Genomic DNA, 115,343 nt, shown 5'->3' with positions numbered 1-115,343 from the left:
TGTTACGTGCACCGATCTGGATCAGGTCTACCTTTTCATCGAAGATTTCCAGATATTCCGGTGACATCAGTTCTGTTACGATCGGAAGCCCTGTCTCTTCTCTTGCTGCACATAAGATTTCCAGACCTTCAAGGCCAAGTCCCTGGAATGAATATGGGCTTGTTCTCGGCTTGAATGCACCACCACGGAGCATATTTGCACCAGATGCCTTAACAGCCTTTGCGATCTCGATCACCTGCTCTTCTGACTCCACAGAACAAGGTCCGGCGATCAGTGCCAGATGTCCGCCACCAACTTTGACACCAGATACATCTACGATGGTATCGTCCGGATGGAATGCACGGTTTACAAGTTTATAAGGTTCCTGTACATGCATAACTTTCTCAACAGAAGAGTCTACTTCGAAAAGCTTTGGATCCACACGGACCGTATCGCCGATACAGCCGATAATTGTAAGATCCTCACCTTTTACAGTATGTACTTCCAGTCCCTTTGCACGGACCATATTCTCAACTCGTTTTACGTTTTCATCACTTGTTCTTGGTTTTAATACGATAATCATAATCTTTTTCCCTTTCTCTTCTCTCTACTAATCATCGAACATGTCTTTTAGAAGTTCCTTCGGAATTTCCTATGAAACAAAAAACCCCCGTCTTCTGTAAAAACAGAGGACGAGAGTATTATATACTTCGTGGTTCCACCTCATTTTACAATTGTCTCACGACAACTGCCTCGTCAGGTACGTCGTTCATAACGGTTATACCCTTGCAGATAACGGCTGCTACCGGAAATACCTATTAACAATTCTTCAAAAGAATGCATTCAGTATCCTACTCCAAGAGGAATTCAATATAATCTTCGGTATCCTTCTTCCACCGATAAAGGACTCTCTGTGACGTCTTATTATATTTACTACTTCTTTTCATTGTATTTTGATAGTAGAATATGTAATTTTCAAAATCTATAGCTTATGTTACACGAATCAATAGGCTTTGTCAATCATTTTCAGCATATTAACGCGAGAAATATTTTTCTTTGATAATATCAACCGGCATTTCTTTTCCTGTCCAGAGTTCAAATGATGCAGCACCCTGATATAACAGCATATTCAGACCGTTCAGTGTCTGGCATCCTGCTGCTTTTGCTTTCTTCAGGAATAACGTCTCTTCCGGATTGTAGATTACATCAAATACAAACAGATCTTTTCTGAACACACTGTCATCTGTGATGATACATCTGTCTGTCTTCGGTGCCATACCGATGGAAGTTCCGTTTACCAGAATTGCACTTTCTGCGATCTCCTTTTTGAGGACTTCCGGGTCAGAGAAGTCATAGATGTTGATCTTGCAGTCTGTCTTCTCATGAAGTTTCTCGATTGTCTTCTCCGCACGTGTGAAGAATTCATCACGGATGTTGAATACCGAAATCTCTGCTACTTTGTCAAGTGCTGCCTGGATCAGAATCGCTGCTGCGGCTCCACCCGCTCCAAGAAGTGTCATTTTCTTGCCAATGATATCAACGCCTGTCTCACTGACTGCACGCATGAATCCAATTCCGTCTGTCGTATAACCTGTCAGGACACCGTTATCATTTACAACAGTGTTGACCGCCCCACCGATCTCAGATGCCGGTGAAAGTTTATCAACCAGTGAGCACATCAGATTCTTGTCAGGCATAGTCAGGTTAAATCCTCTGACTCCCATGACTTTCAGACCATCTACTGCTGTCTTTAAGTTATCTGTTCCAACATCAAATGCCAAATATGCGTAATCCAGCTCCAGCTGGCGAAATGCCTCGTTATGCATCATTGGGGAAATGCTGTGTGCTACCGGACTCCCCAGTAATCCGGTAAGGACTGTATGTCCTGTAATCTCGTATGCCATTATCTCTTCCTCCTACGTTACATTTTCACACTGTAAAGTGCTACTTTTGTCCTCTATCATACCATATTTTTCAAAATACGCAAGCATCGTTATAAAAAAGACGATATTTTCCTGCCTTTGAAAAAGCATTTTGAAAAATTTGAGTACCAGAGGACACAGAATATGCTTCGCATATTCTAGCGCCTTGGGCGGTCGCTTACGTCATATACATTGCATGGTTCAGTGCGCATCTTGCCGGAGGCTTTTTGTTACATAGGAAATGAATTATCCTATGTAACAAAAAGAGTATCATGTTTCTTTTTGTTCACGTGATACTCTTTCTTTTATGGCTTCTGACTGTTACTGCTGATATACGTTTTACTTTTTCATTTACAATCTGTTTTATTTTACACCATGGTCCACCTGGTACATATGCGAAATCAGGCGGAAGATCTGACTGGTATATCCCCATTCATTATCATAAAAACTGATCAGTTTGAAAAAATGACCGTTTACCTGGATTCCTTCCCTTGCATCAAAAGAGGATGCGTGATTATCTCCGATAAAATCGGAAGAAACAACTTCATCATCCACATAATCCAGAATCTCCTTAAGAGTTGTTTCGGAAGCTTCTTTCATTTTCTTGCAGATATCTTCATAAGTGGTTTCTGTCTTCAAAGCGACATTCAGATCCACAATGGATACATCTGAAGTCGGTACACGATAAGAAATTCCATTTATCCTCCAATACCTTACAGATCGGTGCAAGACAGTTTGTTGTGCAAGATGCATTTGAAACGACCTGCATAAATGACTGATAAAGTTCATGATTCACGCCCATTACAAATGTCGGTGTGTCCTGATCTTTAGCCGGTGCAGAAATGATCACTTTCTTTGCTCCACCCCGGATATGTGCCATTGCTTTTTCTGTCGTACAGTAAGCACCTGTCGCATCTATAATGTATTCTGCTCCACACTCTCCCCACGGAATGTCAGCAGCAGCATTTTCTGAATACACTCGGATCTTCTCGCCATTTACAACAATTCCATCCTCATATTTTTCCAGACTTCCCTGGAAACGTCCAAAGATCGAATCGTAACGGATCATATAAATCATATAATCCAGATCTGCGTTTCTCACATTGATCCCACAAATTTTAAATTTTTCCGGCTGATTGATGGCAATGCGGAATGCAACTCTTCCAATACGTCCAAATCCGTTTATGCCGATTGTTATTGCCATATTAAATACCTCCCTGTATATGACATATTGATACTCTTTGTATCTTCTTCCCTTGCAATAACAGTCCGCCACAATCTATTGCGAGTGTAACACACTTTTTTTGAAATGCTACCGAAATGGCAGTAATTAATCATTTAACAGGATTCTTATTTTTTTAACAGGATTCCTATTTTTTTAACAAAAAAGGATGCGCTTTTTCAAACGCACCCTCTGTCATTTTTTATGCAATTACTCTGACTTTCAGAACACCCTCGATCATTTCCAGACCTTTTACCACGTCTTCTGCCACATCATTATCCACATCGATCATCGTATATGCATAGCTGCCACGGCTCTTATTCGTCATATCATCGATATTGACATTATCCTTTGCCAGAAGCGCAGTAAACTGACCGATCATGTTCGGAATATTTCTGTGCAGAATCGTAATTCTTGTTTTATCCCTTACCCCCATATCGCATGCCGGGAAATTGACAGAATTACGGATATTTCCATTTTCCAGGAAATCTTTCAGCTCTTCTACTGCCATCTTTGCACAATTATCTTCTGATTCAGCAGTTGACGCTCCCAGATGCGGAATGACAATCGCATGCTTTACTCCTGCGATCTCCGGTGTCGGGAAGTCAGTTACATAGCGTCCGACTTTTCCTCCAACAAGTGCATCCACAATGTCTTCGCTGTTCACCAGTACATCTCTTGCAAAGTTCAGGATCACAACGCCCTCTTTCATCAGACTGATGGCATTCTTATTGATCATACCCTTGGTATCTTCCAGTGCCGGTACATGGATTGTGATATAATCGCACTCCTTGTAGATCTCATCTACATTCTTAGTGTGATGGATGCTTCTTGAAAGTCTCCATGCGGAATCTACAGAAACATATGGATCATAACCATACACTTCCATCCCGAGATGTGTAGCCGCATTGGCAACCAAGACACCGATTGCACCAAGGCCGATCACGCCAAGCTTCTTTCCCTGGATCTCACAGCCTGCAAATGCTTTTTTCGCTTTTTCTGCATCTTTGGCAATATTGCCATCCTCTTCGTTCTCCTGTACCCAGTTGATACCTCCAAGGATATCTCTGGATGCAAGCAGCATACCGGCGATCACCAGCTCTTTTACACCATTGGCATTTGCCCCTGGTGTATTAAATACAACGATTCCCTGCTCCGCACATTTGTCCAGTGGAATATTATTTACACCGGCTCCGGCACGGGCAATCGCTTTTAAATCTTTATCAAATTCCAGTTCATGCATTCCGGCACTTCTTACAAGTACCGCATCTGCTCCTGCCATCTCACCGGCAGGTACATAGTCATCACTGAATTTCTCTAGTCCAACAGGAGAAATCGGATTTAAGCAAAAATATTTATACATATTACAGATTCTCCTCCTCAAACTTCTTCATAAATGCAACCAGGGCTTCCACGCCTTCGTATGGCATTGCGTTATAAATACTTGCACGCATACCACCAACAGTACGGTGTCCTTTCAGGTTCTCAAGACCTGCTTCTTTTGCCTCTTTTACAAATTTGGCATCCAGCTCGTCACTGCCTGTCACAAATGGTACATTCATAAGAGAACGGTCTTTCTTTTCTACCGTACCTTTGAACAGTTTGCTCTGATCCAGGTAGTCATAGAGCAGTTTGGCTTTCTTTTCGTTGCGTTCTTTCATAACTTCCAGTCCGCCCATCTTTTTCAGCCATTTAAATACCTTACCGCAGATATAAATTCCATATGCCGGCGGTGTATTGTAAAGAGAACCTGCGTCTGCATGTGTCTTGTATGTAAGCATGGTCGGTGTTCCCGGAAGTACATCCTCCGTAATCAGATCTTCGCGGATGATCGCGATAACAACACCCGCTGGTCCGACATTCTTCTGGACTCCACCATAGATGAGACCATATTTTGTCACATCTACAGGCTCGGACAGGAAACAGGATGATACATCCGCTACCAGTGTCTTGCCTTTCGTGTTCGGAAGTTCCTTGAATTTGGTTCCGTAAATTGTATTATTTTCGCAGATATATACATAATCTGCATCTTCATCAACCGGCAGATCCGAACAGTCAGGAATGTACGAAAAGGTTTTATCCTCGGACGATGCGATCTTATTCACCTTCCCATATTTGGATGCTTCAGCAGCTGCCTTTTTGGCCCACTGCCCGGTAACAATATAATCCGCTACTTTGTTCTTCATCAGATTCATTGGAATCATTGCAAACTGCTGGCTTGCGCCACCCTGAAGGAACAGTACTTTGTAATTATCCGGGATTCCCATCAAATCACGAAGATCCTGTTCAGCGGTTTCAATGATTTCAGCAAAAGCTTTCGAGCGATGACTCATCTCCATAACGGACATTCCACATCCTTTGTAATCCAGCATCTCATTTGCTGCTTCTCGTAAAACTTCTTCCGGCAGTACTGCCGGTCCTGCTGAAAAATTGTAAACTCGTTTCATATTACTCCTCCATTCCTGCTCTACGTATCTGTCGCTGCATATGTTTTTCTAGTTTGTCTGCTGTTTTTCCTGCAGATCCTTCTCGTCAAAAACTTCACTGATCGGAGCACCCGGAGCAACCATCGGCCATACCTTGTCATCGCTGTCAATCTGGCAGTCAATCACCACCGGACCGCCTGCATTTAAAGCAAACTTAAATGCATCTGCGAATTCTTCTCTGGTCGTAGCTCTTACCGCTTTCGCCCCCATCGCTTCTGCGAGTTTCACAAAATCTACTGCATCATTCAGAACAGTTGCTGAATAGCGCTGTCCGTAAAACAGATTCTGCCACTGTCTTACCATACCAAGCACATGGTTGTTCACTACAACCTGGATGATCGGAATGTTATAACGCGCCGCTGTTGCAACTTCATTCATATTCATACGGAAACATCCGTCTCCGGCGATATTGACTACCGTCTTCTCCGGTCTGCCCATCTTGGCTCCGATTGCGGCTCCAAGACCGTATCCCATGGTTCCAAGGCCACCTGACGTAAGCAGTGTTCTCGGTTTTGTGAATTTATAATACTGCGCTGCCCACATCTGATGCTGTCCAACCTCTGTGACGATGATCGCATCACCTTCTGTCTGTTTGTAAATCTCTTCGATCACATACGGACCAGTCAGACTTTCCGGATGATAGGTAAGCGGGTATTTCGCTTTATATTCCTGGATCTTTTTAATCCATTCGGTGTGTTCCTGCTGTGGCAGTTTTTCATTAACTGCCGCAAGCACTTCCTTGATATCTCCAACCACACCTTCATCGATGATGACATTCTTGTTCATCTCTGCCACATCAATATCAAACTGGAGAATCTTTGCATTACTTGCAAATTTATTTGGATTACCTGTGACACGGTCGGAGAATCTTGCACCGACTACGATCAGAAGATCACATTCACTGACTCCAAAGTTCGATGTCTTGGTACCATGCATACCAAGCATTCCTGTATAAAGTTCATCAGTTCCCGGAAATGCACCTTTTCCCATCAGGGAATCACATACCGGACACTGTACCTTGTCTACGAATGCACGGAGTTCTTCACTTGCATCAGATAATATAGCTCCACCTCCGACGAATACGAATGGACGCTTTGCTTCTTCGATCATCTCTACTGCCTTGTCAATATCTTCCATACAGATTTCTTTTTTGTATTTTACGATTGGCTGGATTTTGACAGGCTCATACTCTGCTTTATTGCCTGTCACATCTTTCGGGATATCGATCAGCACCGGTCCCGGTCTTCCGGACTGTGCGATCTCAAACGCCTTGCGGATCGTCCTTGCAAGATCATTGACATTCTTCACAATAAAATTATACTTTGTGATCGGCATCGTAATACCGGTAATGTCAATTTCCTGGAAACTGTCTTTTCCAAGAAGCGGTACCCCTACATTACAGGTGATCGCAACAATCGGAATAGAATCCATAAATGCGGTCGCGATTCCTGTTACGAGATTTGTTGCTCCAGGTCCACTGGTTGCAAAACACACCCCAACCTTACCAGTGGCACGCGCATATCCGTCCGCCGCATGAGAAGCTCCCTGCTCATGCGATGTAAGGATATGTCTGATTTCATTACTATGCTTATATAATTCATCATATACATTTAAAATTGCGCCGCCCGGATATCCGAATACGGTATCCACGCCCTGCTCTTTTAAACACTCTATCAGTATCTCTGCACCATTTAACTGCATTGTACATTCCCCTTGTCCAGATTTTATTTTATTTGTGTGGAACTTCCAGAACTGCTCCACGGTTTCCTGAAGTTACCATTGCTGCATATCTTGCAAGATATCCTGTTGTAACTTCCGGTTCTCTTGGCTGCCATTTTTCTTTTCTTCTTGCAAGTTCTTCATCTGAAATTCTTGCATTTAATTTCAGGTTCGGGATATCGATCTCGATGATATCGCCTTCCTCGATCAGTGCTACCGGTCCGCCGACTGCTGCTTCCGGTGATACGTGTCCGATAGAAGCTCCACGGGATGCACCGCTGAAACGACCGTCTGTAATAAGTGCTACCGATGAACCCAGTCCCATACCTGCGATTGCAGAAGTCGGATTCAGCATCTCCGGCATACCAGGACCACCCTTTGGTCCGACGTAACGGATAACTACAACATCTCCCGGATGGATATCTCCGCCTTTAATTGCCTTGATCGCATCATCTTCACATTCAAATACTCTTGCAGGTCCTTCATGTACCAGCATTTCCGGTACAACTGCAGAACGTTTTACAACACTGCCATCCGGTGCGATATTACCTTTGAGGACTGCAAGTCCACCAGTCTGGCTGTATGGATTGTCGATCGGACGGATTACTTCCGGATTTTTATTTTCGCATCCTGCGATATTTTCTCCAACTGTCTTTCCGGTTACTGTCATGCAGTCTGTGTACAGAAGGCCTTTCTTATTCAGCTCGTTCATAACTGCATATACACCGCCTGCTTCATTCAAGTCTTCCATATATGTAGGACCTGCCGGTGCAAGGTGACAGAGGTTCGGAGTCTTTTCGCTGATTCCGTTTGCAAAATCAATTTCAAAATCCATACCGATCTCATGTGCGATTGCCGGAAGGTGAAGCATACTGTTGGTTGAGCATCCAAGTGCCATATCAACAGTCAGAGCATTTAAGATGGCTTCTTTTGTCATAATGTCTCTCGGACGGATATTTCTTCTGTACATTTCCATTACCTGCATACCTGCATGTTTTGCAAGACGGATTCTTTCTGAATATACAGCCGGAATTGTTCCATTTCCCTGAAGCCCCATACCAAGTACTTCTGTCAGACAGTTCATACTGTTGGCTGTATACATTCCGGAGCATGATCCGCAGGTAGGACATACTTTATTTTCAAATTCACATACATCACATTCGTCCATTGTTCCTGCTGCGTAGGATCCAACTGCCTCGAACATGCTGGAAAGACTTCTCTTCTGTCCTTTTACATGTCCCGCAAGCATTGGTCCGCCACTGACGAACACTGTAGGTACATTAATACGGGCTGCTGCCATCAAAAGCCCAGGTACATTTTTATCACAGTTCGGGATCATAACAAGGGCGTCAAACTGATGCGCCATTGCCATTGCTTCTGTCGAATCTGCGATCAGATCTCTCGTTACCAGAGAATACTTCATACCGATGTGTCCCATTGCAATACCGTCACAGACTGCGATCGCCGGGAACATGATCGGTGTTCCACCTGCCATGGCAACTCCCATCTTTACTGCATTTGCAATTTTATCCAGGTTCATATGTCCCGGAACGATTTCGTTATAAGAACATACGATTCCGACAAGCGGTCTCTCCAGTTCTTCTTTTGTAAGACCAAGCGCATTGAACAATGATCTGTGCGGCGCCTGCTGCATACCTGTTTTTACATTATCACTTCTCATGATTTTATAATCCTCCTGTAACTTTTGGCTCTATTCTATTACAGTTCCGTCCTGCTTCTCTTTCCCCATAGCAGTACGGAACTGTATCTTTCCCAATCCTTGACTATCGAATTCTTTCGCAGATCAGATCTCCCATTCGGGCTGTTCCAACCTTTGTACATCCGTCTGACATAATATCCCCGGTTCTGTATCCATCTTTTAACACCTGGGAAACTGCTGCTTCAATCGCATCTGCTGCTTTATCCTGATCCAGGCTGAAACGAAGCATCATTGCTGCTGAAAGAATTGTTGCTATCGGGTTTGCAATTCCCTGTCCTGCTATATCCGGTGCCGAACCGCCACTTGGTTCATACAGTCCGAACCTGGTTTCATTCAGACTTGCACTTGCCAGCATTCCGATCGAACCGGTTACCATGCTTGCTTCATCAGAAAGGATGTCTCCGAACATATTCTCTGTAAGAATGACATCAAACTGCTTCGGATCTCTTACAAGCTGCATTGCACAGTTGTCAACCAGCATATGCTCCAGTGTAACTTCCGGATAATCTTTCGCAACTTCTTCTACTACTTTTCTCCAGAGTCTTGAAGAATCCAGTACATTCGCCTTATCGACGCTTGTCACTTTCTTTCTTCTCTTCATTGCAATGTCAAACGCGCGGATCGCAATCCGGCGGATCTCATCCTCATTATAGGTAAGTGAATCAAATGCAGTCATCACACCATCCACTTCTTCTGTCTTCCTCTCTCCAAAATAAAGACCGCCTGTCAGTTCACGCATGATCATCAGATCAAATCCGCCTTCTGTAATCTCTTCTTTCAGAGGGCATGCACCCTTCAGTTCATTATACAAAACTGCCGGACGCAGATTTGCGAACAGGTTCAGTTCTTTTCTGATCTTCAGAAGACCGGCCTCCGGTCTCTTTGACGGTTCCAGCTTATACCACGGGGAAGTCTTTGCATCTCCTCCAATGGATCCCATCAGTACGGCTTCACATGCTTTTGCTTTTGCTACCGTCTCATCTGTAAGCGGGACTCCATGTACATCAATGGATGCGCCCCCAAGAAGCAGCTGTTCATAAGAACAGTCAAATCCGTATACCTCTCCTGCTTTATCAAGAACTTTCATCGCTTCCGTTACAATCTCCGGACCGATTCCGTCACCTTTAATTACTCCGATTTTCAGGCTCATCTTTGTCATTCCCTTCTATGTATCTGTGATTTTTGTACCATTTTTCGTTCCAAAAATCTGTTAAACACTATAATACCGTATTTTTCGTCAGGTTTCAACCCTTTAATCTGTAAAAGTATAAAAATCCAGAGTGAACTCTGTTTTATTTTCCTGTTTTCTGTGGAATCACAAAGATAAAGATCAGCGAACTGACAAACAGCATTCCCGGATAAAAAAGCTTCGGAATGATCTGAAATGCAGAAATCTCACCGCCGAGCTCATGCACTGCCGAAATTGCCACCAACATCTGCGCACCATACGGGATCACCCCCTGTGAAATACAGGAAAAAGTATCCAGAAGGGAGGCCGTCTTTCTCGGTGTGATCTGATAATCGTCTGCCATTTCCTTTGCAATTGGATTAGCCATCACAATTGCTACGGTATTGTTCGCTGTTGCCACATCCAGGAGCGCTACCAAAATACCAACACCCAGCTGACCACTTTTCGATCCCTTAAAGACACGGTGGATCACATCCAGCAATACATCAAAGCCACCATTTTCCCGGATCAGCGCACACATTGCAGCAACCAGCACCGCCACCATACAGGTTTCAAACATCCCGGATACACCTGATCCCATGGCAGCAAGCATTTCATACGGTGTTACCTGCCCCATTGCAAGCATGATCACCGCACCGGACACAATTCCTGTCAAAAGTACCAGAAAGACATTGAACCCTGCGATCCCGCCGACCAGCACCAGCACATACGGAATGATCTGCGTCAGATTGTATTCGTGCGTAACTGCCGTTCCGATCTCTGCCCGGAAAGAGCTGATCAGGATCAGAACCAGCGATACGATCGCCGCCGGAAGTGCGATCCAGAAATTTTCCCGGAATTTATCTTTCATCTCACATCCCTGCCCGTTGCAGGCAGCAATTGTTGTATCTGATATGAAAGAAAGATTGTCCCCGAACATGGAGCCTCCCATCACCGATGCCACGCAAAGTGCCTGGGAAAAACCGGACGTCTGCGAAACTGCCGCCGCAATCGGAGTCAGAAGGGTGATCGTCCCAACCGAAGTTCCCATTGCTGTTGAAACAAAACATGCAACCACAAACAGAACGGCAACCGCAAACCGTGCCGGGATGATCGATAGCATAAAATACGCCACACTCTCTGCACTGCTTCTTCCAACCACTCCCACAAAAGTTCCCGCAGTCAGGAAGATCAGCAGCATTGTGATAATATTCTTATCTCCGATTCCCCGTCCCATGATCTCCAGCTTCTCATCAAAACTAACCTTTCTGTTCTGCAGACACGCAACCAGGAGCGCCGCCAGAAACGCCACCACGATCGGTACATTATAAAACCCCATTGGAATTTTCATTATGTATTCAAATAAAATACCCAGCCCCAGATAAAATACCAGAAATACACCGACCGGCAAAAGCGATGCACTTTTTCTTCTTTTTTCCATACTTTCACCTCTCATCTGCTCCTATTGCTCCCCGGATCTTCCTCAAAACTTTTCCATATCCGGAAAACAGGCAGCAATATTTCTCCCTATCATAGCATATCCTTCTCTTTTCCCGCAATAGGGGAAATACAGGAAGTTCCCGAAGAAACCGTATAAAAATACACTTTTGCACAAAAAACAGAAGTCTGTCTCTGTTTTTGCGAGACAAACTTCTGTTTTCTTACAGTTACATTTTACAGATGCCAGATGTCTTTGTTGTATTCAGCAATGGTTCTGTCAGATGAGAAATATCCTGCTTTAGCGATATTCACAACCATCTTCTTTGCCCATGCCATACGGTCTTCATAATCTGCGTAAGCCTGTTCTTTCTTCTGGATATATTCTTTCACATCAAGAAGTGTCATGAACCAATCTTTACGGATCAGTTCTGCATGCAGTTCAAGAAGCAGGTATTTATCTCCGATACGGAGAAGTTCCGGGCTGATGATAAAGTCTACCAATCTGCGGATCTCTTCATCATTGATATAGTAATCAACTGCATTATAATCCATCTTGCGGTAATGCTCGATAACCTGTTCACTGGATTCTCCGAAGATGTAGATATTTTCATCCCCTACAAACTGATGGATTTCTACGTTGGCTCCATCTTCTGTGCCCATTGTCACAGCCCCGTTCAGCATGAATTTCATGTTACCTGTTCCACTTGCTTCTTTGGATGCAAGAGAAATCTGTTCAGAAATATCACAGGACGGAATCAGCTTTTCTGCCAGTGTCACATTGTAGTTTTCTACCATAACCACTTTCAGATACGGTGCAACTTCCGGATCGTTATCAATCAGTTCCTGCAGGCAGAGGATCAGATGAATGATATCCTTTGCAATAATATAAGCCGGTGCAGCCTTGGCTCCAAAGATTACCGTGATCGGAGTCTCCGGTTTCTTTCCACTCTTGATCTCCAGATATTTGTAGATCACATATAATGCATTCATCTGCTGACGCTTGTATTCATGCAGACGTTTTACCTGAATATCAAAAATTGAATTTGGATTGATTTCCAGTCCCTGTGTTTCTTTTAAGTAAGCTGCCAGATCCTCTTTCTTTTTCTGTTTTACTACAAGAAGGCTCTTTAAAGTTTCCTCATCATTTACATAATCAAGCAGTTTTTCAAGCTTTGTTGCATCTTTTCGGTAATCCGGTCCGATCTTCTCATCCAGCCATGCAGTCAGTTCATGGTTGCAGTGCAACAGCCATCTTCTGAACGTAATACCATTAGTCTTGTTGTTGAATTTCTGTGGGTAAATGTCGTAGAACGGTTTCAGCTCTTCATTTTTCAGGATCTCTGTATGAAGATAAGCAACTCCGTTGACACTGTATCCATAATGGATGTCCATATGAGCCATGTGTACACGATTCTGGTCATCGATAATATGGACTCTCGGATCTTTATATCTTCCCTTAATTCTTGCATCCAGATCACGGATGATCGGAACGATCTGTGGTGCAACCTGCTCCAGATAATCAACCGGCCATTTTTCCAGTGCCTCTGCGAGGATGGTGTGATTGGTATACGCGCAGGTCTTCTGTACGATCTCAATCGCCTCATTGAAGTCGATCTGTTTCTGAACAAGAAGACGGATCAGCTCCGGAATAACCATAGAAGGATGTGTATCGTTGATCTGAATCGCCACATGCTCATGAAGCTTTCTGAGATCATATCCCTTTTCTTCACACTCGCGGATGATGTACTGTGCTGCATTGGAGACCATAAAATATTGCTGATAAATACGGAGCAGATTTCCTGCCTTGTCGCTGTCATCCGGATAGAGGAACAACGTCAGGTTTTCACGGATATCGTTCTTATCAAAATTGATTCCGTTTCCAACGATTGCATCATTTACCGTCTCTACATCAAAAAGATGAAGTTTGTTGCTTCCGCCTTCGTATCCGGTTACATCAATATCATACAGATGGGAACGAAGACTGAAATCCTTGAACGGGACTTCAAATGAAATACCGGTATCATTGAGCCAGCTGTCTTTTTCAATCCACGGATTCTTCTGTTCATCCTGTTTGTGGTCGGTAAATACCTGTTTGAACAGACCCATATGATAGTTCAGCCCGATTCCGTCTCCCGGAAGTCCGAGTGTTGCAATGGAATCCAGGAAGCAGGCTGCCAATCGTCCAAGTCCACCATTTCCAAGAGACGGTTCCGGTTCAACTTCTTCGATCTCTGCAAGATTTTTCCCATGCTTTTTCAGCACCTCTGCTGTCTCATCATAAATTCCAAGGTTGATCAGGTTGTTGGATAAAAGCTTTCCGATCAGGAATTCTGCGGAAATATAATAGAGTTTTCTCTTTCCTTCGTTCTTCGGTCCTTCTTTGATCCGTTCCTTTGTCAGTGTAAGCAGCGCATAATATACCTGTTCATTCGTTGCCTGTTCAAGTCCTGTCTGGAATTTCTCCTGTAAAATCTCTGTCAGTCTTGCTTCCATGTTCTTCTACCTCCTGTAGTTGATTCTCTTTCTTTCAGTGTTGCCGGAAGATATTTTCCTTCCTGGCTTTTCTTTGTTTCTATCATGTCAAACAGAATCCCGACAGACTGTCTCGCGATCTCTTCGACCGGCTGCGCCATCGTAGTAATCGCCGGCTGATAAAATCCGGTATAGTCAAGTCCGTCAAATCCCGCAACCGCCACATCCTCCGGAATCCTTTTTCCTTCTTCCAGAAGCGCCTTGCATGCACCAATCACCATCAGATCGGAAATTGCAAATACTGCGGTAAATTCTGTTTCTTTTTTCAGCAGTTTTTTCATCATCCGATATCCGTTTTCCATCGAATATGTGGTATCTTCTTCATCCAGATAACAGATTCTTTCCTCATCGACTTCCAGACCATGTGCTTTTAGTGCTTCCCTGTAACCTTCCAGTCTGAGTTTTCCAATGTTCTCATCTTTCTTATCCGAGGCAAGGATTGCAATCTTTTTGTGTCCGGTCTCACACAGATGATCTACAATCTTACGGCTTTCCGCGCGGTCGTCGATCGATACATAGGATGCGATACATTTCTCCGGCAGTTTATCAAATGCTGACGTACTAACAACAAACGGAACCTTTATCTTTGCAATCCGCTCTTTGTTCTTCCTGAAATCCCCACCCAGGAAAATAATCCCTCTGAGCTTTTTTTCTTTGATCAGCTCCAGTGCGGTATCGACCTCATCCTGATCCTTTCCCATATGCTGGATAAAAAAGGAATATTTCTGTTTGCGGATCTTTTTTTCCATTACCCGCATCATCGTTGCGAAAAATGGATTATCAATCTCCTTTACCAGAATCGCAATGGATTTCGAATCGGTCCGTTTCAGATTCCTTGCACTGTTATTTGGCACAAAATTTGATTCTTCAACCGTCTTTAAAATCATCTTTTTGGTTTCAGGATTGATATCCGGATGATTGTTCAGCGCACGGGACACGGTGCTGACTCCGACCCCGCACTTCTTCGCAATATCTTTAATCGTCATTCCCATTTTATTTCTTTTCTTCTCCTAAGTCCTCTGCATCTTCAGCCTTAAGGGTCATTTCGGTCTTCTCCGGGATTCTGCAATAAAGTTCTGTCATCCTACGGATCTTCTTCACGAGTTTTTTTGAAATCTCATCCTTATGAAGTCTCCAGATCCAGTTGCCGCCAAGAGTTGACGGATGATTGATCCTCGCTTCATTACCGAGGCAGAGATAATCCTGAATCGGAATGATACAGGTATCCGCCACGCTCGACTGCGCAAGACGGATGATTTCCCATACTGCTTCATTGATACTGAGTTTCTTTCTTCCCATATAGCGAAGCGCAAACTTCTTATCTTCTTTTTTTAATTCTCTGTACCATCCTGCCAGTGTTTCATTGTCATGGGTTCCTGTGTATACTACGCAGTTCTTATCATAATTGTGCGGCAGATAATTGCTAGGCTCTCTGGAATCAAATGCAAACTCCAGAACTTTCATTCCCGGATATCCGGACTCTTCCACCATCCGGATCACACTGTCTGTCAGGAATCCAAGATCCTCTGCAATAATTTTCACATCACCCAGAGACTCTTTTACCGTCCGGAAAATATCCATTCCCGGTCCTTTTTCCCAATGTCCGAATTCCGCTGTCAGATCTCCGTATGGAATGGAATAATATTCATCGAATCCACGGAAATGATCAATTCGGATCACGTCATAAAGTTCTACACAATGACGGATTCTCTTCATCCACCATGCATATCCGGTCTCCTTATGATATTCCCACTTATAAAGCGGATTGCCCCAAAGCTGTCCGGTTGCACTAAATGCATCTGGCGGACACCCTGCAACACCAGTCGGAAGTCCGTTCTCATCAAACTGGAACAGTTCCGGATGCGACCAGCTGTCTGCGCTGTCAAATGCTACATAAATCGGGATATCACCAATGATCTCAATCCCTTTTTCATTCGCATATGCTTTCAGTGCACTCCACTGTGTTGCGAATTCATACTGCATAAACTTCTGGAACAGGATCCCTTCCTGATTCTCTTTGGCGAATTTTTCCAGCGCAAGCTCATCTCTCAGACGATATTCATCTTCCCATTCGCTCCAGCTTTTCCCACCATTCGCAGCTTTGATCTCCGTATAAAGCGCATAATCATCCAGCCATTCTTTATTCGCCTTACAGAACTTCTGAAAATCTGCATCATCTGCGATCCGGCTTCTTTCATATGCTTTTCTTAAGATCTCATACCTGCAGTTGTAAATCTTTTCATAATCCACATATCCCGCATTATCACCAAAGTCATATGCCTTACATTCATCTTTTGTAATCCAGCCCTTTTTTATCAGCTTTTCCAGGTCTATAAAATACGGATTTCCTGCAAAAGTTGAGAAAGACTGATACGGCGAATCTCCATACCCTGTCGGACCTAACGGAAGGATCTGCCAGTAGCTCTGACCTGCCTTCTCAAGTGTATCTACAAACTCGTATGCTTCTTTCGAAAAAGCACCTATTCCATATTTTGATGGCAGACTTGCCACCGGCAGTAATACACCGCTTGTTCTCATAATATGCACCTCACATCTTTCTACGGTAACGGTTTCGGTATCGGTATCGGTAACGTTTCCAATAATTGTATTATAAAAGCATTGCACATAAAATGCAATGCTTTTTTTCAACTTTTTTAAAAAAATTGATTTAGTTGTTCTCCGGCTTTTCAACCTGCATGATCGCAGACTTCTGCATCGGGATACGGCAATTCTTGTTGCTTCCGAATTCAACGATTACGTCTTCATCTGTAATATCAATAACAACTCCATAAAAACCGCTTGTTGTAAGAACAGTATCTCCTACAGCCAGTTCAGATAACATAAGCTGTACTCTCTTCTGTTCCTTTTTCTGTGGTCTCATCAGTAACCACCAGAATCCTCCGATAATTACAACGTAAAATAAAATAAGTACGATTGGATTATTCATTTTTCTTTCCTCCTGCTAAAATAGACACTGTTACCATCATACACAATAATAGGACATTCATCAAGACATTTTAGAATTTTTTTATCCTAATCTTCTTTTTCTTCCATTTTTGCCAGTGTCTCTTTCTTAAACTGAGCATATCTTCCCTCTTCGATCGCTCCTCTGATATCTTCCATAAGATGATTATAATAATATAAATTGTGGAGAACGCAAAGCCGCATTCCAAGCATCTCTTTTGCTTTCAGCAGATGCCGGATATAAGCTCTTGAATAACGGCGGCAGGCCGGGCACTGACAGCCTTCTTCGATCGGGCGTTCATCCAGTTCGAATTTTGCATTGAACAGATTCAACTTACCATGCTTTGTATAAACATGACCATGTCTTCCGTTACGGCTTGGATATACGCAGTCAAAGAAATCCACACCTCTGTCTACCGCTTCCAGAATATTCGCCGGCGTTCCGACTCCCATCAGATAAGTCGGTTTGGCAACCGGAAGACAAGGAACTACTGCATCCAGGATCCGGTACATCTCTTCATGTGTCTCACCAACTGCGAGTCCGCCGACTGCGTATCCATCCAGATCCATCTCTGCAATCTGCTGTGCATGCTCTATACGGATATCTTCATAGACACCCCCCTGATTGATTCCGAAAAGCATCTGATGTTTGTTGATCGTATCATCAAGAGAATTGAGTCTTGCCATCTCTTCTTTACATCTTGCGAGCCATCTCGTTGTACGCTCTACCGATGCCTGCATATATTTCCTTTCTGCTACACTGGACGGACATTCATCAAATGCCATCGCGATCGTAGACGCCAGATTCGACTGAATCTGCATACTCTCTTCCGGTCCCATAAAAATCTTTCTTCCGTCAATATGGGAATTGAAGTATACACCCTCTTCCTTAATCTTTCTGAGTCCGGCAAGAGAAAACACCTGGAATCCACCGGAATCAGTAAGGATCGGCTTGTCCCAGGCCATAAATTTGTGCAGCCCGCCAAGCTTTTTCACTACCTGATCTCCCGGACGCACATGCAAATGATAAGTATTAGACAGTTCCACCTGTGTTCCGATTTCTTCAAGATCTGCGGTAGAAACAGCCCCTTTAATCGCTGCAATTGTTCCTACATTCATAAATACAGGAGTCTCGATCACTCCGTGTACGGTATGGAAGCGGCCGCGCTTGGCGCGACCGTCCCTTTTTATCAGTTCATACATAAAAATAACCTCTCTCATAAATTTAGTAATGACATACAACCGGTGTTCCGGAATCTACATTGTTGAACACCGTCTCTGCAACATCATACTGCAAGTTGACACATCCGCGTGACCCATGTTCCAGGTACCAGTCCCCGCCAAAATTCGTCTGCCACGGTGCATCGTGCAGTCCGATTCCACCGTTAAACGGCATCCAGTAAGTAACCGGTGATTCCCATTCGTAACTTCCATCTTCCTTCTTTGGTCCACGAAGGGTTGTATCTTTTTCTTTGTATTTCAGAATATATACTCCCTGCGGTGTAGCATCTCCTCTGCTTGGCTTACCGGTAACGATCGGTCCCTGTGTCACAATTGCACCATTTACAAAAAGATACAGATACTGGTTTGTCAGATCGACTTCAACATAAGTATTCCCCCAGTCTGCTCCGTCATGACTTGCTGCAGTCTGTGAATAATTCGCCTCTCTCGTTACAGTCTCTCCATTGCGGATATTCGCTTCAAGGGCTGCAATCTCGGCAGCTTCATCAATGATCCATCCATAGTCTCCACCTTCAACCGTTGCACTGTTGCCGCCTCCGGTTGTAAATGTTCTCTTTGTCTGGTAAGTGTCATACTTACTCTCCAGCTGCTGTACATATTTTACAACTGCATCACTGTTAAAGGTAACTGCCATGTTATCATCTACCGTTACCCACTGGGAAATCAGATCTTTATCTACAACTTCTGTATTCGAACCAAAGGTATAAGTGATACTTGCCTTCAGATACTTATTCATATCGTCACATGCTTTCTTCACTTCTTCTGACTCGATTGTGTATTTTGGTTCTACATAGCAGTCTTCAGCGGTCATATCAATCTCGCTTTTGAAACCTTCGATTGATTCTTTCACTACCTTTTTGAAATTCTCGGTATCAATCTTACTTCCGGTCTCCCCGGCTTTGACTACATACGAATTGCCGTCATACTCCGGATGTGCATTTACCGGTTCAACCTGCTGATCTGCCTGCATACACTCGAGACCGTTAATCAGGGTATCCAGCTGGTTTTCGTCATATGTAACACCGACTGATGCCGTAATTGTCTGTGTCTTTCCAAGGCAGACCGGCCACAGAAATGCATTCTGCTCTTTTACGAGCTTCTGCAGTTCATCTCCTGCTTTGTACGCAAGAGAAATATCTGTTCCGGCAATCTTCTCTTCTGTTCCGTCTGATTCCTTCATCGTGAGAACATATCCATCTACCTGACTCTTCATGTATGACTCTACTGCCGAAACTGATTTTCCGGAAAAGTTCACACCATTGATCTTCGTATTAAAATAGAAATGATTCATGAAATATACGGAAAATCCAAGATAAACAACCGCTGCCACTCCAACCACAGCGCCAACTATAATTTTAACCACTTTACCGGACTTTTCAGAGCCTTGCTTTTTCTTCCGTTTAGTTCTTCTATGCGGCTTTTCCTCTTCTTCATCAAAGAAAGAATCATCAAAAATTTCTTCCTCATCCGGATTGAATGCTTCTGCATCTCCACTGCTTAAAATATCTGCACTTTTAATAACCGGTGGTACTGCTGTCTCTTCTTCATCCCGCCATTCTTCTGCTCCATCCAGATCCAGAAGCCCGGTCTCTTCACGAACTACTTTCTTTTTCCGGCGCGGAGCCTTTTTCTTAACCGGTCGATCTTCGCCTGAGGCTGCTTTATGATCCACACCATCGCCAGATACGTGATGGCCTGAAGGACGTTTTGTTTTAGTGACTTTCTTTTTCCGCGGTCTTTCTTCGCTTTTCTGTTCTTTTTCATTGATGTCCTTCACCTCACTTACAGTCTGCTCTCTGATCTCTTCCATGATTTCATCTACTGTGCTGTCAAGATTTCTTTCGTTTTTTTCATTCATACTCTTTTCACTCATTTATACTATTGACTTCCTTTTTTCACTCAATATGTAGTCATTATAATACGAAGGGGCGTGTAAATACAATACATAACTTTAACTTTCATATTTTTATCACTTGTTGGGATGAGAATCTTCTATTATAATAATGAGGTGATTTTGGGGAAATGAATGATTTGCGTTGTGATGACAAATAGAATAAACGAAATGTTTCAAATCCCATCGCGCAAGTGTTCTTCTGCTTTATTGTTCGTTTTTTCGTTTTGACTGATTCACAAATTAATTCTTTATAAATAAAAGCTTACAGAAAGGATGGTATATAGTATGGCAGGATCTATTTATGGAAGATTGTTTCAGATTTCTACATGGGGGGAATCGCACGGAAAGGGGATCGGTGTTGTGATCGACGGGTGTCCGGCAGGGCTTTCTCTTTCAGAGGGGGATATCCAGGTTTATCTGGATAGAAGAAAACCCGGACAAAGCCAGTTTACAACCGGACGTAAGGAAAGTGATATGGCACAGATCTGGTCCGGCGTATTTGAAGGCCGGACGACCGGAACTCCGATTTCAATTCTCGTACAGAACCAGGATCAGCGTTCCCGTGATTACGGAAATATTATGAACACATACAGGCCGGGACACGCAGATTATACATTTGATGAAAAGTATGGTTTCCGTGATTACAGAGGAGGGGGACGCTCTTCCGGAAGAGAAACTACTGCCAGAGTTGCAGCAGGTGCAGTTGCTGCTAAGATTTTGAAAGAACTTGGCATTGAAGTACATGCTTATACGAAAGCAATCGGTCCGGTATCTGTTCCGGAAAATGAATACCATCCGGAAGAGATTTTCCAGAACCCGATTTATATGCCAAGCAACGCATATGCCCAAAAAGCATCTGCCTATCTGGAAGAATGTATTAAAAATCAGGATTCTTCAGGAGGCATCATTGAATGTGTTGTTACCGGTATGCCGGTAGGAATCGGTGATACCGTATTTGAAAAACTGGACGCCAATCTTGCCAAAGCAATGCTGTCCATCGGAGCAGTCAAAGGCTTTGAGATCGGTGACGGCTTTAAAGCTGCAGATACAAAAGGAAGTATCAACAATGATTCCTTCCATACAAAAGATGGAAGGATCACCAAAGACACCAACCATGCAGGCGGTGTCCTCGGCGGTATGAGTGACGGAAGCAAGATCATCTTCCGCGCGGCAGTAAAGCCGACTCCGTCCATTTCACAGCCACAGTCCACCGTCACCAAAGATGGAGAAAACACCGAAATGATCATTAAAGGACGTCACGACCCGGTCATCGTCCCACGCGCCGTCGTAGTCGTAGAATCCATGGCCGCAATCACGATCCTCGATCTGCTCTTCACCAACATGAGTGCCCGAATGGACAAACTCAAAAGCTTCTACGGCACTGAAAAATAAACCCAACAATCTTCCGTCCTCATCGCATCCGGCTACTCCGGTGAAAAAGGTAAATCTTAGTCGGCAGCCTTGAGGATGGAGCTTCTGTCGTTTCTCTGCATCTATAATTCCTCATCTGCCTTCTTTCTCCCGTGCCATGAAATTAGCAATTTTCTTGTTGCCTTATTACTTCCGCTAACATCGACAGCAGTTTATCAAGCTCAATGGGTTTTGCGATATGACCATTCATACCAACCGCAAGAGCATCTCTCTTATCTTCTTCAAATGCATTTGCTGTCATTGCAATGATAGGTATGCATGCTTTATCCTTATCCGGCAGGCGTCTGATTGCCTGTGTTGCTTTATAACCGTTCATTTTCGGCATCTGAATATCCATCAGGATCATATCATATGTACCTGCCGGCATCTTTTCTATCATATTTACACATTGAATGCCATCCTCCACACGTTCTGTTTTAAGGCCGGCACGCTCAAGGATTGCTTCTGCGATCTCTGCATTCAGATCATTATCCTCTGCCAGAAGGATATTCCTGCCTTCAAGGATTTCGCTGCCTGTTCCAGACTCTTCAATATGTTTTTTTACATAATAGCTTTCATCGGCTATCTTATGTTTAAGTGTAACTGTAATGGTGCTGCCCTTTCCAAGTTCACTCTCTACATCTATTGTTCCACCAAGCAGATCAACATATTTCCGGACTATCGACATTCCCAGTCCGGTTCCTGCGATTTTGCTCTTTGTAGTGTTCTGTTCACGTGTGAATGCGTCGAAAATCTTCGTCATATAATCCTGACTCATGCCAATTCCTGTATCACTCACTCTGTTCCTCACGATCATGTACCCTGGCTTGTCGCATGGCAATTCATCTACGTTCATCATAACAGAACCACCGGACGGAGTATATTTTATAGCATTGCTCAGGATGTTGACAAATATTTCTTTCACCTTGGTAACATCTGTCAGTACATGCTCATGTTCTACATTCATCGTGTAATGAAGCGCAATATTCTTTTTCCTTGCTTTCTCATCAAATACTGCAAACAAAGACTTCCTGACATCTTCAATCCGGCAGTAATTCTCATCAAGTTCCATCCTTCCACTCTCGATCCGGGCCATATCCAGTACATTATTTATGATTGACAGGAGAAGATTCCCCGACTGCTGCAGTTTTTCCAAATGTTCTAAGGTTTCAGGCATGTCTTTTTCTTTCAGTTCATTCTCCATAAGCTGTGCATAGCCCAGAATTACATTCATAGGAGTACGGATGTCATGTGACATATTGTTAAGGAAACGAGTCTTTGCGAGACTGGCATCCTCTGCTTTTTCCAGAGCAATCTCCAGTTTATTATTGAGTTTTTGTGTATTATTTGCTGCAAGCTTTGCAACAGTTTCTGCTTTTCTTGCCTTCCGCAAAAGTACGAGGATAATAACAATAATGCTAAATGCAGAGAATCCTGCGGCGAGAAAAAAAGCAAGCATATTGTCTTTTACAAAGTCCGAAAAGTTTACCTTATCTGCCGTACTGTCATAGATAGCAAGTGCACTTGTAAGCATGTCAGACGGCATGGCCTTTAAGGTTTTATTCAGTATTGATAAAAGACTACCCTCTCCACCTCTTACTGCAAAGCATGCCTCCATTGTTTTTGTAAGTGGAACACTCTTGAAATTTCGACTGTTATCATATATCATCGCCTGGCTTGCTCCCATGAGGAAACAGTCTGCCTTTTCATTCAAGACCATATCTGCCGCATCATCAAGCGAATCACAATCTACCAGCTTCCATTGTGGATAACTGAAAGCAATATGCTGCTTTAAGGCTTCTTTTTCCTTTGGCACAGCTACTGTATACACATTATACTCATCAAAATTTTTCTCATCAGTTACCGCCATCAGACTGTAAGTCCAAGCTGTGTTTGTAAGTGCATATCCTTTTTCTTCTGCAAAACTGGGATTTCTGCCGGCATAAAAAATCATGTCAATCTCATGCTCTTGTAAAGCCTGAATCATTTCGTCATAATCATTGTATTCATGTATATTAAATTCCAGTATCTGATTCCCCAGACAGCCTTTGGCATAGGATACATATTCTGCCAGCATTCCGGTAAGTTTTCCAGTTTCTTCGTCCATGGAAAATACCGCCGGATCATTGCTCTGAAATCCGATCCGGATGTTACCATGTTCTTCCACCCAGGACTTTTCTTCACCTGTAAGAATCTGACTATATTCAAGCGTAAAATACTTCTTATACAAATCTGCCTTAAAAAATGGACTATCTTGATCTAGCTTGCGCATTGCCCAGTCCAGCTCCGTCTTGATATCGCTGCGCTCTTTATTTATTGCAAAATATATGCCTGATTTGCCAATCGTGGTAACAGATGATATTCCCTGTTCAGACCAGACGGATTCCTCCAAAGATACAAAAGCATCAATCTCATGATTCGCTAATTTCTTTTCGACATCATCGTTATTATTCACATTTACATGCTCTGTATGTATGCCATTCTTATTTTCCCATTCTGTCAGCATAATTTCCGGTTCTGTATCCATGAGCACACCTACTCGTTTCCCGTCCATAGATTTGAAATCGGACATTCCCAGATCCATGTTTGACAAATCAGCATAAAGAATATATTTTTCTTCACCCATCGCTTCATCTGAAAAAAGCATCCTTTGTTCACGTTCATCGGTATAAGAGATATCGCCCATGATATCAATCTCACCATTTTCAAGCTTATCAAAGCAGTTGGACCAGTCACATTTCACGTACTCAAATTTCCATCCGGTATAGCCTGCCAGAGCCTGCAGGAGTTCATACCCATATCCTCGTCTGACACCGTTTTTATCGATATAATCAAAGGTATCTTCAAAGGATCCGATACGGACGATCTGTGACTGTTTTTCATCATTATTCTTTTCAGCGGCCCGGCAGTGTACTGATAATATCATCCACATTCCTAAAATCACAAATATACCTGCAAATAGTACGTCTGATTTTTTTCTACTTTTGTACATTGTTCTTTTCTCCTTAAATCACCAGATTATTACACGTCACAAACCCAAAAATTTCAGCATGGTTGGGACAAGAATATTCATATCAACAGGCTTTGCAACATGAGCATTCATTCCAACAGAAAGACCCTTTTGTGCATCTTCTGCGAAAGCATTGGCAGTCATCGCAATAATAGGGATCCTGGCTTTTTTCGTATCCTTCATCTTTCGGATAGCTAATGTAGCATCATATCCATTCATAACCGGCATCTGGATATCCATAAGGATCATCTTGTAATAATCAGCATCAGCCTTTTCAATCATGTCAATACATGCAACACCATCATTGGCAGTCTCAACAATACATCCTTCTTCCGTCAATAATTCCGTTGCGATTTCAGTGTTGATCTCATTATCTTCGACCAGTAAGATCCGAACACCGTTCAAACAATTCTTATTGCGCAAATTACTGTTTTTCTTTACCAGAGAATCGTCTTCTGACGCTTTTCTGCAAGGAATAGTTACTGTAAATGTGGAACCTTTACCCTGCTTACTTTTCACTTCTATTGTGCCATCCATGAGCTCTACAAGCTTTTTTGTAATGCCCATTCCGATGCCGCTGCCCTCAATATGACTGGATGTAGTGTTACGTTCTCTTTCAAAAGTTTCAAAAACACGCTTTTGGAATTCTTCAGACATACCAATTCCATTATCGGTAATACTAATGATCATATTGCACCAGTCTTCTTTTTCACAGGATTTCTGTACAACATTACAGGATATCCAACCTCCTGTATTTGTATACTTTATTGCATTGCTTATTATATTAAGACAGACTTCTGACAAGTGAGGTTCATCCATATACACATACGGATACATGATTTGTTCTGTCAAAGAGATCGTCTGATTTTTACTTTCTGCCTGTTGTTGGAACATAATGACACAATTTTCAAAGCACTCATGGACATTTGAAACAGTGTATTCCATCTCAACCTTATTATTCTCAATTCTTGCAAGATCTAAAACATTACCAAGCATCGACAAAAGTTCTTTTCCGCATATTTGGATTTCTTCAAGATATCTGCCAAGCTTATCTGTTTCCTGCAAATGTCTGGATGCCAGTTCTGCATAACCAATGATTGCATTCATAGGAGTTCTGATATCATGAGACATATTTAACAGAAATGATGATTTTGCTTTGTTTGCACATTCCGCTTTTAATTTAGCTTCCCGCAATTCTTCCTCTTGTTTTAATTCCCTCAATTTTTCATCTGTCACATCTCTATTTGCAAACAACACGGATGTCACATTTCCATTTTTATCATAACTCTGAGGAACAACCATGGAAAGAAACCATGATCCATCCTTCTTTTTGAATTCGGAAGACATAGATTCTTTATTATGAAGACGTACCGCCATGGTTTGTATGTCAAAAAATTCCATATACTTCTGCACAAATGGTTCTGCTATAATATCTTCGATAATCTTGAACTGAGGATCCCAATCTGCAGTATTCTCTTTAATACCCATATCCATTTCTCGAGATCTTTTGACAAGTTCTATCTTCTTTGTTTTTAAGTTCAGCCTTGAGATATGATAATAAGCAGTACCTAATGCATGAAGGGCCTGCCGGGTTTTTTTGACCTGCTTCCCCAATGCGAGAGGGAACTCTTCACCGTCCATCTGTTCCAGATCCGGTGTTGAATGATGCAGATGCTGAACCAGCCATTTTCCATTCGTCCACTTATAGATAATCGTAAATCTTGTCTCCATTTTAAAACAGATTGAACCATCTTTAAACAGACCAGTAAAATCTACTGTTCCATGTGCAAGAACATGGTCATCATCAAGTCTTTCTTCTTCCTGATGTAAATTTCTTACTTCGAGTCTGATTTTTCCTCTTCGTTTTACATCAAATTTGAATGATTCTAAAAACTCATGCAGATTCGTGAATAACTCATGTTTCCCAGTTCCAATCAGACTGATATTTTCATCAAAATAATTTTCTATACCAAGATTATTTACTGATCCGTCATTAATATATATTTTCAAAAGTTGTTCTGTGAGTTTTTTAAAATCATCCATACGCTACCCTCTCTTTAAAATTTGAAAGTCTCTGTACTTCATGGTAATAGCTACTTTCATCCATCTCCGATAATAATCATTATTGTAACGCACATCTGCTGCCTAATCCAGCAAATGTGCGTGTAAGATACTGATCAATTCCTCTATATCTATCGGTTTGGATAAGAACCCATCCATACCACATTCCAGTGCTTCCTTTCTGTCCTCATCAAAAGCATTGGCAGTCATGGCAAGGATGGTAATTCCCGCCAGTGCCGGATCATCCAGCGCACGGATCTGCCTGGTGGCCTCGTATCCATTCATTATCGGCATCTGCACATCCATCAGCACCAGATCATAATTCCCCGGCTTCGAATTCTTAACTTTCTCCACGGCCTCTGCTCCATTTTCGGCAGTGTCAACCAGAAAGCCATATTCATTAAGGAGCTCCACCGCAATTTCACTGTTCAGTTCATTGTCTTCCACAAGTAATATACATCTGCCTCTGAAATCCGAACCTGCTTCCGGAAGAATTGAATCCTCTGACTCGAACTGGCTCTGACCGATAGCAGTCATCAAAGTCTCTCTGATATCTGACATGAACAAAGGCTTTGCGCAGAATGCAGTCACTCCTGCTGCCTTGGCTTCTGCTTCGATATCAGACCAGTCATAAGCCGTCAGGATTATGATCGGTGTATCATCTCCAAGGCTGCGGATCTGGCGGGTGACTTCAATGCCATTCATATCCGGCAGACGCCAGTCAATGATATAAGCATGGAACGCATCTCCCAGTTCCACTGACTGCCGTGCACGGAGAACCGCCTCCCTGCCGGAAAGTGTCCATTCCGAACGCATTCCGACCCTCATAAGCATTTTTGTCACACTGTCACAGGTATTAAAGTCATCATCTACAACCAGTGCCTTAAGCCCCTCCAGCTCTGCGATTTTCTCTATACGTTGGTGCTCAGACTGAATCCGGAATGACAGACGAACAATAAATTCGGTGCCTTTGCCCTGTTCTGTCTGAACCTCAATGGTTCCGCCCATCATATCCACAATATTCTTAGTGATCGCCATACCAAGTCCTGTGCCCTGGATCCTGCTGACTGTGGACGTCCTCTCCCTCTCAAAAGGAGAAAAAATCTTCTGCACAAATTCCTGGCTCATGCCGATTCCGTTGTCCTTTACCCGGATCTCGTACAGCTCGCTGCCTTTTACTTTCCCAGGGTACTGTCTGATCCGGACAGAAACGGTTCCTCCTGCAGGTGTAAACTTAACCGCATTAGACAAGAGATTCAGCAGCACCTGATTCAGCCGCGTCTTATCACAATAGACATTCTCATTTGTGACATCCATGGCATCCATATAAAGCTCCAGCTGCTTCGCATGAATCTGCCCACTGATAATGGTCTTCAGATCATGAAGCACATCAGACAGGCTGACTTCTGTTTCTTCCAAGTGGATCTTTCCACTCTCAATCCGACTCATGTCCAATATATCATTGATCAGCGAAAGCAGATGATTACTTGAGGAAAGTATCTTGCCCAGATAATCCCGAACTCTTTTTTTGTCGTCAATATTACTTACAGCCAATGTCGTAAAACCGATAATCGCATTCATTGGTGTCCGGATATCATGAGACATATTGGAAAGGAAAGTACTCTTTGCCTTGTTTGCTGTCTCCGCTGCACGTACTGCCTCAGAAAGTGCCTGATTCATTTTCCAGTCAGAGGTACGGTCTGACATAACCAGAATATATTTCTTTTTCCCGTTTACCTCACTGCCCATTGCAATATTATGGAATCTGCGTCTTTCTCCTGTCTTCATATGAACATATTCAAAATCCCTTTCTCTCTGTTCATGAACCTGGATTTCCTCCAGATAATTTTTGTATGGATCTTCACATTCCGGCGGATGCAGTTTTCCCAGGGCACGAATATCTTTACTGATCTGTTCTACTGTAATACCCAGTAGTTTTTCCACATTTGGACTGACGTAATCTGCCTGATATGTTTTTGCATCCAACATCAGGAAAACATCCTCTACATTCATCGAAAGCTTTTGAAACAGTTCATCACGGTACAGAATCTCCGTATCCTTTTTCCTGAGGTCTGTTCTGCCTTTTTGAATAATCAGACTGATAAAAAATGCAGCAATACAGAATACAACCACACTGACAAGAAATATCGTACTACGCTGCAGACTGTTCAAACTGGAATTAACGATATCTGCCCTTACAAGTCCCAGAAAGATCCAGTCCTGGATATCCGATTTTTCATAGATCAGATAATAGTTCCTTCCATCCAGATTTAGCAGCATTGCACCGGTGCGTCCTGCTTTAAACTTATCCGAAAGCTCATTGATCTCATTTTCAGACATATCAGAATGCTCCCTCAGAACACCGAAGAAATTATACACATTCCCCCATGACTTGGAAGAATGGTCAACCACAACACGACCATCCGGATGAGCAATAAAACTCTGAGCATTTCCATTGAAAGCGGAAATATCCAGTACATCTACGATATCAGAGTTTTCATACGCAATGGCGATCGCATCATATTCAAATCCCTGATAAATTCCATGCGCCCTGGGAGTAGCAAAAACAAGCAGCTGGGATTTCCCGGGAACTGCCACGTTCGTTATCACATCTTTTCCCTGCCGGATCTCCTCTTCAATATTTTCCTGTAATCCAAGGTATCCGTTTTCCCCTGTTGCCCTCTTATAGTTCCCGTCAGCAGACAGAAAAAAGAAGTCCAAAAAGCCGGCAGCTTCCTGCGCTTTCTTTATATGATCATGGATTTCGTCTTCGTTGGAAATATCCTGCAGATTCTCTCCCCACATATGAAGATATGTCAGGTTCTTATCTGTCAGTTCCCTCAGCATATTATCAGACTGATGAAAAACCTCCGTCAGATGAGAAACACTTTCTTCATAAATAGTTTTCGACACAAATCCAAAATATCGAAAAACCATCAAAACAATTCCCACAAAAACAGCAATAAAAACTGCTATCCTTAACCATTTTCTCGTGACAGGATTCTCTCTTTTTGTATTATGATTCTTAATATCCATTCTTCTCACCTCAGAGTCATATAATCTTCAGGCTCTGCAAGAATGACATCACCATCTGAAATATATCCTGTCCAGTTGTCTTTCACATTGATATCTCCTCCATCAAACACAATATTCTCATCTGTCGGATAAGCTTTCATGTGTTTTGGTATCGCAAGACAGGTTACTGTAAAAGCATCATTGTCCTGAACTTTTTTTCCATCTTTTGTAACTTTGCTCAGTGTATAACCATTTTCTGTTTCTTTGACTTCCACAGAAATGCCGCTGAACACAGGCAGGGAGCCACGATTGAACGGAACAAAACCACCCTGGTAGCCTTCTACAAAGTTTTTAACTGTCTCTTTTAGTTCAGCTCCGCTCATCTTACTGCTGTAAGCCGAAAGACCATTTGGCATGATCATGTCACCAGCCATTTTTTCAGTATAACCGACCTTCAGTACATTTCCTGTAAAGCTGTTTCCGGTTGCGATCAGTACATCCGTCCCATAAATGCCACGCAGAGTGTTTGCCATAACCGAATAAGCTGCATTGCCCCCACTGCTATGAAAGCGGTTGGAATAGGATTTCTGCGAATCCAACACGATATTCTCTGAAGTTGATCCCTCCGCAAGAAGCTGAGTGTTAAATGACTCATAGGCCTGCTCTGCATCGTATTCTCCTGAGATCATCCTGGAAACCACATCCTTGGAAACAGAGAAAAAGTCATTTGACGCAATGCGGATATACATACGATTTTCTTCGATCACAGGTTTCACATCTTTCAGATATTCCGTAAGCTGCATATTCACATCCTGACTGTAGCTTAACAGGTCCTGCCCATCATAAATGATCTGCTTCTGTGCATCCTCTGAAAGCATTGTGTTCAGAACCTTCATTGCTTTCTTTCGGCGTGCTTCATTCTTTGCCAGGTCGCTGTTTAAAGCCACCTGGAAATACGGCGTAGTCATCAGCCACTTTTCACCATCCTTCTGGAAGAACGGAAGAAATGTTGTGTTTATCCCCTGATCCTGAAACATTTTCACCCCGGAAGAACTGCCAAAATACATGGCAAGCTTACCACTTTGATACATCTCAACTATATCATCATAATTCATATCCAGATCATCCCGGCTCAGACCGGTATCCCGGATAAACTGTTCCATATGTTCAAAAGCCGCCGGCCAGACTGTACTGTCCAGACCTTCTCTCTTTGTATTATCCGGGTCACTGTAGGCAGTGCGCCACTTGCGTCCATCCACGGAAGACAGTTCTGACGCTGACAGACCCTGCAGTGTCTCCATACAGGTATAATCATAATAATAGTCTGCCGTAAACCCGCGGATACCCACTTCGTCAAATACCTGGCAGGCAGAGACAAAGCTTTCATAATCTGTTGGCAACGGAATATCATATTTCTCAAAAAGATCTTTGTTCACCACAAAACCATGCGCATCCGCACACACCGGAAGCCAGTTTACGCTTCCATCCTCATTCATAAAATTGCTAAGGTAGGTGTCATAGACAGCACCTGCAACATTGGTTGTGGAAAGATCCATCAGACTGTCTTTCAGAGGACTGGCGTCATGCAGTGAAAAACGACAGCAGGTTATAATATCCGGCAGTCCACCGTTCTCCTTAAGGAACTTGTAGAAATCCAGATCATTATTGCCTACGACAAATTCAACATTGATATCCGGGAGCTGTTTCTGAATATAAGGTGCATATTTTTCATACAGGCTTGTACTCCATAAATACACCGTGATTGTTTCTGCATCTTCTTTTTCTGCGCTTTTGCTGCCACATCCTGACAGAAGCGATATGGCTGTCACCATCACCAAAAGTACAGCAAGTATCTTATTCCATTTTTTCTTTTTCATTACGAATCTCCCATTTGAAATTATTTTCCGCTAGTTCAACAATTCATGAATTACCTTTACCAGTAAATTCCCATCAACAGGCTTGGAAATATGCTCATCCATCCCTGCTTCTTTTGCTCTTATTCTGTCCTCTGTGAATGCATTTGCTGTCATTGCAATGATCGGTATTTCCTTAGCATCCTCTCTGTCCATAGAACGGATCCTCTTTGTGGCATTATAACCATTCATGACTGGCATCATGATATCCATCAGAATCACATCAAATTCACCAGGTCTGCTTTTTTCAAATATTTCAACAGCCTCCAGTCCATTCCATGCTTTGGTCACTTCAGCGCCTTCATTCTGAAACATAAATTCTGCAATTTCCATGTTCAGCTCATTATCTTCCGCCAGAAGAATGTGCAGCCCCTTTATCGTTTTTTCTGATGCATCCTTCTGTTCTTTCCGTTTATCCGTAGCCAGATCTATTCTGAATGGAACCTGGATCACAAATGTTGTCCCAACACCTTCTTTACTTTTAAACATAATGGTTCCACCCATTTTTTCAACCAGTTTTTTGGTAATTGGCATTCCCAGACCTGTTCCGGCAAATTTTGTGCGGCTTCCTGCATGTTCCTGTGCAAATGGTTCAAAAATATGTTTTTGGAACTCTTCTGCCATTCCGATTCCGGTATCCCGGCAGACAAATTTCATTATCGCCGTTTCTGGCTGTTCGGATGGAATTTCTACGCAGCTGATATAAATATGTCCGTTTTCTCTGTTATATTTCACCGCATTCGACAGAATATTCATCATCACACGTTTCACATACCCCGGACTTCCGATAAGATTCCGGTGTATGATTTCTTTTTTCTCCCACGCAATCCGAATATTCTGTTCTGCTGCAATCTGTTCAATCACAACAAATACTTCCCTGAAAATACCGCTCAGATTGAATGGTATTTCTTCCAGAATCACTTCATCTGACTCCAGCTTACTCATATCCAGGACATCGTTTACCAGTTCCAGAAGCAGATGAGAGGCCTCTTTGACTTTTGCCCTGCATTCCGTCTGTTTTTTCATATCGTCTGCATAATGATCTGCCACATTGAGCACGCCGCAAATTCCATTAATCGGAGTCCGGATATCATGGCTCATTCGCTGAAGAAACTCTGTTTTTGCCTCATTGGCGGCTTCTGCCTTTTTAGCTGCTATCAGAAGTTCTGCTTTATATTTTTCATCTTTTTCCTGTTCCAGTTTCTGATGTGTCAGATTGGTTTTATATGGCCAGAACCAGAATAAACCGAACATCAAAAAATAAAGAAAAATAACACTCATCACATTTAATGGAAGGTTGTGGAATACTTCCGTATCAGGAAGATATGCATAGATATAATAATCACGCTGCTTCAGCATGATTCCGTAACATCCGATTCCTTCTTTCTTAAAATGATAGATATGTTGACTGTCTGTATGCTTTTTCATTGCCTGAACCACTTCGTTGTCAGCTGTATTCTGCCCCAACAGGCTCTCATCATTGCAGGCAACAACTGTCCCATTGTCTGCAACAAGAATCGTTCCATCTTTCTGAGTACTATAACCGTTTAAAAGCCCCTGTATCGTCAGTGTATAGTTTCTGGCAAATTCAGGAGAAGTGTAATAGTAGATTGCGACGATGCCCGGTGCATCTTTTCTGGCACAGGCTGCAATATCGATATGTGACCCATCTTCCCTGGTAAACCGTTCCGAATAGCTTCTTTCTTCATATCCGGCAAAATCCATGATGATGTCTTTTTGCAGATACTCCGTAATCTCATTAGTCAGAGACTCATCTGTGCTGTATTCACAGTCCGTCTTTCCATCTGCATCCAATACAAGGATACCATCCACCCAGAGAGTCTGCAGATTTCCCTTCAGAAAATCCCGGCTTAGCTGCCCGCCGTTTTCTGTTTCCGTTTTAATATTTGTACTCATCTGTCTGGCACTTTCAATGGCACGGAGGAGACTTTTGGATTCCGATGATTCATTATAATGGGTGTAGGTGGAACACTGCACTTTCACATAATTTACAATCTCCACCATTCTTTTCTCTGCTTCCGCTTTTTCTGCGTGGAAGAAATAAAACAGGGAGACTACCACCACACAGATTCCAAGCAGACCGCCGAGCAGCTGGATTCGTTTTTCTTTTTTCTTAATATCCAAGATCATCCACCTCCAGATACTTCTGGGGATCATCCAGATATTTTTCAATGATTTTCAGGGATGTGCCATCCTGGCGCATTTCTTCCAATGTCTGTTCCATCTGCTCACAGATTCCTCTGTCATCATCTTTTGCAAAAGCAACACCTATTCCGGTGATCATCAGAGGCTCTTCCAGGATACGGAAGCTTGTATCATAATCCTCCATATACTGGACAACAGATTCCTCATGTGCGGCAACTGCATCCACATACCTTTTTCCCAGAAACGTATAGATCAGTTCCCGGTGTCCAAGACTGATCAGATTGCCCAGTTTTGGGATTCTCTCATCCATCCTGTCCAGAAAGATACCTTCCGGTTTGGTTGTGGACTGGACAGCCAGATTCTTTCCCTCCAGATCACTCAACTTATAGATATCGCTGCTCTCGTTTACGGCTACCACCTGTCGACTTGCTATGTATGGTCCTGCCCAGCGGTAATCATCAAGGCGTCCTTCCATGGAAAAGCAGCCCATGATACAGTCAATCTCTCCGCTTTCTACCAATTCTTTTTTCTTCTCCCAGTTGATCTGGACAACATCCACCTGATATCCCATTCTTTTGAAAGCTTCTGTAGCAAGTTCTACATCTATGCCCGTAGGTACACCATCCTCATTCAGATAATTGTATGGTGGGTAGTTATCGCTGCCGAGTGTAATGACCGGCTTTTCTGTTTCTTCTCTGGTGTTATCTATGTTTTTACACCCTGCCAGGGTGACTGCTAAAATTTCCGCAAGCAGAATGCCTGCAATTACTCTTTTCCCTTTCATTTTCCGCCTATTCCTAACTATCCTTTTCGTTTTTTTCATATATCTATGAAATAAAAAAACACTGTCCTACAGACAGTGCATCTCATTTCATGCAACTGGCTGCCATTTTACAGGCCCTGTAGCTTTGCGTCCCAGATTTTCATCTGGTTTGCCGATCATCCTATTATAGTTTTTAAACTTATGCAAAAACATTGATGTTATTATACTCCCACAATCTATCGTGCATAAGAAAAACCTCACCGCTTTAACGCTGAAAAATAAAAAAAGAACAGCCGATACATATACTCGAACTGTTCTCCTACTTCCAAAGTCCACGCAGCATTGACATTACTGTTTCCTGCGTCATGATTCTCTCAGTGACGACTGGGAAATTCCCGGCAGCTGCGATAATCTGTGTTTACTGATATCACGCTTCTCACATAAAGATGTTATTTTATCTGCGATATACTTCTCTATCTGCAAGTAACTATACCTCATTTCTTTCTGTTATTACATGTTCTTATTGTACCTGTAATAGCAGAAAAATATTAGTTATCAATTTTGCAAGTAATTAGTTTTATTATAGGAAGTACATTCGTAAAATAAAATTTGAAAATACTTTCGTTTCCGCAAAAGTCTTTTTCGCTTATATTATCTTAATAATATCACAGACAGCTACGTTTGTCACATAAAAGTTTGGAAACTCAAACAAAAAGTAACCATTTAACCTTGACTTTTTATTTGCGGGCTACTTATAATTCTTTTACAAACTCAACTGTATTTTTTATATCTTCCTCATCCGGATGTCCTTTTGCAATACCACCTACCAGTTTAAATGGACCAAATGTATCATAACCCTTGCATCCGAATTTTCCTATCACTTTAGAACGCTTCTCGTCCAAAATCTGCTCTATGGATTTATAATTCGCACTTCCACCATAAGTACAGATCAGAAATACCTTTTTATCGTCCGGTAGATTCTTCTCTGCAAATCCCAATATCGACTGATGAAATTTTGAAAAATAGATTCCTGATGCAAATCCAATCATATCATAACTGCTCAGATCTACATCTGGCTGTTTTACAGCATCAATCAAATCGACCTGGCATTCTTCTGCTATGCCCTTTACTAGTTTTTCTGTATTTCCATGATGTACAGATGCGTATACGATTGCTTTTCTCATTTGTTTTCCTTTCTGCCTGTCTCCATTGTTTTAGTATTCTTTTGAAATTTCTCCTGTACCATCATGAGCATTTTTTCAAAAGACTGTGCAAACCTTACATCATCTTCTTCTGTTCGTTTTTTCGGTCCCTTGATATGATTCTTATGGGAACTTCTTCTGGCTTTTTTATTCAAATGACGTTCCATGAGCATCTGTTCAATATTGTCATTCGTGTACCATTTGCCCGATTGATGAATGGCATATGCACCTTTTCCTAGTGCCATTGCTGCAACACCATAGTCCTGTGATACGACAATATCTCCTTTATGGCAGATACTAATCAGTTTATAATCTACTGCATCTGCTCCTGCCCCTACTACAATCACTTCGCTATAATCAGAATACAAAATATGATTTGTATCACACAGCAATGTAGTTGGAATATTATATTTCTCTGCTATTGTCTCGATAATATCTACTACCGGACATGCATCTGCATCTACAAATATCTGCACTAGTGCCTCTCCATTTCTTTTTATATCTAAAATCTACTACAATAGAATTATACCACTATTCCCTCTTTTCACCAAACACTATTCTAGCACCACATCCCGCCGCTGACACTCTCATGGCAGAACCATTCCCATAACTTCCGTATGGCTTAGGATTTCTTTCTCTAAACCAATACCTGAATCTTCCACCATAACCTGCATATGGATATCTTTTTCCCCAATCCTGCATGTTAGTTACTACCGCTTCTTCTATTTTCTTTACTGTAGCTTCCGTTCCGACTGCAAGAAGAGCTTCTCCAACTGCTATTGTCATAACAGAATCATCTGTAAAGCTACAGCCTTTACTAAACAAATCAAACTTTTTTGTAATTAACTAAAATTAGTCAATTCTTACACGTTTTCTATTTTTCAAAAAAACCTCTATTTTCCTTATAAAACGGTTGCTTTTTCTATAAACTATAGTATAATAAAACTTGTCGTGTGTATAGAAATACTAAACTCTAGGTTTATTTTTATTTTTACAAACAATTTACAGAAAGGAGCTATTTATGAATATAGGACAGAAAGTAAGGGAGCTCCGTATTGCGAAAAATCTTACCCAGGAAGAACTTGCAGACCGGAGTGAGCTTTCGAAGGGATTCATTTCCCAGCTGGAACGGGATCTTACTTCTCCTTCTATCGCCACACTGGTTGATATTCTGCAGTGTCTCGGCACCAATCTGAATGAATTTTTCAGCGATGACGAGGAAGAACAGGTTGTCTTCGGTGATGAGGATTATTTTGAAAAAAAGGATACTGATCTGAAGAATACGATTGAATGGATCATTCCGAATGCCCAGCGCAATATGATGGAACCGATCCGTCTTACCCTGGCTCCGGGCGGTGCAACCTACCCGGATCTTCCACACGAAGGTGAGGAATTCGGATACGTGCTTCAGGGTTCCGTCAAAATCCACGTAGGCAATAAGGTCTACAAAGCTAAAAAGGGAGAATCCTTTTATTTTACTCCCCACGCAAAGCATTATATAGAAGCATCGTCTTCTTCCGGGGCACGCCTGATCTGGGTCAGCACTCCCCCAAGTTTTTAAGTACACAGGAGGATTATACATATGCCAAACAAACTGATTGACATTGTTGGTGTTTCCAAATCATATGGAGACAATCTGGTTCTGGACGACCTGAACCTTTATATCAGAGAAAATGAATTTCTCACACTTTTAGGACCTAGCGGCTGCGGAAAGACAACGCTTCTGCGTATCCTCGGCGGATTCGAAAATCCGGACTCCGGAAAAGTAATTTTCGATGGAAAGGACATTACATCCCTTGCACCGAATAAACGACAGCTCAACACTGTTTTCCAGAAATATGCGCTTTTCACCCATATGACCATTGCTGAAAATATTGCTTTTGGTCTGAAGATCAAAGGGAAATCAAAATCTTACATCGATGATAAGATTCATTATGCATTAAAACTGGTCAATCTGGAAGGTTACCAGAACCGTTATCCGGATTCTTTAAGTGGGGGGCAGCAGCAGCGTATTGCCATCGCCCGCGCCATTGTAAATGAACCAAAAGTTCTTCTTCTGGATGAACCTCTCGGTGCCCTGGATTTAAAGCTCCGCCAGGACATGCAGTATGAACTGATCCGTTTAAAAAATGAGCTGGGAATTACATTTATCTACGTTACCCACGATCAGGAAGAAGCCCTCACCATGTCTGACACGATTGTTGTCATGAATCAGGGATACATCCAGCAGATCGGTACACCGGAAGATATCTACAACGAGCCGGAAAATGCTTTCGTAGCCGACTTCATTGGCGATAGCAACATTTTCAATGCCATCATGGTACGCGATAAGCTGGTCAATATTGTCGGTGCCGAATTCCCGTGTGTGGATACCGGATTCGGAACCAACAAACCGGTCGATGCGGTCATCCGTCCGGAGGACATCGATCTTGTAAAACCAGAAGAAGGCACATTAAAGGGTGTCGTTACCCATCTGATTTTCAAAGGAGTCCACTATGAAATGGAAGTCCTTGCCAACAACTATGAATGGCTGGTACACAGCACCGATATGTTCCCGGTTGGCACTGAGGTTGGAATCCATGTTGACCCGTTTGATATTCAGATCATGAAAAAACCGGAATCTGAAGATGAGGAGGCTGTAGGAATTGAAGAATAGCAAACGTCTCCTGGCTGGGCCATACCTTTTCTGGGCAGTTTCTTTCATTATCATTCCTCTGATCATGATCTTCTATTATGGTCTGACTGACAATGACGGAAAATTCACCTGGATGAACCTTGCCAAAATCACAACACCTGAGAATTTAAAGGCTCTGGGGCTTGCACTTCTGCTTGCATTTGTCAGCACAGTGATCTGCCTGATCCTTGCCTATCCTCTGGCAATGATCCTTGTCGGAAGAAATGTAAACCAGTCCAGCTTCGTAGTACTTGTTTTCATCCTTCCGATGTGGATGAACTTTCTGCTCAGAACTCTTGCATGGCAGAACCTCCTGGAGAAAAACGGTGTCATCAACTCCGTTCTCCATTTCTTCGGGCTGCCTTCATGGAACATTATCAACACACCGACAGCGATCATCCTCGGTATGGTCTACAACTTCCTGCCGTTCATGGTGCTGCCGATTTACAATGTACTTGTAAAGATTGACAAAGATGTTATTTCCGCAGCCAGAGATCTCGGTGCCGGAAATATCCAGACATTTACCAAGATCATCCTTCCGCTTAGTGTTCCGGGTATCATCAGTGGAATCACTATGGTATTTGTACCTGCACTTACAACCTTCGTCATTTCCAATCTCCTCGGTGGAAGCAAGATCCTTCTGATTGGAAATGTCATCGAACAGGAATTCCAGCAGGGAAGCAACTGGCATGTAGGAAGTGGACTTTCACTTGTCCTGATGATCTTCATCATTGCAAGTATGGCTCTGATCGCCAAATACGATAAAGACGGGGAGGGCACGGCATTCTAATGAAAAAGAAATTACAGAATTTATATTTACTGCTGATCGTGATCTTCCTCTATGCTCCGATCATGACACTGATGGTTCTGTCCTTTAACAGTTCCAGAACCCGTGCCAAATGGGGCGGATTTACCGGAAAATGGTATGTATCCCTTTTCCAGGATGAAGCGATCATGAGCACCTTATACAACACCCTGATCATCGCACTTCTTTCTGCGCTGATTGCAACCGTGATTGGAACTTTGGCTTCCATTGGAATCCAGAGTATGAACCGCAAGTTTCGTACCTTTATGCTGGGTGTCACCAACATTCCGATGCTGAACGCAGACATTGTGACTGGTGTATCTATGATGCTGTTGTTTATCGCATTCCGTATGAACATGGGATTTTCGACAATCCTGATTGCACATATAACCTTTAATATCCCGTATGTCATCCTAAGTGTCATGCCAAAACTAAAGCAGACCAACCGGCGGACCTATGAAGCCGCACTGGATCTGGGTGCTTCCCCGATCTACGCTTTTTTCAAAGTCGTATTTCCGGATATCCTTCCAGGAATTCTTTCCGGTTTCCTGCTTGCATTTACCATGTCGTTGGATGATTTTGTGATCACCCACTTTACCAAAGGACCTGGAATCGATACCCTGTCTACCAAAATTTACAGTGAAGTACGAAAAGGAATCCGTCCGGAAATTTACGCACTCTCAACGATCATGTTTGTAACGGTGCTCTTCCTTCTCTTCCTGGTCAATTTAAAACCGGAAAAAGAAGTTCACGAAAAAGACGGCACGATCCGCAAGCCATCCCGTGCACGCCACACGATGCGTCTCGTCGTAACACGTGTCGTACCGGCACTGCTCGTGATCATCATTACAGCCGGAGGATTTTTCTACAATTCAAAGACAAAGATTTCCGGCTCCGAAAAGGTAATTGTCTACAACTGGGGCGAATATCTGGATCCGGATGTCCTGGATATCTTTGAAGAAGAAACCGGTATCCAGGTAGTCTATGAAGAATACGAAACCAATGAGATCATGTACCCGAAGGTGCAATCCGGCGCTATTTCCTATGATGTGGTCTGCCCTTCTGACTATATGATCCAGCGTATGATCGAGAACGATCTTCTTGACGAGATCAACCGGGATAATATTCCGAATATCAAAAATATCGGACAGACCTATATGGATCAGTCCAAGGCATTTGACCCGGAAAATAAATACTCTGTTCCTTATTGCTGGGGAACTGTCGGAATCCTTTACAACAAAACCATGGTAGACGAACCAATTGATTCCTGGTCTGTTCTCTGGGATCCAAAGTACAAGGACAGCATTCTGATGCAGGACAGCGTCCGCGATGCATTCGGTGTTACCTTAAAATATCTTGGATATTCCCTGAACTCAACCGACCTGGATGAGCTGAACGAAGCGAAGAATCTTCTGATCAAGCAGAAACCTCTGGTTCAGGCATACGTCGTTGACCAGGTGCGTGACAAGATGATTGGAAATGAAGCAGCCATCGGTGTTATTTACTCTGGTGAAGCCATTTACACACAGAAAGAAAATCCAAATTTGAAATATGTAATTCCGAAAGAAGGATCCAATATCTGGATCGACTCCTGGGTAATTCCGAAGAATGCAGAGCATAAGGAAAATGCTGAAAAGTTCATCAACTTCCTCTGCCGTCCGGACATCGCACTGAAGAACTTTGAGTACATCACCTACTCGACTCCAAATGAAGCAGCGCGGGAACTGATCGAAGACGAGTCCATCCGCAACAGCAAGATTGCATTCCCGGATGCAAGCGAGCTCTCCATCTGTGAGACCTTCAAATTCCGTGGAGATAAAAACGATGCTGTCTACAATGAATTATGGCGGGAAGTGAAATCAAAGTAATGTGGGAAAGAATTCTGAATTATACAATAACCGAACAGAAAACTTCCAATATCCATGAGTTTCTAAAAGCTCATGGATATTCTTCTTCTCTGATCCGGGCAATCAAAGAAGATCCGGAAGGAATCCGTCTGAACGGGGACCCGGTACTGGCACGCACCCTTCTTACTCCCGGCGACCAGCTTGCCATCCGGATTACCGAAACAAAATTCTCCGAAAATATTGTTCCGTCAGATCTGCCTCTTTCGATCGTATATGAAGATCCGGACCTGCTGGTCATCAATAAACCTGCCGGAATGCCAATTCACCCTTCCCAGGGAAATTATGACAACACACTTGCCAATGCCTGCGCATGGTATTTCAAAGAGAAAGGCGAGCCTTTTGTATACCGTTGCATTAACCGGCTTGACCGGGACACCACCGGTCTTCTGATCATTGCCCGGCATCTTTACAGTGCCTCTCTCCTCTCTGCCATGATGGCACGCCGGGAAATCCACCGGGAATATCTGGCACTTGCCACGGGAATCATCCCGGAAGACGGAACCATCACTGCTCCAATTGCCAGAAAAGAGGGTTCTACCATCGAGCGCATGGTCGATTTTAAACATGGTGAATACGCCTGCACCCATTACCGCAGGCTTTCCATTACAGATACAGATCCGGTCTACTCTCTGGTTGCCTTAAAGCTGGATACCGGACGCACTCATCAGATCCGGGTGCACATGAATTACATCGGCCATCCGCTTCCGGGAGATTTTCTCTATAATCCGGATTACAGCCATATCAGCCGTCAGGCACTGCACTCACATCATCTGCGTTTCCGGCATCCAATCACAGGAGAAGAAATGCATTTCACAGCGCCTGTGCCTGAAGATATGTTACTCTGATAAATATATTTAAGTGATCCCCATCCCCGGCACATAATACTCTTTTTATGGAAGAATTTTCCATATGTATTTTCCGGTCAAACAGAAGAAGAGCTTCTGAGAGAACAAAGATATTCATTCTCCCAGAAGCTCTTCTTCTGTTTATTTCTTATTTCTGACGACGGATCACACTAAAAAACAGCGGAATGGATTCAAACTGCCTCTATAATCTATATCGCTCTCTTACCATGTGACTAGCTTCAACATTCTACAAATCGAAACATCCGCCTCCAATAAATTCCCTCAAAATCGAATTCTGCGGAACATACTCACTTCCGATCCCCACAAAATAATCCAGGAATTTGAGCAGTCTCTTCGCTTCCTGATATTCGGCGCAGTCCTTCTCAATTCCGAACAGGATCGGTTCTGCATAAGCTTTCAGAACTGCCAGCTCATAAAGAAGAGCTGAATTGAACATCACATCCGCGTCTTCCTGATACGGGAAAATATTGTTCTCTTCCCCTCTTCGCACCGACTGCCACATAGCGATCGTCTGCTTTGCCGAAGTACCTCTGGTTCTTGCATCACGCACCATCCGGCGGATCAGACGTCCATCTGTTGATGCGATCCGGTTATGCTCATCGATATTCAGCTGGGTCAGTGCACTGATATAGATCTTGAATTTATTTTCTTTTGGCAGATCATGGGTCAACGCATCATTCAGACAATGAATGCCTTCGATCACCAGAATATCCTGCTCACCAAGCTGCATATAATGTCCGTTATATTCCCGTTTTCCGGTCTTGAAATTGAACGTCGGAAGTTCAATCCGTTCGCCTGCAAGCAGCTTTTTCAGATCGTGGTTAAAAAGTTCCACATCCAGCGCTTCCAGACACTCATAATTCGGCTTTCCTTCTGCGTCCAGCGGTGTATCCACACGGTTCTTAAAGTAATCATCCACCGAAATCGGATGCGGGACCAGACCGCTTACCCGGAGCTGGATGGAAAGCCGTCTGGAAAATGTAGTCTTTCCTGACGAAGAAGGACCGGCGATCAAAACAAACTTCTTCTGCGGATTTCCTGCAATCTGCTCTGCGATCTGCGCAATTTTCTTCTCCTGCATTGCCTCCTGTACCAGAAGCAGTTCCTTTGGATTGGCGCTGCCGCCTGTCACATAATCATTCAGTGCCCCTACCGTCTCAATTCCAAGCATATCACCGCCACGCGTAGACTCTTTCAGCACATGGAACAGCTTATTCTGAGGCTGAAACGGAGGTATCTTTTCCGGTTCAGCTGCCTCCGGCATCTGCACTACAAATCCCTCATCATATAAATATAATTTAAAATATTTTAGATAGCCGGTTGACGGAACCATATAGCCGTAATAGTAGTCCTCAAATTCATTGATACTGTAAATATTGACCGTAGACACTCTGCGATACCGGAACAAACGCTCTTTATCCTTCATACCGTATTTGCGGAACATTTCAACCGCTTCATCGGTATGAACCGATCTCTTCCGGATTGAAAGATTCATATCTGCCATTTCATGCATCCGTTCTTCAATCCTTGCAAGCAGTTCCTGATCCAGCTTCTGATCTCCTTTTATTGTACAATAATACCCTTTATCTACAGAAAAATGGATTCTCACCTGTTCTATCTTATCGTGTCCGATTGTATCATATACTGCCTTCACCAGCAGAAAACTTACACCACGGCGATAGGTAAGATTTCCAATTGTCTCGCCTGTCGTCACAAAATGGAGCGTACAGTCCTTTTTCAGCTTCTTTCCAAGCTCCTGAAGCTTTCCATTTACATATACAAGAACAATATCATGTGGATATCTTTCCTGATATTCCCCGGCAATCTGCAGATATGTGGTTCCTGCCGGAAAACTTCTCTCTTCCCCGTCAATCTGTACTTTGTACATCTGCTGTTCCATATTTACCGCCTTCTTTCTGCCTTACGGCGCTTTGACAAATCTGTCTGTTTTCTCCCCGCTCCCAAACACCTTACGTCAAAACCCAGAATGGCTGCCGGATCTTTGCTGTCCGGATCTCTGCCTCTGGAAATTTCTCCCGGCAAAAATGTTCCATATCTGCAATAAAGATATGCTCCACGCCATAGTGTCCGGCATCAATTACTGCCATTTTTTGCGCAACCGCATCAATCCCCTCATGGTGATCAATGTCACCTGTCACCAGTACATCCACACCTTTTTCCAAAGATACGGAAATTGCGCTCTTCCCGGAGCCCGGAAAAACACCAAGGCGATGTACCTGCATATCCGGCTCTCCAAAAATTTTCACATTCGGAAGATCAAATGCTTTTTTTACCATTTCCGCACAGGATTTTAAATCCATCGGCTGTGCCAGATCAGCAACTCTTCCGATTCCAACCGGAACTTCGCCGGATTCTGACTGCATGCTTCCCGTCACTTCCAGAACCTCCGGTTCACTCAGTTCAAGTACCTTCCCAGCAAGCTCTGCCATTCCCATTACATCATAATTGGTATGCATCGCATAGTAAGAAATGTCATCCCGGATCAACTTCAGTACTCTTCTGCCAATAAAATCCTCGTCATTGATCTTTTTCATTGCTTTAAAGATCATCGGATGATGTGTGATCAGCATATCTGCGCCCCAGTCTGTTGCTTCTTCGATCACTTCATCCGTCGCATCCAGTGCAAGATAGATCCGCTTTACTTCTTTATCGCTTCTTCCGACCTGCAGTCCTACATTATCCCACTCCATAGCATAGTGCTTTGGAAAACGTGCTTCTATTTCTTTTATAATTTCTCTGCAAATCATCATTTTCCTCCTAAAAATACCGGTCAAGCAGGTCTTCTGCTCTCTTTATCATATGCAGAACCTCTGCACTTCTCTCCTTCGTGCGTTCACTCACCTGCACCCGAAGCTTTTCATACACGCCCTGATTCACAGACAGTTCCTTTTTCAGATATTCTCCCATCACCGGGTGACCCTTCTCTAATAAATATTTTCCATATTCAAGCTCTTCTTCTGCTGCCGGAACACCTTCCGCATAAAGACCTTTCTGCTCTGTCGGGATCACCTTCATCATCGGATAGTATTTGCCATCCTCTTCCACCATGTCCTCTGCAACGATACGAAATCTATGTTCTTCCAGATAACGGCGGACTTTCGCAAGCTCTGACTGCGGCTGCAGGACCAGTTCCTTTAAGCTTCTGGTTTTTGCCGGATCCTCATTCAAAATGTGTATGACAAGACCGCCGCCCATTCCGGCGGCGATCATTGTGTCAGCTTCTTCCATTTTCAAATTCACCAGACCATCAGAAAGACGGGTAACGATTTTCCCATCCAGTCCATGTTCAAGGATATGTGTATCCGCTCTCTCTAATGGTCCTTTGTTAATATCCATGGCAATTGCGGATGGAACCAGCCCGTTCTGTGTCAGATAGATTGGGATGTAAGCGTGGTCTGTTCCCACATCCACAAGACGCATTCCCGGTGTGACAAGATCCGCCACTGCCTGTAATCTTTTTGATAATTCAGCCATCTTCTTAATCCAAATAATCTCTTAATTTTCTGCTGCGACTTGGATGACGAAGCTTGCGGAGCGCTTTTGCTTCGATCTGACGGATACGCTCACGGGTGACATCGAACTCTTTTCCGACCTCCTCCAGTGTACGTGCTCTTCCATCACTCATACCAAAACGCAGGCGGAGAACCTTCTGTTCTCTCTCTGTCAGTGTACTTAAAACTTCATCCAGCTGTTCTTTCAGGAGTGTCTGCGCTGCTGCTTCTGCCGGAACAGGTACATTATCATCCTGGATAAAGTCGCCCAGGTGGCTGTCCTCTTCCTCACCGATCGGAGTCTCAAGAGAAACCGGTTCCTGGGAAATCTTTAAGATTTCACGCACACGGTCTACCGGCATGTCCAACTCTGCCGCGATCTCTTCCGGCGTAGGTTCCCGTCCAAGCTCCTGCAGTAACTGTCTGGATACACGGATCAGTTTGTTGATCGTCTCTACCATATGAACCGGTATACGGATAGTTCTCGCCTGGTCAGCAATCGCACGTGTGATTGCCTGACGGATCCACCATGTTGCATAGGTACTGAACTTAAATCCCTTCTGATAATCAAACTTCTCTACCGCTTTGATAAGTCCAAGGTTTCCTTCCTGTATAAGATCCAGAAACAGCATACCACGTCCCACGTAACGCTTTGCAATGCTGACTACCAGTCGCAGGTTGGCTTCTGCAAGACGCTTTTTCGCTTCTTCATCACCATCTGCCATTCTCTTTGCCAGATCAATCTCTTCTTCTGCTGAAAGAAGCGGAACTTTACCGATCTCCTTCAGATACATACGGACCGGATCTTCGATGCTGATTCCGTCCGGAACAGACAGGTCGATCTTCTCCATATCCACTTCGTCTTCATCCGAAAGCATGATCTCCAGATCATCATCATCCACATTGGAGTCATCATTCATCTGAAGCACATCGATCCCATTAGCCTCCAGGTACTCAAATACCTTGTCCATCTGTGTCGGTTCCAGCTCCATATCCCGGAATACATCATTGATTTCCTGGATTTCAAGAATGTTCTTCTTTTTCTTCGCAAGGGCAACCAGATTTTTTAATTTTTCCTGAAACTTTACTACGTTCTCTTCCATGTAGTGTCCTTCCTCTCATCGCTTGTTTATATTCTATCCCTAATTAATGGAAATATGCAGTTTATGAAGGTCCTGCACTGCCTTCTTCGCATTCATAAGCCTTTGCAGCCCCTGAATGTCTGTCGGATCCAGATTCCGGGTTGCAGTTTCGATACTGTACTCCTTTACCCGGAGAATCGTCTCCTTGATCGCTTTTTCCTGCTCTCCCGCAGTCGTCAGCTCTTTGATTCTCGTATTGAAAAGTGCTGCCACCGCGCGGTGTTCCTCTTCCTCTGTAAAATAATTCATGATCTGCGCAGGATTCAGTTCTCCTTTTGCATGCTGTTCATACAGAAGTTCAGCAACTTTCCGGTACAGCTCCACCGTAAAATCCTCCGGCGTAACATAACGGCTTACCTGATCAAACAGCTCTTCCCTGTCGATCAGCCAGGTAAGCAGAATCTTCTGTGACCGGATATGACCATCCTCTTTTGGCGTTTCCTGGCGGATCGTCTGTCTCGGCTTTGTGGCCGGAGCTGCCATTCCGCTCTGGACTGCTACCTTGACAACCAGCTTCTTAAGTTCTTCGTAGCCGACGTGATAAGTCTTTGCCACCGCTTCTATGTAATTGTCACGTTCAATTTCTTCTTCAAAACGTGCCAGCCTTCTCGCCGCCTCTCTGAGGAATTCCGTCTTTCCTTCCGGTGCATTCAGGTCATAACCTTTTTCCAGCATCTCAAGACCGAACATAAAGCTGTTCCTTGCTTTCCTGATCCGCTCTTCAAATGCCTCAGCTCCAAGATTCTTGATGAATTCATCCGGATCCTTGTACGGTTCCATCCGGATCACGCGGGTCGTCACACCGGCCTCCCGAAGAATCGGAGCTGCCCGGAGCGCCGCTTTAGTTCCGGCTTCATCACTATCATAGGTCAGATAGACTTCATTCACATACCGTTTGATCAATGCTGCATGTCCTGCTGTGAGTGCAGTTCCAAGTGATGCAACTGCATTGGTAAATCCCGCCTGATGGAGCGAAATTACATCCATATAGCCTTCACACACAATAAAATACGGCTTTCTCGATGTTCTCGCCCGGTGAAGTCCGTACAGATTCCGGCTCTTATCAAAAATCAGAGTCTCCGGTGAGTTCAGGTACTTTGGCTTCCCGTCGCCCATCACACGCCCGCCAAATCCGATCACACGATTATTCACATCCATAATCGGAAACATGACACGGTTCCAGAATTTGTCGTAAACTCCGTGCTTTTCATCGACATTTACCAGACCGGCTTTGATGATCATCTCTTCACTATAACCCTTCATTTTCAGGTATCGAAACAGATCGTCACTGTATTTGCTGGAATATCCAAGTCCAAATGCGGTGATCGTCTCCTGGCTTAACTGACGGTTCTGCAGGTATTCTCTTGCCTGCCTTCCACCATCCGTCTTCAGCTGTGCATAATAATACTTGGCCGCCAGCTTGTTCATCTCAAGCAGCGCACTTCTCGTATCCGCTCTTTCTTTCGCTTCTTTTGAATATTCCTCCTGCGGAAGCTCCACACCGGCACGCTGTGCCAGAAACTTGAGTGCTTCTACAAAAGAATAATTCTCATACTCCATAATGAAGGTAAATACATTTCCTCCCGCTCCGCAGCCAAAGCAGTAATACATCTGCTTATCCCTGCTCACAGAAAAAGAAGGAGATTTCTCACTGTGAAACGGGCAAAGTCCGAAATACGAACTCCCCTGCTTCTTCAGCTTCACATATCCGGAAATCACATCTACGATATCATTTTTCGATCTTACTTCTTCTATAATCTCATCTGAATAATACATTATGTCCTACACCTTCCTGGCAGGGTTCGCGCACCTTGCGCAACCCCTACATAATATATATTCGACAAAACTTTTTTATTTCCTTTAAAATTTCCAAGATTGTGGAATAAAAATTTCTTCAAACTTTTTTACGGCAAAATTATCCGTCATTCCTGCTATGTAATCACACACTGCGATCTCCGGCATTTCCCCCTTCTGCAGCTGTTTCAGATACTGCTCCGGCATCTTTTCCATGTGCGTTTCATAATAAGAATACAGATCTTCGACCATTCGGATTGCTTTGTCCTCTTCGCCCTTTGCAAGTGGATTCTCATAAACATGGGTAAACATATATGTCCGCAGCTCCATCAATGCTTCACGGACTTCCTCTGACATGCAGATCTTCGGTTTGTCCATGCTGTTTACGATCACATCATGGGTAAGTGTGTTCAGACGCTCTCTTTTACTGTTTCCCAGAACCTTTCGCAGCTCTTTGGGCAGTTCCTCTTCATTCATGATCCCCGCCCTTACTGCGTCATCAATATCATGGTTCACATAAGCAATCTTATCAGACAGTCTGACAATCTGCCCTTCCAGTGTCGCAGGCATGCCCGCACTTTTGTGGTTGCGGATTCCATCTAGCACTTCCCAGGTCAGGTTCAGTCCCTCCCCATGTTTCTCCAGCACCTCTACTACACGGACACTTTGTTCATTGTGTTTAAATCCACACGGACACACGTTGTTCAGAGCTCTCTCTCCTGCATGCCCAAACGGAGTATGCCCAAGATCATGCCCCAGTGCAATTGCCTCCACCAGATCTTCGTTCAGCCTGAGCGCCTTTCCGATCGTCCGGGCGTTTTGCGATACTTCCAGCGTATGCGTCAGCCGTGTCCTGTAATGGTCTCCGATTGGTAGGAGAAACACCTGCGTCTTCTGCTTCATGCGCCGGAATGCCTTACTGTGCAGGATCCGATCTCTGTCCCTCTGAAAAACCGGTCGGATATCACACTGTGGCTCATTTCTCTTTCTCCCCCGGGAAGCCATGCTTAACGTGGCACAGGGGCTTAGATATTCCTTTTCTCTTTCTTCCATCTGTTCCCTGATCGTCATTTTTTATTTTCTCTCTTCTTTCAGTCGTTTCTCGATTGCTTCTGTCACGCATTCCAAAACTTTAATACGTGCATAGTATTTATCATTTCCTTCCACTACGATCCACGGTGCATGTGGCATAGAAGTCTTTTCCAGCATTTCTTCTACCGCCACCTCATACTGATCCCATTTTTCCCGGTTTCTCCAGTCTTCATCGGTGATCTTCCACTGTTTTTTCGGATTTTCCTGTCTGGCTTTAAACCTTCTCGCCTGCTCATCCTTGTCAATCTGCATCCAGAATTTCAGCACGATTGCTCCTGCATTTACCAGATCCTGCTCCATGGCATTGATTTCCCCATAAGCTCTCTTCCATTCTTTTTCGGTGCAAAATCCTTCAATCCTCTCTACCATCACTCTTCCGTACCAGGTTCTGTCAAATATCGCAATATGGCCGGCTTTCGGCATTGCACGCCAGAAACGCCACAGATAATGATGTGCTTTCTCTGTATCACTCGGTGACGCTGTCGGATTCACCACATATCCCCTCGGATCCATATGTGAAGTCAGACGTTTGATCGCACCACCTTTTCCTCCGGCATCCCACCCCTCAAAGCCAAGGACAACCGGGATTCTCCTGCGATAAAGTTCTCCATGCAGATGTTCCATCTTTTTCTGAAGCTCTTTTAAGCGTTCCTCATAAACCTCTTTTGGCATGGATTTGGAAAGATCCGTCTTTGCCAGAATGGATTCTGCTGTTTCCCTTTTCATTTCCGTTTTCTTTTCCAGACTGCCTTTTTCTTCCAGTTCCTTTCTTGCGACTGCTTCTTTCATTGCCTGGATCACCGCCTGATAAACAGCCACTTTGGCTTCTTTCTTCTTTGTAGCATTGATCACTGTCCACGGTGCGTAATCCGCATCCGTTTTCCGCAGCATCTCTTCATTGATTGCTTTATACTCTTTAAAATCATGGTTCCGCTTCAGATCGCCTTTGCTTACCCGCCATGCAGTATCCTTGGAAACAAGCAGTTTCTCAAAGCGCTTTTTCTGTTCTTTCCGGTCAATCTTTAAAAACAGTTTGATGATCACCATTCCATCATCCGTCAGCTGTTTTTCAAACGCACGGATCGATGCAAAATCCTTTTCCAGCTCTTTTTCCGGTGTTTTTCCTTCAAAACGTTCAATCATAACTCTCCGGTACCAGCTGGTATCAAAAATCGCAATTCTTCCCTTTTCCGGGATCTTCGTCCAGAAACGCCACATAAAAGGATGCATCCATTCCTCTTCCGTTTCATTTTTTACCGCATATACTTTAAAGCCTCTTGGATCGAGTGCCTGGATCAGATTACCAATCTGAAGCCCTTTTCCTGCTGCTCCATAACCCTCAAACGCGATCATCACCGGGATTTTTTTCTCCCTGCACACTCTTTGCAGTTCTCCAAGCTGCTCTCCCAGTTCTTTTATATCCTTCATTTTTATATTTTTCTCCATAAAATGCCTCCATTTCACCAGTTTCTGCTCTTATTATCCCCAAATTCATTGATAAAACGCGCAATTAACGCATACAATTATATATCATATTACTATATTTTCTCATAATAAGAAAGTAGATTTGTAAAATTATTGAATTATTTATCTTTTCGATATTTTTCGTAATATATTGCGAATTAAAATTTCTTTTAAATTTTTGTTGACTTTGTGTTTGGAATATAGTATTATAGCTTTTGTCAGCGGCGAGCAGTTAAAAAATAAAGCTCACTGAGTGATATGCGGAAGTGTCGGAACTGGCAGACGAGCAAGACTAAGGATCTTGTAGGCATTGCGCCTGTGTGGGTTCAAGTCCCATCTTCCGCATTCGGATTTATCCGGATCCGGTAATTAAATATTGTTTGTGCGGAAGTGTCGGAACTGGCAGACGAGCAAGACTAAGGATCTTGTAAGCATTGCGCTTGTGTGGGTTCAAGTCCCATCTTCCGCATTATAAAAAGGAACCTCTGATTTTATCAGAGGTTCCTTTTTATAGTACCGAAGCGTGACCTGAACCCATGGTTCAGGTCTTCGCTCCGCTACGGTCGGCGCAGGGCATTCGTCCACTGGACGAATTGCGCCCCATCTTCCGCTTCCTTCATTTTTCAAATTCTCCGTTTTTGTTAGAAATTCTTTTTTTATACCAACGTACAGCTTAAATCCATGGTTCAGGTCTTCGCTTCGCTACGGTCGGCGCAGGGCATTCGTCCACTGGACGAACCTGGCTCCATCTTCTGCTTCCTTACCTTTTATGCCTTTTTTTATTTACCAGATACAATACAATTCCACCTGCTACAATCACCATGGAGATCCACTGGGAGGTTGAGAACATCCAAGCTCCTCCTCTGTTATCATTTCTTAAAAACTCAACAAGGAATCTTCCTACACCATACAGCAGCATATACAGAGAACCTACACTTCCCGGTGTACCGTCTTTTTTATTCTTCCTATAATATAGAAGTAACACGATCATGATCAGGAAATCGCCTGCAGACGAAATAAGCTGTGTAGGGATCAGTTTTACACCTGCCGGAGCAAGCCCACCTTCCGGGAAGACCACACCAAATCTGGAGGTCGTCTCCCTTCCATAGCAGCATCCTGCAAGAAAACATCCGATTCTTCCAAATCCCTGTGCCATCGAAATACTTGCCACAGCGAGATCAAAATATTCCAGAAAATAAAGCTTCTTGATTCTGCAATATACAATTGCTGTCAGAAAACCGGCAATAATTCCACCATATACGACAAACCCTTCTGAACCGAGTACCGTCTTCGGATCCCTGATAAACGTCTTAAACTCCACGATCACATATAGAATTTTTGCACCTAAAAAACCGCCGATTACACCGTAAATTCCAATATCCACAATTGCTTCCTGATCCAGGCCATTCTTTTTTGCCCGATAAGAAGCCATTGCCACACAACAAAGGATACCGATTGCGATCATCAGTCCATATCCATGTATCGTAAACTTTCCTATTGAAAACAGATTAATTTTCACGCTTTTTTCTTCCTCCCTTTTATCAATCTATTTATCATTGTATGGATTATCCCTTCATTTGTCAATCTTATCCTTTTGGATACTATCTGCTATTTTGTTACTGTTCACAGTACCTGTGACCAGCAACGCATCTCGCCATTTTAAATCGCCTTTGGCGATGGGCGAGATGCCATTCAAGATAAGACGTGCATCCTCCGTGCCAATCAGCGTAGTGATTGACACGGGAGTGAACAGTAACGCTATTTTGCCTCTTAATCCAGCAATGGGGCATGATTCAGAGAATCATCCCCCACGTTTAGAGCTATCATTAAATTGTTCTGCCTTACAGAAGATTCTTCATACTCTTCAGCCCAATTGCCAGAGTTGAAGTATTGTGTAAAAGTGCTGATGTCGTCGGCTGGATCACACCGGTTACTCCAAGTACGATCAGACCGGAATTGAATCCAACGATAAAGCGGTAATTACTTTGGATCCTCTTCATCAGCCTATTGCTGAGACGTCTTAAGGTCACGATCTGTCCAAGATCATCTGCGCCTACCGTAATATCTGCAATCTCACGTGCAATCTCTGCGCCATTGCTGATCGCAATTCCCACATCTGCCGCTGAAAGCGCCGGAGAATCATTGATACCATCGCCGATCATAATAACTTTTCTTCCGGCTGCTTTTTCTTTTTCTACAAATGCAGCCTTATCTTCCGGCAGTACTTCTGAATAATATTCATCCACACCGACACGCTTTGCGATTGCCGAAGCTGTACGGTCGCTGTCACCTGTCATCATAACAATCTTCCCAAATCCTGTTTTCTTGAGCTCGGCAACTACTGTCTTCGCCTCTTCTCTCAATGGATCTTCAATACAGATCACTCCTGCAAGCTGATTCTCGATTGCAAGATACAGATGTGAATATTCTTCCGGAAGACTGTCAAATAACTCCTGTTTTCCTTCCGGAATTGTACATTTTTCATCTTCAAATACAAAATGAGAGCTTCCGATAATTACATTTTTATCATCAATCGTTGTAGAAATGCCATGTGCAACCACATACTCTACCTTGGAATGCATTTCCTCATGATCCAGATTTTTCTCTTTTGCTGCATTTACTACTGCTTTTGCCATAGAATGTGGAAAATGTTCTTCCAGACACGCTGCAATACGGAGTAGTTCATCCGGTGTTCTTCCATCAAAGGGAACCACATCCACCACGGTAGGTGTTGCTTTTGTAAGTGTACCAGTCTTGTCAAATACGATCGTATCTGCCTCTGCCACGGCTTCCAGATACTTTCCGCCCTTTACGGTAATATTGTAAAGGTTTGCTTCACGGATTGCAGACAGCACCGAAATCGGCATTGAAAGCTTAAGAGCACACGAAAAATCTACCATCAGGATTGAAAGGGCCTTTGTGACATTTCTCGTCAGCAGATAGGTAAGAGCTGTTCCACCAAGTGAATACGGTACAAGCCTGTCTGCAAGATGTTCTGCCTTGCTTTCTACTCCTGATTTTAACTTCTCAGATTCTTCAATCATCGTAACGATCTTATCAAAGCGGCTGTTTCCGCTTACCTGTTTGACTCCGACTGTGATCTCACCTTCTTCGACCACCGTTCCTGCATATGCATAGCTTCCAACCGTCTTGCGGACAGACACTGACTCTCCGGTAAGAGATGCCTGATTGATCATCGCTTCACCATCCACGATATCGCCGTCAAACGGAATCACAGTTCCCATACGAATCACAATCCGGTCTCCTGCTTTTATCTTGGATGCAGGAACCAGAACTTCCTGATCTTCTGTCTTCAGCCATACCTTACTTACGTTCAGAGACATGGTCCTTGCCAGGTCATCTACGGATTTCTTATGTGTCCACTCTTCCAGAATCTCACCGATTCCAAGCAGGAACATGACGGATCCGGCTGTACTGAAATCCCAACGTGCAACGGATACACCGATTGCAGTCGCATCCAGCACCGGAACCTCAATTTTGCGTGCCCACAGACACTTGATTCCCTTCCAGATATACTTCAGTGACATGACCGATGTATAGCATGCATTCAGTGGATACGGAAGGAACCATTTTCTTGCATAATGAAATACTACTTTATTGAACAGCTTTTCCTGATACTGCGCATTCACTTCACGACCGGAAGTTGCAAGTACGTCTGCTGGAACTTCCACTGTCTGATAGTGAAATTCCTGCAGAAGACGAATTACATCTTCTCTGTCGCCGGTATAATTAATGACTGCATCACAGGTTCTGTCATATACCTTTGCTAATTTGACTGATTCATTGCAGAGCAGATAATACTGTAATATATCAGCCTGTTCATATGTCATTCTTTTTTGAGAAAGCCGGACTCTCATCCGGCCTTTCATCTCATGTTTAATTATAAACTTCACGTTCAGTGCGCCTCTTACTCTGTTACTTCGTTGAACTCTGTATTTTCAGCTTCTTCAGTCTCTGCTGCTGTATCTGCATCAGAAAATTCTTCCATTTCAGCAGCTCTTTCTTCGTTGATGTTCTTAGCTTCAGCGTAAATATCCTCTGCATTTTCCTGGATATTTGTAGCTGTTTTCATAACACAGTCTTTTGCGCGAAGAACTGCTGCTGTACAATTTGTGTACACGTTCTTAGCATCCTTGCTTGAAAGCGCTTTGATTCCAGCTGTTCCAAAAAGAACTCCTGATGCAAAAATTCCAACCTTTTTCCAATTTACTTTAGTAATATCAAACATATCTACGTACCTCCTGTTTTTTCATTAACGCCTATTATATGACACGAATCTGAAAATTTCCAGTCTTTTTTTGCTTCTGATAAATTTTCTCACTTTTGCGCAAAATCAGTTTTATCAAACTTTTTTTCATTATATCTGACACGAATTCGCTATTTTCACCTTAGTTTTTACACAACTTTTCACAGTTATCTATATCCATATTTATATAGAAGAAACTCATTTCCCGGTATCTTAAAGAGACAGATACAACCACGGTACCTGCCTCCATATCCGAACCGTTCCGTTTCAGAACGTTTTTTTACAATGTTATGCTTCTTTGAGTGTGATGTTTCTCACATTCTGTCCACCCGAAAATCCACAGGCATCCAGACCAGATTTAATTACTGCTGTCCATTTATCTTCCGGAAGATCAAGAACCGTTCCATCCTCCAGTTCGACCATGCATTCCATCTTATTGCCATCATCCGAAATACGATACATATTCTTGCGGCTGATCGCTCCAATCTGTTCCAGCGTATTGACCATACGGTATACCGTCGCCGGTCCGATACTCGGATCCTTCAGAGACGCCTGATAATAAATTTCCTTGCAGCAATTACATTTTCCTTCCAAAATAACATCGATCAGCATGAGTCGCTGCTTCGTAACCCTACAGCCACTTCTTTTCAGCTGCTCGATTATTCTTTCTTTCGCGTCCATGATAGCCCCTTTCCATGCTGTCGCCTGTTAGGTTCTGATATCAACTACCTTAAATCCTGCTTCCTCGACAGCTTTTTTCAGATCATCATCATCGATTTCTCTGTCATAGCTTACAACTGCTTCTTCTTTTTTGAGATTCACCTTTGCAGATGCACCTTCGATTTTGTCGATTGCTTCCGTTACACTTTTCACGCAATGATCACAGTGCATACCGGAAACCCTCACCGTCTTTTTACCGATTGCCGGATGATCCAGCACCTTTTCTTCAATCTCTGTCTTGATCAGTCCAGATCCACCACCACAGCAAGGGCTTTCCCCTTTAAAATGTTTAAGCGTACCCTTTAATGAAAAAATAAGAAGTACGATCACGATCAGAACAATAATTGCATCAACCATCTTATTCCTCATCCTTCCGGCGTTCACGCCATTTCTTTATCCATAAAACCAACTGATATATGCTGACTCCTACAAGATAAATGATCAAGAATGCTCCGAATGCATAGAACATAGAGCCTGTTGAACTTCCCATATGCCTTCCGCCTTTCAGTCTTTCTTCTCTGGTGCGGTTTTTCCACTACATCCGCTACACGAACCGCAGTTACCGCTGCATCCAGCGCAACCGACCGGTTTTCCTTCTTTATGGTTTTTATAACCTTTGTAAATCAGATAAATACAATATGCTGCGATCAGTGCCACTATCACAATATTTGCGATCATAACCTTCACCTTGTCTTTCTTTTACACTGGAAGCCGGACACAGGCTTCTGCATCCGGCTTCCGCCTTAAAGTTCTTATAAATCTTATGCGTTTACAGAACGTTTTGAATAAACTTTCTGATTTTTATACGGATCTGGTCTGAACAGCATGAAAAGGATTGCGATAAGGAAAAGGAATCCAACTGCTGTACCAACTCCGAATGCTCCGCCTGTTACGAATGAACCGATCTGATATACACAGAGGCATACGATGTAAGCGAAGATGTTCTGGAAGAGAATTGCGAACCAGAACCATTTTCTTGACTGCATCTGCTGTGCCATTGTAGCAATTGCTGCAAGGCAAGGAGAATCAAGAAGGTTGAACATCAGGAATGTAAATGCTGCAATTGAGCTTGGGAACCAAGATGCAACACCAGCTGCTACGTTGACTGCATCTTCTGTATCACCAGATACATTTGCAAGTACACCCATTGTTGAAACAATTGCTTCTTTTGCTGTAAATCCAGAGATAGAAGCTGCTACCGGCTGCCACTCGCCAAATCCAAGTGGTGCAAAGAGCGGTGCGATCACGCCACCAATCATTGCCATAAGACTGTCTGCGCTGTCTTCTACCATGCCAAAGCTTCCGTCTACAAATCCGAATCCGCCAAGGAACCACATTACGACGCAGGCAAGGAACAGGATTGTTCCGGCTTTGATGATGAAGCCTTTCAGTCTTTCCCATACATGAAGGAGAACTGTCTTAGCCTGTGGAATATGGTACTGTGGAAGTTCCATTACGAACGGTGCCGGTTTTCCTGAGAACGGTTTGGTCTTCTTCAGGATGATCGCAGCCACAAGTACTGCAACAATTCCAATGAAATACATAAGCGGTGCGATAAATGAACTTTCCTGATATCCTGCTACTTCACCGGAAATAACACCACCCATCAGAGCGATAACCGGAAGCTTAGCTCCACACGGGATAAAAGTTGCTGTCATAATTGTAAGACGTCTGTCATTGTCCTGTTCAATAGTCTTAGAAGCCATGATTCCAGGAATACCGCAGCCTGATGAAATCAGAAGCGGGATAAAGCTCTTTCCCGAAAGTCCGAAATGTCTGAACACACGGTCCATGACAAATGCGATACGAACCATGTATCCACAGTCTTCAAGGATAGACAAGAAAAGGAACAGAATCGCCATCTGTGGAACGAAACCAAGAACGGCTCCAAGACCACCGATGATACCATCAACAACAAGTCCCATAACCATGTCACCGGCACCGATCGCTGAAAGTGCGCTTGTTGCTGCATCCTGAATTGCTACTACAAATACATCATTTGTCCAGTCTGTTACAAAGGTACCGACTGTCGTTACAGAAACATAATATACGATCCACATTACCAGCATAAAGATCGGGATTCCGAGGAACCGGTTGGTAACGATACGGTCGATCTTGTCAGAAGTTGTAAGCTTTTCTTTTCCCTTCTGAACAGTTGTTGAAACAATCTTCTGGATGAATTTGTAACGTTCGTCTGTTACAATACTTTCCATATCATCGTCATGTTTCTTTTCAAGAGCTTTTCTCTGTGCTTCCACCGTCTGGGCTGCCGCACCGGAAAGTTTCATGCTCTCTACTACCTTGCTGTCGTTCTCAAGGAATTTTACAGCGTACCATCTCTTCTTCTCTTCTGAAACAGAACTCGGAAGAACGCTCTTAACTTCTGCCACAGCACCTTCCAGCTCTGCTGAGAAGATATCTTTCGGAAGATCGATTTCTGACTTCTTAGCAACTTTTACTGCTTCATCGATCAGTTTGTCAAGTCCTTCACCTTTCAGCGCAGATGTCTCGATAATCGGACAGTCAAGTAGCATTGAAAGTCTCTTCACATCAATCTTGATTCCTCTCTTCGCAAGAAGATCTGCCATGTTCAGTGCAATAACAACCGGAACGCCTGTCTCGATCAGCTGAGTTGTCAGATACAGGTTACGTTCAATATTGGTTGCATCCACCAGATCAATGATCACATCCGGATTTTCTTTCAGCACATAGTCACGGCTGACGACCTCTTCCAGTGTATATGGAGACATTGAATAGATACCCGGAAGGTCAGTTACGATAACTTCTTCCTTTGTCTTCTTACTTTTTAATTTACCCTCTTTTTTCTCTACAGTAACCCCTGGCCAGTTACCAACATACTGGTTGGCTCCTGTGAGCGCGTTAAACATGGTAGTTTTACCGCAGTTCGGGTTTCCGGCAAGTGCAATTTTAATTGCCATTCCTTTTTACCTCCTTGTTGTACTACTCTCATGCATAATTATGTATATGCTATTTTACCTGCACACACTGTGCATCATCTTTTCTTACTGTAAGTTCATATCCTCTTACAGTAATCTCAACAGGATCACCGAGAGGCGCAACTTTTCTGATGTACAGCTCGCTTCCTTTTGTTATGCCCATGTCCATAATACGGCGTTTGTAAGCTCCGTCTCCTTCAATCTTGGTCACAACAACAGTGCTTCCAACCTTTGCATCACCTAAAGTCATTGTCGTATCTCCTTTCCTTTAAGCTTCGTAATACAGAATATATATGCAGCGGACCCATCGACCAGCCAGAGGCTAGATCATGATATGCCGCGCCATATCAGAATTAACCGCAACACGTGAATCCTTGATGTTCACGATCACATTACCACCGATTGCAGAAACAACTGTAATTTCTGCACCTGCTACAAATCCGAGATTCGCAAGGAATCGCCTTGTTTCTTCATTTCCACCAATTCTCTTGATCTCATTTACTTCACCAATATTCGCCATCGTTAAAGGCATAATCCCTACCTCCTGTTCTTTTGCGTATTTGGAATTTTGAATGATAATTTTTTTCATTACCAACTTTTGTTCATTAGTTAGTATATGCTAACATTTGTGTGTTGTCAAGTATTTTTTTAAGTTTTATTAAACCATTGTTTTCTGTTACTCATTTTTGCCCTTTACAACTTACTTCTAATAGTTATAGCTTCTACTTTTTGCACAAAAAGAGCATTTACAGAACAATATTATTTGAAAAAAAATATAATCCATGGTATCCTATTAGATATAAGAATAAATAGTGAGGTGACCGGAATAAATGGCTAAAAATGAATCTTCCGAAAATTATCTTGAAGCAATATTGATGTTAAGTAAAAAATTACCTGTCGTACGTTCCGTAGATATTGCCAACGAACTTGGTTTCAAAAAATCAAGCGTCAGCATCGCCATGAAGAAACTTCGTCAGGAGAATCATATTACCGTAACAGATGCAGGTTTTATCTATCTTACCGATTCAGGAAAAGAGATCGCGAACATGATCTATGAACGGCATGAATTTATTTCAAAATGGCTGATCGAACTCGGTGTCCCAGAAGAAATCGCTACAGATGATGCCTGCCAGATGGAGCACGTGATCAGCAGAGAAAGCTTTAACGCAATCAAAGAATATGTACGAACACATTAGTAAATGCGTCAGAAAAGGCCGAAAAGTTTATAACTTTTCAGCCTTTTTCTTTGCCCTTTTGCAGACTCTACAGATTTACCGCAACATATTTCATATGCTGTTTTCCGTAATGAAATTACTTTACTGATATTATTCATCAAGGATCTGTCCGTCAAGCGATAAGGTCACGACCTGCCACGGAATAAATTTACCGCTTTCCTGAAGCGCTTTCTTAGCCGCCAGCTCAAGTCCGCCACAACAAGGTACTTCCATCCGCACAATCGTCACACTCTTAATATTATTGTTCTTAATAATCTCCGTCAGCTTCTCCGAATAATCCACATTATCCAGTTTTGGACATCCAATCAAAGTCACATGCCCTTTGATAAAACGATTGTGAAAATCTCCATAAGCATAGGCACTGCAATCTGCAGCGACCAGAAGCTTCGCCCCGTCAAAATATGGTGCATTCACCGGTGCAAGCTTAATCTGTACCGGCCACTGGGAAAGCATACTCTTATTCACGCTTTTCGCCGTCTCCCTTCCTTCCTCTTCGCTCTCTGCATTCTGCATACTCTCCTCTCTGTTCATCATACGCATGCGGGTTCCAGGACATCCCCCTGCAAATGGTTTTACCGGTGCTTTAGGTCCTTCTCCCGCATTCTGCTTTGTGGCCTCTTCCTGCTGCTTTTTAAGCATATTCTGCTTCACAGCCTCCGCATCATAAGCCGCCGCCTCACGCTCTACAAAATGAATGGCATCCACCGGACAATTCGGCAGACAGTCTCCCAGCCCGTCGCAATAATCATCTCTCATCAGCTTTGCTTTCCCATTTACCATAGAAATAGCCCCCTCATGGCAGGCCTTTGCACAAGCTCCACACCCATTACACTTCTCCTCATCTATCTGAATAATTCTACGAATCATATTCCTTTATATCCTCCTATTCGAAAAATTTGTATTCCTTTAACTTTACCAGCTTATTTTAGCTTACAACCGCATTCTATTCTGTTGTTATAACAACAATCCACATAAAAAAACCTTGCGGATTCTCTCCACAAGGTTTTCCCTCTTCTCTCAAACTCTATACGAAATCGTCTGATTTAATTATGCAAGTGCCTTTTTAGCAACTTCAGCTACAGCTGCGAAGCCAGCTGCATCATTAACTGCCATTTCAGCGAGCATCTTTCTGTTCATATCTACACCGGCAACTTTAAGTCCGTGCATAAGCTTGCTGTAAGAAAGACCATTCATTCTTGCAGCTGCGTTGATACGAGCGATCCAAAGCTGACGCATCTGACGTTTTTTCTGCTTTCTTCCTGCGTATGCTGATGTAAGGGCTCTCATTACAGACTGTTTTGCAATTCTGTACTGTTTAGAGCGAGCTCCTCTGTATCCTTTAGCCAGTTTTAAAGTTCTATTGTGTTTCTTCTTAGCGTTCATTCCGCCTTTAATTCTTGCCATTACTTAATCCTCCTTCTATCTTTCCTGCCAAATCTTAGAGATATGGTAAAACTTTCTTCATGTTCTTTACATTTGTAGAATCTGTGATAGTTGACTGTCTAAGATTTCTTTTTCTCTTAGTAGACTTCTTTGTTAAGATATGGCTCTTGTAAGCTTTGTTTCTTTTAAGTTTACCTGTAGCTGTTGTTTTGAAGCGCTTTGCAGCAGCTCTATTTGTTTTAATTTTTGGCATGATGTTTTCCTCCTTAATATAGATAATTTATTTTTAACGTTTTTCAGTTAAAACCATGCTCAGGCTTCTGCCTTCAAGTTTTGCCGGCTTTTCAATGACAGCAACATCTTTCATCTTCTCAGCAAAATCGTCAAGAATATGTTTACTCTGCTGCATATGAGCCATCTCTCTACCACGGAAACGAAGTGTAACCTTTACTTTATTTCCTTTTGAGATAAATTTTCTAGCATTATTCATCTTCGTGTTCAGGTCGTTGGTGTCAATATTTGGTGAAAGACGCACTTCCTTAACCTCGACAGTTCTCTGTTTTTTCTTTGCTTCTTTTTCTTTTCTTGCCTGTTCGTATCTGTACTTACCATAATCGATAATCTTACAAACCGGCGGTTTCGCTGTCGGAGCGATTTTAACCAGATCCAGTTCCGCTTCCTGTGCCAGCTTCATAGCCTCTCTTGCTGACATTATTCCTAACTGTTCCCCACTCTCGCTAACCACGCGTACCTCTCTGTCGCGGATTTGTTCGTTAATCATTAAATCGCTAATTGTTGTGCACCTCCAATAAATAAAAAATAGTGAATAGCTGCAGACTATCCACTATCTATTGCATACAATACTTATATCCGGTATTATAAATTCAATATCAAACCGTTAGTCGCCTGATTGCGCTAAGGTGAGAGTGGATACTCTTCTTTGTTGTTCGCTTTACGCAAGTTATAATTTACCACAGATTTTATATGGTGTCAACACTTTTTTTATTTTTTATGAACCATTATTTTGATTGTTTTTTTCATAATAAATCAATCAAAATAATGGTTTTCTCCATGTTTTTCTTCTTTATAGTATTGTAATTTCTAACAATCTTTATTTTTCAGACTTAAACCTACTCAATCCCTGTCACCTTGTAATCTTTGTCTTCAACAGCTTTTTTCAGTACCTCATCAGCTACTTCTGCCGCAAGTGTTACTACCGCTGTTCCATTTTCATGGCTTACTTCTGCCGCCTCTACTCCTTCGATTGCTTCCAGAGTTTTCTTTACGGTTGCCTCACAGTGTCCACACATCATACCTTCGATTTTCATTGTTTTTGTCATTGTCTTTTCCTCCTCTATTTCTTTGACTTTTGACTTTATCTTCTTATCTTTGCTGGCATCATACATTTTAAACCAGTTCAGACGAAGTGCATTGGTTACGACACAGAAGCTTGAAAGACTCATAGCTGCTGCGCCAAACATCGGATTTAATTTCCATCCGAAGATTGGATACCAGATACCTGCTGCATGCGGGATTCCGATCACATTGTAGAAAAATGCCCAGAACAGGTTCTCATGGATATTTCTTAAAGTTGCTTTACTCATACGGATGGCTGCCGGTACATCACTTAAACGGCTTTTCATCAGAACAACGTCTGCTGCATCGATCGCGATATCGGTTCCTGCACCAATCGCAATTCCCATATCGGCTCTGGTAAGTGCCGGCGCGTCATTGATTCCGTCACCAACCATGGCAACTTTTCCTTTTTTCTTTAATTTCCGGATAACGGCTTCTTTTCCGTCTGGAAGAACGTCTGCGATGACTTCATCTACACCCGCCTGACGTCCGATCGCTTTTGCGGTTCTCTCATTGTCACCGGTCAGCATTACCACATGGATTCCCATATTCTGCAGTTCTTTGACTGCCTTTGGACTGTCCTCTTTGATGACGTCTGCTACCGCAATGATTCCGATCAGCTGATCTTCTTTCGCAAAGAACAACGGCGTCTTTCCTTCTGCCGCCAGATCTTCTGCCTTTTTCAGCGTTCCTGCATCCACAGAAGTCTTTGTCTGGATAAATTTCTTATTTCCACCATAAATCGTCTTTCCTGCAAGAACTGCGGAAAGTCCGTTTCCAGGTACTGCCTGGAAGTCTTCTACTTCCTCCGCATCCAGTCTGCGCTCTTGGGCTTCCTGCAAAATTGCATGTGCCAGTGGGTGCTCGCTCTTTCTTTCCAGTGCATAAGCAAATCCCAAAAGTTCTTCCTCCGAGATACCCTCTGCCGGTATCATATCCGTTACTTTCGGTTCCCCGCTTGTGATGGTTCCGGTCTTGTCCAAAGCTACGATCTGCATTTTACCGGTCTCTTCCAGAGATACCGCCGTCTTGAACATGATTCCGTTCTTTGCGCCCATTCCGTTACCAACCATAATGGCAACCGGTGTGGCAAGTCCCAGTGCACAAGGGCAACTGATAACGAGTACGGAAATACCTCTTGCCAGTGCGAATCCAACACTCTGACCTGCGATCAACCATACGATAATTGTAATCACTGCAATCGTAATAACCGCCGGCACAAATATTCCGGATACACGGTCTGCAATCTTTGCGATCGGTGCTTTGGTTGCCGCCGCATCACTGACCATCTGAATGATCTGTGAAAGTGTGGTATCTTCCCCAACTCTGGTTGCCTCGCATTTGAGGAAACCGGACTGGTTCATGGTTGCAGCAGATACCTTGTCACCTTCTGCTTTATCAACCGGAATACTCTCTCCGGTAAGTGCTGCTTCATTGACTGCACTGGTTCCTTCCAGCACGATACCGTCTACCGGTATATTTTCACCCGGTCTTACTACAAAGATATCGCCTTTTTTCACCTGATCGATGGAAACCTCTGTCTCCACACCATTTTTCAGGACAACAGCTGTCTTCGGAGCCAGCTTCATCAGACTCTTTAATGCATCTGTTGTCTTTCCTTTGGAATGCGCTTCCAGCATCTTTCCGACTGTGATAAGCGTCAAGATCATGGCTGCTGATTCAAAATAGAACTCATGCATATAAGACATGACGCCTTCCATATCCATCTTCATCTGTGCATCGGTCATTGCAAACAATGCATAGGTGCTGTATACAAAGGATGCCCCTGATCCCAGTGCAACCAGAGTATCCATGTTCGGTGCACCATGAAGGAGTCCCTTAAATCCATTGATGAAGAACTTCTGGTTGATCACCATGATAATTCCGGTAAATAACAGCTGGATCAGTCCCATTGCTACATGATTGCCAGCCAGAAATCCCGGCAGTGGCCAGTTCCACATCATATGACCCATGGAAATGTACATCAGTGGGATCAGGAAACAAAGAGATGCGATCAGACGGCGCTTCATAATCGGTGTCTCCCTGTCTTTCAGGGCATCCTCGTCCATTGCTGTGCCCTTTTTGGCTCCTGCATCTGCTCCTTTTACCGAAGCACCGTATCCTGCTGCCTCAACAGCCGCAATGATCTCCGACTGGGATGCGGTCCCTTCTACTCCCATGGAATTCGTCAGAAGACTGACCGAACAGCTGGTAACTCCCGATACCTTCGATACTGCCTTTTCCACTCTGCTGCTGCATGCCGCACAGCTCATTCCTGTTACTGTATATTGTTCCACAAAAATCCACCTCACTTTTTGGCTTTATCTGCCATTTTTATATTGTAAAAATTTTCCTGCGCTTTTCATCTGAAAATCTATAACAATCCTGTTATTTCATCAGTTTCTGAAGCGTTACAACCAGCTCATCGATCGTCTCATCTTTTCCCTCGCGGATATCCTCTGCCACACAGGTACGGATATGATTCGCCAGAAGGACTTTATTAAAACTGTTGAGTGCCGCATTGATCGCCGATACCTGAATCAGAATATCCGGACAGTACGCATCTTCTTCTACCATGCGCTTCACACCTCTGACCTGCCCTTCAATCCGGTTCAGGCGGTTGATCATGTCCTTGTATTCCTTTTCAGAACGCTCTTTCGTCTTATGACAGTGACAACATTCTTTCTTTTCTTCCATGCGTCTCACCTCTTATCTTTCCTCTTTACGAGGGTCATTATATACCCCATCAGGGTATATTGCAAGAAGAATTTTCTCGATTTAAAATTTTTATATACAGCACTGAATGATGACTGCACAATGACACATTCTTGTACCGGGCACGTGTCTTTGGCACATCGTATCTTTTATTTAGCAAAAACTTTTTTACACACAAAAAGAACCTGCAAGTTTTTCAACCCACAGATTCTCTCGTATTGTTTCTATTTTAATATTTTTGAAGTGTATAATAGGTGCTTCTCGCTTTTCCATTCCGTTTCAGGAAATTCTTTTCCACAAGTCCTCTTATCACTCTTGCTGCAGTTGATGCACTTACTTTAAGCAGACTCACAACATCATTCTTTGTAAAATCCTCACAATTTTCGGCATACTCCAGAACTTTTTCTTCCTCATCGCTTAATTTCTGTGTATCCTCCTCATCCGTTTCTGGATTCTTTTCATCCTTCACTTCCGACTCCGGCGTATCTGTTTTTTCACATAGCACATTGATATTCGGTAATACAATTTTAAAAGTATTTCTCGTCGTCTCAATAACAGGTTTTTCTGCCATATCAGCGTAAGCCCCTATAATCTTACTGATTCCAGTACCATATGCTTCGATTAAATGCAACCGGTAAAAGACATTTGCAAGATCCGGATTTCTGCATATAGAAATACCTGCCATCACATCCTCCAGCTCAATTCCAGGCATCAATCCTCCGATTGATATAAATTCCATCCGGTCTTCATAAATACTGATCAATGCACTTGCACTAAACGCATAATCCCTGTGAACCAGCAAATTTAACAATGCTTCTCTGACAGCGATTTCAGGATAATCCCTGACATCTATCCGCAGCAACTTTTCAATTGTTGCATGTGTCTGATTATGAAAATCAATATAATCGTAGACATCATTCATCTGTTTCATCAATGCCCCTGAAAATTCTCTACGGTCTTTAAATACCGTCTGATCCTTTCCCTGAAAAACAGCTACTTTAATCGTGTGTACACACTGATCCGATAAAAGCATTGCAAGATTACTGTAAAGTCCATCCTTATCAATCAGTTTCAATGTCCGCATCTGCTGTATCCCAAACTCAACCTTACGAAGCTGAAATTCTTTCTCTGCCACTTCAAAAGTCAGTTCCTGATTCAGACTACGCATAGATTCAAAACGATCTCCATCTGTCTCTTTAATCATCTGGCGGATTGCCGCATCTGTAGCAGGAACAGTTGAATATCCCTGTCTGACATAGACTCCTTCTGGTCGCATTCCTTTTTTTGCAATATAATAAGGGCGATCCGTTCCACGTTGAATATCTACAACAACAATCTTTTTTCCATCTTCTTCTAATGTCTCATAATGTAAAAACATTGTGATATCCGGTTTGATCGCATCTCTGACCATATTACTGATCTGCAATGCAGTGCCATCTGGATTATCAAGACCAACTACCGTACCATCATCCTGTACACCAATATATAACTTGCCACCATTACAATTTGCAAAGGCAATAATTTCTTTTTTTATGTCATCAACTACTACTTCTTTAAGCTCTACTGTTTCACTTTCCCGAAAAATCATTTTATGCCCTCCTCAAATCATATAATATATTTATATTATATACAATCGTGTCAATTGTGTCAATCGTGTCATTTTTTAATGCAAGCAATCATATTTTGACACGATTCCGCCACATTATACATAAAACTCTTTTCTCCTAAGCCGAGTATAAGGTCTTTTCTCCCGCACTTTCCCGGATTTCTCCAAGTTAATATCCACATACACAATCTGCTCTGTGTCATCTGCCCGGGCAAGAATCTCTCCATTTGCATCGACAGCCATAGACTCCCCAGCAAAATCCATCTCCTCTTCCACCCCAACACGGTTACACATTGCGATCGCCACACTGTTCTGAAATGCCTGTACACGTACCTCCCATTCAAACATTTCCGAAGGCTCTGCTTTGGTATTCACCGTCGGGATCAAGATCAAATCTGCCTCCTGCAGGCTTTCCGTCCGGATGCTTTCCGGGTAATGTCTGTCAAAACATACCACAATCCCGATCTTTCCGAATTCCGTGTTAAAGACATGAAATCCATCATCTGACGGGGTATAATAATCCTGCTCATAAAACTGCTCTACCTGCGCAACATGCACCATTTTCTGTATTCCTATGACTTCTCCACTGCGGTCGATCAGAATACTCGCATCGTATGTACCATTTGCTTCCCGCAGATATAAGTTTGGCACTGCCATAATCTGATGCTTTTTGCAGGCATCACAGAATTTTTTTACAATCTCATCTTCTATAGATACGGAATAACTGCTTACATCCCTTCCCAGATATTGCGGAAAAAATTCCGTAAGCTGCACTTCCGGGAACAGCACAAGCTCTGCTCCCTTTTCTGCTGCTTCTGCAATCGCATGCAGACTTTTTTCCATATTCTTTTCTACACTTCCCGAATTTGACATTTGTATCATCGCAAGCCTCATGTTAAATATCCTCCTTACCTCCTTTTACTCCAAAATCAGATATTTCTTCTTATCTGCTGAAGTAAGATTTTTCCCGTTAAGCAAAAAACGAACAGCGAGTTACCTCTTCACGATTTTTGTCGTTACAAGCGGCAACTCCCTGTCTTTTATCTTCTTACTGTTTATTTAAAAGAAACATTCTCAATAATCACCTGATCAAACATCCTATGAAGTACTCTGCCCTGTTCATCTTCTCCGTTTCCATTCTGATAAACATTTGCTGCATAAACATCATACAAAACTTCTGCTCGCTCCGCATCATCCAGTCCATTCAAGAATTCTGCGATTCCTTCATAAATGGCTCCTGCCAGATCTCCTTCCTGCGGATTATTTTCAACATACCACTCATAGTTTGTCTCGTTTTGTTCCTTCGCACTTTCTTTCTCTTCATCTCTTTTTCTCCCTGTTCATTACACTTCACCTTTAAATAAAAGCGTAAGCTTATTATACCCCCGGTAATTTTCGTCAATTTCTTATTATTTACAAGGCAAAAAGATTTACCACGGAATATTCTTCCATTGTAAAGGAATCCCGATTTCCTATATCGTAAGACGGGATCGCACATCTGCATGCAGCTACATTATCAAACGTGCCCTCTTCTTGCCGCTTCTTCAATCAGCTTCGGCTGAATTAAAGGATATGTCCAGTCTTTTATCAGTTCATCGCATATGACAATTTTCTCAATTTCACTATGTATCTCTTCAAATGAAAAAATATCTGCCACATAAAGCATTCCAAAGGTCTCTTTTTCTTCATCTTTGTTGACTCTCGTTTTCCCTTTTACGGAATATACGCAAATTGGCTCGATCTTAAAGTCCACCGCTCCTGTTTCTTCTTTTAATTCTCGTTTTGCCGCTTCTTCAATAGTCTCTCCTGCTTCTCTGTGTCCTCCAGGCACTTCGTAGGTATCCCTTTCTTTGTGTTTGCAAAATACCCATTTTTCGCCAGTTCTGGCAATGATTACAGCAAAATCTAATTGCGAATCTTCTATTTTGTCATAAAATCTGACCTCTAGCATATTTCTTCCTCACAATTCCATTCAAGCATAAATTCTTCTATGTATGTCGTCATGAATTTTTCTCTTCTTTCTGCAATTTTTCTGGCACTATCCGTATTCATTAAATCTTTCAGTAAAAATAATTTTTCATAAAAATGATTGATCGAAGTCGTAGTTCCATTTTGATATTGTACTTTATTCATCCCAATCCTTGGAAGAATATCAGGATTATACATTTCCCGGTTATGATTTCCTCCATACGCAAATGCTCTCGCAATACCGATTGCTCCAAGCGCATCAAGTCGATCTGCATCCTGAACTCATTTCCATGCATCTATCTCTTCCCGCGATTTGAATATAATAATATTTTTATTCTTATATTTTCTTAACATCTCATTGATTTCCGGTATTTCATCCCTTGAAAAATTGATAATAAAATCTCTGAATTCTGCTGACAGTTCTTCTTCCTGCCATGGCATATCTTCTCTTTCACTTCCAATACGCCCTTCCGCGCCCGCAAGACACACATTTGTTGGCAGATCTAAAAAGAATACCGTATCACATTCTTCAAAACGCATTTCAAGTGTTCTTCCATAATTACCATCGATAATCCATTCTTCCTGCTTTATAATCTCAGATAATTTTGCATCGAATTCCTGCTTTGTTATCGTTGTCCTGTCCGGCTTATGCCAGATCATATCAAGATAATACAATGGAAGTCCTGTTTTGTCTCTGAGTTTTCTTGCAAATGTACTTTTCCCCGCACCGGGACACCCAAGTATCAGAACTTTTTTCATATTTATCTCCTAATCCTTTTCCTAATTAAATGTTAGACTCGTTGATTCATTTTTTATTTTTGAAGTTTATAGTCATCATACACCGTTAAAGAAGCCAACCTCAGTATATCACACCCCCCAGCGGCATTCCTCCACATATCTACTCTGGACATATGAACCATTTCCTTCATTCCGTACATATATCCGCCACTATACCATAAAATAAGCGAGCAAAACGAAATATTATAGCAATCTGATGCATGAATAATTTTAGAATCCTGTAATAAAACTGCACTTTTTTTAGAGTTGTTCAATCTTACATTCATGTTCCTTTGTCTTGCTGTTATAACTGATTCCAACAGCAAGAATGTGTCCTGTATATTCCTTTCTTTCTGCTGTTTTTCCCTGAAACCGCAAAGCGTACTCTTTTTCTTTTATCTGCGCAATTACCTCTTCCGGCTTATGATCTACTTTCAGTTCCAGTATCATACAATCCTGATCATATCTGATTGGATAAAAAATATTTTGAATCTGATCCACATTATATCGGATATAAGTAAACACCGTCTTTCTTTTTTCTAACATTACGCCGTCTTTTAATTAGTCTTAACTAATTTCATTATATATAACCTCTTTATCCTGGCTTTTCAGCTCAATTCTTCGACATAAAATGTCACCCTCGCCTGGGGACCATTTGCGGAAGGACGCAACGATATATTCACCAATCCGGTTCTGACAAAGATCGATGAAAAATACGGAAAAACTGCTGCACAGACAGCCCTTCATTTCCTCCTTCAAAATGATGTGGTTATCATTCCGAAATCTGTTCACAAAGATCGTATGCAGCAGAACTTTGACCTCTTCGATTTCACACTGACCGCAGAAGAAATGGTAGAAATTGAAGCTCTGGATGGTGGCGAAAACTTCCATTAGTAATTACAGTTTTCATATATCCTCCAACCATCGAATTATATACTCTTTTTATTTCACCAAATCTTTCCGATTTAATTAAAAATTTATAACACCATTATCAATGTACCTGCTCCTATCAAAACACAGCCAATGAGTGATTTTGCAGTAAACTGTTCATGTAAAAACACAAATGCCAATATAAGTGTGATTACCACACTCAGTTTATCTATTGGTACAACCTTTGATGCATCCCCCATTTGTAAAGCTTTATAATAGCACAGCCACGAAGCTCCTGTTGCTAATCCAGATAAGATTAAAAAAATCCAGCTTTTCTTACTGATTTCTGCCAGTCCATTCTGCGCATGAGTAAGAAAAACCATGCCCCATGCCATGATTACTACAACAATGGTTCGGATTGCAGTTGCCAGGTTGGAATTCACTCCTTCTATACCTATCTTGGCAAGAATTGAGGTTAACGCAGCAAATACCGCTGATAAAACAGCAAATATCATCCACATAATAACACCTTCTTTTCACATAAAAAAATAAGAACTGATCATTTCACCAATCTGTTCTCTTCTCCCCAAATGCAAAGTTGATCCAGTACAGTCATCAATGACTTCCCTCTTTCTGAAAGGCTGTACTCCACCTTCGGCGGGATCTGCGGATATTCCGTCCTGATAATCAGGCGGTCTTTCTCCAGCTCTTTGAGATTGGTACTGAGCGTTTTGTCGGAAATAGTTTTCAGATACCGTTTTAATTCATTGAACCGTACCGTTTCAAACTCCATCAGACAGTATAGAATAACCATCTTATGTTTGCCGGAAATCAGGGACAATGTATAGGCAAAGCCTGTATCTTCAAAATTTGCATTTTCGATATAGTTCTTTATCATAACACTTTCTCCTTAGAAGGGGGTTTTTGCATAAGCAAAGGCTCCTTTTTCAACTATATAAATTGATAGTAACGCTCAATTCACCTTCCTATAATCAGCATGAGTCAAACAATCGTCCAGTTCAAATTTGAACCCTTTAAATTAATATTGCTTTCATTCGCGTTGCCGTATATAATATTTATTATATGATACCAGGGTCAAAAGGTCAGAAAGCCAATACAAGCTTGCTTGCAAGAGGATTTTTGACCTTTTGACACTCACATCATTATTATACGAAAAAAGGAGTCTGCACGACTATGGATTATATTTCTGTAAAAGAAACTTCGAAGAAATTCCATTTATCTGAACGCCGCATACAAAAACTCTGCGAAACCAACCGGATTAAGGGTTGCAAAATGGTCAGCGGCATCTGGTTGATCCCTGCCTCGGCCACCAAACCTTCCGATGAGCGAATGACGAATTCCCCGAAAGATTCCGATTCTCTCTCTTTAAAAGAATTATGTGATATACTTTCCATTTCGACCGCAACCGGGCGCAACTGGATCAAGCTTGGCAAACTTATTCCTGAATATACGGATAAAAGAAAGCCTTATTTTACAAAACAATATACCGAAAAGTTGAAAGCCGAACTGCAATCAGGCAAAAATCAATCACTGAAAAGCAGACGTAACAAGAAATTTGTCTGTGGAAATTCTCTTTACAGCGCCTATGTTTCTGAAAATTGTCAGAATATTGAACCACTGCAGCAGATTCTCCGAATTGTAACCGATGAATCCATTGCTCTTTCATCGGATGTGATTCAATATTTCATTGCTGACTGTGCCCTGCATTTGCTCGCCCAAAAATATGATCTTTCTTTCAAGCATGAAAAAGCGTTGCTGAGCAGATTTTTAAGAAAAGAAATCACCCTGTCTCTATACGACGAACTGATCTATGCTTTGATTGCAGATTCCAAGCAGGCTCTGCTTTTCTGTGAAAAATATTCTCCGCTTTTTGATTTTGATTATGTATACGAACCTGCTGAAGATATTCTTGGTCTCATTTACATTTCCTGTAAAAATATCGGCAGCCGCAAGGCAACCGGCTCCTACTATACGCCTACCAAAATCGTCAAAAAGCTGATTGAGAAGCTGGATATTGCATCAGATGCCAGAATTCTGGATCCCTGCTGTGGAACTGGAAATTTTTTATTGCAGCTTCCAGCACATGTTCGTTTTGACCAGATTTATGGCAATGACACCGATACAATCAGTGTAAAAATCACCCGGTTGAACATGGTTTTGAAATATGACATTCTTTCTGTCAAAACTCTGTACGAGCATATAACCGAAGCCGATTATCTTGCATCTGATTTAAAAGCTTCTTACCAGTATATCATCGGCAATCCGCCATGGGGATATGAATTTTCCGAGTCGGAAAAGGAAAAGCTTCGCAAAAACTATCGGACTGCTTCCGGGAAAAATATAGAGTCTTATGATTTGTTTATTGAAAAAGCACTACGTAATTTGTCCATAAACGGACAACTCTCTTTTATTCTTCCAGAGGCAATACTTAATGTAAAGGCACATACACCAGTCCGTACTGCCATTATGGAAAGTAATTCCATCCGATATCTTAATTTTTTGGGAAATGCCTTTGATAAGGTTCAGTGTCCCTGCATTATATTGCAGCTCATTCACACCGGAAAGCCACTTTCGACAGTCGGAATGGAAGTATCCGACTATAGTCACTGTACAACCATTCTGACAAACCGTAAAATTTCAGCCGAATATTTCAGCTTTCATACAACGGATGCTGAATATCAGCTGCTTGAAAAAATTCGGCATATTCCTAAAACAAAATTCCTTGCCGGAAACGCCGATTTTGCTTTAGGAATCGTAACCGGAAATAATAAAAAATATATTTCTTCCGTGAAAAACAAAGATAACGAAATTATTTTAAAAGGCTCCGATATCTTTAAGTACCATACTAATCCGAACTCAAACTATATCGTGTTTAACCCACAGAATTTTCAGCAGGTAGCACCTATAGAAATGTACCGTGCGCCAGAAAAGCTTTTGTATCGTTTTATCAGCAGCCAGCTTGTCTTTGCTTATGATGATAAACAAACACTTTCTTTGAATAGCTGCAACGTGGTCATCCCCAAGCTTGAAGGACTGCATATAAAATATATTCTTGCCATCCTTAATTCCAGAATTGCACAGTTTATTTACAAAATGGAGTTTCACTCCGTGAAGGTATTGCGTTCTCATATTGAAAATATTCCGATTCCGGATGTTAATGCCGGCATGCAAAACAGTATCATCCAAGCTGTCGAACCACTAATTAACAGACTGCCTCCTGAGGAAGCACAAATTGCCTACGAGCAACTTGACCAATTGATTTTTAAATTATTTAATCTTACCTCTAAAGAGCAGGATATCATTAAGCATGCAGTAGATGGAGAAAACAAATTTCTGTTCTGACAAACATAAAACCAAAGATATTCCTGGCTTCCCCTATTCAACAATAGGATTGCCAGGTCTGCTCTGGTTTTTTCTTATCTTCCTTTCTTCTTAACGACATTAAGGACATCTTTTTCAGCAACCCAAAATGGTCTTAGCTCCTCTTCTGTCATAAAAACCTGGCCTTCAAATACAGCTGCTCCCGCCTGTTGCAGTAGCTCTTTCAATTGTCTCCGTAATTCTTTCATTTGTATGCCTCGTCTTCACAAAGTCTTATCTCTTATTCCCCATACAGAACACAGCCACAACCCCCGGACCTGTATGTGACCCAATCACCGTTCCAATGCAGTTAATCAGAATATTGTGGACTCCCATCTTCTTCTCCACCTGTCTTGCCACAAATTCCGCATCTTCTTTGCAGTCACCGTGTGTGATCATCACAATATCATTATCCCAACCTTCGGACTGCTTCACTGCCATATCCACGATGTGTGTCAATGCTTTCTTTCTGCCACGTTCTTTTCCAATAACCTTCAGTTCGCCATGATCGTCCATGTGGATGATCGGCTTGATCTGGATCATCGTTCCAACAATTGCAGAAGCCTTTGATACTCTTCCGCCTCTATGTAAATGGAATAAATCATCAATCGTAACGTTATGCATGATATGAAGCTTGTTCTCCTCCACCCAGGCAGCCACTTCTTCCAGACTCTTTCCTGCACGCTTCATCTGAACAGCTTTGTACACAAGAAGCCCCTCTCCCATGCAGGCGCAGAGTGAATCAATCACAATCAATTTCCGCTCCGGATACTCTTCCTGCAGCTCTTCTGCTGCCATCCGCACACTGTTGTACGTTCCGCTAAGTCCGGATGAAAAGGCAATATATAAAATATCTTTTCCTTCCTTCAGATATGGCTCCAATGCCTCTCTTGCCTGCTCCGGATTGATCTGAGAAGTTGTCGGCATCGACCCTGCCCTGACTTTTGCAAAAAATTCTTCCCCGGTAAGTCCAATCATATCCTCATAAGACTGTCCATCGATCAGATAAGTAAGAGGAATATATGGAACCTCAAGCTCCTCGGTCAGGTATTCCTTCGGTAAATCCACTGTGCTGTCTGTCATGATCATATATTCACTCATAAGTGTGTCCTCCTTCATCCCTTTAGGGATTTATATATTACTTATAATTATGTACAGTATACCCTCTTTTCCGCAAGATAGCAAAATCTTTTTCCCATGCTAAAAAAATCTTAAGTTTCTTAATAACTTTTGTCATAATCCGGTATATTTTCCTTTTTTTGTGAAATGCTAAATCTATGCAGAATCCAGGCAGTAAAATATTTCCGGGATTCCAGATTTTCTTAACTTTAAATTATCTCTGAATGGAGGATTCAATATGGAAAAACATACTGTCAGTGCTTCCCTCACCGACAATACAAAATATATGAACCGGGCTCTTCCCGTAAAAAAAAGCTTTGATATTATCGAACGAACTCTGATCATCGGCGGACAAAATAGTGCCTTTTATTTTATTGATGGTTTCACCAAAGATGAAATCATACTGAAACTTATGGACTCCTTCCTCAATATTTCTGCCGATGATATGCCAGAGGATGCAACTTCCTTTTCTACAAGCTGCATCCCCTATGTAGAAGTTGATATTCTCGGTGACTTTGACAGCATTTTCAAAAATCTTCTGTCCGGTGTCACCTGTCTTTTTATTGACGGCTATGAAGCCGCTATTGCCATCGACTGCCGTACTTACCCGTCCCGCAGCATCGAGGAACCCGATAAAGACAAATCCCTGCGCGGTTCCCGTGATGGCTTTGTGGAAACAATCGTATTCAATACTGCCTTGATGCGCCGCCGGATCCGCGATCCGCATCTGATCATGGAAATGTATGAAGCCGGCACTTCCACACGCACCGACGTAGCTCTCTGCTATATGTCCGACCGTGTAGACCGCGAACTTCTGACCACGATCCAGAACAAACTGGAAGAAAGCAAATCCCAGGATCTGAAAATGAGCCAGCAATCTCTTGCGGAAGCTCTCTTTCAGCGCAAATGGTACAATCCATTTCCAAAATATAAATTTACCGAACGTCCAGACACAGCCTGCGCCTGCCTGATGGAAGGAAAAGTGATCATCCTTACTGATACCTCCCCATCTGCACTGATCCTGCCAACCTCCATCTTTGATATGATCGAAGAGGCAAATGATTACTACTTTCCGCCAATCACCGGAATCTACCTGAAAATATCCCGTGTACTGATCACACTGCTGACTGTCTTCATGGTTCCACTCTTTCTGCTCTTTATGCAGAACCCGGCATGGATACCGGAGATCTTCCGCTTCGTTCTGATCGAAGATACGGTCAACATCCCCCTGATCTTCCAGATCCTGATCCTGGAGCTTGCCATCGACGGACTCCGCCTCGCCGCCCTCAACACTCCGAGTATGCTCAGCACCCCTCTCAGCGTCATCGCCGGTATCGTCATGGGGGAATTCTCCGTCGAATCCGGCTGGTTCAACAGCGAGATCATGCTCTACATGGCATTCGTCTCCATCGCCAACTACACCCAGCCAAACTTTGAACTAGGCTACGCATTAAAATTCATGCGTCTCCTGCTCCTTATCCTCACCGCCATCTTCAACCTCCCAGGATTCCTCACAGGCTGCCTCATCGTCATCCTCTGCATCACCTTCAACAAAACCCTATCCGGCCGTAGTTACCTGAACGTAAAATTAAACTAATCCCCTGTAGCCTGCAACAAAATTGCAGGCTACACCTACATAACCTTCACCTTTCCACCACTACCTAAATCTCCTCAACCGGTTATCACCAGCCTTGTAAAAAACGCCTCTCTAATACAGTAAATCCGGCAACCGGGATCAAAAAAATAGTGTTCAATTCACTTATTCTGCAATGGAGATGAAACTCAAAAATTGTGGAAGCCTTTGCTGACACAATTTTCGCTCTCAGAGGTTCATCGTAATGCCCTTGCACAATGGAATTGAACACTATTTTTTTGATCCCGGTCGCCAACACAACCTATATTTTAACGCCTTTTTTTTACAACCCTACTTCGTTGTACTTCCAAATCCCCCGTTTCTGACTGCCGTCGCATCGTCGTCCACAGTAATTCCATACTCAACAAAAATCCCCTGCATAAAGCCTGTCCCTTTTCCAAGCTCTACCGTTTTATTCTCATTGGTATCATTCGTCAGTTTCGCAAAGATATGGCCTTCATTATCAGAATAGAAATAATCGCTGTCAATAATTCCTACCGTATTATTCAGCTGCAGACGGAACTTGAATCCAAGTCCGCTTCTCGGGTAGCATTTGAGTACCCAGTTTTCTTCCATTTCTACACGGATCCCTGTCGGGATCTTGATCGTCTTTCCCGGCTCGATCACAAAATCATCCGGTGCATAGAAATCATATCCTGCACTTCCTGCCGTTGCACGCTTCGGCAGTTTGATTTCTTCATATAAAGCCTTGATCTGATCCTCTGTATACTGCTCACCAAAGGTATCCTTCCATCCTTCCATAAACTGTTCCAGACTTACTTTGTGAAATTTAGCAATTCTCTTCATGTAATACAATTTCTCCTTTTCCTAATGTCTCCGGTACGTTAATGACCATCTGGTTCGCGCTGCCTTTCCAGTGCAGATCCAGTTCTTTCTTCTCAACCTCGAATTCTCCGTCCACCAGAACGTCCAAATAATTTACAATATCCATATTCTTGATATCTTTCCATTCATAACCGGTGTAAAGCCAGATCGTCTTTGACGGAAATTTTTCTTTAATCTCTTTTGCCAGCATCATGACCTCATAGGCATTTGCCGAATGCAGCGGGTCGCCTCCACTGAATGTGATCCCACTGATATAATCCTTCTCCAGTTCTTCAAAAATCTCTGCCTTCGCCTTTTCATCGAAGAAAAGCCCACCATTCGGATCCCAGGTCACCGGATTGTGGCATTCCTTACAGCAATGGTCACATCCTGCAACCCAGAGGACAACCCGCAGGCCATCCCCGTTGAGCATATCATCTTTTGTTATATTATGGTAACGCATTTACATACTTTTCCTTTCCGCAATTTCTGCCATCTTGGCATCATTGAGTCTGGTATCTCCCTTAACTCTCGAATAAGACAGATATCCATTCATACGGTCAATCTTCGTCAGATTCTTGCTTCCACATACCGGACACACATCCATAGACAGCTCTTCATGACCACAGTCATCACAGTAGGCAAGTGACAGATTAACGCCCTCATAAAATCCCATATCCATTGCACGGCGTACCAGTGATTTGATAGCCTCTTTGTTATAATTGATCGGGTATTTTACATACTGGATCTTTCCACCGTTACACAGATCCCAGAAACGGTTTTCCAGATCCTGCTTTTCGATCGGTGTAATATCCTCGGTTACATGGCAGTGAAAACTGTTGCTCACATACGCCCTGTCCGATACATTTTCCACGATTCCATATTTTTTACGGAACTGCTGCACCTGCACACCACACAGATTCTCAGCCGGTGTTCCGTAAATCGCATACAGATAGCCGTCTTCTTTTTTAAATTCATTGACCTTCATGTTGATATATTCCATGGTCTTGATGGCAAATGCTCCATCCTCTACCAGGGACTTTTTATTATAAAGCTGCTGGAATTCATTGAGCGCCGTAATTCCAAAGGAAGCGGTTGCCGATTTCAGCACCGGTTTAATCTTGTCATGGATCTTCAGATGTCCGCCATAGAAACCACCCTCACAGTAGGCAAGCGGATTCGTAGAAGCACGCAGCTCTCCGAGGTATTCGTAAGTACGGATATGAAGCTTCCGGATCAGTTCCAGGTAATAATCCAGTACTTCAAAGAAATCTCGGTTCTCCTGTCTGGATTTGGCAAGGATCATCGGAAGATGGAGACTGACCGCACCGATGTTGAACCTTCCGACAAATACCGGCTCATCCTTTTCGTCCACCGGATTCATACCGCCTCTTTCATACCATGGAGATAAGAATGCACGGCATCCCATCGGACTGATGACTTTTCCGTAGCGCTTGTAAATACTCGGCACATAGCCTTTTCCGGTAAGGCTGAGCCAGTCCGGATACATAGTCTTTCTGGAGCACTCAATTCCGGCTTCAAAAAGATCTTCTCCCGGCTTTCCAGGTCCATGTAAATTTTCATCATAAAGGAACACGATTTTCGGGAAAAGTACCGGTTTTTTATGTCCCGGCTTTCCCTGTCCTCCTGCTCTTACTTCCAGCATCGTCTTTGTGACAAGCTTTCCGTATTCGCTGATATCGGTTCCGCTGGTCATGGTAATAAATGGATAGTCTCCACGGCTTGAGGATACGGAGTTGAACTTATACTCCCATCCCTGGAATCCCTGCTCCATCTCTTTTTCCAGATCCTTCCAGGCAATCTCCTGTGCTACTTCTTCCGAAAGTCCGAGGCTTCTGTATTTGTTCAGATGATTTTCATGGGAACGCTTCGCATAAGGCTCCAGGATCTCATCTACGCTCGGCACGGTAAATCCTCCGTACTGCTGGCTTGCCGCACTCAGTACGATATCTCCGATCACATCAAATGCCGTATCCAGTGTCTTTGGCTCATTGTACCAGAGATTTCCCATCTCAAATCCACCGGTCAGTACGCTTTTCACATCAAAGAGACAACAATTCATCGTATCTCTTCGGGCTGACATATCATGGATATAAATATATCCTTCCCGGATTGCCTGTAATTCTTCCACCGTCAGGAAAAATTTCTTATATAATTCTTTGTTCAGCTCATTGAAGATCAGGCTTCGCTTGGTCGATACCAGTGCACTGTCTGTATTACTGTTCTCTTTGTCCCCGATATACATGATCGACTGGCTTTTCTTATAAACCTCGTCAAGCATCTGCACAAAATCCTGCTTGTAATTCCGATAGTCCCGGTAACTTTTTGCCACGATCGGATTCACTTTCTCAAGCGCTCCCTCTACAATATTGTGCATCTCCGGAATCCGGATCTCATGCACTCCGAGTTCTTCTACCTTTTCTTCTACAAAATGACAGATAAAATCAATATCTTTCTGTGAAAATTTGATCAGTGCACGATATGCAGACTTATTGACTGCCACAACGACTTTTTGCACGTTAAATTCTTCTTTTGTCCCGTCTTTTTTTACAACTTTCACATTGTTTAAGCTCATCTTGTTCTCCTTTCTGATAACTACAATATATTGTATTCTATTTAAAATGTATACTATATCTTGACCGTTTTCCTCTATTTTAGCACTATCACAGCGAGAGCGTCAATCTGTGAAAATAACCAATTTTCCGACAGCCAGACAACCAAATCTTCTACAGGCATATTCCTGAAAATCCATTGACATTTTATATCGGACAGGCTTCTCCTTCTGTATTCAGACAATAGCCTTTCATTTTGAAAATCCTCGAATAATTTTTCCAAAACCTTTGGAGATACAAAAAGAGATAAGCCGAAACTGTTTCCTTTTCTGCTTATCTCTTTAATTCATAATCTTGTATTTTTTTAGTTTCCACACTCAATACTGATTTCATTGAACATCGTCAGGATTTCATCGATCGAGGTATCCTCTTTATCTTTTCCTGCCTTATCCATCACACAATGTCCCTGATGCATCATGATCAGACGATTACCGTATTCTACTGCATAGCGGAGATTGTGTGTGACCATAACCGTTGTCAGATTTTTTTCTTTTACAATCTTATCGGTCAGCTCCATGATCAGTTCTGCTGTCTTTGGATCCAGCGCAGCAGTATGCTCATCCAGGATCAAAAACTCGATTGGTGTCATCGTAGACATCAGCAGTGCCATCGCCTGACGCTGTCCTCCGGAAAGTGATCCGACTTTGACATGAAGCTTATCTTCCAGTCCAAGACCAAGCTGGGCGAGCTGTTCTCTGTAATAATCAATACGTGCCTTATTCGTTCCCCGTCCAAGTCCGTAGAACCTTCTTTTATTGTCCGCAAGAGACATATTTTCCAAGATCGTCATGGACGGACAGGTTCCCATAGATGGATTCTGGTACACGCGTCCGATCTTCTGGTTTCTCTTGTATTCTTTTACCCTTGTGATATCTTTTCCATCGATCAGGATCTGTCCGGATTCTACCGGAATACTTCCGCAGATGATATTCAGCATCGAAGTTTTACCGGAACCGTTACTTCCTACTACGGATACAAATTCGCCCTGATTGATCGTCAGATTGAAGTCCTCAAAAAGACACATCTCATTGACTGTACCCGGATTATAATATTTGTGGATATTTCTAAGCTCCAGCATTCTTCTTCACCTTCTTCTTTCTCTCCATACTAAGCACCAGAATTACCAGGAATAATACGGCTGTGATCAGCTTCATATCCTGCGGTTCGAAGTTCTTCAGTGCGATTGCCACACAGGCCTTGTAAATGATAGAACCGATCAGTACAGCTGTCGTTGTTTTTACAAAACTGATTTTTTTGAAAATACTGGTTCCGATGATAACACTTGCAAGACCGATTACCATCGCCCCTGTACCACTGGAAATTTCAAATACACGTTCTTCCTGACAGAAAATACATCCCGCAAGCGAACACAGCCCGTTTGCGATCGCAAGTCCCAGGATTTTCACATTTCCTTCATCCTTTGCCATTGCAGTTACCAGTTTATCGTTATCTCCAACTGCGCGGAGCAGGTATCCGGACTTGGTATTCAGGTAAAGGTCGAGAATGATTTTCACAATTAACGCAATGATCAGAATGATGAGCAATGTAGAGTAAGCGGAAAATCCTGACGGAAGCAGCTTATCCAGTGTATCATTTTTAAAGATTGTCTTCTGGGAAAACAACGGTACATTGGCTGTTCCTGCCACACGAAGGTTGATCGTCCAGAGCGCTGTCATCATAATGATACCTGAAAGCAGATCTCTTACCTTGCATTTGACATGGATCAGTCCGGTACAGATACCGGCTGCCACACCTGCTGCAAATGCAGCCGGAAGGGTCAGATACGGGTTCGCTCCTTTTGTGATCATAAGCGCCGTTACGGCAGCTCCTAATGGAAAGCTGCCATCTACGGTCAGATCTGGAAAATCCAGAATTTTGTATGTTATATAAATTCCCAATGCAAGGATTCCGTAAATCAGTCCCTGCTCCAAAATCGATACTGCAAAGCTCATTGCATTGCTCCTCACTTTTCTAATTCAAATTTAGTTTTCGCTGATAGAATCGTATGTCTCTACTGCACTGTTTTTCAGATCGTCTTCCACTGTGATTCCAAGATTTTCTGCTACTTTTGTATTCAGGTAAAGTCCTGCTTCTGTGATCGTCTCAAATGGCATTTCAGATGCTTTCTTTTCTCCTTTGAGAACCTTTGCTGCCATCTTACCTGTCTGTTTGCCAAGTGCTACATAATCAAGACCTTCTGCTGCCAGGCATCCAAGCTTCACCTGTTCGATCTCACTTCCGAATACCGGGATATTTGCTGCATTTGCCTTATCCAGAATGGTTGCAAGCGAGCTTACTACCGTATTATCTGTCAGGTTGCTGATGCAGTCTACCTGTGACAGAAGATCGTCTGTTGCAAGTGCGATTTCTGATGTATTTGTAATTCCCTTTTCTACAAGTTCAAATCCATAGTCACCGACTTTTTCTTTGTATTCAGCAATTGCAGATACGCTGTTTGCCTCACTTGTTGTATAGAGGATACCAATCTTCTTCGCATCTGGAAGAAGTTCACGGATCATTTTCAGCTGTGCTTCAATCGGAAGTTTATCACTGGTTCCTGTGACTTCTCCAACCGGGTTCCCTTTATCATCTGCAAGCTCTGCTGCTTTCGGGTCTGTAACTGCAGTATAAATAACCGAAATATCCGTATCCATCGCAGCATTATATGCTGTCTGTGCACTTGGTGTTGCGATTCCGCAGATCAGATCTACTTTATCGGATACAAAGCTGCTTGCGATCTGTGATGCAGTTCCCATATCTGCTGCCGAGTTCTTGTATTCAACATTCAGATTCTTTCCTTCCTCGATACCTTCTTCTTTCAGTCCCTCTAAAAATCCTTCACGGCAGTTATCTAAAGATCCGTGCTCTGCAAACTGGGAAATACCGATTGTATAGCTCTTTTCTCCATCTGCTGTCTTGGAATCCGACTTGCTTCCACATCCTGCCATCATTGTTGCTGCCATTGCCATTGTTAATAATACTGCGATTGTTCTCTTTTTCATAATTTTGTTCTCCTCTTCTTGATAAATAATTTTCTTTGTTAGCTTTCAAGAGAAGGTGTTTCTTGATTCCGCGCCGTACCACAACAGGAATACATATGTAACATCCTGCCGGAGACTTTTTATTTCATAGGAAGTCCCTTCGGAATTTCCTATGAAATAAAAAACGCCTCAATCCTTCTACGGATTGAGGCGACTAATATCTTCTACTAACGCGGTACCACTCAACTTTAACAGTTTCCTGTCCTCTTTTATGTACTAACATACATCCCTTATTGATAACGGGTTTGGTTCCCGACAAACCATACTCTCAATTATCTGATTTCAGGCTGCCCTCGAAAGTCCATTCAATTATCAACTCCATACAGCAATCCCACCGCCTGCTGCTCTCTGTGATATCGTTCGATAACCTACTCCTCTTTCTCAACGGTTTTACAATTTATGGTTAATATATTACCTCTTTATTCTCTGTTTGTCAACCTGATTTTTGGAATTTTTCAGATTTTTCTACTCTATTTCCTCCGCTCCCTGAAAAATATCCTGATAACATACTCCATAATTATCTAAAATCATTGAAAAGATTTTACGGTTCTTTTCATATTCCATCCCCAGTTCAAGATAGGCCTTAAGATGCAATAATGCCCCCAGAAGATAGACTCTGTCGTCTTCTGTTTTATAAAATTCATACAGACGGTAAATACTGATTATGAGGAGTTCTTCTTTATCCACTCCAAGTCTTTCACATTCATTCACCGCAAGCTTTATCGCCTCAAGATCTGTTCTGTACGATTCCCAATCCATTTCTCTACCCCCCTTTTTTTAATCATATCCTGTCATGGCGTTTTTGTAAAGTTAACTTGCGTATAATATCATTCTTTTTTCAAATTGAAATGCTACACTACTTTTATGAAGGAGAGATAAACAGCATGGAAAAGAATTTCGGTACACGCGTTCGGCAGGCACGTCACAAAGCCGGTCTTACACAGGCAGCACTAGCAGAAAAACTAAATCTTGACGAGACAACGATAAGCCGGATTGAAAATGGCAGCCAGGCAACATCCTTTGCAACCATGCTTAATTTTTCAGAAGCATTAGATGTCAAATTTGATTATCTGATCTGTGACTACCTGGATGATTCAATTCATTCAAAGGATCCGATCAATGCCGAGATCCTGGATATGATCACACCGCTTCCTGATAATTATAAACGACTGATCCGTGATAATATCCGACAGTTGTTAGAAAAGATTCCACCAGAGATGGGCGAAAAATAAATGTAGTCTATGCCACCCCGGAGCCGGAGGAGAAAAAAATCCTATAGATTCAAGTTGAATCTATAGGATTTTTTCTCTTCCTGGGCGCTCTGGGTTACTGGTTGTAACTGTTCTTCGCCCATTTGTATCGTGTTCGACAGAGAGGCGGTGTTACCCTCTGCGTTGTCCGTGTTCGTTCTGACCTGTACGGGCGGCACGCAGCACGTGAGAGGCGAGTACAGAGGTTGTGACGTTTCCTACTCCTCCCGGAACCGGTGTGATATGGGATACTTTTTCCCGGACATTTTCGTAGTCCACATCTCCACAGAGGGTTCCGTCTTCCAGTACGTTGATTCCGACATCCGCTACCACCGCTCCTTCGGCGATCATATCGGCGGTGATATGCTTTGCCCGTCCGATCGCAGCTACTATTATCTCTGCTTCGCGACATCTGTCCGCCAGATCTTTTGTGCGTGAATGGCAGATAGTTACAGTTGCATTCTGTCCAAGCATCAGCATGGAAAGCGGTTTTCCAACAACCATGCTTCTTCCGATGACGGTCACTCTTTTCCCCTGGAGTTCAATTCCATAGTGATTCATAATGTGCATCACTGCCTCAGAAGTACAAGGCGCATAAGCAGTTCTGTCACCTTCGAATATTTTTGCAAGATTTACAGGACTCATTCCATCCATATCCTTTGCCGGGTCGATCATCTGTCTGATCTTCTCTACATCGAGCTGCTCCGGAAGCGGCTGGAACAAAAGAATCCCGTGAACCTCCGGATCTTTATTGATCTTACAGAAAGCATCCTCAAATTCTTCCTGTGAAATATCTTCTGGCAGTTCTACAATGCGGCACTCGATTCCGATCATTTCCATTCTCTTTTTTGCTCCACGTTCGTAGGCAAGATCATTTTCTTTCGCTCCTACCCGAATGATCGTAAGGCATGGATTTACTCCCGCCGCATTCAACTCTTCTCTTTCTCTGATCAGCTTTTCTTTCATGGCTTTTGCCACTTCAGCCCCTCGCATCTGTATGCTCATGTCTTCCTCCTGTCTGTCTTATCTGTTATGGTTTGATACCCTTAAGTACAGCATCATAAGTTGTCTCTTTCAGTTCTTTGCCTGTCGCAATCAGTTGATCAGCCAGATAATTCAGTCTTTCAGCTTCTTCCTGATCCTTCATCATCTTTGTATTGATAAAAATATTAAGAGAAGCTCCTTCAAGGGCTGCCTGTGCAAAGAGGATTGCAACTCCTGCATCGCTGACAGCAAGCCTGCTTCCTTTTTCCCCCAGCACCCGGATCATCTCCATAGTATCTACAATTGTTTTCATGATACACAGTGGTGCTTCTGCCGCATTTTTAAGTGCGGCCTCCATAACTTTTTCCTTCTCTGCCTGTTCTTTCTCTGTCTCTTTTGGCATTCTGTAAGCCTTTGCCAGTGGTTCAAAAGCCTCGGCATCTTCATCTACCATCCGGACCAGATCCTGCTTCTTCTGCTCAAGTTTTTCTCTTATCTCTAGAATTTCTTCTTCAACATCCGCATATTTCTTTTTTCCGACAGTCAGATTTGTAACCATAAGTCCCAAAGCTGATGCGAACGCTCCGACTGCTGCCGATGCACCGCCACCTCCCGGAATCGGTGCTGACGATGAGAGCTGTTTCAAAAAATCAGTTGTTTTCTGCTCCAATAACATATTTTTCCTCCCGCTTATTTTTGCTTTCCTATTATAGCAAAGGATTTCTCTTCTGAAACATAGTACTTTCTAATATGCCTTTCAGGATATCGGTATATGAAATTCTATCTGAATCCTAATGAAAATCCGGTGTCCCCACCATATCATACGGGGTTGCCTGGTAAACATAGTAATTCAGCCAGTTTGCATACATACAGTTACCATGTGCTCTCCATGTAAGAAGTGGCTTCTGTGTGCTGTCATTGTCTGGATAATAATTCTCCGGCATTTCAATCGGAAGTCCTTTGCTCAGATCCCGCTTATACTCCTGATCCAGTGTCACCCGGTCGTACTCCGGATGTCCCATCACAAAAATCTGTCTTCCATTCTGTGCCATGATAAGGTATGCTCCTGCCTTTTCCGACTCTGCCAGAATCATCAGTCTCTCATCTGCACGGATCTTCTCAATCGGCACATCTGTATGTCTCGAATGCGGTGCATAAAATACATCATCAAATCCACGTACCAGAGGAATCTTACGGTTCATAACCTTATGTTCAAAGATACCGAAAAGCTTTTTGTCCAGCTGTACTTTATTAATCCCATAATGATAATAAAGTGCTGCCTGTGCTCCCCAGCAGAGATGGATCGTTGAAGTAACATGCGTCTTTGTCCACTCCATGATCTCTACAAGTTCTTCCCAGTAATCCACCTCTTCAAAAGGCATCTGCTCTACCGGTGCTCCGGTTATGATAAATCCGTCAAATTTCTGATCTTTTACATTTTCAAAATTCTCATAAAACCGGTTCAGGTGATTCGCTGAAGTATTCTTTGAAACATGATTTTTCACTGCCAAAAACACAATGTCAACCTGCAGCGGTGTATTGGAAAGGGAGCGCAGAAGCTGAAGTTCTGTATCCTCTTTCATTGGCATAAGATTCAGAAGTCCGATCTTGATCGGACGAATGTCCTGATGAACCGCACGGTTCTCATCCATTACAAATATATTTTCTTTTTCCAGTATTTCTTTTACCGGAAGGTCATTCTGTACACGAATTGGCATTTCTGCTTACTTCCTCTCTTTTTTATTTTCCCCGTTTTTTACCGCTGTATCATTTTCTTCCGGATTTTCTCTGACAAATCTTCCGCTATCATCCACATAACTCTTTTCCCCATACTCCGAAGTCTGAAGCGGAAGCTTTTTCTTCTCCAGCAAATGATTGATCAGCATTGTAATAATATAATAAACTACTGCAAATGTAGGCACGCCCATGATCATTCCTACAAATCCAAACAGACCGCCTCCGAGCAGGATTGAAAATACAACCCAGAATGCAGATAATCCGGTCGAATTGCCCAAAATCTTCGGTCCGATCACATTTCCATCAAGCTGCTGCAGCACAAGAATGAAGATCAGGAAATACAAGCCCTTGATCGGATCATTCAGCAAAATCAGAACGGCACTCGGAATAGCACCGATATACGGTCCGAAGAAAGGAATGACATTGGTCACACCAACGATTACACTGATCAAAAGTATGTACGGCATCTTCAGGAGCGTAAGTCCAAAGAAGCAAAGCACTCCGATAATCATAGAATCAATGATCTTTCCAATAATAAATCCACCGAAAATCTCATTGCTTTTCTTTGTCAGATGCAGGATCATATTGGCATGATCTGTACGGAACACTGCATAGACGATCTTTTTACTCTGTGCGGAAAATGTTTCCTTACTGAACAGAATATAGACTGATACAATAAGACCAATCAGAAAATTCAGGATCTCACTGACAAAATTGATGATCCCAACCGTCAGGTTTGACATCACTTCATTAACCTTGGTTAAAAGATCCTGTTTGATCCAGTTCTGTAATGCATCCGATCCCTTTTCTAACAGGTTACGTGCCATGACTCCGGCAGGACTGGTATCTTTCTGGATACTTATGATCTTCGTAACCATATCACTGATCTGTCCCGGCAGAGTCTGAACCATGTCACGGATACTTTTATAAAGTTCCGGAATCAGCATATTGCACAGTGCCAGGATCAAAGCAAGCAGCATAACCAGCGCTGCAAAAACACCGACACTACGCGAAACCTTCTTTGCCTTTTCCTGAGACATTTTCTTTTTTAATTGTGGAATCAGCCACCGGTCAATCTGCTTTACGATCGGATTCAGCAAATATGCGATCACCATTCCGTATAGGATCGGCTTTAACACATCAATTACTTTACTGACACCTACTGATATATCATCTATTCGGAGTAACAGAAAATAAAAGATCACACAAGCTGCAATTACAAGAAAAAAGGTAAGCCCTTTCCTGAAATGAAGCAAAATCTTTGATGGTCCTCTGTTACCAAATTCCGGACGCTTCTCATAATACGCTGCTGATTTCTTCTCTTCCGGCTTCTCCGAAACCCCTTCCTCTACATTTTCTTTTTTTTCCATTTAATTTCCCTGTCTTTCTTCAAAAGTCTAGTTTTTATTATACCTTCTTTCTAACACCCCCGTCAACCTTCCCAACCATCCTTTTCACACCTTTTCTCTCAATCTTGCTCCGTCTTTTCTGAATCACGCTCCCACTTGCAGCTCCACAGCCCGAAGATGGCTGTGGAAACCGTCCTCCTCCCAAATCATTCAACTCTCTTTTGGTTAGTGCAATGAAGTCCTATCGATTTGTTTTCCATTTTCTTCGTCCCTTCCTCACAAACAAAAACGGGTGCAGGAGAAACTCTCCCACACCCATCAATCTCATCTACGCACATCCACAACTGAAAGTTGCACATTCCGTCTCATCACAGCTGCATGCCTTGCTGCCCTCCACACTGATCTTTCCTGCATGGCACTGGCATTCCTTATTGTACTGGCACTCCGTGGCCTTGCAGTCGATCTTGCTTGTCGGACCCGCCTCACCAGTCACATTACTGTAGGTGCCGCTTTTTCTTTCTTCAAAGCTGTCACAGCTTGTCTCTGCAGCTTTCCGTGCAGATTTTCCTCCCACCGTAATTTCGTTCAGATCACAATAAAAATCTTTGTTGTGCATACATGTCTGTACTGTACATTTTAATTCAGGCATAATGTTACCTCCTTTTTGAAAATCAGTATCATTATGCCCGAAAGTTTTATTTCTTATTCAGATTTTATTTAAAACTCTATTTATCGTCTTCTTTTTTTACTTCCCTTGCTGTTTTGGCCTGGATCTCCATCTTGATTGCTGCAAGAAAGTCTGCCAGTGTCTTCTGTCCTTCATCCCCTTCAAAACGGCTTCTTACAGATACCAGTCCGTCCTCTTCTTCTTTTGCTCCGACAACCAGCATATACGGGATCTTCTTCATCTGTGCTTCACGGATCTTGTATCCGATCTTCTCTGCACGTGTATCAATCTCTGCGCGAACACCTGAATTGTTCAGTTCATCCAGAACCTTCTGTGCATAATCCATATATTTGTCTGAAATCGGAAGTACCTTAACCTGTACCGGTGCAAGCCATGTCGGGAATGCTCCCGCAAAATGCTCGATCAGGATACCGATAAATCTTTCGATCGATCCAAAGATTACACGGTGGATCATGATCGGACGATGTTTCTCACCATCTGCTCCTGTGTATTCAAGGTTAAATCTGAGCGGAAGCTGGAAATCAAGCTGGATGGTTCCACACTGCCATGTTCTTCCGATAGAGTCTTCCAGATGGAAGTCGATCTTCGGTCCGTAGAACGCTCCATCTCCTTCATTTACTACATATGGAAGTCCCAGATCGTCCAATGCGCCGCGAAGGGCTTCTGTAGCCATATCCCAGTCTTCATCGCTTCCCATGCTGTCTTCCGGTCTTGTAGAAAGTTCTACATGGTATTTAAATCCAAACAGGCTGTAAACTTCATTGATCAGTTTTACAACGCCTTTGATCTCATCACGTACCTGCTCTGGTGTCATGAAGATATGTGCATCATCCTGTGTGAAGCATCTTACACGCATCAGTCCGTGGAGCTGTCCTGATTTTTCGTGACGGTGAACCAGACCAAGTTCTCCCATACGAATCGGAAGATCACGATAAGAACGTGGTTCTGATTCATATACAAGAATTCCACCCGGACAGTTCATCGGTTTGATTGCAAAATCTTCATCATCAATCACAGTTGTATACATGTTGTCTTTGTAGTGATCCCAGTGTCCTGATGTTTCCCAAAGATGACGGCTTAACATGATCGGTGAGGAAATCTCCACATAACCTGCTTTTTTATGGATCTCTCTCCAGTAATCAAGCAGCTGATTTTTCAGTTCCATTCCTTTTGGAAGGAAGAACGGGAAACCCGGTCCTTCTTCTCTCATCATGAAAAGTCCAAGTTCTTTTCCAAGTTTTCTATGGTCACGCTTCTTTGCTTCTTCCATCATATGCAGATATTCTTCAAGCTCTGCTTTCTTCGGATAGGAAGTACCATAAACTCTCTGAAGCATCTTATTCTTTTCACTTCCGCGCCAGTAAGCTCCTGCAAGGCTTGTAAGTTTGAATGCTTTTACCGGTTTTGTGCTCATCAGGTGAGGTCCTGCACAAAGATCTGTAAATTCTCCCTGTGAATAGAAGCTGATTACGGAATCTTCCGGAAGGTCTTCGATCAGTTCCACTTTATATGGTTCATCTTTTTCTTTAAAATATGCAATTGCCTCAGATCTTGGCATTGTATACTGCTTGATTGGAAGATCTTCCTTCACGATCTTCTTCATCTCAGCTTCGATTTTTTCCAGATCTTCTGCTACAAGTGGAGTCTCACGATCGATATCGTAATAGAATCCATCCTCAATAGAAGGTCCGATTGCAAGCTTTGTATCCGGGTACAGTCTCTTGATCGCCTGTGCCATAATGTGGGATGTTGTGTGACGGAATGCACCTTTTCCTTTTTCATCATTGAATGTAAGAATGTTCAGCTCACAGTCTTTGTCGATCACAGTTCTTAAATCAACAACTTCTCCGTCAACTTCTCCTGCTGTTGCAACCCTTGCAAGTCCTTCACTGATATCTTTTGCAATATCAATTACAGACATGCTCTGTGCATATTCTTTGCTTGATCCATCTTTTAATGTGATTTTCATAGTCTTTTTGTTCCTCTCTTTATTTTATAAATTCTGATTATACGACATTTTTCTGTGCAAGCTCCGGATCCGGATGTTCTCCTGACCATCCTGCCTGTGGCATAGTTGCCAGTCTCGATACATCCTCTTCGCTGATCTCAAAATGGAACAGATCCATATTCTGTTTCATCCGCTCCATCGAAGATGATTTCGGAAGCGGAATGATATCATTCTGAAGCAGAAATCTCAGACACAGCTGCGCCGGTGAAACCTGATACTTTCCGGCAAGTTCAAGGATCAGTCCATCTTCCAGAATCCGCCGTCTTCCGATCGGGCTCCATGCCTGCATCTGAATACCATGCTCTTTACAATACTGCACAGCTGCTTGCTGCATATAACCCGGATGCAGTTCCAGCTGATTGACAACTGGTTTTACAGTTCCATTCTCCAGAATGTTCTTAATATGGTGCGGAAGGAAGTTGCTGAGTCCAAGTCCCCGGATCTTCCCTTCTTTCTGAAGTTCTTCCATCGCCCTCCAGGTCTCAAGATCCAGTTCTTTCCAGTTCTCACAGTCAGCCGACGGTCTTGGCCAGTGGATCAGATAGATGTCCAGATAATCGGTACCAAGTCTTTTCAGACTCTTTTCTAATGCATCCTTTGTCTGCTGATATCCCATTTCATCTTTCCACATTTTGGATACAAGGAAGAAATCCTCTCTTGGAAGATTGCTTTCACGGATCGCCTGACCTACAAACTCTTCGGTCTGATAAAAGGATGCGGTATCAAAATAGCGATATCCTGCTTCTATGGCAGTCTTTAAAATCTCCACGTTATTCCCTTCTGCCGCTTTGTAGGTTCCAAAACCAACGCATGGGATTTTCATATCATTGTTCAACTTGAAACAATCGTAAATACTTTCCATCAGATCATCCTTTCTGTAAACTAAAAAACCTCTGCAACAGAAATATCTGCTGCAGAGGACGAGTTACTTTGTATACCCGCGGTTCCACCCCGCTTGTCCTGATTTCCAGGACCTCTTTGTGGATGATAACGGTATCCAGCCGGACTGTTTTACAGCCGCTCGGAGGTGGTCTTCAAACGCTTCTGTAATAAGAGGCTCTCAGCCTAAGACCTCTCTCTCTGGGATTCTTCCTGCGTTCTACTCTTCTCTTCATCGCATTTGCTAACATTATACCATGGGATTTTCATTTGTCAACACGTTCAAAAAATGTATTGAAAATTTCTATCAGAACCTATTTGTTCTTACCACAGCATTTTTTATATTTTTTACCACTTCCGCACGGACATGGATCGTTTGGATAAACTTTCTTTTCCACGTGGATTGTACGTGCGTTTTTCTGTTCTTTGTAAAGGACTTTTTTCTTTTCTTCTGTAAAGATCTTATCCCACTGTGGCAGTTCATACAGCCAGTCAGCTTTTGCATCTACCATATTCTTGTAAAGCAGTTCTTTATCAAAAGCAAGACTTACCTCAGTGTCCTCATCCATTGTCTCAATTGGATTAGCCACTTTCAGGCTGTCGTTGATTCCATCAAGGAATCCTGTCATTGTAAATACATTAATGCCATATTTTTCAGCAAGTTCCTTTACAGTTCCTTTTACTTCTGCGTCTGGATTCTCAAGCAGCTTTTCATAGATCTCTTTTTCAGTCTGGAAATAGGTTCCCCAGAACTTCTGCAGAGAAGCTTTATCCATCTCTTTCGAGTAAGCGGTATCTCTCCACTGTTCTAATAATGTACTCATACTGTAAATTCTCCTTTTTATTCTTTATCACTCCATATATCATACAGCATTTTTCGACTGTTTGCAAAACATTTTCTTGTAGAAATTGTTTTTTATCTATATAATAGAGATAAAGTATAGTACGAAGGTGGTTGTTATGAAAAAATTCAAGCGTTTTGCAGCTCTTATCTGTGCAATTCTTCTGTTCCTGATGTACGTCAGCACTCTGGTATTTGCATTTATCGACAAATCCAGATCATTAGGACTTCTGAAAGCATCTGTTGCCTGCACGATTCTTGTGCCGGTTATGAGTTACGCCTATATCCTGGTTTATCGTCTGATCCACAGGAATGATGACGACTTTCACAGTGAATATTAACATCTCATACATAAAGCTCTGCCATCATCCAGGCAGGGCTTTTTTCTTCGCCGAATCTGCCACCGAATCGTTTTTTCTCCTGTTCTCTGATCTTCTGTCTCTTATTTAGATATTCTTCCATGGAAATGACTTCCTGTGTGCTGATATTCTTCTCTTTCTGCATATCTTGTTACCTCCTGTCTACAGTTTTTTCGTCTGTCTGCCTTCTGGTATAAGCCTCATCCGGCATTTCCCCGACATCTTTAATATATGTTCTTATTTTCTGATTTATGACTTTTTTTTTTATTTTAAGAGTATAGCCGTGTTCTGTGACCTTACTATGGAGATTCTCTAAAAAAATCATAAGTTGTTTCTTAAGAAAATATGATTGACAACACCACGTCAATTCACTAAACTAGACATAGTGAGTAGTAAGAAAGGAAGAACATCATGAACAATTTGCAGATACCGGAGAATTACCATTCTCCACTTACGATCCGCGAGACTGAAGTGGCTATCAAAGAAGTAAAAGACCACTTTGAACGCGCACTTGCCAAATCTCTGCATCTGACGCGTGTATCCGCTCCTCTTTTCGTCCGCCCGGAATCCGGACTGAACGATAACCTGAACGGAGTAGAACGCCCGGTTGCATTTGGCATCAAAGAACAGGAAGACCGCGAAGTTGAGATCGTCCACTCTCTTGCAAAATGGAAACGTTACGCCTTAAAGCGCTACGGCTTTCATTCAGGAGAAGGACTTTATACTGATATGAGCGCTATCCGCCGAGATGAAGATACTGACAACATCCATTCCATCTATGTTGACCAGTGGGACTGGGAAAAAGTAATTTCCAAAGAAGAACGCAACATGGAGACACTGGAATACACCGTAGGAAAAGTATACAGTGCACTCAAAGAAACCGAAGCCTACATGGCACGCCGTTACAATTATATTGAAGAATTCCTTCCGGATGAAATCAGCTTCATCACATCCCAGGAACTGGAAACCATGTATCCTGACAAGACACCAAAGGAACGTGAATACCACTTTGCCAAAGCCAAAGGTGCCGTATTCATCAAACAGATCGGTAAGACCCTTGCCTCCGGACAGCGTCATGACGGACGTGCACCGGACTACGATGACTGGGAACTGAACGGTGATATCATCGTCTACTATCCGGTACTCGATATCGCACTGGAGCTTTCTTCCATGGGTATCCGTGTCGATGAAGATGCACTCCGCCGTCAGTTAAAGGAAGCCGGCTGCGAAGAACGCGCCGAGATGGATTTCCAGAAAGCATTACTGAACGGAAAACTTCCGTACACAGTCGGAGGCGGAATCGGACAGTCCCGAATCTGTATGTTCTATCTCCGCAAAGCCCACATCGGAGAAGTCCAGTCCTCCATCTGGCCGGACGACGTCCTCGAAGAAGCCGCATCCCGCGGAGTGTACTTACTGTAATACATAACCAACCATTATCACAATTTGATAATTCGCCATAAAAAAATGAGGCAGGACTAAAAAAGTCCTGCCCTATTTTTACATTCCTATTTATTTCTGAAGATGATATCATGTCTTCCCGGTCCATTAGAAACCATTGTGATCGGATATCCGATCTCTTTCTCGATAAATTCGATGTAGTTTCTGCAGTTCTCCGGAAGATCTTCGTATTTCTTGATTCCTCTGATGTCGCATTTCCATCCCGGAAGTGTCTTGAGTACTGGTTTTGCTTTCTCAAGAAGATGTGTTGTCGGGAATTCTGTTGTAACTTCTCCGTCAATCTCGTATCCTACACATACCGGAATTTCATCCAGGTATCCAAGTACGTCGACAACAGTAAATGCTACATCTGTAGTTCCCTGCATACGGCATCCATATTTGGATGCTACACAGTCAAACCATCCCATACGTCTCGGACGACCTGTTGTTGCGCCGAATTCTCCGCCGTCTCCACCACGTCTTCTAAGTTCATCTGCTTCTTCGCCAAAGATCTCACTTACAAAGGCACCTGCTCCTACTGCACTTGAGTAGGCTTTACATACTGTAACGATCTGTTTAATCTCATACGGCGGGATTCCGGCACCGATTGCACCGTAAGCTGCCAGTGTAGAAGAAGAAGTTACCATTGGGTAAATTCCATGATCCGGATCCTTTAATGTTCCAAGCTGTCCTTCAAGAAGAATTTCTTTACCTTCCTTGAGTGCTTCGTTAAGATACAGAGAAACGTTACATACATACGGTGCTACCATTTCTTTGTATTCCATCAGTTCCTTATATAAATCATCAGGATTGATTAACGGTTTGTGATACAGATGTTCCAACATGACGTTCTTCTGTTCTGCTATGCGGTTTACCTTTTCTCTAAGTTCAGCTTCATCCTCGAAAAGCTCACTGATCTGGAAACCAATCTTTGCATACTTGTCTGAATAAAACGGTGCAATACCAGACTTTGTAGATCCGAACGACTTTCCGCCCAGTCTCTCTTCCTCATATGCATCAAAATTCTTGTGATAAGACATCACCATCTGTGCACGGTCTGACACCAGAATCTTCGGCATCGGAACATCTCTGTCAATGATTGACTGGATTTCCTTGAAAAGAACCGGGATATCTACAGCGACACCATTGCCGATGATACTGGTTGTATGTCCGTAGAAAACTCCTGACGGTAATGTATGAAGAGCGAATTTGCCGTAATCATTGATAATTGTATGTCCGGCATTTGCTCCACCCTGGAAACGAATGATAATATCTGCTTTTTCGGCAAGCATATCTGTGATCTTACCTTTTCCTTCGTCTCCCCAGTTCGCACCTACTACTGCTTTAACCATAATAAATCCTCCTGCGTGTTCTTGGCTATCTGTGAAATATCTCCACAGTGTCATCCCTCTTTTCATCGGGATAACTCCTACTTATAAATATAATCAATGTCCCTTATAAAGACACCGATTGAATTATACTACATTTCAAATAAAAAGTACACTCTTATTTTCAGCTACTTCCCGAAAATTCCGTATTTTTCTTGATTTTATGCTCCGTAACAGTCTTGCTACATCAGCGGTGCCACAAGTCTTAAAACCTGACCGTATATTTTCACAAAAGTACTCCGGTTTCTGACCTCCGTCATCGTCACCTTCTGACATTTTGCCAGTGTATCCTGGAAGTCCTTTTCAATATCACGCACAACCGGATTGCGGTAAATGAAAACACCGCATTCAAAATGCAGATAAAGACTGCGGTAATCCAGATTGATACTGCCTACTGTCGCCGTATCATCGTCTGAAGTAAATACTTTTGCATGAACAAATCCAGGCGTATATTCATAGATCTCTACCCCACCTGCGATCAGTTCCTCATAATAAGTCTTCGCAAGATAAAATGCATACGGCTTATCTGGAATATGTGGCATAATAATCTGCACTTCTATTCCACCTTTTGCAGCTCTTGTCAGCGCATCAATCATCTCATTGTCCAGGATCAGATACGGTGTCATAATATGCACATACTTCTTCGCATGATTCAGAATGTGGAAATACACTTCTTCTCCTACATTTTCATGATCGAACGGACTGTCTCCGTATGGGATGATATAACCATCTTTGCGGCTGAATCCCGGCTGCTTTTCTGTCAGATACTTTGCATAATCCTCCGGCTGTCTCTCCGTAATATTCCACATCTGCAGGAACATCATGGTAAAACTCTGCACGGCATCACCTTCGATTTTGATCGCTGTATCTTTCCAGTGTCCGAACCGGACTTTCTTGTTGATATATTCATCTGCCAGATTGACACCTCCGGTAAATGCAACCTTTCCGTCAATCACACAGATTTTCCGGTGATCCCGATTATTCTGGCTGGTAGAAAGGATGGGTACGATCGGTCCAAATTCCTTGCACTGGATTCCATATTCCCGGAGCTGCTTCGGATACTCATACGGCAAAAGGCTGATACTGCAGGTTCCGTCATACATCAGGCGTACTTCCACGCCCTCTTTCACCTTTTTACGCAGAACCTCCAGAACAGTGTCCCACACATATCCTTCTCCGATAATAAAATATTCCATGAAAATAAATTTTTCTGCCTTATTCAGTTCTTCGATCAGAACCGGAAATTTGTCATCTCCCAGTGGAAAATACTGTGCCTGTGAGTTCCCATAAGTCGGAAATCCCACCTGGTTATAAAGGAAATGTGACAGATTGGCGTTTGCAACCCTTCCACCTTTCATCGCATGGACGACATATTCATTCTGCTGCATATAAGGTTCAGTCTCCACTCGAAGCTTCTCCAGTCTGGCACCCAGATATTTGGTTCCGATCCCTGCTTTTGTAAACAGATAAAATCCAACTCCGACCACCGGGACAAGGAACACAAACAGGATCCACGTCATCTTAAACGCCGGATTCCCTTTTTCATTGAAAATATAAATCGCTGTGATAAAAGAAAGAAGCGATATCACTCCGTTCATATAGGTACTGTAATTTCCCAGATATGTAAAAGTGAGAACCATAATACCAATCTGAAGAAGGATCAGTAAAAGAATAATTGCAGTATGGCTGTACACTGCACCAAATAATTTGTTCTTGGCACGTTCTTTGACTGTCTTACTGGTGTCATGGTATTTTGTAATTTCTCTCATGCGCGGTCTTCCTCTCTTTAGATACTATTTTATATCGTAACACAATTTTTATTCTTTCACAACATTCCAGCTGCTTATAATCGTACAACACTTCCTTATTTTTGTTGTTTTTCTGGTTCTTTTATAAATATTTTACTTTCCCTTTTCAAATAAAAGTATTACAATAAAATTATTCATGTATACTATATTTCATGACGAACTATCTCATCTGCCATATCTGACAGGACGAGATCAAGAAAGGAGCAGCAACATGGCTAAAAATTTTGGTAAAATCCTGCTCGGACTGACTGCCGCAGGCGCAGCTGGTGCCGGTGCATATTACTGGTTAAAGAACCGACATAATGAAGAACCGGAAGACGAGTTCGATGACTCTTTTGAAGAGGATGATTTTGAACTGGATGATGATCTTGGCGAAGTGCCTGAGCGTGGTTACACAACTCTTACTCCATCTTCTGCAAAGGAAGAAACCTCTGAAGAGTCTGAAGAAAAAACTGACGATGCAGAAGCCGCTTCCCAGACACCGGAAACTGATTCCGAAGAATCCGATCCGGCTTCAGAAGAAGTTTAAGAAAGAACTTTTCTTACAGCTTATCATTTTCTGCATAAAACCAAAACCCGGAAGAATTTTTCATTCTTACCGGGTTTTTCATTGCCATTTCTTTTCAAAAACTGTCGACTAACACATTATTTGCAATTAAATTCTAAGCAAGACTGCTTTCTTTATTTTGGCAGCTTGAATGAACTCTTCAGTGAAACGATTCTGTTAAATACCAGATGTTCTTTAGACGAATCATGAGAATCCACGCAAAAATATCCCTGACGTACAAACTGGAAGCTTTCATATGCTTTTGCATCTGCAAAGTTTGATTCTACAAAGATTTCTTTCTCTGTAAGAGAATTCGGATTCAGGTTCAGGGAACCGTCTTCTTTATTGTAGACACCCTTTTCTTCGTCGATCAGGTTCTCATACAGTCTTACGGTTGCCGGAAGTGCTGTACTTGCCTCTACCCAGTGGATCGTTCCTTTTACTTTTCTTCCTGTGAATCCGGAACCACTCTTTGTCTCTGGATCATAAGTACAATGTACAACAGTTACATTACCGTCTTCATCCTTTTCAAATCCTGTACAGGTTACAAAGTAAGCATTCATCAGACGTACTTCGTTGCCTGGGAACAGACGGAAATATTTCTTCGGAGGCTCTTCCATAAAGTCTTCTCTCTCAATATAAAGCTCTCTTCCAAATGGAAGCTGACGGCTTCCAAGTTCTTCATTCTCAAGATTATTCGGTGCATCCAGATATTCAATCTGTCCTTCTGGATAATTGTCGATCACAAGCTTGATTGGATCAAGAACTGCCATCATACGTGCTCTCTTAAGCTTCAGATCCTCACGGATACAGTATTCGAGCATTGCATAATCTACAGAACTCTGCGCTTTGGAAACTCCGCACAGGTCAACGAACATCTTGATAGATTCCGGTGTGAATCCACGGCGACGAAGTGCTGCGATAGAAACCAGTCTCGGATCATCCCAGCCGTCCACAATCTTATCTTCTACAAGTTTCTTGATATAACGCTTTCCTGTAACTACGTTCGTCAGATATAATTTTGCAAATTCGATCTGACGCGGTGGATTTGCAAATTCACATTCTCTTACTACCCAGTCATAAAGCGGTCTGTGATCTTCAAATTCCAGTGTACAGATAGAATGAGTGATTCCTTCGATCGCATCCTCGATCGGATGTGCAAAATCGTACATCGGGTAGATGCACCACTTATCACCCGTATTGTGATGTGTCATACGTGCTACACGGTAGAGGATCGGGTCTCTCATATTGATATTCGGTGATGCCATATCAATCTTCGCACGGAGAACCTTCTCTCCGTCTGCATACTTGCCTGCACGCATATTTTCAAAAAGCTCCAGGTTCTCTTCCACACTTCTGTCACGGTACGGGCTGTCCTTTCCCGGCTCTGTCAGAGTTCCTCTGTACTCTCGGATCTGATCCGCTGTCAGGTCACAGACATAAGCTTTTCCTTTCTTGATCAGTTTGATCGCATACTCATACATCTGGTCAAAATAATCAGATGCAAAGTAAAGGTGATCTCCCCAGTCAGCACCTAGCCACTTGATATCCGCTTTGATAGACTCAACGAACTCTGTCTTTTCCTTTGTCGGGTTAGTATCATCAAAACGCATATGGAAAGTTCCGTTATACTTCTGTGCAAGTCCGTAGTTTAAAAGGATGGACTTTGCATGTCCGATGTGAAGATATCCGTTCGGTTCCGGTGGGAAACGGGTACATACATGATCGTATACGCCTTCTGCAAGATCTTTTTCAATTTCCTGTTCTATAAAATTCTTTGATACAGCTTCTTCTGCCATTGAAGTTCCTCCTCGCATCTCTCTATTACTTCATAATCTGCCATTATATGGCAGTCTTTTTCTTGTCATGCATCTCAATCATTGTCCTGTGGACAGTTTTGATTCATGTCCTTTAGTTTATCACACTTTCTACACACGGACAAGTGAAAAAAAAGCAGACATTGTACCTTCCAACCGGAAATACAACTCTGCTTCTTAAATATATAAGCTGCCTAGCGGAATCGAACCGCCGACCTCCGCCTTACCAAGGCGACGCTCTACCGACTGAGCCAAGGCAGCCTGCGCATTTTCGCGACTCATTTAATATAGCACATCACTGCTTTGCTTGTCAATATTTTTAAATTTTTATTTTTACTTTTTTTCAGACCGGCGTTTTTCTTCCAGAAGCTGGCGTGCTTTCGCTTTGATTCGCTGCAGGGCATTGTCGATCGTCTTCGGACTTTTGTCCATAAATTCTGCAATCTTCAGATATTCCATTCCCTGCAAATGAAGATACAGCACCTTTCGCTCCAGCTTACTTAATTTTTCTTTCAGTTCCTCTTCAAATGCATTCGTATACTCTTCTCCAAGAATCATCAGCTCCGGATTACTCTCTTTCCCTGCTTCGATCGTATCTACTATGGAAAGCCCGTTCTCCTCCGGATTGTCACTGGCAGATGCGTAAATCGACACATAGGAATTGAGCGGCAGATGTTTTTTCCGCTGTGAAGCCTTAATCGCCGTATACATCTGGCGTGACACACAAAGTCCGGCAAAACTTGAAAAGCTTGCACCTTCTTTCGGCTCATAATCCTGCACCGCTTTAAAAAGACCGATCATCCCCTCCTGGATCAGATCATCATTTTCTCCGCCCCACAGATACATGGCACGCGCTTGTTTGCGTACCATGTCTTTGTATTTTTCCATCAGATAATCCGTGATCTCGGTCTTACCTTCCCGAAGCAGTTCAATCAGCTGCTCATCCGTCATTTTCCCCAGATCCATTTTCATTCTCCGATTTTCCTAACTCATGCGTTGACGCACGATCTCATAGGCAAGGACACCTGCTGCCACAGACGCATTCAGGGAGTCAATATCTCCCTTCATCGGAATGGCTGCCGTCATATCACAGGTTTCTTTTACCAGACGTCCAACACCTTCGCCTTCGTTTCCGATTACCAGACCAATCGGTCCTTTCAGATTCACGCGGTACATCACATCCCCATCCATATCTGCACAGACGAACCAGAGTCCCTTTTCTTTCAGTTCTTCCATGGTTTTCACCAGATTGGTGACTTTTGCTACCGGTGTGTAATTCAGCGCACCTGCTGATGTCTTTGCAACGATTGCAGTAAGACCTGCTGCGCGGTGCTTCGGAATGATCACACCATGCGCACCTGCAAGATTGGCAGTACGGATGATCGCGCCGAGATTATGTGGATCCTCAATATTGTCCAGAAGGATCAGGAAAGGATCTTCCCCTTTCTGTTTTGCAAGCTCCAGCATATCTTCCACCTGCGCATACTCGTAAGCCGCTGCCTGTGCAATGACCCCCTGATGTCTTCCGGTCTCTGAAATCTGGTTCAGACGTTCTTTGGTTACAAAATTCAGGATCGTATCATGCTTTTTTGCTTCTCTTACGATACTTCTGATCGGTCCGTCCTGACATCCGTCAAGAATATATACTTTGTCAATCGGTTTCCCGGAGCGAAATGCTTCCATTACTGCATTTCTTCCCTCGATCTGCTGACTGTTCATCTTTTTTTCTTCCATTCTATTTCTCCTGCTTCTTTTCTTCTTCGCATTCGCTTAAGTGATCCAGACCGATCTTGATCAGATCTGCCATTCTTTTCCATTCTCTTTTCAGGTAAAGCCATCCCATCAACGCTTCAAATCCGGTTGCACGTCGGTAATCGGTCAGTGACTGGTTCTTTGCCGGCGATACTGATTTAGCATTTCGGCCTCTTCTGTAAACAGCATGCTCTTCTTCAGTAAGCAATGACTGAAGGACACGCATCATCTCTGACTGAGCAGACGCCTGCACCATACTGCTTGTCTCCTGATGTAATTTTTTTACCTGTTTATTGCCTTCGCTGATCACCTTTGTCTTGATGACCAGATCATAAATGCTGTCCCCTATATAAGCCAGGGTAAGAGGTGAATAGCCTTCCGGCTCCACCTCTTTCATCTCAAGCACTTCTTTTATATAGTCAGCAATTTCAAATTCTACGCTTTTTTCCATTGTACTCCTTCTCTGGTATCCTTCAGGATAATTCCCTTTTCCAGAAGCTCGTCACGGATCGCATCGGCTCTTGCAAAATCTTTTGCTTTTCTTGCTGCCTGACGCTCTTCGATCAGTTTCTCAATATCTGCATCCAGAAGTTCTTCCTTCTTATCCAGGATCAGTCCCAGGACATCACCGAGTTTTACGATTCTGTCCAGTAATCCCCGGAGATATTCCTTTGAGCTTTCTGCTGTCGCAGTGGTATTTGCATATTTTACAAGTTCAAAGATTGCTGCGATTGCGTCTGCTGTATTGAAATCATCATCCATTGCTTTTTCAAATTCTTCTACATATGCATCAGTTTTTGAAAATGCTTCTTTTTCTTCGGCACTCATCTCTTCTGCTGCCACTGAAGCGATAAGATGTTTCAGATTATCGGTTGCATTGAGAATTCTCTCCAGACCGTTCTTGGATGCTTCCATCAGCTCTGCACTGAAGTTCAGCGGGCTTCTGTAATGTGCGCTCAGCATGAAGAAACGAAGCACCTGGAGGTCATACTGCTCGCTGATCTCTCTTACCGTACGGAAGTTTCCGAGTGATTTTGACATCTTGCGGTTGTCAATGTTCAGGAATGCATTGTGCATCCAGTATCTTGCAAATTCTTTACCGTTAGCGGCTTCACTCTGTGCGATTTCATTTTCATGATGTGGGAATATCAGATCTTCTCCACCTGCATGGATATCAATCTGTTCGCCAAGATATTTCCTCGACATCACAGAACACTCAATATGCCATCCCGGACGTCCATCTGACCAAGGTGACTTCCAGAAAGGTTCTCCTTCTTTTTTCGGCTTCCAGAGTACGAAATCCAGCGGATCTTCTTTTTCATCCTCACCGCTTACCAGAAGAGAACGTCCACCGGAACGGAGATCATCCAGATTCTTGTGGGATAATTTTCCATAATCTTTAAACTTTCTTGTGCTGAAATAAACGGTTCCGTTTTTCTCGTAAGCATAACCTTTTTCAATCAGCTCGGAAATCATCTCCACCATGCCGCAGATTTCTTCTGTTGCAAGCGGATGCTTGGTTGCAGGCTTTACATTCATTCCTGCCATATCTTTTTTGCACTCTGCAATATAGCGCTGTGAAATTTCCTGCGCGGATACCTGTTCTTCAATTGCCTTTTTGATGATCTTGTCATCCACATCTGTGAAGTTCGATACATAATTGACATCGTATCCTTTGTATTCAAAATAACGGCGGACGGTATCAAATACGATCATCGGTCTTGCATTACCGATATGGATGTAATTGTATACGGTCGGTCCGCAGACATACATTCTTACCTTTCCTTCTTCCAGAGAAACGAATTCTTCTTTCTTTTTCGTAAGTGTGTTAAATACTTTCATAAAGCTACTCCTTCTTTTTTCTATGCTTCCTCGATTATTTTTTCTTTCGCGAGTTTTTCTTTCAATGCTTTCAGTTCTTTCTTCAGACGGATATTGTCAGTCTGAAGCTGACGGATATCATTCAATACCGGATCTGGCAGATGGATCTGATCCAGGTCAGCACTCGGAACTTTCTGGTCACCCATGCGGACAATTCTTCCCGGGACACCAACAACGGTACAGTTCGGAGGTACTTCCTCTATAACAACAGATCCTGCTCCGATCTTGGAATTCTTTCCAATTGTAAAGGAACCGATGACCTTCGCACCAGCACTGACCATAACATTGTCTTCCAGCGTTGGATGGCGCTTACCCTGCTCTTTTCCTGTACCACCCAGGGTTACTCCCTGATACAGTGTAATATTATCGCCCAGGATTGCAGTCTCGCCGATAATAACGCCACTTCCATGGTCGATAAAAAGCCCTTTTCCAATGGTTGCTCCCGGATGGATCTCAATTCCTGTCTTTCTGACACCACGCTGTGACACCCACCGTGCCAGAAAATAATGTTTTTTCAGATACAGCTTATGTGCGATCCTGTAATGAAGCATTACCTTAAAGCTTGGATACAGAAATACTTCTATATCCGATTTGATTGCCGGATCTCGTTCTTTTACTACTTTGATTTCTTCTTTGATATAGGAAATAACTCCCATTTCATTCACCTCTGATTTGGAATTTCCTGTGAAACTATGAGAAACACGCTCCGCGAGTTTCTCAAGTTATCGCGGCAGTCGCCAAGGTCTCGTGCAAGCACGGACTTTGGCTCGTTGCTCGCGTAAATAAAAAACTCCGTCTCATAAAGAGACGAAGTTTCCGCGGTTCCACCCTAAATTAAAAGCAGCACTCCTGCTTTTCTCTCACGGCCTGTAACGTCTGCCACACGTACCCGGCTACTTGTAAAATCTTCACTTTCACGTTCGCCTGGTCAACTCCCGAATGCACTTCATCATCCCTGCTCCTGGATCTGCTTTCAGCCGATGACAGATCCTCTCTGATGGAACTCTGAGGATAATTACTCTTTTCGTTCTCCGTCTTTTCAGTTTTATTCATATCTAGTACATATAGTATGCGATTTTTTCTTTTTTGTCAACCGCTTATCAGACAATCTCGTTGATAAAAACAGGAGAAAACGGCATCAGTTTACTGATTTCTTCTTTGAATTCTGCTGAAAAAATCTCCTTTTCTTCCTCTTCAATCTTTTCCAGCTCTTTATAGCCAAATACGATCGATGTAAGCGCATCAACACTAATCTTCTGCACAGCATCATCTTTGCCGGTGTGCGCTGTCCTTGTCCGAACTACAAGATGTTCTTCATTGCCTTTTAGCATAAACAGACGGTTATTCTCCCGGATAACCGGATCATACAGAACAAACTCCAGATCCATCTCTTCTCTGCACACCATCGAAGACAGAAGACTTTCTATATTCAAAAGCCGTGCCATGATCAACGGTTTTTTCTTTTCTTCTTTTTTGAGGATGACTCCTGCCTTATCAAAAACATCTTCATATCCTTTTCGGATCAATGGCTCTCTTACTGCAAGCCCATCTTCTTCATCAAAAACAAGGATTCCTCGCATCTCTCCATCCTGCTCTGCGATCAGGATTCCGCCTTTTTCACTTTCCTGTTCCTTCAAAAGGCGCATATAATAAGCTGCATCCCGTTTGGTATATACCTGTATTTTCTGTTTTTCCAGAACTTCTTCCGCAAAATCCCCCAGCTTTTTACAGTCTTTTCCCTCTGCCTTTCTGAGTGTCACGCCGGAATCGTTCTGTAATTCCACGATCTTCTGTATTGTCAGTTCTTCCCCGTCTGTTCCTTTTACACTCCACACATCGGCTGCATAGATAAACCGGTAATTATGTGGATAATAAATTTTCTCACTTGCGGGCATCAGGAAAAAGAATGGCATTTTTTGCTGATACAGATCTCTTGCTGTCTTGCTTAATAATTCCGCCATATAACCTCTGTGCCGGTAAAGAGGCTCTGTTGCAACTGCAACAATGTATCTGCTCTCTATTGCCTTTTTCCCCATCTGTATTACATAAGGATTCAGCTGCATCATCGCCCGGATATCGTGATCCGTCTCGATCACATAGATTTCGTTATTCTTCGTCTTTTCTGTGTAATAATAGTCCAGAAATTCTTTTGTATCTTCTGTAAATACTTGTTCCCACAGTGTTCTTGTAAGCCCACGCTCTTCCGGCTTCAGTTTTTTCAGTATCTTCATTTTACTTTTTCGCCGTACCTTTCCATTCAGACTTGATCTACATCTGTCTTGCTGCACAACCTCCACAGCCTGCGCAGCCACCTGCAGGTACTGCTACGTCTACACTGCTGAAATTAGTCAGCTTTTCGATTGCACAGATTGCCTGGGAAGAAATTCCTTCCCCACTTCCGGTAAATCCAAGACCTTCTTCCGTCGTCGCCTTGACATTTACCTGATCCTTTTCAATATGCAGTGCTTCTGCAATATTCTTTTCCATCTGCTCGATGTGCGGGCGCATCTTCGGTTTCTGCGCAATGATCGTCGCATCAATATTTTCAATCACATACATATGATCATCCAGAAGCTTTCCTACATGCTCCAGAAGCTTAATACTGGAAATTCCTTTGTATGCTGGATCTGTATCCGGGAAGTGCTTTCCGATATCTCCAAGTGATGCCGCTCCAAGCAGGGCATCCATGATCGCATGCAGAAGTACGTCTGCATCCGAATGTCCAAGAAGCCCCTTTTCGTATGGTATCTCCACTCCGCCAAGAATCAGTTTTCTTCCTTCCGTCAGTTTATGAACATCATATCCCATTCCAACTCGCATTTTCTATTCTTTTTCCTCCTGTTTTTCATCTGATGAATCAGTTTCTTCTGATATCTTCTCTTCACCAGACTTTTCTTCATCCTCATTGTCTTCCTGTTTTTCATCTGATGATAGTTCTGATTCAGACTCTGCATTTTTTTCTTCTGAACTCTGTGCTTTTCCAAGATCAACTTCTACTTTTTTCTCTGTCTTATCAGATTCCTTTGTACCTGCTCCCACCTGAACATCTACAACACCTTTTCCTGTCACAGATTCCTTTTCTGTTTCTTCGCTTTCCTCGGCATCCGTATCGGAATTCTCCTCTGTTTCTGCTTCCGTAGCTTGGATCTCTGCCTTTGTCGCCTTTACGATAATTCTGATATTATGAACAATCGTAGCCAGTCCGAATATTGCAAAAAATACTCCCGCCAGAATAAACAAAATCTGGTTCTTCGGTTCCCCGGCTATCGTCTCACGCACCAGAGATACACCGGTATACACCAGATACGCTCCAACCGCCGCCATGATCACCTGCTTTGATTTTGATGTCATATGATATTCCTCCATTTTGTCGTAATTTAGTTGTATTTTATCACATATTGGAGAAATTGACTACTTATCAGAAAGCGCAAGTTTTCATTTTCTCCGCAATATTTTATTTTCGATTCTCCGTTCCCCAAATACAAAGCTGGTCCAAAACCACCATCAGAGATTTTCCACGCTCTGTCAGAGAATACTCCACCTTCGGCGGAATCTGCGGATACGCTTCCCTGTGGATCAATTCATCTTTCTCTAATTCCTTCAGATTCTGACTTAACGTCTTATCCGAAATTTTCCCCAGATAACGCTGCAGCTCGTTAAACCTGACCGGCTGATATTCCATCAGACAGTAGAGAATGATCATCTTATATTTACCAGAAATCAAAGACAAGGTATAACTAAACCCCGTCTCTTCAAAATCTGCATTTTCAATATAATCTCTCATTTTACACTCTTTCATTCTTTATCTACACTTCCTTTCAGGTAAGTACCTAACCTAAAAGATGGTACTTGTTATTTCTTCACATCTTTATATAATTATAAATAGGAGCTCTTAAAAAAGCAATCGAATCATAGTACGGAGGTATGAAAATGAAAAAAGATTTAGGTGTCGTTCCTGCAGTTTATCCTATGCCGGTGCTGATGGTAGCTGCATATGACGCAAATGAAAAAGTAAACGTAATGAATGTTGCCTGGGGACAGATCTGCGATATGGATAAGATCATCCTTTTCATCGGAGAAGGCAAAAAGACCTGGTTAAATATCAAGGAAAGCAAGGCATTCACTGTAGCACTTGCTGACGAAGCGCATGTAGACGTGGCAGATTTCTTCGGAATCGCTTCCGGCAATAAAATCGATGACAAATTTGAGCGTACCGGATATCACGCTGTAAAAAGTGATAAGGTACACGCTCCGATCATCGAAGAATTTCCTGTTGTAATGGAGTGTGAGCTTTTGGAATTCGTCGATACGGAGCACATCTCAGGAATCGTTGGCAAGATTGTCAATGTAAAAGCTGAGGAATCTGTTCTCTCCGAAAATGGAAAGGTAGATCCGAAAAAACTGCAGGCTCTGATGTTTGATCAGTTCCAAAGTGGATACTATTCTACCGGAAAGCGCGTTGCTACCGCCTGGAAAGCCGGAGCGGGATTGATGAATAAATAATTTCACCTAAAAAGAGGACATCTCACTTTTTCTCAAAGTGATGTCCTCTTTTCTTATTTCATCTATACATACAAACAGATATTTATACCACTTCAATCACAGCTTCTCTGCGGGAATGTTCTCCTTCTGCTTCCACACGGATTGTTCCGGTTTCTGGCGCATAGACGACCGCCTGTGCCCTTCCATAATATGTCTTAAATTTTCCTGTATCATATGCCTCTGTGGTACATGGATCTGCACTTCCAAATCCCAGAAGCACGCCTCCCTTTACCCTGCAGTTCAGCTGCTCATCAGCTGCTGACTCTACTATGCCATTTGCGCCTTTGACAGAGATATCCACATAGACAATATCTCCTGCTTTCACCTGCTTCTCTTCCGGACAAACCGAAATCCGCTTTTCCCCCTCTGCCGAAAGGAGTCTACTTCTTCCGATTTCTTTTCCCTGCGCGTCGTATTGGATGGCACATAAGCTTCCGGACTTATATTTTACAGAGAACAATGCCTTACACTGCTTCAGCTTCTTTTTGCCGATCAGTTTGTTATTCAGATACAATTTTACCGTCGCACCGTTTCCGTAAACCTCTACGATCGTCTTATTCCCTTCACAGCCTGACCAGGACCAGCTTTCTATCGCATTCGTCCCTCTCCAGACTGACTTGCTGACACGTACTCCCGGATGATTTGCCGGTCTGACTCCGATGACTGGTTTACTATTTTTCTCCCAGATGACTACCGCATACCGACATGAAGCATCTGGATTTCCAAGAATATCGATTACCCCGGCACCTCCGAGCAGCCACGGATATGGACGATTAAACGGCATACCTCCGGTATAGCTCCACGCTCCGATTCCTGCTTCACCAAGATAATCCCATGCTGTCCACATAAAATCACCGATCAGATACGGATATTCTTTTACCATTTTCCAGTTTTTCCAGATATCCTGTGGAAAAGTCTCGCTTCCAAACACAATTCTCTCCGGATGTGCTTTCCCTTCCAGCGGATATCTTCCGGAGCCGTAATTATAACCTGCTATATCCAGACGATCCAAGAACGGACTGGAGATCGCATCCACCTTTTTGGAATTTCCGCCCTTATTCATGCCGCTTCCGATGAACGAAGCCATAATATTAAACGCCAGGCTGTTATTGCTTTCTTTCTTTTGTTCTTTGGATGAGGATGTCGTATTTGTCTCGCCATCCTGATAAATCCCCTGCCCCTTTGCAGTTCTGCCCATCACCATCAGATTGGTTCCACAGGTAACCGGACGAGTATGGTCATGACTGTGTATGCATTCTATCATAGCACTTCCAACCTGAAGTCCCTTCTTTTCACAAGGTTCTGCAACCTCATTTCCGATCGAATACAGAATGACCGAAGGATGATTATAATCTCTCTCGACCATGGCAGTCGTATCCGCTTCCCACCATGCTTCAAAATCACATCCATAATCATATTTATTTTTTCGGTTGTACCAGGTATCAAAGGTTTCATCCATAACATACATTCCCAGTTCATCACACGCTCTCAGCATTGCTTCACTGGCAGGATTATGAGAGCTTCGGATGGCATTAAATCCGGCTTCTTTCATGATCTTCACACGTCTTCTCTCACTTTTTTCCCAGCTTGCCGCTCCCAGGATCCCATTGTCATGATGGACACAGCCGCCTCTCAGAAGCGTCGCTTTTCCATTTACAAAAAATCCCTTCGTACTCCAGGAAAGCTTACGGATACCAAACCTCTCTTCTGCTGTATCCAGTATTTTTTCGCCCTCTTCAAGTATGATCTTAGCAAGATAAAGATTCGGAGATTCCTCATCCCAGAGCCTTGCCTCTGGCAGCTCGATCTCTGCTACAGCAGTCGTTTTTTCATTCCCTGATTGCGCAGCATTTACCTTTACAAACTTTTCTGCTATGGTAGTTTCTCCGTCCTGTATCTGCATACGGACACCATATTCTTTCGCACTGTCAATTCCTTCCAGCTTTCCTTCTATCCTTATCTTTGCCGGTTTGCAGGACAGCGTCGTGATTTTTACCCCTTGATAACTAATATGTGTCCTCTCAGACAGATACAGATTCACCGGACGGTAAATTCCGCTTCCTGTATACCACCGGCTGTTCGGAAGCTTCGAGTTATCTGCAATTACAGTCAGAAGATTCTCCTCCCCATAGTTCGCATTCTCATCTAATCGTACCAGAAACGGAACATAACCATACGGTTTTTCATAAAGCTTTTTCCCATTCAGAAAGACCTCTGCGTTTTTGTATACGCCCTCAAACTCTACCGCCAGATATTTCTCCTTCCACTCTGCCGGAATAAAGAATTTTTTCTCATAGGTATATATCCCTCCCGGAAAATATCCGTGCGCACTGCCCCCTGCTGCATCTGCAGTTCTCTTTTCATGGATCATCGCATCATGCGGCACGATCACAGACGTCCCATTACATGTCCAGTTTTCAGTAAATGCTGCTTTTTTCATTATTTCACCCCGTTTGTTAATCTACGATATTACTCTTGGCATAAAAGCCTCTTGTTTTTCCATCAATCACTGCAGTATCTGTGATCACAAATTTTCCGGTGAGCTGTATCTCTTCCGATGAACCACCCACTCCAACCGTGATTTCTCCGGCTTCCACGATCCACTGCATATGCGAATCTAAAAATGCCGTCTGATCGGTATTCATATCTTTTATTCTGCTCTGCCATACCCTTCAAACTCTCATCTGACATTATTTTTCATTTACCAGCTTCTGGTTTTCTTCCACAACTTTCTGTAGCCAGCACATCACAACCAGAAGAACAGTGACGATCAACGGCAGCGCGCCATAAATAAATTTAATTGCTGAGATTACACCTGCACTCATAATATCTGAAGTTCCCACATAACCTGCAGCGGCAAGAATCCAGCCAACTGCCGCAGAACCAATTCCGCTTCCCAGCTTCATACCGAGGGACGAACAGCTGAACATCATACCTTCGACCTGTACATTCTTTTTCAGATATACATTTTTTGCGACCTCTGCTACCAGGGCATTCAGACTTCCCATAAGCGGCGCCATCGTAACTGCTTTTAAAAACATAAGTACAACAATTCCGGTAAAATTAACCATATAAGAAGCAATCATTACTCCGACTGACAAAACCGCAGTTATGATGTAGGAAACCAGGTTCACCTTATACATTCCGTATTTTTTCACAAGAGACGGATTAAAGATCAGTCCTACGATCATTACCATAGAAGACATAGAAACCACTCCCAAAAGCGCCGGATTTCCCATAATATATTTGAAGTAATAGGTTCCGGATGTCGTTCCGATTCCTGTATTAATATAAGACAGAATATAAATAGCAAGCATGATCAGATAATATTTATTCGTGATAATAATTTTAAGCAGTTCCAAAAATGATTTCTTTTCTGCTCTCTTTATTTCCCCATTCGAAGACATCTTTACCTCAAATTCTTCCTCCGGAATTTCTTTGCAGACCAGACTTGCAATTGAACTGAAAGCAAACATGATAATCATGTAAATAATAGCAACCATTCTCCATCCTGCTGCACCGCCTCCAAAGTTATCCACCAGAATTACCGTCATAGCAGAAACTATAATAGAAGCTACTACTGCAAACGCATAACGGAATGATCCAAGCGATACTCTTTCTGCATCATTTTTTGTGATTCTGGCAGACATTGTTGCATATGCAATATTATTTGCCGTATAAAATACTGCATTTGACAAAGTATAAAATACAAAGAAATATGCATATTGTGCTGTTATTCCAAAGCTCTCCGGAATGCAGAACAATAAAATCGTTGAAATTGCAAGCGGTATTGCCGAAAAGAACATCCACGGTCTTGCCCTTCCCATTTTGCTGTGTGTCTTATCGATCAGACTGCCGAAAAAGACATCAGTAACCCCATCCAGCAGTTTACTCACCATCATAAGCGTTCCTACAACGCCTGCATTTAATCCGACAGAATCTGTCAGATACAGCATCATAAACGATGAAACCAGCATATAAAAGAAATTCGATCCAAAGTCCCCCGAACCATATGCTATTTTCTTTGGAACTGATAAATATTTTTTGTTTGCTTCATTCTCCATCCGTATCTCTCTCCTTTTTTTCATGATCATTTCAGTTTTCTCTTCTACAAAAGGTTTCCGGAATACACTTTTATAGTTATGCAATCAAAATTGGTTCACTGAACCAATTATTGATATGCTTGGCAATAAAAAACATCCATTGGATACGATTATCATAACCGTATCCAATGGATGTTTCTGTCATATATGTTGCTTTTTTATCATTTATGTCTGTTTGCTTAAAAATGTATATTTTTATTCTGTTTCCGATATTCGGACGGAGAAATCCCGTTTTTCTTTTTAAACTCTCTGCCAAAATGACTCTGTGATGAAAAACACAGATAATCTGCAATGTAAGAAATCGAAGCCTCAGAATATTTCAGCATATTCTCAGCCGCTCGGATTCGTATCAGAATGCTATACTGTGAAATGCTCATCCCAACCTGTTCGGAAAATTTTCCGGACAAATAGCTTCTGTTTACCCCTATCTGTTTTGCCAGTTCTTCCGCCGTGATTCTTTTATGGAAATTTTGTGTCAGATAATCCTTGCACTGTTCGACATAATTTGAATTTTTCTTCTCTTTCTTCCGTTCCTGAACCATTTTCACATAGGTTCGCTGTATCTCAGAAGAGAGCTGATACATCTCTTTCTGTGTTTTACACTTTTCCAGCCTTTGATAAAACACATCGCTCACCGCATAAGCTTCTGTCGGCGATACGCCTCCTTCCATTGCTGCCCGTGAGATCAACGCAAGTCCTGCCGCAACCATATACTCCGCCTGCTTAAGGCCTCCCTCAGCCAGCTTTCCAATTTCATCATACAGATGCAGCTTGTCATACATCGGACCTTTGAAATAATCACTATCTCCTCTTTTTATCGCATCGTAGTATTTTTTTTCATATTCATATGTTACATGCTTTCGTTCATTTTCTGAAGAATCAAATTTATAGTTAACCAGTTCCCCTTCTATTTCGCTTTTCTTACCTGTTTCAATCCGACTTAATTCCATCAGCTCTGCTTCACTTATTTCAAGACCACACAGAGAAAAAAGAGACATAGACAAAATACCGGCAAGTTTCATGATCGACATTCTGGGGATATTCAATTTACGCTGCGAAAGCTGATGTCTGCGCCTGTAATGATACAGTCCGCTTTTTTCTTCCTTATCCGTCGCCAGACTCACCGGTCCTCCGATATAAAAATTGTTCTCTGCATCAGAAAATGCCATGTAAGCCACCCAGCCGTCTTCTATCGTAAGGACAGGCGCCCTTTTTTCTTCATACATCTTACGCAGATTTTCTTCTAAATACGGATCTGTCAAGAACGGATCCTCTTCATTTTCTCCGATGCCGATAACTTCCGGTATATCTTTCTCGGCATAATAAATGTGCGAGGAAATCTTACTATTTACATAGAGTCTCTCCGCCCAGAATCGTGTCTTATCCATCTTCCTTACTCCATCACTTCATTTCTCATATAGTAAAAAAGAAGCCCCACACAAGGACTCCTTCTTCAAGTAGCGGGAACTGGATTTGAACCAGCGACACCGCGGGTATGAACCGCGTGCTCTAGCCAACTGAGCTATCCCGCCAGATTCAATTATGCAACTTTCATTGCAATGGGACCAATAGGGCTCGAACCTATGACCCTCTGCTTGTAAGGCAGATGCTCTCCCAACTGAGCTATGATCCCATATGTTTGTCCGTCTCACAACCGACTTTGTCATTATACAATTATAATCATTGAAATGTCAACTGTTTTTTTACTTTTTTTGATACTTTTTTTAACAGATTTTCACCCTTCCTAAGCAAAAGCCCCCGGAATTTACTTCCGGGGACTTTTGGTTTATATTTTTACATAGAGGATATGTCTTATACAATTCCCTGAGCCTGCATTGCGTCTACAACTTTTTCAAATCCGGCAATGTTAGCACCTACTACATAGTTTCCTTCTGCTCCGTAACGTTTTGCTGCGTCTGCTGCGTTGTGGCAGATATTTACCATGATGTTCTGAAGTTTTGCATCAACTTCTTCGAATGTCCAGCTGAGACGTTCGCTGTTCTGTGACATCTCAAGTGCTGATGTGGCAACACCACCTGCATTAGAAGCTTTACCAGGTGCAAATAATACACCGTTCTCCTGCAGATACTGTGTAGCTTCCAGTGTGGTAGGCATGTTAGCTCCTTCTGCTACTGCGAAGCATCCGTTTGCAACAAGCTGTTTTGCATCTTCCAGATGAAGTTCGTTCTGTGTTGCACAAGGAAGAGCAATATCAACTTTTACTGACCATACACCACGTCCTTCATGATATTCTGAATTTGGACGGTAGTTCTTGTATTCTGTAAGTCTTGCTCTCTTCACTTCTTTGATTTCTTTCAGTGCTGCAACATCGATTCCTTCCGGATCATAAACCCATCCAGTAGAATCGCTGCATGTCACAACTTTGGCACCCATCTGCTG

Annotated in this window: 107 protein-coding genes, 5 tRNA genes, 1 riboswitch and 4 other annotated features (2 of these 117 cut by a window edge); of the genes, 17 read left to right on the top strand and 95 right to left on the bottom strand. The window is 42.7% G+C overall.

Features of this window, described 5'->3' with window-relative positions:
• The 16 genes from aroF to PGQ33_RS02940 all read right to left on the bottom strand — a co-directional run.
• Nucleotides 1–562: the 5' portion of a 3-deoxy-7-phosphoheptulonate synthase gene (gene aroF / locus PGQ33_RS03010; RefSeq protein WP_117556157.1), read on the bottom strand. The gene continues 452 nt to the left of window position 1, outside the view; the window shows 562 of its 1,014 coding nt (coding positions 1–562); its start codon is at nucleotides 560–562; the stop codon falls past the left edge of the window.
• A gap of 102 nt (nucleotides 563–664) precedes the next feature.
• Nucleotides 665–935, bottom strand: a binding site (T-box leader).
• Between the two features lie 78 nt (nucleotides 936–1,013).
• Nucleotides 1,014–1,883, bottom strand: a complete 870-nt coding sequence (locus PGQ33_RS03005; protein WP_270205238.1) for a shikimate dehydrogenase — start codon at nucleotides 1,881–1,883, stop codon at nucleotides 1,014–1,016.
• Nucleotides 1,884–2,264: 381 nt separating this feature from the next.
• Nucleotides 2,265–2,558: a hypothetical protein gene (locus tag PGQ33_RS16765; RefSeq protein ID WP_330663222.1), complete on the bottom strand. Its 294-nt coding sequence runs from the start codon at nucleotides 2,556–2,558 to the stop codon at nucleotides 2,265–2,267.
• On the bottom strand, nucleotides 2,518–3,105 hold the full coding sequence (locus tag PGQ33_RS03000; RefSeq protein WP_330663221.1) for a glyceraldehyde 3-phosphate dehydrogenase NAD-binding domain-containing protein: 588 nt from the start codon (nucleotides 3,103–3,105) through the stop codon (nucleotides 2,518–2,520). The genes PGQ33_RS16765 and PGQ33_RS03000 overlap by 41 nt, the downstream gene beginning before the upstream one ends.
• A 220-nt stretch (nucleotides 3,106–3,325) precedes the next feature.
• Complete coding sequence (locus PGQ33_RS02995) at nucleotides 3,326–4,486, bottom strand: phosphoglycerate dehydrogenase (RefSeq protein WP_008374946.1); 1,161 nt, start codon at nucleotides 4,484–4,486, stop codon at nucleotides 3,326–3,328.
• 1 nt (nucleotide 4,487) lies between these two features.
• Nucleotides 4,488–5,570: a 3-phosphoserine/phosphohydroxythreonine transaminase gene (gene serC, locus PGQ33_RS02990; protein WP_117556164.1), complete on the bottom strand. Its 1,083-nt coding sequence runs from the start codon at nucleotides 5,568–5,570 to the stop codon at nucleotides 4,488–4,490.
• 48 nt (nucleotides 5,571–5,618) lie between these two features.
• Nucleotides 5,619–7,310, bottom strand: a complete 1,692-nt coding sequence (gene ilvB / locus PGQ33_RS02985; protein WP_117556166.1) for a biosynthetic-type acetolactate synthase large subunit — start codon at nucleotides 7,308–7,310, stop codon at nucleotides 5,619–5,621.
• Between the two features lie 28 nt (nucleotides 7,311–7,338).
• Nucleotides 7,339–9,009, bottom strand: coding sequence for a dihydroxy-acid dehydratase (gene ilvD / locus PGQ33_RS02980; RefSeq protein ID WP_008374941.1), 1,671 nt, complete (start codon nucleotides 9,007–9,009; stop codon nucleotides 7,339–7,341).
• Nucleotides 9,010–9,112: 103 nt separating this feature from the next.
• Entirely contained in the window at nucleotides 9,113–10,198 is a 1,086-nt protein-coding gene (gene leuB, locus PGQ33_RS02975) for a 3-isopropylmalate dehydrogenase (RefSeq protein WP_270205237.1), read from the bottom strand.
• Between the two features lie 142 nt (nucleotides 10,199–10,340).
• Entirely contained in the window at nucleotides 10,341–11,657 is a 1,317-nt protein-coding gene (locus tag PGQ33_RS02970; protein ID WP_270205236.1) for a Na+/H+ antiporter NhaC family protein, read from the bottom strand.
• A gap of 233 nt (nucleotides 11,658–11,890) precedes the next feature.
• Nucleotides 11,891–14,149: a glycogen/starch/alpha-glucan phosphorylase gene (locus PGQ33_RS02965; protein WP_270205235.1), complete on the bottom strand. Its 2,259-nt coding sequence runs from the start codon at nucleotides 14,147–14,149 to the stop codon at nucleotides 11,891–11,893.
• Nucleotides 14,134–15,180 carry a LacI family DNA-binding transcriptional regulator gene (locus PGQ33_RS02960; RefSeq protein ID WP_117823117.1) on the bottom strand — a complete coding sequence of 349 codons (1,047 nt, stop codon included), beginning with the start codon at nucleotides 15,178–15,180 and terminating at the stop codon, nucleotides 14,134–14,136. Before PGQ33_RS02960 ends, PGQ33_RS02965 begins: the two co-directional genes overlap by 16 nt.
• A gap of 1 nt (nucleotide 15,181) precedes the next feature.
• Entirely contained in the window at nucleotides 15,182–16,726 is a 1,545-nt protein-coding gene (malQ, locus tag PGQ33_RS02955) for a 4-alpha-glucanotransferase (protein ID WP_270205234.1), read from the bottom strand.
• 130 nt (nucleotides 16,727–16,856) lie between these two features.
• Complete coding sequence (yajC, locus tag PGQ33_RS02950; protein ID WP_008374927.1) at nucleotides 16,857–17,135, bottom strand: preprotein translocase subunit YajC; 279 nt, start codon at nucleotides 17,133–17,135, stop codon at nucleotides 16,857–16,859.
• Between the two features lie 86 nt (nucleotides 17,136–17,221).
• Nucleotides 17,222–18,355 (bottom strand): tRNA guanosine(34) transglycosylase Tgt, encoded by a 1,134-nt coding sequence (gene tgt, locus PGQ33_RS02945; RefSeq protein WP_117834022.1) that lies wholly within the window; start codon nucleotides 18,353–18,355, stop codon nucleotides 17,222–17,224.
• Nucleotides 18,356–18,377: 22 nt separating this feature from the next.
• Nucleotides 18,378–20,267 carry a L,D-transpeptidase family protein gene (locus PGQ33_RS02940; protein WP_270205233.1) on the bottom strand — a complete coding sequence of 630 codons (1,890 nt, stop codon included), beginning with the start codon at nucleotides 20,265–20,267 and terminating at the stop codon, nucleotides 18,378–18,380.
• Between the two features lie 306 nt (nucleotides 20,268–20,573).
• Between PGQ33_RS02940 and aroC the strand changes: the two genes are divergently transcribed.
• Nucleotides 20,574–21,680: a chorismate synthase gene (gene aroC / locus PGQ33_RS02935; RefSeq protein ID WP_270205232.1), complete on the top strand. Its 1,107-nt coding sequence runs from the start codon at nucleotides 20,574–20,576 to the stop codon at nucleotides 21,678–21,680.
• 142 nt (nucleotides 21,681–21,822) lie between these two features.
• Here aroC and PGQ33_RS02930 read toward each other — a convergent pair whose 3' ends face one another.
• The 9 genes from PGQ33_RS02930 to PGQ33_RS02890 form a co-directional block, all read right to left on the bottom strand.
• Nucleotides 21,823–24,690 carry a transporter substrate-binding domain-containing protein gene (locus PGQ33_RS02930; protein WP_270205231.1) on the bottom strand — a complete coding sequence of 956 codons (2,868 nt, stop codon included), beginning with the start codon at nucleotides 24,688–24,690 and terminating at the stop codon, nucleotides 21,823–21,825.
• Between the two features lie 36 nt (nucleotides 24,691–24,726).
• Complete coding sequence (locus tag PGQ33_RS02925) at nucleotides 24,727–26,751, bottom strand: ATP-binding protein (protein ID WP_270205230.1); 2,025 nt, start codon at nucleotides 26,749–26,751, stop codon at nucleotides 24,727–24,729.
• Nucleotides 26,752–26,853: 102 nt separating this feature from the next.
• Nucleotides 26,854–29,805: a hybrid sensor histidine kinase/response regulator gene (locus tag PGQ33_RS02920; protein ID WP_270205229.1), complete on the bottom strand. Its 2,952-nt coding sequence runs from the start codon at nucleotides 29,803–29,805 to the stop codon at nucleotides 26,854–26,856.
• Nucleotides 29,806–29,810: 5 nt separating this feature from the next.
• On the bottom strand, nucleotides 29,811–31,661 hold the full coding sequence (locus tag PGQ33_RS02915; protein WP_195501726.1) for an ABC transporter substrate-binding protein: 1,851 nt from the start codon (nucleotides 31,659–31,661) through the stop codon (nucleotides 29,811–29,813).
• Between the two features lie 30 nt (nucleotides 31,662–31,691).
• Entirely contained in the window at nucleotides 31,692–33,848 is a 2,157-nt protein-coding gene (locus PGQ33_RS02910) for a response regulator (protein WP_270205228.1), read from the bottom strand.
• Nucleotides 33,832–34,647 (bottom strand): substrate-binding periplasmic protein, encoded by an 816-nt coding sequence (locus tag PGQ33_RS02905; RefSeq protein WP_270205227.1) that lies wholly within the window; start codon nucleotides 34,645–34,647, stop codon nucleotides 33,832–33,834. Before PGQ33_RS02905 ends, PGQ33_RS02910 begins: the two co-directional genes overlap by 17 nt.
• 87 nt (nucleotides 34,648–34,734) lie before the next feature.
• Nucleotides 34,735–34,810, bottom strand: a riboswitch (cyclic di-GMP riboswitch).
• Nucleotides 34,811–35,378: 568 nt separating this feature from the next.
• Complete coding sequence (locus PGQ33_RS02900) at nucleotides 35,379–35,810, bottom strand: flavodoxin family protein (protein WP_270205226.1); 432 nt, start codon at nucleotides 35,808–35,810, stop codon at nucleotides 35,379–35,381.
• On the bottom strand, nucleotides 35,807–36,304 hold the full coding sequence (locus PGQ33_RS02895; protein ID WP_117834005.1) for a YaiI/YqxD family protein: 498 nt from the start codon (nucleotides 36,302–36,304) through the stop codon (nucleotides 35,807–35,809). Before PGQ33_RS02895 ends, PGQ33_RS02900 begins: the two co-directional genes overlap by 4 nt.
• Nucleotides 36,305–36,359: 55 nt before the next feature.
• Entirely contained in the window at nucleotides 36,360–36,614 is a 255-nt protein-coding gene (locus PGQ33_RS02890; protein WP_117556196.1) for a hypothetical protein, read from the bottom strand.
• 235 nt (nucleotides 36,615–36,849) lie between these two features.
• On the opposite strand from PGQ33_RS02890, the gene PGQ33_RS02885 reads away from it, so the two are divergent.
• The 5 genes from PGQ33_RS02885 to PGQ33_RS02865 are packed head-to-tail and all read left to right on the top strand — an operon-like array spanning nucleotide 36,850 to nucleotide 42,059.
• On the top strand, nucleotides 36,850–37,389 hold the full coding sequence (locus tag PGQ33_RS02885; RefSeq protein WP_008374904.1) for a helix-turn-helix domain-containing protein: 540 nt from the start codon (nucleotides 36,850–36,852) through the stop codon (nucleotides 37,387–37,389).
• Nucleotides 37,390–37,410: 21 nt separating this feature from the next.
• A complete protein-coding gene (locus tag PGQ33_RS02880) occupies nucleotides 37,411–38,484 on the top strand; it encodes an ABC transporter ATP-binding protein (RefSeq protein WP_117556198.1) in 1,074 nt (357 codons plus the stop codon).
• A complete protein-coding gene (locus PGQ33_RS02875) occupies nucleotides 38,474–39,292 on the top strand; it encodes an ABC transporter permease (RefSeq protein ID WP_022220522.1) in 819 nt (272 codons plus the stop codon). Before PGQ33_RS02880 ends, PGQ33_RS02875 begins: the two co-directional genes overlap by 11 nt.
• The gene (locus tag PGQ33_RS02870) at nucleotides 39,292–41,175 is read left to right on the top strand and encodes an extracellular solute-binding protein (RefSeq protein ID WP_270205225.1); all 1,884 of its coding nucleotides are present in this window, start codon (nucleotides 39,292–39,294) and stop codon (nucleotides 41,173–41,175) included. Before PGQ33_RS02875 ends, PGQ33_RS02870 begins: the two co-directional genes overlap by 1 nt.
• Nucleotides 41,175–42,059 carry an RluA family pseudouridine synthase gene (locus PGQ33_RS02865; protein WP_270205224.1) on the top strand — a complete coding sequence of 295 codons (885 nt, stop codon included), beginning with the start codon at nucleotides 41,175–41,177 and terminating at the stop codon, nucleotides 42,057–42,059. Before PGQ33_RS02870 ends, PGQ33_RS02865 begins: the two co-directional genes overlap by 1 nt.
• 247 nt (nucleotides 42,060–42,306) lie before the next feature.
• Here the strand turns inward: PGQ33_RS02865 and PGQ33_RS02860 are convergent, their stop codons facing one another.
• The 7 genes from PGQ33_RS02860 to pap form a co-directional block, all read right to left on the bottom strand.
• On the bottom strand, nucleotides 42,307–43,980 hold the full coding sequence (locus PGQ33_RS02860) for a nucleoside kinase (protein ID WP_270205223.1): 1,674 nt from the start codon (nucleotides 43,978–43,980) through the stop codon (nucleotides 42,307–42,309).
• Nucleotides 43,981–44,050: 70 nt separating this feature from the next.
• Nucleotides 44,051–44,848 (bottom strand): Nif3-like dinuclear metal center hexameric protein, encoded by a 798-nt coding sequence (locus PGQ33_RS02855; protein WP_270205280.1) that lies wholly within the window; start codon nucleotides 44,846–44,848, stop codon nucleotides 44,051–44,053.
• A gap of 10 nt (nucleotides 44,849–44,858) precedes the next feature.
• Nucleotides 44,859–45,575, bottom strand: a complete 717-nt coding sequence (locus PGQ33_RS02850; RefSeq protein WP_270205222.1) for a tRNA (adenine(22)-N(1))-methyltransferase — start codon at nucleotides 45,573–45,575, stop codon at nucleotides 44,859–44,861.
• A gap of 4 nt (nucleotides 45,576–45,579) precedes the next feature.
• Nucleotides 45,580–46,695: an RNA polymerase sigma factor RpoD gene (gene rpoD / locus PGQ33_RS02845; RefSeq protein WP_117823093.1), complete on the bottom strand. Its 1,116-nt coding sequence runs from the start codon at nucleotides 46,693–46,695 to the stop codon at nucleotides 45,580–45,582.
• A 39-nt stretch (nucleotides 46,696–46,734) separates the two neighbouring features.
• On the bottom strand, nucleotides 46,735–48,510 hold the full coding sequence (dnaG, locus tag PGQ33_RS02840) for a DNA primase (RefSeq protein ID WP_195250099.1): 1,776 nt from the start codon (nucleotides 48,508–48,510) through the stop codon (nucleotides 46,735–46,737).
• Between the two features lie 84 nt (nucleotides 48,511–48,594).
• A complete protein-coding gene (locus tag PGQ33_RS02835; protein ID WP_195501553.1) occupies nucleotides 48,595–49,599 on the bottom strand; it encodes a deoxyguanosinetriphosphate triphosphohydrolase in 1,005 nt (334 codons plus the stop codon).
• Between the two features lie 3 nt (nucleotides 49,600–49,602).
• Entirely contained in the window at nucleotides 49,603–51,066 is a 1,464-nt protein-coding gene (gene pap, locus PGQ33_RS02830) for a polyphosphate:AMP phosphotransferase (protein ID WP_270205221.1), read from the bottom strand.
• Nucleotides 51,067–51,344: 278 nt separating this feature from the next.
• Between pap and PGQ33_RS02825 the strand changes: the two genes are divergently transcribed.
• Nucleotides 51,345–51,429 (top strand) — tRNA-Leu (locus PGQ33_RS02825).
• A 39-nt stretch (nucleotides 51,430–51,468) separates the two neighbouring features.
• Nucleotides 51,469–51,553 (top strand) — tRNA-Leu (locus PGQ33_RS02820).
• Between the two features lie 291 nt (nucleotides 51,554–51,844).
• Here the strand turns inward: PGQ33_RS02820 and PGQ33_RS02815 are convergent.
• The 10 genes from PGQ33_RS02815 to PGQ33_RS02770 form a co-directional block, all read right to left on the bottom strand.
• Complete coding sequence (locus tag PGQ33_RS02815) at nucleotides 51,845–52,603, bottom strand: prolipoprotein diacylglyceryl transferase (RefSeq protein ID WP_270205220.1); 759 nt, start codon at nucleotides 52,601–52,603, stop codon at nucleotides 51,845–51,847.
• 322 nt (nucleotides 52,604–52,925) lie between these two features.
• On the bottom strand, nucleotides 52,926–54,998 hold the full coding sequence (locus tag PGQ33_RS02810; protein ID WP_270205219.1) for a heavy metal translocating P-type ATPase: 2,073 nt from the start codon (nucleotides 54,996–54,998) through the stop codon (nucleotides 52,926–52,928).
• Nucleotides 54,999–55,012: 14 nt separating this feature from the next.
• Nucleotides 55,013–55,333 (bottom strand): DUF6110 family protein, encoded by a 321-nt coding sequence (locus PGQ33_RS02805; RefSeq protein ID WP_270205218.1) that lies wholly within the window; start codon nucleotides 55,331–55,333, stop codon nucleotides 55,013–55,015.
• Between the two features lie 306 nt (nucleotides 55,334–55,639).
• Nucleotides 55,640–56,032, bottom strand: a complete 393-nt coding sequence (locus PGQ33_RS02800) for a Fur family transcriptional regulator (protein WP_055155676.1) — start codon at nucleotides 56,030–56,032, stop codon at nucleotides 55,640–55,642.
• Nucleotides 56,033–56,059: 27 nt separating this feature from the next.
• Nucleotides 56,060–56,428 carry a heavy-metal-associated domain-containing protein gene (locus tag PGQ33_RS02795; RefSeq protein ID WP_195250770.1) on the bottom strand — a complete coding sequence of 123 codons (369 nt, stop codon included), beginning with the start codon at nucleotides 56,426–56,428 and terminating at the stop codon, nucleotides 56,060–56,062.
• Nucleotide 56,429: 1 nt separating this feature from the next.
• The gene (locus PGQ33_RS02790; protein ID WP_008374867.1) at nucleotides 56,430–56,561 is read right to left on the bottom strand and encodes a hypothetical protein; all 132 of its coding nucleotides are present in this window, start codon (nucleotides 56,559–56,561) and stop codon (nucleotides 56,430–56,432) included.
• A gap of 14 nt (nucleotides 56,562–56,575) precedes the next feature.
• Entirely contained in the window at nucleotides 56,576–56,749 is a 174-nt protein-coding gene (locus PGQ33_RS02785; protein WP_195250768.1) for a FeoB-associated Cys-rich membrane protein, read from the bottom strand.
• A gap of 83 nt (nucleotides 56,750–56,832) precedes the next feature.
• Nucleotides 56,833–59,010 (bottom strand): ferrous iron transport protein B, encoded by a 2,178-nt coding sequence (gene feoB, locus PGQ33_RS02780; RefSeq protein WP_055155678.1) that lies wholly within the window; start codon nucleotides 59,008–59,010, stop codon nucleotides 56,833–56,835.
• A 49-nt stretch (nucleotides 59,011–59,059) separates the two neighbouring features.
• Entirely contained in the window at nucleotides 59,060–59,278 is a 219-nt protein-coding gene (locus tag PGQ33_RS02775; RefSeq protein WP_055260881.1) for a FeoA family protein, read from the bottom strand.
• Nucleotides 59,279–59,350: 72 nt separating this feature from the next.
• Nucleotides 59,351–59,560: a FeoA family protein gene (locus tag PGQ33_RS02770; RefSeq protein ID WP_022220531.1), complete on the bottom strand. Its 210-nt coding sequence runs from the start codon at nucleotides 59,558–59,560 to the stop codon at nucleotides 59,351–59,353.
• A gap of 298 nt (nucleotides 59,561–59,858) precedes the next feature.
• Here PGQ33_RS02770 and PGQ33_RS02765 point away from each other — a divergent pair, with 298 nt between their 5' ends.
• Nucleotides 59,859–60,224 carry a metal-dependent transcriptional regulator gene (locus PGQ33_RS02765; RefSeq protein ID WP_008374860.1) on the top strand — a complete coding sequence of 122 codons (366 nt, stop codon included), beginning with the start codon at nucleotides 59,859–59,861 and terminating at the stop codon, nucleotides 60,222–60,224.
• Between the two features lie 129 nt (nucleotides 60,225–60,353).
• Here the strand turns inward: PGQ33_RS02765 and PGQ33_RS02760 are convergent, their stop codons facing one another.
• The 13 genes from PGQ33_RS02760 to PGQ33_RS02700 form a co-directional block, all read right to left on the bottom strand.
• A complete protein-coding gene (locus tag PGQ33_RS02760; RefSeq protein WP_270205217.1) occupies nucleotides 60,354–61,130 on the bottom strand; it encodes an ATP-binding protein in 777 nt (258 codons plus the stop codon).
• A 180-nt stretch (nucleotides 61,131–61,310) separates the two neighbouring features.
• Entirely contained in the window at nucleotides 61,311–61,667 is a 357-nt protein-coding gene (rplT, locus tag PGQ33_RS02755) for a 50S ribosomal protein L20 (protein WP_008374854.1), read from the bottom strand.
• A gap of 34 nt (nucleotides 61,668–61,701) precedes the next feature.
• Nucleotides 61,702–61,899, bottom strand: coding sequence for a 50S ribosomal protein L35 (gene rpmI / locus PGQ33_RS02750; RefSeq protein ID WP_022220532.1), 198 nt, complete (start codon nucleotides 61,897–61,899; stop codon nucleotides 61,702–61,704).
• Nucleotides 61,900–61,932: 33 nt separating this feature from the next.
• Nucleotides 61,933–62,427 (bottom strand): translation initiation factor IF-3, encoded by a 495-nt coding sequence (gene infC, locus PGQ33_RS02745; protein WP_008374852.1) that lies wholly within the window; start codon nucleotides 62,425–62,427, stop codon nucleotides 61,933–61,935.
• Between the two features lie 349 nt (nucleotides 62,428–62,776).
• Nucleotides 62,777–65,299: a heavy metal translocating P-type ATPase gene (locus PGQ33_RS02740; protein ID WP_270205216.1), complete on the bottom strand. Its 2,523-nt coding sequence runs from the start codon at nucleotides 65,297–65,299 to the stop codon at nucleotides 62,777–62,779.
• Nucleotides 65,300–65,390: 91 nt separating this feature from the next.
• The gene (locus tag PGQ33_RS02735; RefSeq protein WP_117833980.1) at nucleotides 65,391–65,699 is read right to left on the bottom strand and encodes a metal-sensing transcriptional repressor; all 309 of its coding nucleotides are present in this window, start codon (nucleotides 65,697–65,699) and stop codon (nucleotides 65,391–65,393) included.
• Nucleotides 65,700–65,946: 247 nt separating this feature from the next.
• Nucleotides 65,947–67,305: an RNA-binding domain-containing protein gene (locus PGQ33_RS02730; RefSeq protein WP_270205215.1), complete on the bottom strand. Its 1,359-nt coding sequence runs from the start codon at nucleotides 67,303–67,305 to the stop codon at nucleotides 65,947–65,949.
• Nucleotides 67,306–67,419: 114 nt separating this feature from the next.
• Entirely contained in the window at nucleotides 67,420–68,217 is a 798-nt protein-coding gene (locus PGQ33_RS02725; protein WP_270205214.1) for a carbon-nitrogen hydrolase family protein, read from the bottom strand.
• A gap of 161 nt (nucleotides 68,218–68,378) precedes the next feature.
• Nucleotides 68,379–68,531, bottom strand: a complete 153-nt coding sequence (locus tag PGQ33_RS02720) for a hypothetical protein (RefSeq protein WP_173824579.1) — start codon at nucleotides 68,529–68,531, stop codon at nucleotides 68,379–68,381.
• Nucleotides 68,532–68,839: 308 nt separating this feature from the next.
• Complete coding sequence (locus tag PGQ33_RS02715; protein WP_270205213.1) at nucleotides 68,840–69,274, bottom strand: NUDIX hydrolase; 435 nt, start codon at nucleotides 69,272–69,274, stop codon at nucleotides 68,840–68,842.
• The gene (locus PGQ33_RS02710; RefSeq protein ID WP_147326313.1) at nucleotides 69,268–69,456 is read right to left on the bottom strand and encodes a hypothetical protein; all 189 of its coding nucleotides are present in this window, start codon (nucleotides 69,454–69,456) and stop codon (nucleotides 69,268–69,270) included. The genes PGQ33_RS02715 and PGQ33_RS02710 overlap by 7 nt, the downstream gene beginning before the upstream one ends.
• Before the next feature lie 117 nt (nucleotides 69,457–69,573).
• Nucleotides 69,574–70,050: an AAA family ATPase gene (locus PGQ33_RS02705; RefSeq protein WP_117823068.1), complete on the bottom strand. Its 477-nt coding sequence runs from the start codon at nucleotides 70,048–70,050 to the stop codon at nucleotides 69,574–69,576.
• A gap of 279 nt (nucleotides 70,051–70,329) precedes the next feature.
• Nucleotides 70,330–70,614, bottom strand: a complete 285-nt coding sequence (locus tag PGQ33_RS02700) for a hypothetical protein (protein ID WP_330663218.1) — start codon at nucleotides 70,612–70,614, stop codon at nucleotides 70,330–70,332.
• A 129-nt stretch (nucleotides 70,615–70,743) separates the two neighbouring features.
• Between PGQ33_RS02700 and PGQ33_RS16940 the strand changes: the two genes are divergently transcribed.
• Complete coding sequence (locus PGQ33_RS16940) at nucleotides 70,744–70,962, top strand: aldo/keto reductase (protein ID WP_334303944.1); 219 nt, start codon at nucleotides 70,744–70,746, stop codon at nucleotides 70,960–70,962.
• Nucleotides 70,963–71,045: 83 nt separating this feature from the next.
• On the opposite strand, the gene PGQ33_RS02690 is transcribed toward PGQ33_RS16940, so the two are convergent.
• Together PGQ33_RS02690 and PGQ33_RS02685 are read right to left on the bottom strand one after the other, a co-directional pair.
• Complete coding sequence (locus PGQ33_RS02690) at nucleotides 71,046–71,459, bottom strand: EamA family transporter (RefSeq protein WP_270205212.1); 414 nt, start codon at nucleotides 71,457–71,459, stop codon at nucleotides 71,046–71,048.
• 38 nt (nucleotides 71,460–71,497) lie between these two features.
• Nucleotides 71,498–71,836, bottom strand: coding sequence for a winged helix-turn-helix transcriptional regulator (locus PGQ33_RS02685; protein ID WP_008374833.1), 339 nt, complete (start codon nucleotides 71,834–71,836; stop codon nucleotides 71,498–71,500).
• Nucleotides 71,837–72,132: 296 nt separating this feature from the next.
• Here PGQ33_RS02685 and PGQ33_RS02675 point away from each other — a divergent pair, with 296 nt between their 5' ends.
• The gene (locus PGQ33_RS02675; RefSeq protein WP_330663217.1) at nucleotides 72,133–74,301 is read left to right on the top strand and encodes a TaqI-like C-terminal specificity domain-containing protein; all 2,169 of its coding nucleotides are present in this window, start codon (nucleotides 72,133–72,135) and stop codon (nucleotides 74,299–74,301) included.
• Nucleotides 74,302–74,375: 74 nt separating this feature from the next.
• On the opposite strand, the gene PGQ33_RS02670 is transcribed toward PGQ33_RS02675, so the two are convergent.
• Nucleotides 74,376–74,528 (bottom strand): hypothetical protein, encoded by a 153-nt coding sequence (locus tag PGQ33_RS02670; protein WP_243188030.1) that lies wholly within the window; start codon nucleotides 74,526–74,528, stop codon nucleotides 74,376–74,378.
• A gap of 25 nt (nucleotides 74,529–74,553) precedes the next feature.
• The gene (locus tag PGQ33_RS02665; RefSeq protein WP_270205211.1) at nucleotides 74,554–75,420 is read right to left on the bottom strand and encodes a DegV family protein; all 867 of its coding nucleotides are present in this window, start codon (nucleotides 75,418–75,420) and stop codon (nucleotides 74,554–74,556) included.
• Between the two features lie 256 nt (nucleotides 75,421–75,676).
• Here PGQ33_RS02665 and PGQ33_RS02660 point away from each other — a divergent pair, with 256 nt between their 5' ends.
• Nucleotides 75,677–77,035, top strand: coding sequence for a spore germination protein (locus PGQ33_RS02660; RefSeq protein WP_117835228.1), 1,359 nt, complete (start codon nucleotides 75,677–75,679; stop codon nucleotides 77,033–77,035).
• 327 nt (nucleotides 77,036–77,362) lie between these two features.
• Here PGQ33_RS02660 and PGQ33_RS02655 read toward each other — a convergent pair whose 3' ends face one another.
• The 7 genes from PGQ33_RS02655 to PGQ33_RS02625 form a co-directional block, all read right to left on the bottom strand.
• Nucleotides 77,363–77,878, bottom strand: coding sequence for a deoxyuridine 5'-triphosphate nucleotidohydrolase (locus PGQ33_RS02655; protein WP_008374818.1), 516 nt, complete (start codon nucleotides 77,876–77,878; stop codon nucleotides 77,363–77,365).
• Nucleotides 77,862–78,359 carry an anaerobic ribonucleoside-triphosphate reductase activating protein gene (gene nrdG / locus PGQ33_RS02650; protein ID WP_008374816.1) on the bottom strand — a complete coding sequence of 166 codons (498 nt, stop codon included), beginning with the start codon at nucleotides 78,357–78,359 and terminating at the stop codon, nucleotides 77,862–77,864. The genes PGQ33_RS02655 and nrdG overlap by 17 nt, the downstream gene beginning before the upstream one ends.
• A complete protein-coding gene (nrdD, locus tag PGQ33_RS02645) occupies nucleotides 78,360–80,492 on the bottom strand; it encodes an anaerobic ribonucleoside-triphosphate reductase (protein ID WP_117823054.1) in 2,133 nt (710 codons plus the stop codon).
• Nucleotides 80,493–80,833: 341 nt separating this feature from the next.
• Complete coding sequence (locus PGQ33_RS02640) at nucleotides 80,834–81,607, bottom strand: ABC transporter ATP-binding protein (protein ID WP_270205210.1); 774 nt, start codon at nucleotides 81,605–81,607, stop codon at nucleotides 80,834–80,836.
• On the bottom strand, nucleotides 81,594–82,481 hold the full coding sequence (locus PGQ33_RS02635) for an ABC transporter permease (RefSeq protein WP_055158458.1): 888 nt from the start codon (nucleotides 82,479–82,481) through the stop codon (nucleotides 81,594–81,596). Before PGQ33_RS02635 ends, PGQ33_RS02640 begins: the two co-directional genes overlap by 14 nt.
• 30 nt (nucleotides 82,482–82,511) lie before the next feature.
• The gene (locus PGQ33_RS02630; RefSeq protein WP_055158460.1) at nucleotides 82,512–83,531 is read right to left on the bottom strand and encodes an ABC transporter substrate-binding protein; all 1,020 of its coding nucleotides are present in this window, start codon (nucleotides 83,529–83,531) and stop codon (nucleotides 82,512–82,514) included.
• A gap of 182 nt (nucleotides 83,532–83,713) precedes the next feature.
• Nucleotides 83,714–83,964 (bottom strand) — a binding site (T-box leader).
• A 71-nt stretch (nucleotides 83,965–84,035) separates the two neighbouring features.
• Complete coding sequence (locus PGQ33_RS02625) at nucleotides 84,036–84,329, bottom strand: hypothetical protein (protein ID WP_270205209.1); 294 nt, start codon at nucleotides 84,327–84,329, stop codon at nucleotides 84,036–84,038.
• Between the two features lie 125 nt (nucleotides 84,330–84,454).
• Here PGQ33_RS02625 and PGQ33_RS02620 point away from each other — a divergent pair, with 125 nt between their 5' ends.
• Complete coding sequence (locus PGQ33_RS02620; RefSeq protein ID WP_022220545.1) at nucleotides 84,455–84,802, top strand: helix-turn-helix domain-containing protein; 348 nt, start codon at nucleotides 84,455–84,457, stop codon at nucleotides 84,800–84,802.
• A 150-nt stretch (nucleotides 84,803–84,952) separates the two neighbouring features.
• Here PGQ33_RS02620 and PGQ33_RS02615 read toward each other — a convergent pair whose 3' ends face one another.
• From PGQ33_RS02615 to PGQ33_RS02580, 8 genes are all read right to left on the bottom strand, one after another.
• Nucleotides 84,953–85,825, bottom strand: coding sequence for a bifunctional 5,10-methylenetetrahydrofolate dehydrogenase/5,10-methenyltetrahydrofolate cyclohydrolase (locus PGQ33_RS02615; RefSeq protein WP_173824589.1), 873 nt, complete (start codon nucleotides 85,823–85,825; stop codon nucleotides 84,953–84,955).
• A gap of 25 nt (nucleotides 85,826–85,850) precedes the next feature.
• Nucleotides 85,851–86,480, bottom strand: a complete 630-nt coding sequence (locus PGQ33_RS02610) for a cyclodeaminase/cyclohydrolase family protein (RefSeq protein ID WP_270205208.1) — start codon at nucleotides 86,478–86,480, stop codon at nucleotides 85,851–85,853.
• Between the two features lie 115 nt (nucleotides 86,481–86,595).
• A complete protein-coding gene (gene metA / locus PGQ33_RS02605; protein WP_270205207.1) occupies nucleotides 86,596–87,522 on the bottom strand; it encodes a homoserine O-acetyltransferase MetA in 927 nt (308 codons plus the stop codon).
• Nucleotides 87,523–87,528: 6 nt separating this feature from the next.
• On the bottom strand, nucleotides 87,529–88,911 hold the full coding sequence (locus PGQ33_RS02600) for an AI-2E family transporter (RefSeq protein ID WP_117835237.1): 1,383 nt from the start codon (nucleotides 88,909–88,911) through the stop codon (nucleotides 87,529–87,531).
• 307 nt (nucleotides 88,912–89,218) lie between these two features.
• Entirely contained in the window at nucleotides 89,219–89,539 is a 321-nt protein-coding gene (locus PGQ33_RS02595; protein WP_270205206.1) for a DUF1540 domain-containing protein, read from the bottom strand.
• A 76-nt stretch (nucleotides 89,540–89,615) separates the two neighbouring features.
• On the bottom strand, nucleotides 89,616–91,547 hold the full coding sequence (gene thrS, locus PGQ33_RS02590; RefSeq protein ID WP_270205205.1) for a threonine--tRNA ligase: 1,932 nt from the start codon (nucleotides 91,545–91,547) through the stop codon (nucleotides 89,616–89,618).
• 37 nt (nucleotides 91,548–91,584) lie between these two features.
• Nucleotides 91,585–92,448, bottom strand: a complete 864-nt coding sequence (locus tag PGQ33_RS02585; RefSeq protein ID WP_117556267.1) for an aldo/keto reductase — start codon at nucleotides 92,446–92,448, stop codon at nucleotides 91,585–91,587.
• A gap of 51 nt (nucleotides 92,449–92,499) precedes the next feature.
• Nucleotides 92,500–92,710 (bottom strand) — a binding site (T-box leader).
• 69 nt (nucleotides 92,711–92,779) lie between these two features.
• The gene (locus PGQ33_RS02580; protein ID WP_270205204.1) at nucleotides 92,780–93,289 is read right to left on the bottom strand and encodes an SEC-C metal-binding domain-containing protein; all 510 of its coding nucleotides are present in this window, start codon (nucleotides 93,287–93,289) and stop codon (nucleotides 92,780–92,782) included.
• A gap of 136 nt (nucleotides 93,290–93,425) precedes the next feature.
• Here PGQ33_RS02580 and PGQ33_RS02575 point away from each other — a divergent pair, with 136 nt between their 5' ends.
• Nucleotides 93,426–93,647 (top strand): hypothetical protein, encoded by a 222-nt coding sequence (locus PGQ33_RS02575; RefSeq protein ID WP_022220548.1) that lies wholly within the window; start codon nucleotides 93,426–93,428, stop codon nucleotides 93,645–93,647.
• A gap of 4 nt (nucleotides 93,648–93,651) precedes the next feature.
• Here the strand turns inward: PGQ33_RS02575 and PGQ33_RS02570 are convergent, their stop codons facing one another.
• Nucleotides 93,652–93,810 carry a hypothetical protein gene (locus tag PGQ33_RS02570; RefSeq protein WP_008374787.1) on the bottom strand — a complete coding sequence of 53 codons (159 nt, stop codon included), beginning with the start codon at nucleotides 93,808–93,810 and terminating at the stop codon, nucleotides 93,652–93,654.
• 266 nt (nucleotides 93,811–94,076) lie between these two features.
• Between PGQ33_RS02570 and asnA the strand changes: the two genes are divergently transcribed.
• Nucleotides 94,077–95,087, top strand: coding sequence for an aspartate--ammonia ligase (gene asnA / locus PGQ33_RS02565; RefSeq protein WP_008374783.1), 1,011 nt, complete (start codon nucleotides 94,077–94,079; stop codon nucleotides 95,085–95,087).
• Nucleotides 95,088–95,173: 86 nt separating this feature from the next.
• Here asnA and PGQ33_RS02560 read toward each other — a convergent pair whose 3' ends face one another.
• Both PGQ33_RS02560 and cls read right to left on the bottom strand, forming a co-directional pair.
• Nucleotides 95,174–96,457 (bottom strand): adenylosuccinate synthase, encoded by a 1,284-nt coding sequence (locus PGQ33_RS02560; RefSeq protein ID WP_117823944.1) that lies wholly within the window; start codon nucleotides 96,455–96,457, stop codon nucleotides 95,174–95,176.
• Between the two features lie 218 nt (nucleotides 96,458–96,675).
• Entirely contained in the window at nucleotides 96,676–98,262 is a 1,587-nt protein-coding gene (cls, locus tag PGQ33_RS02555; RefSeq protein ID WP_270205203.1) for a cardiolipin synthase, read from the bottom strand.
• A 250-nt stretch (nucleotides 98,263–98,512) separates the two neighbouring features.
• Between cls and PGQ33_RS02550 the strand changes: the two genes are divergently transcribed.
• A complete protein-coding gene (locus tag PGQ33_RS02550; RefSeq protein WP_270205202.1) occupies nucleotides 98,513–98,830 on the top strand; it encodes a hypothetical protein in 318 nt (105 codons plus the stop codon).
• Between the two features lie 152 nt (nucleotides 98,831–98,982).
• On the opposite strand, the gene PGQ33_RS02545 is transcribed toward PGQ33_RS02550, so the two are convergent.
• The 11 genes from PGQ33_RS02545 to PGQ33_RS02495 all read right to left on the bottom strand — a co-directional run bounded on the left by PGQ33_RS02545 (nucleotide 98,983) and on the right by PGQ33_RS02495 (nucleotide 108,097).
• Entirely contained in the window at nucleotides 98,983–100,647 is a 1,665-nt protein-coding gene (locus PGQ33_RS02545) for a glutamine--tRNA ligase/YqeY domain fusion protein (RefSeq protein WP_008374772.1), read from the bottom strand.
• Between the two features lie 206 nt (nucleotides 100,648–100,853).
• Nucleotides 100,854–100,926 (bottom strand) — tRNA-Thr (locus PGQ33_RS02540).
• Nucleotides 100,927–100,998: 72 nt separating this feature from the next.
• A complete protein-coding gene (locus tag PGQ33_RS02535; protein WP_117556275.1) occupies nucleotides 100,999–101,637 on the bottom strand; it encodes a sigma-70 family RNA polymerase sigma factor in 639 nt (212 codons plus the stop codon).
• Nucleotides 101,638–101,649: 12 nt separating this feature from the next.
• Nucleotides 101,650–102,399 (bottom strand): 23S rRNA (guanosine(2251)-2'-O)-methyltransferase RlmB, encoded by a 750-nt coding sequence (rlmB, locus tag PGQ33_RS02530; RefSeq protein ID WP_117556277.1) that lies wholly within the window; start codon nucleotides 102,397–102,399, stop codon nucleotides 101,650–101,652.
• Between the two features lies 1 nt (nucleotide 102,400).
• On the bottom strand, nucleotides 102,401–102,868 hold the full coding sequence (locus PGQ33_RS02525; protein ID WP_270205201.1) for a Mini-ribonuclease 3: 468 nt from the start codon (nucleotides 102,866–102,868) through the stop codon (nucleotides 102,401–102,403).
• The gene (gene cysS, locus PGQ33_RS02520; protein WP_270205200.1) at nucleotides 102,853–104,259 is read right to left on the bottom strand and encodes a cysteine--tRNA ligase; all 1,407 of its coding nucleotides are present in this window, start codon (nucleotides 104,257–104,259) and stop codon (nucleotides 102,853–102,855) included. Before cysS ends, PGQ33_RS02525 begins: the two co-directional genes overlap by 16 nt.
• A gap of 20 nt (nucleotides 104,260–104,279) precedes the next feature.
• Nucleotides 104,280–104,954, bottom strand: a complete 675-nt coding sequence (epsC, locus tag PGQ33_RS02515; protein WP_117556283.1) for a serine O-acetyltransferase EpsC — start codon at nucleotides 104,952–104,954, stop codon at nucleotides 104,280–104,282.
• A gap of 144 nt (nucleotides 104,955–105,098) precedes the next feature.
• Nucleotides 105,099–105,339 (bottom strand) — a binding site (T-box leader).
• Between the two features lie 59 nt (nucleotides 105,340–105,398).
• Nucleotides 105,399–106,529 (bottom strand): GNAT family N-acetyltransferase, encoded by a 1,131-nt coding sequence (locus PGQ33_RS02510; protein WP_173824605.1) that lies wholly within the window; start codon nucleotides 106,527–106,529, stop codon nucleotides 105,399–105,401.
• A 37-nt stretch (nucleotides 106,530–106,566) separates the two neighbouring features.
• Complete coding sequence (ispF, locus tag PGQ33_RS02505) at nucleotides 106,567–107,118, bottom strand: 2-C-methyl-D-erythritol 2,4-cyclodiphosphate synthase (RefSeq protein ID WP_117556289.1); 552 nt, start codon at nucleotides 107,116–107,118, stop codon at nucleotides 106,567–106,569.
• A 3-nt stretch (nucleotides 107,119–107,121) separates the two neighbouring features.
• Nucleotides 107,122–107,649, bottom strand: coding sequence for a hypothetical protein (locus PGQ33_RS02500; protein WP_117823951.1), 528 nt, complete (start codon nucleotides 107,647–107,649; stop codon nucleotides 107,122–107,124).
• Between the two features lie 103 nt (nucleotides 107,650–107,752).
• On the bottom strand, nucleotides 107,753–108,097 hold the full coding sequence (locus tag PGQ33_RS02495) for a winged helix-turn-helix transcriptional regulator (protein ID WP_270203336.1): 345 nt from the start codon (nucleotides 108,095–108,097) through the stop codon (nucleotides 107,753–107,755).
• A gap of 131 nt (nucleotides 108,098–108,228) precedes the next feature.
• Between PGQ33_RS02495 and PGQ33_RS02490 the strand changes: the two genes are divergently transcribed.
• Nucleotides 108,229–108,801: a flavin reductase family protein gene (locus PGQ33_RS02490; protein WP_118217288.1), complete on the top strand. Its 573-nt coding sequence runs from the start codon at nucleotides 108,229–108,231 to the stop codon at nucleotides 108,799–108,801.
• An 82-nt stretch (nucleotides 108,802–108,883) separates the two neighbouring features.
• Here the strand turns inward: PGQ33_RS02490 and PGQ33_RS02485 are convergent, their stop codons facing one another.
• The 7 genes from PGQ33_RS02485 to gdhA form a co-directional block, all read right to left on the bottom strand.
• A complete protein-coding gene (locus PGQ33_RS02485; RefSeq protein ID WP_270205199.1) occupies nucleotides 108,884–111,280 on the bottom strand; it encodes a glycoside hydrolase family 2 TIM barrel-domain containing protein in 2,397 nt (798 codons plus the stop codon).
• Nucleotides 111,281–111,296: 16 nt separating this feature from the next.
• Nucleotides 111,297–111,485 carry a hypothetical protein gene (locus PGQ33_RS02480; RefSeq protein WP_117835252.1) on the bottom strand — a complete coding sequence of 63 codons (189 nt, stop codon included), beginning with the start codon at nucleotides 111,483–111,485 and terminating at the stop codon, nucleotides 111,297–111,299.
• Nucleotides 111,486–111,530: 45 nt separating this feature from the next.
• A complete protein-coding gene (locus tag PGQ33_RS02475) occupies nucleotides 111,531–112,904 on the bottom strand; it encodes an MFS transporter (RefSeq protein ID WP_270205198.1) in 1,374 nt (457 codons plus the stop codon).
• Nucleotides 112,905–113,122: 218 nt separating this feature from the next.
• Nucleotides 113,123–114,331 carry a helix-turn-helix domain-containing protein gene (locus PGQ33_RS02470; protein ID WP_270205197.1) on the bottom strand — a complete coding sequence of 403 codons (1,209 nt, stop codon included), beginning with the start codon at nucleotides 114,329–114,331 and terminating at the stop codon, nucleotides 113,123–113,125.
• A gap of 70 nt (nucleotides 114,332–114,401) precedes the next feature.
• A tRNA-Met gene (locus PGQ33_RS02465) sits at nucleotides 114,402–114,475 on the bottom strand.
• Between the two features lie 28 nt (nucleotides 114,476–114,503).
• Nucleotides 114,504–114,576 (bottom strand) — tRNA-Val (locus PGQ33_RS02460).
• 179 nt (nucleotides 114,577–114,755) lie between these two features.
• On the bottom strand, nucleotides 114,756–115,343 hold the 3' portion of the coding sequence (gene gdhA / locus PGQ33_RS02455; RefSeq protein WP_008374749.1) for an NADP-specific glutamate dehydrogenase. Its footprint extends 747 nt past the window's final position; only the last 588 of its 1,335 coding nucleotides appear in the window; its start codon lies beyond the right edge, outside the window; its stop codon occupies nucleotides 114,756–114,758.

Source organism: Coprococcus sp. AM100_B19A (genome assembly GCF_027662015.1).
Lineage (GTDB): Bacteria > Bacillota > Clostridia > Lachnospirales > Lachnospiraceae > Allocoprococcus > Allocoprococcus comes.
This window is presented reverse-complemented; position numbering and strand designations above follow the sequence as displayed.

Bases quoted from the DNA above. Each gene is read 5' to 3' on its own strand.
- PGQ33_RS03005 (WP_270205238.1), bottom strand. From the start codon at position 1,883: ATGGCATACGAGATTACAGGACATACAGTCCTTACCGGATTACTGGGG.
- PGQ33_RS03000 (WP_330663221.1), bottom strand. From the start codon at position 3,105: ATGGCAATAACAATCGGCATAAACGGATTTGGACGTATTGGAAGAGTT.
- PGQ33_RS02995 (WP_008374946.1), bottom strand. From the start codon at position 4,486: ATGTATAAATATTTTTGCTTAAATCCGATTTCTCCTGTTGGACTAGAG.
- serC (WP_117556164.1), bottom strand. From the start codon at position 5,570: ATGAAACGAGTTTACAATTTTTCAGCAGGACCGGCAGTACTGCCGGAA.
- ilvB (WP_117556166.1), bottom strand. From the start codon at position 7,310: ATGCAGTTAAATGGTGCAGAGATACTGATAGAGTGTTTAAAAGAGCAG.
- ilvD (WP_008374941.1), bottom strand. From the start codon at position 9,009: ATGAGAAGTGATAATGTAAAAACAGGTATGCAGCAGGCGCCGCACAGA.
- leuB (WP_270205237.1), bottom strand. From the start codon at position 10,198: ATGAGCCTGAAAATCGGAGTAATTAAAGGTGACGGAATCGGTCCGGAG.
- PGQ33_RS02970 (WP_270205236.1), bottom strand. From the start codon at position 11,657: ATGGAAAAAAGAAGAAAAAGTGCATCGCTTTTGCCGGTCGGTGTATTT.
- PGQ33_RS02965 (WP_270205235.1), bottom strand. From the start codon at position 14,149: ATGGAAGCAAGACTGACAGAGATTTTACAGGAGAAATTCCAGACAGGA.
- PGQ33_RS02960 (WP_117823117.1), bottom strand. From the start codon at position 15,180: ATGGGAATGACGATTAAAGATATTGCGAAGAAGTGCGGGGTCGGAGTC.
- malQ (WP_270205234.1), bottom strand. From the start codon at position 16,726: ATGAGAACAAGCGGTGTATTACTGCCGGTGGCAAGTCTGCCATCAAAA.
- yajC (WP_008374927.1), bottom strand. From the start codon at position 17,135: ATGAATAATCCAATCGTACTTATTTTATTTTACGTTGTAATTATCGGA.
- tgt (WP_117834022.1), bottom strand. From the start codon at position 18,355: ATGTATGAACTGATAAAAAGGGACGGTCGCGCCAAGCGCGGCCGCTTC.
- PGQ33_RS02940 (WP_270205233.1), bottom strand. From the start codon at position 20,267: ATGAGTGAAAAGAGTATGAATGAAAAAAACGAAAGAAATCTTGACAGC.
- aroC (WP_270205232.1), top strand. From the start codon at position 20,574: ATGGCAGGATCTATTTATGGAAGATTGTTTCAGATTTCTACATGGGGG.
- PGQ33_RS02930 (WP_270205231.1), bottom strand. From the start codon at position 24,690: ATGTACAAAAGTAGAAAAAAATCAGACGTACTATTTGCAGGTATATTT.
- PGQ33_RS02925 (WP_270205230.1), bottom strand. From the start codon at position 26,751: ATGGATGATTTTAAAAAACTCACAGAACAACTTTTGAAAATATATATT.
- PGQ33_RS02920 (WP_270205229.1), bottom strand. From the start codon at position 29,805: ATGGATATTAAGAATCATAATACAAAAAGAGAGAATCCTGTCACGAGA.
- PGQ33_RS02915 (WP_195501726.1), bottom strand. From the start codon at position 31,661: ATGAAAAAGAAAAAATGGAATAAGATACTTGCTGTACTTTTGGTGATG.
- PGQ33_RS02910 (WP_270205228.1), bottom strand. From the start codon at position 33,848: ATGATCTTGGATATTAAGAAAAAAGAAAAACGAATCCAGCTGCTCGGC.
- PGQ33_RS02905 (WP_270205227.1), bottom strand. From the start codon at position 34,647: ATGAAAGGGAAAAGAGTAATTGCAGGCATTCTGCTTGCGGAAATTTTA.
- PGQ33_RS02900 (WP_270205226.1), bottom strand. From the start codon at position 35,810: ATGAGAAAAGCAATCGTATACGCATCTGTACATCATGGAAATACAGAA.
- PGQ33_RS02890 (WP_117556196.1), bottom strand. From the start codon at position 36,614: ATGACAATAGCAGTTGGAGAAGCTCTTCTTGCAGTCGGAACGGAAGCT.
- PGQ33_RS02885 (WP_008374904.1), top strand. From the start codon at position 36,850: ATGAATATAGGACAGAAAGTAAGGGAGCTCCGTATTGCGAAAAATCTT.
- PGQ33_RS02880 (WP_117556198.1), top strand. From the start codon at position 37,411: ATGCCAAACAAACTGATTGACATTGTTGGTGTTTCCAAATCATATGGA.
- PGQ33_RS02870 (WP_270205225.1), top strand. From the start codon at position 39,292: ATGAAAAAGAAATTACAGAATTTATATTTACTGCTGATCGTGATCTTC.
- PGQ33_RS02865 (WP_270205224.1), top strand. From the start codon at position 41,175: ATGTGGGAAAGAATTCTGAATTATACAATAACCGAACAGAAAACTTCC.
- PGQ33_RS02860 (WP_270205223.1), bottom strand. From the start codon at position 43,980: ATGGAACAGCAGATGTACAAAGTACAGATTGACGGGGAAGAGAGAAGT.
- PGQ33_RS02855 (WP_270205280.1), bottom strand. From the start codon at position 44,848: ATGATTTGCAGAGAAATTATAAAAGAAATAGAAGCACGTTTTCCAAAG.
- PGQ33_RS02850 (WP_270205222.1), bottom strand. From the start codon at position 45,575: ATGGCTGAATTATCAAAAAGATTACAGGCAGTGGCGGATCTTGTCACA.
- rpoD (WP_117823093.1), bottom strand. From the start codon at position 46,695: ATGGAAGAGAACGTAGTAAAGTTTCAGGAAAAATTAAAAAATCTGGTT.
- dnaG (WP_195250099.1), bottom strand. From the start codon at position 48,510: ATGTATTATTCAGATGAGATTATAGAAGAAGTAAGATCGAAAAATGAT.
- PGQ33_RS02835 (WP_195501553.1), bottom strand. From the start codon at position 49,599: ATGACGATCAGGGAACAGATGGAAGAAAGAGAAAAGGAATATCTAAGC.
- pap (WP_270205221.1), bottom strand. From the start codon at position 51,066: ATGGAGAAAAATATAAAAATGAAGGATATAAAAGAACTGGGAGAGCAG.
- PGQ33_RS02805 (WP_270205218.1), bottom strand. From the start codon at position 55,333: ATGTTTGATATTACTAAAGTAAATTGGAAAAAGGTTGGAATTTTTGCA.
- PGQ33_RS02800 (WP_055155676.1), bottom strand. From the start codon at position 56,032: ATGGACGCGAAAGAAAGAATAATCGAGCAGCTGAAAAGAAGTGGCTGT.
- PGQ33_RS02795 (WP_195250770.1), bottom strand. From the start codon at position 56,428: ATGGTTGATGCAATTATTGTTCTGATCGTGATCGTACTTCTTATTTTT.
- PGQ33_RS02790 (WP_008374867.1), bottom strand. From the start codon at position 56,561: ATGGGAAGTTCAACAGGCTCTATGTTCTATGCATTCGGAGCATTCTTG.
- PGQ33_RS02785 (WP_195250768.1), bottom strand. From the start codon at position 56,749: ATGATCGCAAATATTGTGATAGTGGCACTGATCGCAGCATATTGTATT.
- feoB (WP_055155678.1), bottom strand. From the start codon at position 59,010: ATGGCAATTAAAATTGCACTTGCCGGAAACCCGAACTGCGGTAAAACT.
- PGQ33_RS02775 (WP_055260881.1), bottom strand. From the start codon at position 59,278: ATGACTTTAGGTGATGCAAAGGTTGGAAGCACTGTTGTTGTGACCAAG.
- PGQ33_RS02770 (WP_022220531.1), bottom strand. From the start codon at position 59,560: ATGCCTTTAACGATGGCGAATATTGGTGAAGTAAATGAGATCAAGAGA.
- PGQ33_RS02765 (WP_008374860.1), top strand. From the start codon at position 59,859: ATGGCTAAAAATGAATCTTCCGAAAATTATCTTGAAGCAATATTGATG.
- PGQ33_RS02760 (WP_270205217.1), bottom strand. From the start codon at position 61,130: ATGATTCGTAGAATTATTCAGATAGATGAGGAGAAGTGTAATGGGTGT.
- rplT (WP_008374854.1), bottom strand. From the start codon at position 61,667: ATGGCAAGAATTAAAGGCGGAATGAACGCTAAGAAGAAACACAATAGA.
- rpmI (WP_022220532.1), bottom strand. From the start codon at position 61,899: ATGCCAAAAATTAAAACAAATAGAGCTGCTGCAAAGCGCTTCAAAACA.
- infC (WP_008374852.1), bottom strand. From the start codon at position 62,427: ATGATTAACGAACAAATCCGCGACAGAGAGGTACGCGTGGTTAGCGAG.
- PGQ33_RS02735 (WP_117833980.1), bottom strand. From the start codon at position 65,699: ATGGAAGAAAAGAAAGAATGTTGTCACTGTCATAAGACGAAAGAGCGT.
- PGQ33_RS02730 (WP_270205215.1), bottom strand. From the start codon at position 67,305: ATGATTTTTCGGGAAAGTGAAACAGTAGAGCTTAAAGAAGTAGTAGTT.
- PGQ33_RS02725 (WP_270205214.1), bottom strand. From the start codon at position 68,217: ATGAGGCTTGCGATGATACAAATGTCAAATTCGGGAAGTGTAGAAAAG.
- PGQ33_RS02715 (WP_270205213.1), bottom strand. From the start codon at position 69,274: ATGCTAGAGGTCAGATTTTATGACAAAATAGAAGATTCGCAATTAGAT.
- PGQ33_RS02710 (WP_147326313.1), bottom strand. From the start codon at position 69,456: ATGAATAAAGTACAATATCAAAATGGAACTACGACTTCGATCAATCAT.
- PGQ33_RS02705 (WP_117823068.1), bottom strand. From the start codon at position 70,050: ATGAAAAAAGTTCTGATACTTGGGTGTCCCGGTGCGGGGAAAAGTACA.
- PGQ33_RS02700 (WP_330663218.1), bottom strand. From the start codon at position 70,614: ATGTTAGAAAAAAGAAAGACGGTGTTTACTTATATCCGATATAATGTG.
- PGQ33_RS02690 (WP_270205212.1), bottom strand. From the start codon at position 71,459: ATGTGGATGATATTTGCTGTTTTATCAGCGGTATTTGCTGCGTTAACC.
- PGQ33_RS02685 (WP_008374833.1), bottom strand. From the start codon at position 71,836: ATGATAAAGAACTATATCGAAAATGCAAATTTTGAAGATACAGGCTTT.
- PGQ33_RS02675 (WP_330663217.1), top strand. From the start codon at position 72,133: ATGGATTATATTTCTGTAAAAGAAACTTCGAAGAAATTCCATTTATCT.
- PGQ33_RS02670 (WP_243188030.1), bottom strand. From the start codon at position 74,528: ATGAAAGAATTACGGAGACAATTGAAAGAGCTACTGCAACAGGCGGGA.
- PGQ33_RS02665 (WP_270205211.1), bottom strand. From the start codon at position 75,420: ATGAGTGAATATATGATCATGACAGACAGCACAGTGGATTTACCGAAG.
- PGQ33_RS02660 (WP_117835228.1), top strand. From the start codon at position 75,677: ATGGAAAAACATACTGTCAGTGCTTCCCTCACCGACAATACAAAATAT.
- PGQ33_RS02655 (WP_008374818.1), bottom strand. From the start codon at position 77,878: ATGAAGAGAATTGCTAAATTTCACAAAGTAAGTCTGGAACAGTTTATG.
- nrdG (WP_008374816.1), bottom strand. From the start codon at position 78,359: ATGCGTTACCATAATATAACAAAAGATGATATGCTCAACGGGGATGGC.
- nrdD (WP_117823054.1), bottom strand. From the start codon at position 80,492: ATGAGCTTAAACAATGTGAAAGTTGTAAAAAAAGACGGGACAAAAGAA.
- PGQ33_RS02640 (WP_270205210.1), bottom strand. From the start codon at position 81,607: ATGCTGGAGCTTAGAAATATCCACAAATATTATAATCCGGGTACAGTC.
- PGQ33_RS02635 (WP_055158458.1), bottom strand. From the start codon at position 82,481: ATGAGCTTTGCAGTATCGATTTTGGAGCAGGGACTGATTTACGGAATC.
- PGQ33_RS02630 (WP_055158460.1), bottom strand. From the start codon at position 83,531: ATGAAAAAGAGAACAATCGCAGTATTATTAACAATGGCAATGGCAGCA.
- PGQ33_RS02625 (WP_270205209.1), bottom strand. From the start codon at position 84,329: ATGGATTGGGAATCGTACAGAACAGATCTTGAGGCGATAAAGCTTGCG.
- PGQ33_RS02620 (WP_022220545.1), top strand. From the start codon at position 84,455: ATGGAAAAGAATTTCGGTACACGCGTTCGGCAGGCACGTCACAAAGCC.
- PGQ33_RS02615 (WP_173824589.1), bottom strand. From the start codon at position 85,825: ATGAGCATACAGATGCGAGGGGCTGAAGTGGCAAAAGCCATGAAAGAA.
- PGQ33_RS02610 (WP_270205208.1), bottom strand. From the start codon at position 86,480: ATGTTATTGGAGCAGAAAACAACTGATTTTTTGAAACAGCTCTCATCG.
- metA (WP_270205207.1), bottom strand. From the start codon at position 87,522: ATGCCAATTCGTGTACAGAATGACCTTCCGGTAAAAGAAATACTGGAA.
- PGQ33_RS02600 (WP_117835237.1), bottom strand. From the start codon at position 88,911: ATGGAAAAAAAAGAAAATGTAGAGGAAGGGGTTTCGGAGAAGCCGGAA.
- PGQ33_RS02595 (WP_270205206.1), bottom strand. From the start codon at position 89,539: ATGCCTGAATTAAAATGTACAGTACAGACATGTATGCACAACAAAGAT.
- thrS (WP_270205205.1), bottom strand. From the start codon at position 91,547: ATGAAAATCACATTAAAAGATGGATCAAGCAAAGAATATGCACAGAGC.
- PGQ33_RS02585 (WP_117556267.1), bottom strand. From the start codon at position 92,448: ATGGAAAGTATTTACGATTGTTTCAAGTTGAACAATGATATGAAAATC.
- PGQ33_RS02580 (WP_270205204.1), bottom strand. From the start codon at position 93,289: ATGAGTACATTATTAGAACAGTGGAGAGATACCGCTTACTCGAAAGAG.
- PGQ33_RS02575 (WP_022220548.1), top strand. From the start codon at position 93,426: ATGAAAAAATTCAAGCGTTTTGCAGCTCTTATCTGTGCAATTCTTCTG.
- PGQ33_RS02570 (WP_008374787.1), bottom strand. From the start codon at position 93,810: ATGCAGAAAGAGAAGAATATCAGCACACAGGAAGTCATTTCCATGGAA.
- asnA (WP_008374783.1), top strand. From the start codon at position 94,077: ATGAACAATTTGCAGATACCGGAGAATTACCATTCTCCACTTACGATC.
- PGQ33_RS02560 (WP_117823944.1), bottom strand. From the start codon at position 96,457: ATGGTTAAAGCAGTAGTAGGTGCGAACTGGGGAGACGAAGGAAAAGGT.
- cls (WP_270205203.1), bottom strand. From the start codon at position 98,262: ATGAGAGAAATTACAAAATACCATGACACCAGTAAGACAGTCAAAGAA.
- PGQ33_RS02550 (WP_270205202.1), top strand. From the start codon at position 98,513: ATGGCTAAAAATTTTGGTAAAATCCTGCTCGGACTGACTGCCGCAGGC.
- PGQ33_RS02545 (WP_008374772.1), bottom strand. From the start codon at position 100,647: ATGGCAGAAGAAGCTGTATCAAAGAATTTTATAGAACAGGAAATTGAA.
- PGQ33_RS02535 (WP_117556275.1), bottom strand. From the start codon at position 101,637: ATGAAAATGGATCTGGGGAAAATGACGGATGAGCAGCTGATTGAACTG.
- rlmB (WP_117556277.1), bottom strand. From the start codon at position 102,399: ATGGAAGAAAAAAAGATGAACAGTCAGCAGATCGAGGGAAGAAATGCA.
- PGQ33_RS02525 (WP_270205201.1), bottom strand. From the start codon at position 102,868: ATGGAAAAAAGCGTAGAATTTGAAATTGCTGACTATATAAAAGAAGTG.
- cysS (WP_270205200.1), bottom strand. From the start codon at position 104,259: ATGAAAGTATTTAACACACTTACGAAAAAGAAAGAAGAATTCGTTTCT.
- epsC (WP_117556283.1), bottom strand. From the start codon at position 104,954: ATGGGAGTTATTTCCTATATCAAAGAAGAAATCAAAGTAGTAAAAGAA.
- PGQ33_RS02510 (WP_173824605.1), bottom strand. From the start codon at position 106,529: ATGAAGATACTGAAAAAACTGAAGCCGGAAGAGCGTGGGCTTACAAGA.
- ispF (WP_117556289.1), bottom strand. From the start codon at position 107,118: ATGCGAGTTGGAATGGGATATGATGTTCATAAACTGACGGAAGGAAGA.
- PGQ33_RS02500 (WP_117823951.1), bottom strand. From the start codon at position 107,649: ATGACATCAAAATCAAAGCAGGTGATCATGGCGGCGGTTGGAGCGTAT.
- PGQ33_RS02495 (WP_270203336.1), bottom strand. From the start codon at position 108,097: ATGAAAGAGTGTAAAATGAGAGATTATATTGAAAATGCAGATTTTGAA.
- PGQ33_RS02490 (WP_118217288.1), top strand. From the start codon at position 108,229: ATGAAAAAAGATTTAGGTGTCGTTCCTGCAGTTTATCCTATGCCGGTG.
- PGQ33_RS02485 (WP_270205199.1), bottom strand. From the start codon at position 111,280: ATGAAAAAAGCAGCATTTACTGAAAACTGGACATGTAATGGGACGTCT.
- PGQ33_RS02480 (WP_117835252.1), bottom strand. From the start codon at position 111,485: ATGAATACCGATCAGACGGCATTTTTAGATTCGCATATGCAGTGGATC.
- PGQ33_RS02475 (WP_270205198.1), bottom strand. From the start codon at position 112,904: ATGGAGAATGAAGCAAACAAAAAATATTTATCAGTTCCAAAGAAAATA.
- PGQ33_RS02470 (WP_270205197.1), bottom strand. From the start codon at position 114,331: ATGGATAAGACACGATTCTGGGCGGAGAGACTCTATGTAAATAGTAAG.